We start from the raw sequence: 115,343 nt of genomic DNA, 5'->3' as shown, positions 1-115,343 counted from the left end.
GCTGATGACCAGATAGGAGGTGTCGCCCCGCAGGTTGTCGCCGCCGCGGATGTCCCACTGCGTCGGGATGCACAGGTGGAAGATCAGCTTGTCGATTTCCGCCCAGGTCTCGGCGATCCACATCACCGCTGCCGAGGCGTAATCGCGAAAGCGTCCCGGCAGGATCAGCTTGAGCAGGGCGAACACCATCAGCGGGCCGAACAGCACCAGGGTGTTGAGCAACAGCAGCAGGGTGACGAAACAGCCGGTGAGCAGGCGGCGCATAGACGACTCTATCAAGGCGGATGGGCGGGCCATGATAAGCAGCTTCGGGCGACAGGCCAAACCGTGGGTTACAAATGTTTCACCTTTGGCTGTTTAAGCTGACTCCTCTTTGCGCACTGGCGCCACACAAGGACAGCGCCGTACCTGTGGCGGCGGGCTTGTCCGAGAAAGCGTTTCAAGAGCGAACCAATGCCCCGCAGACTGTCTAAAATCCCGCGTCAGACGCCCACATTCTCCAAGGAAGCCCTCTCCGTGAAATCCCTCCTTGCATTGCTTTCCCTGCTGGCCCTGCCGGTCATGGCCGCCGAGCCGACCCTGTACGGGCGTTACGAATACATCGCGCTGCCGGAAATCGGCGGCCAGGTGCTCAAGGCCAAGATGGACACCGGCGCCCTGACCGCCTCGCTCTCGGCCAGAGACATCGAGACCTTCACCCGCGATGGCGAGGACTGGGTGCGGTTCCGCCTGGGCACCAAGGACGCCAGCAACAAAGTCTATGAACACAAGATCGCGCGGATCAGCAAGATCAAGAGCCGCTCCGACGAGGAAGACGAAGATCGCGATGCGAGCGAGGTGACCAAGCGGCCAGTGGTCGATCTGGAGCTGTGTCTGGGCGACGTCAAGCGTACCGTGGAGGTCAACCTGACCGACCGCAGCAACTTCAACTATCCGCTGCTGATCGGCGCCAAGGCCCTGCGCGAGTTCGGCGCGGCGGTAAACCCGGCCCGGCGCTTTACGGCTGACAAGCCTGACTGCTGATGCAAGTGGTCTGATTGACGTAACGTCAGGCTTGGGGCACCGTTCGCGCACTCAACCACAGGCTCGGATGCCATGCCCCATATCCTGATTGTCGAAGACGAAGCGGCGATTGCCGACACGCTGATTTTTGCCTTGCAGGGCGAGGGGTTCACCACCACCTGGCTGAGCCTCGGCGCGGCGGCGCTGGAGCATCAGCGTCAGACTCCGGCGGACCTGATCATTCTCGACATCGGCCTGCCGGACATCAGCGGTTTCGAAACCTGCAAGCAACTGCGGCGCTTCAGCGAAGTGCCGGTGCTGTTTCTCAGCGCCCGGGATGCCGAGATCGACCGTGTCGTGGGCCTGGAGATCGGCGCCGACGATTACGTGGTCAAGCCGTTCAGCCCCCGGGAGGTGGCGGCGCGGGTCCGGGCGATCCTCAAGCGCATGACACCGCGCCCGCCGATCGAAGCCTCGACGGCGTTGTTCCGCGTCGATCCGGAGCGCGTGCAGATCTGCTATCGCGGCCAGCTCCTGAGCCTGACCCGCCATGAGTTCCGTCTGTTGCAATGCCTGCTCGAACAACCGGAGCGGGTGTTCAGCCGCGAGCAATTGCTCGACGCGCTGGGCGTGGCGGCCGATGCCGGTTACGAACGCAGCATCGACAGCCACATCAAGAGCGTACGGGCCAAACTGCGCTTGGTGCGCGCCGAGGCCGAGCCGATCCAGACCCATCGCGGCCTCGGCTACAGCTACAGTCCGGGGCACAGCTGATGTCCCTGGGGCTGCGGATTTTCCTGGTGTATGTGCTGTTCATCGGCCTGACCGGGTATTTCGTACTCAACACGGTCATGGAAGAAATCCGCCCCGGCGTGCGTCAGTCCACCGAGGAAACCCTGGTCGATACCGCCAACCTGATGGCGGAAATCCTGCGCGATGACTTCAAGGCCGGCACCCTCAGCCAGAATCGCTGGCCTGAATTGCTGCGTTCCTACGGCGAACGCCAGCCGAAGGCGACAATCTGGGGCCTGCCGAAAAACCAGGTCAACCATCGCATCTACGTCACCGACGCCAAGGGCATCGTGGTGCTGGACTCCAGCGGTGTCGCGGTCGGCCAGGACTACTCGCGCTGGAACGACGTCTACCTGACCCTGCGCGGCCAGTACGGCGCCCGCTCCACCCGCAGCGACCCGAACGATCCGGCCTCTTCGGTCATGCACGTCGGCGCGCCGATCCGCGATAACGGGCAGATTATCGGCGTGGTGACGGTGGCGAAGCCCAACAGCTCGCTGCAACCCTATGTCGACCGCACCGAGCGCCGCCTGCTGGTTTACGGCGCCGGGCTGATCGGCCTCGGCCTGCTGTTCGGCGCGTTGCTGTCGTGGTGGTTGAGCCGGGCGCTGCATCGCCTGACCGGTTACGCCCAGGCCGTCAGCGAGGGGCGCCGCGTGGAGGTGCCGCATTATCGCGGCGGCGAACTGGAGCAACTGGCGACAGCGGTTGAGCAGATGCGCACCCAACTCGAAGGCAAGGCCTACGTCGAGCGTTACGTGCACACGCTGACCCATGAACTGAAAAGTCCGCTGGCGGCGATTCGCGGCGCGGCGGAGCTGTTGCAAGGCGAGATGCCGCCGGCTCAGCGGCAGCGTTTCGTCGGCAACATCGACAGCGAAAGCACGCGTATGCAGCAGTTGATCGAGCGCTTGCTGAACCTGGCGCAGGTCGAGCAGCGTCAGGGCCTGGAAGAGCGTGTCGCGGTGCCGCTGGGGGCGTTGGTCGATGAACTGCTACAGGCGCAGACAGCGCGGATCGAGGGCCGGCAGTTGCGGATCGAACAGACGATTGCGCCGGAGATCTCACTGACTGGCGAGCCGTTTCTGCTGCGACAGGCGTTGGGCAATCTGCTGGAGAACGCGCTGGACTTCACGCCTGCTCAGGGGCTGCTGCGCTTCACTGCCGAACGGGTAGGGGCGCTGGTCGAGTTGCGGCTGTTCAATGAAACCGCACCGATTCCCGATTACGCTCTGCCCCGGCTGACCGAGCGCTTCTACTCGTTGCCGCGCCCGGACAACGGGCGCAAAAGCACGGGACTTGGGCTTAACTTCGTCGAAGAAGTGGTCAAGTTGCATGGCGGCACGCTGGCGGTCAGCAATGTCGAGGGCGGGGTTGAAGTGAAGTTGCGCCTGCCTTGAGAGCGAGTCGTGGCCTTCGCGGGCAAGCCCGCTCCCACGGGGTTTGATTGTGTTCGGAGAGTCTCCACACAATTTCCACACAGCCCTCACATTCCCCCCACACAGCCCGACCAGACTCTGCCCATCGAAACAGGGAGAGTCCCATGAACAAGAGTCTGACCATAAAACTCGGGGCGATTGCCCTGCTGATCCTGGTGTTGCTGGTGCCGTTGCTGATGATCGACGGCATGATCGACGAGCGTCAGCAACTGCGCGACGGCGTGCTCGAAGACATCGCCCGCAGTTCCAGCTACAGCCAGCAGGTGAGCGGCCCGGTGATGGTGGTGCCGTATCGCAAGACGATCCATATCTGGAAAACCAACGAAAAAACCAACAAGCGCTACGAAGAGCTCAGCGAAACCCGTGGGCGTCTGTATTTCCTGCCCGAGCGCTTCGAGCTCGATGGTCAGGTGCAGACCGAACTGCGTGCCCGGGGCATCTACGAGGCGCGGCTGTTCCATGCCGACAACCGCATCAACGGGCATTTCTCGCTGCCGGCGCAGTTGGGGATCAAGGAAGATTTCGCCGACTACCAGTTCGAAGCGCCGTTTCTTGCGGTCGGCATCAGCGACATTCGCGGGATCGAAAACGCACTGAAGCTCGAACTGGGCGGTCAGCGCCTGGACTTCGTGCCCGGCACTCAGGTGGGCTGGCTCGGCGAGGGTGTGCGGGTCACGCTGCCGCTGCTGGACACCAGCAAAGTCACGGAGCTGGCCTTCGGTTTCGACCTGCGGTTGCAAGGCACCGGTTCGTTGCAGGTGCTGCCGGTGGGCAAGACCAGCAGTGTCACCCTCGCTGCCAACTGGCCGCATCCGAGTTTTATCGGCAACTTCCTGCCGGCCAGGCGCGAGGTCACCGAAGCAGGCTTCAATGCCGATTGGCAGACCTCGTTTTTCTCCACCAACCTGCAAGAGGCGATGAACCGTTGCGTGACGGGGGACTGCGAGGGTTTCAACGGGCGCAGCTTCGGCGTGAGCTTCATCGATCCGGTGGATCAGTATTTGAAGAGCGACCGGGCGATCAAATATGCGCTGCTGTTCATTGTCCTGACGTTCGCCGGTTTCTTTCTGTTCGAGGTGCTGAAAAGCCTGGCGGTGCATCCGGTGCAATACGCGCTGGTCGGTGTGGCGCTGGCGTTCTTCTACCTGTTGCTGTTGTCGCTGTCGGAGCACATCGGGTTTGCCCTGGCGTATCTGCTGTCGGCCAGTGGTTGTGTGTTGTTGATCGGGTTCTACGTCTGCCATGTGCTGCACAGCGTGCGCCACGGCTTGAGTTTTTCGGCCGGGCTGGCGGCGCTGTACGGACTGCTTTATGGCTTGCTCAGCGCCGAGGATTACGCGCTGCTGATGGGTTCGCTGCTGCTGTTCGGGCTGCTGGGCGTGTTCATGGTGCTGACCCGCAAACTGGACTGGTACGGGATCGCGCAGAAGCGTGTGGAGCCGCTGGAGTTTGATCTGGGAGCGGTGCAATGAGCCGCTCGCTGGGGCTGCGCGAAGATCAGCGCTGGAGTGATGAACTGGTGACGCGGATTATCGGATTCCTGCCAGTGGAACCGAGGTGGTGCATTGGCGAGCAAGCCCGCTCCCACAGAAAACCTGGATCAACGGTGGGAGTGGGCTTGCCGGTGAGGGGGCCGGGCCTGGCGAATTAAACCTTGGGCATCGTGGCAATCATCGAAGGCCGCTGGCTGACCTCGAAGAACCAGTTTGCCAACTGCGGATTGGCCTCGCGCCAGCCCAGATCCGGGAAGCGCAGGTCGAGGTAGCCCAGCGCACACGCCACGCTGATCGACGCCACATCGAAATGGCAGGTCAGCTCGGCGATCGCATCACGCTCCAGCAGCGCGAGGGTGCGGCGGATCTTGTCAAGTTGCGCATCGAGCCATTCGTCCCAGTGTTTTTCCGGGGCGCGCAGAACTTGCTCGTAACGCACGATCACCGAGGCGTCCATGATCCCGTCGGCCATCGAGGCCAGGGTCAGGCGCCGCCAGCGGGCCGAGCCGTCGCGGGGGATCAGCGGATTGCCGACATGCTGGTGGTCGAGGTAATCGAGGATCACCCGGCTGTCATGGATGACGTTGCCATCGGCCAGGCGCAGGGCCGGGACTTTGCTCAACGGGTTGTCGTCGATCAGCGCGGCGTCGGGGCTGACCGGGGTCAACACGCAGTTCTGCAGGGCGACACGATCCTGTTGGCCGGTCTCGTGCAGCAGCACCATGACTTTGCGCACGAACGGCGACAGGGCGTTGTGATACAGGGTCATGCTGGGGGCGGACATGGGCATTCCTCGGCAGTCATCAAGTGGGCCTAGCCTAGTGAGTTCCGGCGCGGCTGGCGAGGGCTTGATGTGTGGTCAGAAGCGGCACCGCCGATTTCAGCTGCGCGACAGCAGGCCCTTGATTGCCAGGTAAGCCGGAACACCCAGGCCGACCCAGCTCAACGCATCCCAGATCCCGTCCCCCAGCAACGCCGCGAACAGCCCCGCCGCACTGAGCAGGGCAATCACCAGCGGCGTGCTGAACACCTTCCAGAAATTCGACTGACGCGGCTTCATGCGCGAGCCTCCGTGGTTTCCAGCACCGGCTTCGCCGCCTTGCGCCGCACCACCCATAGATAGACTCCGCTGCCGAGCACGATGATGGTCAGCACGTCGAGGGTGGCCCAGAGGATTTTCATCGGCATGCCGCCGTAGTCGCCGAAGTGCAGCGGTTGCGACATGCCCATGGCGTCCATGTACCACGGTCGCTCGGCCACTGCCGTGACTTGCAGGGTGCTGGCGTCGATCAGCACCGGCGTCAGCAGATGCGAGGTCAGGTGAGTGCCGCCCTTCATGAACACCGAATAATGGTGCTCGCTGGAAAAACGCGTGCCGGGGAAGGCGATGAAGTCCGGTTTCATCCCCGGTGCAACGTCTGCGGCGATGTCCAGCAGGCGAGTGGCCGGGGCCAGTTGCGTCAGCGGTGGCGCATCGCGATACGGCGCGATCAGCGTGGTGAGTGCGTCGTTGCGCCATGCCGCGATCAGCAGGTCGGCGCAGGCACTGATGACGCCGGTCACGCCGACCACAAGCGCCCAGGTCAGAGTCACCACGCCGATCAGGTTGTGCAGGTCGAGCCAGCGCAGGCGGGTGGATTTGTCGTGGCGCACCGTGCCGAATTTCAGGCGGCGCATGAACGGCAGGTACAGCACCGTCCCGGAAATGATCGCGACCACGAACAGCAAACCCATGAACGCCAGCAGCAACTTGCCCGGCAACCCGGCGAACATGTCGACGTGCAGGCGCAGGATGAACAGCATCAGGCCTCCGTTGGCCTGGGGCGTTTCCAGCGCTTCGCCAGTCCGCGCATCAAGCATGAAGGTGTGCGAGGAGTTCGGCTCGGTGCCGGCGGTTTTCGCCATGATCGTCAGCACGGCGTCGGGCTCGTCATCGTCGAAACCGAAATACTGCACGACCTCGCCCGGTCGGTGGTTTTCCGCCGCTTGCACCAGTTGCGCCAGATTCAGGTGCGGGGTGTCCGCCGGCATCTCGCGCAGCTCGGGTGCGTCACCGAGCAGATGCTCGATCTCGTGGTGGAAAATCAGCGGCAGGCCGGTCAGGGCCAGCAGCAGCAAAAACACGGTGCAGATCAGGCTGGTCCAGGTGTGGATGAACGACCAGCGCCGGATTGTTTTACTTTTCATTTCAGGACCTTCAAAAACACCAAAGCCGTCCACGAAGGACGGCCTGGTTACAGGGTCTGTTTCAGCTCAGTTGCTTACCACTTGTAAGTGGCACTGGCGACGACGCTGCGCTGGTCGCCGTAGTAGCAGTAGAAACCGTCGCAGGTGGAAATGTAGTCCTTGTCGAACAGGTTGGTCGCGTTGAGTGCCACCGATGCGCCCTTGAGGCTGTTGTCCAGACGGCCGAGGTCGTAATGCACCGCCGCGTCGAACACGGTATAGGCATTCGCCTTGCCCAGCCAGGTGTTGCCCTTGTCGCCATAGGTGTTGCCGGTGTAGCGCACGCCACCACCGATGCCGAAGCCGTCGAGCACGCCGGTGTGCCAGGTGTAGTCGGTCCACAGCGAGGCTTGCTGGTTCGGCATCAGTTGCAGACGGTTGCCCTTGTCGACGCCTTTCTGCACTTCGGACTTGGCCAGGGTGTAGGCGGCGATGACTTTCAGGTTGTCGGTGACGTCCGAGACCGCTTCCAGCTCCAGGCCTTTGACTTTCACTTCGCCGGTCTGGCTGGTGATGGTCACGTTGTTGACGATGGTGTTGACCGAGACGTTCTTCTGGGTCAGGTCATACACCGCTGCGCTGAGCAGGGTCTTGCTGCCCGGTGGCTGATACTTGATGCCCATTTCCCACTGCTTGCCTTCGGTCGGCTTGAACGAGTCGGTGGCGGTGGCATCGGCGCCGCTGGTGGGCTGGAAGGATTCGGCATACGACAGGTATGGCACGAAACCGGAGTCGAACACGTAGCTGATCGCCGCGTTGCCGCTGAATGCCTTGTCACGCTGGGTGTTGGTGGCATCGCCCTTGTTGAAGAATTTGGTGCTGGTGTGTACCCAGTCTTCACGACCACCGAGGGTCAGGCGCCACTGGTCGAGGGCCATCTGGTCCTGCACGTAGAGGCCGGTCTGGTAGGTTTTCTGGTCGTAATCGTAGAACGCGCTGGAGCGCGGTGGACGCACGATGGTCTGGCCGTAGATCGGGTTGTTGACGTTGATGTCCGGCGCGCTGCCGAAGATCGAGGTGTAATTGTCGTTGCTGCGCTGATGGTCGAGACCCAGCAACAGGGTGTGGCGGATATCGCCGGTGGCGAAGTCGGCCTGGAAGTTGTTGTCCACGGCGAACTGGCTGATGTCTTCGTCGACGTTGGTGGTGCCACGCCCGACATTGCCCTGGTCGTCTACGGTGAAACCGGCGAACGACGGGTTGTAGCTGTTGACGGTGACGGTCTGGAACGACAGGTCCGACTTGGTGTAACGCAGGTTCTGCTTGAACTGCCAGACGTCGTTGAGGCGATGTTCGAAGGCATACCCGAGCGCGTAGTAGGTGCGGTCGTAGAAGTCATAGTCAGGATCGCCCAGGTTTTTGTGGTGGGAAATCTTGCCGAACGGCATGTCGATCTTGGTGCCCTGGATCGGGTAGAACTGGCTGGTGACCCCGGTATCGTCGCGGGTGAATTGCGTGAGCAAGGTCAGCCTGGTGTCGTCGTCGATATTCCAGGTCAGGCTCGGCGCGATGTTGTAGCGCTTGTTTTCGATGTGGTCGATCTGCGTGTCGCTGTCGCGCACCACACCGCTGATGCCGTAGAGGAACTGGCCGGCGTCATCGATCTTGCCGGTGCTGGCGAAGTTGATCTGACGGTGATTGTCGCTGCCGTATTGCAACTGGATTTCGCTGCTGGCTTCGGCGCTTGGACGACGGCTGACCATGTCTAGCAGGCCACCCGGCGGGGTCTGGCCGTACACCGAAGAAGCCGGGCCGCGCAGCAGGGCGAGACGATCAAGGTTCCAGGTTTCCGGTTTCGGGTTGGCGTAGATACCGCGTGGCAGCGGCAGGCCATCGAGGAACTGGGTCGGTTCGAACCCGCGCACGCGCAACCAGTCGATACGGGTGTCGCTGCCATAGCTGCTGGCGGTGATGCCCGGCATGTAGCGCACGGCGTCATCGAGGCTGTGCACGCTGCGGTCGTCCATTTGCTGGCGGGTCGCCACGGAGATCGAGCGCGGAGCTTCGACCAGCGCGGTGTCGGTCTTGGTGCCGGCAGCGGTACGGGTGGCGGTGTAGCCTTCCACCGGCCCCCAGGCGCTTTCCGTGTTTTCCACGCCGATCACCGACGTTTCCGGCAGCGCCATCACGCCTTCCGGCACGGCCACCAGGGTGTAGGTGCCGGTGCTGCTTTGCTCCAGTTGCAGACCGGTGCCTTGCAGGGCCGCGCGCAGGGCGCCGACGGCGTCGTACTGACCGTTGACCGGAGCCGAAGTCTTGCCCGCCGCCAGCGACGGATTCAGCGACAGCGCGAGGCCGCCCTGGCTGGCGATCTGGTTCAGGGTGCTGGACAGCGGCGCGGCCGGCAGGTTGTAGGCGCGCACGCTGGACGCCTGCTCAGCGGCGATCAGTTGGCTGCTGGCCAGCGGAGTGCAAAGGGCAATGGCGACTGCCAGCAAACTGGGGCGCAACAAGGTGTCTAGCGAACGGGACATACGGCGGCTCCTGAATGGAAATATTTCTCAATTGCCTGTGTGCCGGACGAGAATCGAAAAGTGATAGGGCGGGATGAAAATATTTTTTTATCAGGTCGACCGGCCGTCTGCGGTGCGACAGACGGCCCTTTCACGGGCAAGCCCGCTCCCACAAAGAACAACACAATCCTGTGGGAGCGGGTTTGCCGGCGAGGGCGGTCGATCAGGTGCCGGATGCCTCAGGGTTTGGCATCGGCCTTCGCCACGGTGACCCACCACGGCGTGTGCTGCTCGATCTGCACCGGCAGGGTCGGCAGCAGGGCGCTCAGGGCCTTGTCGGTATCGTGCAGCGGGAAACTGCCGGTGATGCGCAGATCCGCCACGTCCGGCGCCACGCCAAGGTAACCGCGACGATAGCGACCGAGTTCATGCACCAGGTCTTCCAGTCGCGCGTTGTCCACCACCAGCATTCCACGGGTCCAGGCGTCGGCGCCGGGGTTGAGCGCGACCACCGGTTCGAGGCCGGTGTTGCGGATCAGCACCTGCTGGCCTTCGCGCAGGATCTGCTCCTGCGGATCGGCTTGCGGATGCGCCGCCACCGCCGACTGCAACACGCTGAGCCGCGTGCCCTGTTCCTCGCGCTTGACCAGGAACCGCGTACCCAGCGCGCGCATGCTGCCTTCGCGGGTTTCGACAATGAACGGCCGCGCATCGCCGTGGCCGGTCTCGACGAGAATTTCGCCTTCCTGCAACACGATCAGTCGCTGCTTGTCATCGAAGCGCACATCCACCGCGCTGTGGGTGTTGAGGTTGAGCAGGGTGCCGTCGGCCAGACGCACGGTGCGCTGTTCGCCGGTGGCGGTGCGCTGGTCGGCCAGCCAGTAATCCAGCGGCAGATAACGTTCACTGACGAACACCCCCAATGCGATCACCGCCACCACGCTGGCCAGACCGCTGCCGATCTTGCGCACCCGGCGACGAATGCCCTCGCGCGATTGCAGCAGTGCGGTGCGCGCCGGGCCGTTGGCGACGCTGAAACGCTGGTCGAGCATGCCTAGCTGACGCCAGGCGCGAGCGTGTTCCTCGCTGGCGGCATGCCACTTGGCGAACTCCTCGCGCTCCAGCGGGCTGCTGGAGTCCAGGGTCAGTTGCCAGGCAATCGCCGCGTCCAGCACATGGGCCGGCACCGGTCTGGAGCTGGCCGGACTCATGTCGGCTCGCCGTAGAGGGCGATGTAGCACTGGCGAATGCCCTGGGCCAGGTATTGCCGTACCCGTGGCACCGATACGCCAAGTTTCTCGGCGATCTCGGCATGGCTGAGACCGTCGAGACGGTTATAGAGGAACGCGGCGCGGGCCTTGGTCGACAATTGGCCGAGCATCCGGTCGATGGCCTTGAGGTCTTCGATGATCAGTTGCTGCTCTTCCAGCGACGGTTGCTCGCCTTCGGGAATCAGCATCAGTTCGGTGAGGTAGGCCTGCTCCAGCGCCGCGCGACGGAAATAGTCGAACAGCAGACCTTTGGCGATGGCCACCAGAAAGGCCCGGGGCTCGCGGGGAGCGGGCAACTCGTCGCGGCCGAGCAGGCGCACGAAGGTGTCCTGGCTCAGGTCTTCGGCGCGTTGCGGGCAGGCCACGTTGCGCCGCAGCCAGGCCAGCAGCCAACCGCGATGGTCGCGATACAACGCACCGACGAGCTCACTCTGGGGGCTTGGGACTGACGACACCGGACATCACCGATTGGGAAGAGTTAACCAACGAGAATTGTTCGCGATTCTGGCAGAGGTGGGAATGGTTAGCAATTGGCCACTGGTCAGGTGGTGATTCAGGAAAGGCCCCTCACCCTAGCCCTCTCCCGGAGGGAGAGGGGACTGAACGGGGGATTCTGCAAATACGCCGACCTGCAATTCCGAGTCGAATGCAGTTTTAAGCGGTATGAAGATAGGCTCCCCCTCGCCCCCTTGGGGGAGAGGGCTGGGGTGGATCTCAAGCCGGGCGAGTGATCAGAACGAAGGCGCCTGCTGCCGCCGCTTCCACTGGCTCAACCGTTGCTGAAGGTTCAGTGGGCTATGAATCTGCTGGCCCCGCGCCTTGCTGAACAGAATCAACGCCAGCTCCGCCGTTGCCAGTGCATCGGCGCTCGCGTTGTGGCGCTCGAAGACTTCGAGCCTGAACCAGTCGATCCAGTCATCCAGCCCGGCCTCTCGGATATGCGCCTGCGGGCAGACCAGCGGCGCGATGTCCGCCACATCAAGGAACACCTGCTGCAACTTGTACCCCAGGTGTTCCTTCAAGGCGCGGCCGAGCATGTGTTGATCGAACGGCGCATGAAACGCCAGCACCGGACTGTCGCTGACAAACTCCATGAAGTCCAGCAACGCTTCGGCGGGTTCACTGCCGGCGGCAATCGCACTCGGCCCCAGGCCGTGAAGCAACACACTGGGGCTGAGTTTCAGCTCACGGCATTGCAGGGTGCGTTCGAACTGCTGGCTGAAATCGATTGCCCCGTCCTCGATCACCACCGCGCCGATCGACAGCACCCGATCCTTGTTCAGGTTCAGCCCGGTTGTCTCCAGGTCCAGCACTACCCAGCGCTGTTCGCGCAGGCTGCATTCGCTCAGTTCGGGGATGGCCGGCAGGTTCGCCAGCCGTTGTTGCTGCTCACTCGACAGCGCCGGGCCGGCCGGGCGCAGCCACGAGAACAGGCTCATAGCTGATACCGCAAGGTCAGGCTGCTTTGCAGGCGTTGGGCCTGGCGCAGGGATTCGCGCAGGATGCGCCGGTCCAGATGATTGAGGCTGTCGGGATCGACCCGGTTCGAGTACGGCAGGTTTTCCCGGGTCTGGATCTGATGCTGCTGCATGCGGGTCTGCTGGATGAAGTGGTAGGCCTCTTCATAGGCCGCGCCATCCAGCCGTTCGATGACTTCTTTGTCCACCAGTTGCCGGAAGCGTTCCAGGGTGTTGTTGGCGTCGATGCCATTGGCCAGGGCCAGCAGGCGCGCGCCGTCGACGAAGGGGGTCAGGCCTTGGGTCTTGAGGTCCAGAGTGGCTTTCTCGCCGTTCTTGCGCGCCAGCACGAATTCGCGGAAGCGCCCCACGGGCGGGCGGTTGCGCAAGGCGTTCTCGGCCATCATGCGCTGGAACAGCCGGTTGTCGCCGACCTGATCGAGAATCCCGCGCCGCAGTTGCTCGCAGCTCTGTTCGTCGCCCCAGACCACGCGCAGGTCGAAATAGATGCTCGAGCCCAGCAGGTTTTCCGGCGTCGCCTCGCGGATGAACGCGGCAAAACGCCTGGCCCATTCAGCGCGGGACAGACACAGTTGCGGATTGCCGGCCATGATGTTGCCCTTGCACAGGGTAAAACCGCAGAGCGCCAGGCTGTGGTTGATCTGCTGGGCGATCGGCAGCAGCTTGCCGCGAATCTCCGCCGCATGGGCCGCGTCCCGCGCGTCGAACAGAATGCCGTTGTCCTGATCGGTGTGCAGGGTCTGCTCGCGCCGGCCCTCGCTGCCGAAACACAACCAGCTGAACGGCACGCCGGGGTCGCCTTTTTCGGCCAGGGTCAGCTCGATCACCCGGCACACGGTGTGGTCGTTGAGCAGGGTGATGATGTGGGTGATCTGGGTCGAGGACGCGCCGTGGGCGAGCATGCGCTCCACCAGCTGGCCGATTTCGCCGCGCAGGTTCACCAGTTGCTCGATCCGCTGCGCGCTGCGAATGGTCCGCGCCAGATGCACTAGGTCGACCCGTTGCAGCGAGAACAGATCGCGCTCGGACACCACGCCACACAGGCGCTGATCCTTGACCAGGCAGACGTGGGCGATGTGCCGCTCGGTCATCGCAATCGCCGCATCGAAGGCGCTGTGATCCGGTGACAGGTAGAACGGCGAGCGGGTCATGTGGCGTTCGAGGGGCTCGCTGAAATCGCCGACCCCTTCGGCGACCACATGGCGCAGGTCGCGCAAGGTGAAGATCCCCAGCGGCGCCTTGTGTTCGTCTACTGCGACGATGCTGCCGACCTGCTGTTCGTGCATCAGCTTCACCGCTTCGCGCAGCGGGGTGGCGGGGCTGCACGTCACCGGATGACGCATGGCCAGTTCGCCCAGGCGGGTATTGAGCGAGTACTGGGTGCCGAGGGTTTCCACGGCTTTCTGCTGGACTTGCTGATTGACCTGATCGAGCAGGCTGCTGACCCCGCGCAGGGCGAAGTCGCGGAACGTGCCGGAGAGGGCGAACAGTTTGATGAACGCCAGTTTGTTCAGTTGCAGGCAGAAGGTGTCTTCGCCGGCCAGATGTTCGGTGCGGGTCGCCCGTTCGCCGAGCAGTGCGGCGAGGGGAAAGCATTCGCCGGTGGTGATCTCGAAAGTGGTTTCGGTGCCGCCCTTGGCCGTGTGCGGACGCTCGCCGACCACCCGGCCCTGCTTGACGATGTAGAAGTGTTCGACCGGCCCGTCGGCGGGTTTGATGATGCTCTCGCCCTGGCCGTAGAAGCGCAGTTGGCATTGCTCCACCAGATAGGCCAGGTGGGCATGCTCCATCTGATTGAAGGGCGGGAAACGCTGGAGGAATTGCAAGGTGCCCTGAATGTTCTGCAACACCGCGGTTTTCCCTGCCTGGATGAAGGCGTCCGCTTTACTCATAACCATTACCGCAGTCTTGTTCGAATTGTTGTTGTCGGGTCGTTGCAGCCATGGTCGGCTCCCGCGCGCGGAGTGCCCATTGGACGTAAGTCTAGATTTTCACGACCGTCGGGCGTTTTCGGAGATGCCCTACGCAAATACTCGGAATTTCCTCGGTTCGCCCCCTTGGAAAAAAATCCGACGAAGTGCACATTGAAGCTCTGCCCAACGATGTCTGACCACTGTGCCAGGGGATTGATTTTGAAAACGTAGAGAACGCCATGTCCGACCACGATATTTTGAGCGATGCCGAACAGGAGGCACTTCGGGACATCATGTTTGAGCCCGAGTTGCCTCCGCAGCGCGTATTGATCGTCGATGACGACAAGGACGCTCGGGAGTTGCTGGCGGAGATTCTGGGGCTGGATGAAATCGACTGCGTGACGGCCGCCAGTGGTGAAGAGGCGTTAAGGATGTTGATGCCCGATACGGACAACAAGCGACGGATCGGGCTGGTGATTACCGATTTGCGAATGGGCCATGTGGGGGGGCTGGAGCTGATTCGGCGGGTACGTGAGTCTGAGCGCGCCGCATTGCCGATCATTATTGTGTCCGGGGACGCCTCGGTGAAGGACGCCATTGCGGCGATGCATTTGAGCGTGGTGGATTTTCTGCTCAAGCCGATTGATACCAAGAAGCTGCTGGGGTTGGTCAAGCGCGAACTCGGCATCGAACCCTGAAAACCCCTCACCCCAGCCCTCTCCCCAGGGAGAGGGAGCCGACCGAATGTTCTTTCGAGCTACGCCGAGCCGTGATATCGAGTCGAGCTCGGGTTTGAAAAGCGCCCGATCGGCTCCCTTTCCCCTCGCCCCTTGGGGGAGAGCGCTGGGGTGAGGGGGGCTGGATCGAAAGCACACCGTAAAACCTGACCCGAAAGCACAAAAAAGCCCTGACCAAATGATCAGGGCTTTTTCATATCCGGCATCAGCGCAAATTACAGGCCGTTGGCAGCCTTGAACTCACGACGACGACGGTGCAGGACCGGCTCGGTATAACCGTTCGGCTGTTGTGTGCCTTCGACCACCAGTTCGACTGCTGCCTGGAAGGCGATGTTGCTGTCGAAGTTCGGGGCCAGCGGGCGATACAACGGGTCGTTGGCGTTCTGACGATCCACCACCGGCGCCATGCGCTTGAGGCTTTCCATCACTTGCGCCTGGGTGACGATACCGTGGCGCAGCCAGTTGGCGATGTGCTGGCTGGAGATGCGCAGCGTCGCACGGTCTTCCATCAGGCCGACGTCATTGATGTCCGGCACTTTCGAGCAACCTACGCCCTGGTCGATCCAGCGCACCACGTAACCGAGGATGCCCTGGGCGTTGTTGTCCAGTTCGTTCCGGATCTGCTCCGGCGTCCAGCTCGGGTTGACCGCCAGCGGGATGCTCAGGATGTCGTCCACCGACGCGCGGGCACGCTTGGCCAGTTCAGCCTGACGGGCGAACACGTCGACCTTGTGGTAGTGCAGCGCGTGCAGCGCGGCGGCGGTCGGCGATGGCACCCAGGCGGTGTTGGCGCCGGCCAGCGGGTGAGCGATTTTCTGCTCGAGCATCGCGGCCATCAGGTCCGGCATGGCCCACATGCCTTTACCGATCTGCGCGCGACCTTGCAGGCCGGTGCTCAGACCGATGTCGACGTTCCAGTTCTCGTAGGCGCCGATCCATTTTTCCGCCTTCATGTCGGCCTTGCGCACCATCGGGCCGGCTTCCATGGAGGTGTGGATTTCGTCGCCGGTGCGGTCGAGGAAACCGGTGTTGATGAACACCACGCGCGCGCTGGCTGCCTGGATGCAGGCCTTGAGGTTGACCGTGGTGCGGCGCTCCTCGTCCATGATCCCGACTTTCAGGGTGTTGCGCGCAAGGCCCAGCACGTCTTCGATGCGGCCGAACAATTCGTTGGTGAACGCCGCTTCTTCCGGGCCGTGCATCTTCGGTTTGACGATGTAGATCGAACCGGTGCGGGTGTTCTTGCGCGAGGTGTTGCCGTTCAGGTTGTGCAGCGCCGCCAGGCACGTCACCAGACCGTCGAGGATGCCTTCCGGCACTTCGTTGCCATGTTTGTCGAGGATGGCGTCGATGGTCATCAGGTGGCCGACGTTACGCACGAACAACAGCGAGCGACCGTGCAGGGTCAGTTCGCTGCCGTCGACCTTGGTGTAGGTGCGATCCGGGTTCATGGTGCGGGTGAAAGTCTGGCCACCCTTGGCGACTTCTTCGGACAGATCGCCCTTCATCAGGCCGAGCCAGTTGCGATAGATCACCACTTTGTCGTCGGCATCGACGGCGGCCACGGAGTCTTCGCAGTCCATGATGGTGGTCAGCGCGGCTTCCATCAGAATGTCTTTGACGCCGGCGGCATCGGTCTGGCCGACCGGGGTGCTGGCGTCGATCTGGATTTCGAAATGCAGGCCGTTGTTTTTCAGCAGGATCGCGATCGGGGCGTTGGTATCGCCCTGGAAACCGATGAGTTTTGCGTTGTCGCGCAGGCCGGTTTCGTTACCGTTCTTCAGCGACACCACCAGCTTGCCGTCGACGATTTTGTAGGCCGTGGAGTCGACGTGGGAGCCGTTTGCCAGTGGCGCGGCTTCGTCGAGGAAGGCGCGGGCGAAGGCGATGACCTTGTCGCCACGCACCTTGTTGTAGCCTTTGCCTTTTTCCGCGCCGCCGGCTTCGCTGATGGCGTCGGTGCCGTACAGGGCGTCGTACAGCGAACCCCAACGGGCGTTGGAAGCATTGAGGGCGAAGCGGGCGTTCATCACCGGCACAACGAGTTGCGGGCCGGCGGTACGGGCGATTTCATCATCGACGTTTTGCGTCGTTGCCTGGAAATCAGCCGCTTCTGGCAGCAGATAACCGATCTCTTGCAGGAAGGCTTTGTAGGCCACGGCATCGTGTGCCTGGCCGGCGCGTTCCTGGTGCCAGGAATCGATGCGCACCTGGAAGTCATCGCGTTTGGCGAGTAGGGCTTTGTTCTTTGGCGCCAGGTCGTGAATGACCTTGTCGGCACCTTCCCAGAATTGGTCGGCGGTGAGGCCGGTTCCGGGAATGGCTTCGTTGTTCACGAAGTCGAACAGGACTTTGGCGACCTGAAGGCCACCGACTTGAACGTGTTCAGTCATTGCTTGCCTCACTCTGCTCAGCTATTTCGCTTTATCAGCTCTTCAATTTTGACAATGAAGCCTCTGGCCATTTAAACCACAAACCCCTCGACCAGTACATGCCATCGCTGGCGGCTGGGCTGGGACCAATCAACGGCTTGGGGGCCTTGCTGACGGGGCTTTCAGGGTTGCGAACGTGCCTTGGCAGACATCAGTCCAACGTTATGTAGTGCGCGCTGCGGCATACTACATGATGAGTTGCGGTTGTGAAAATCAGACTAATTACGTCGTTCTGCGACCCCATGACGCATTGCGGTCACGGTGCGGAACGGGATGTTCTCAAAAAACCATTGGATTGTTCCAGTTAAATATAAAAAGTTGTACACGATTTGTGCATTCATCCGGATCGGCGGTGCCATCATTGGCGAATAACCGTTGAGAACACGTTTGCCCGGGCAGCGTTTGGCCCCGCACCGCACAATCATGCCCCTTGCCTATACTTGCCCTTCTACAACAAAAGTCATGACAAGAGGGCTGCGCCATGAATCACCTCGTACTCACCGCTTTCGCCCCCGACAAGCCGGGACAGGTTGAGCGCATCGCCCAATGCATTGCCGAACATGGCGGCAACTGGCTGGAGAGCCGGATGTCACGGATGGCCGGGCAGTTCGCCGGGATTCTCCGGGTGGGCGTGCCGGCGGAGGCTTACGACGAATTGGTCGATGCCTTACAGGGATTGTCGGTTCATGGCATCCGCGTACTGATTGCCGAAAGCGGCATCGAACAAGCCTGCACCTGGAAGCCGATCGCCATGGAACTGGTGGGCAACGACCGTCCGGGAATTGTGCGCGACATCACCCGATTGCTCAGCGAGCAGGGCGTCAACCTCGAACGGCTGGTGACCGAAGTGCGCCCGGCGCCGATGAGCAGCGAACCGCTGTTTCACGCCGAAGCGATCCTGGCTGTACCGCTGACCCTGTCGCTGGATGTGCTGCAATCGCGTCTGGAAACCCTGGCCGACGACCTGATGGTGGAATTGGTGCTGCGCACAGAGGTTTGAATGACGCACGGGTTATTCAGTTTTAACGTGCATCCGCCTGTGGATAACCTGTAGAGACAACCCGTGAGGCCCCGTCAGGCATGGCTTTGCCGGCATTGATCAAAAAACCGCCAACATTCAGTGACTTGCACACAATCGGCGGGGATCAGGCTGTGGATAACCTTGGGAAGGAAGTGTGCAGGCCACGCGAACCGTGGCCTGTAGAGGTTTGTGCGTTTTTTGATCAGCTGCGCCGGCGCAGACTCATCCAGGCATCGACGCTGTACACCGCCAGACCGGCCCAGATAAACATGAAGGCGATCAGGGTGCTGGAGGACAGGTGTTCATCGAACAGCAGCACCGCCTGCAACAGCACCAGCGTCGGGGCCAGGTATTGCAGGAAGCCCAGGGTGGTGTAGGGCAGGTGCCGCGCGGCAGCGTTGAAGCACACCAGCGGGATCAGCGTGACCGGGCCGGCGGCGACCAGCCACCAGGCTTCGGAGGTGGTCCAGAACGCAGCCTGGGCGCTGGTCGCGGCCGGATTGAGCAGCAGCCATGCAAGGGCGATAGGCACCAGCATCCAGGTTTCCACCACCAGCCCCGGCAGCGCCTTGACCGGCGCCTGTTTGCGGATCAAACCGTAGAAACCGAAGGTCAGCGCCAGCACCAGCGACACCCACGGCAGGCTGCCGACCTGCCACACCTGCTGCGCCACGCCGATGGTCGCCAGCGCCACCGCCAGCCACTGCATGCGTCGCAGGCGTTCGCCGAGAATCAGCATGCCCAGCAGCACGTTGACCAGCGGGTTGATGTAGTAACCCAGGCTCGCTTCGAGCATCCGCCCGTTGTTCACCGACCAGACGTACGTCAGCCAGTTGGCCGCGATCAGAGTACCGCTCAGCGCCAGAATCGCCAGGCGTTTAGGGTTCTGACGCAGCTCGCTCCACCAGCCCGGGTGTTTCCATACCAACAGCAACAGCGCACCGAACAGCGCCGACCACAGCACCCGGTGGATGATGATTTCGACGGCCGGCACTTCGGCGATGGCTTTGAAGTAGAGCGGGAACAGGCCCCAGATGATGTAGGCGCTCAGGCCCAGAATGTACCCGTGACGGGGGTTGGCGGCTTGCATGCAGAATCCTTGCTTAGGCAGCTAACAAAGGAGGGATTGTAAGGAGATTTGTGGACGAATGTCGTAGCTGATGGGTCAGGAATGTGTGAACACGAGACATCCCTGGGAGCCAGGCTTGCCCGCGAAGGCAGGCCCGCTCCCCATCCCGGGGTTCGGGGGGATCAAAAGAGTTTCAGCGGTTCTTCACTCAATGCCGCCAGTTGCTCGCGCAGGGCCAGCACCTGGTCGCCCCAGTAGCGCTCGCTGCCGAACCACGGAAAGCTGTGGGGGAACGCCGGGTCATCCCAGCGTCGCGCCAGCCACGCGCTGTAGTGCATCAGACGCAAGGCGCGCAGCGGTTCGATCAGCGCCAGTTCCCGAGGGTCGAAATCGTGGAATTCGTTGTAGCCGTCCATCAACTCCGACAACTGCCCCAGGCAATCCTGCCGATCGCCGGCGAGCATCATCCAGATGTCCTGCACCGCCGGCCCCATGCGGCAGTCATCGAGGTCGACGATGTGGAACATCTCATCGCGACACATCATGTTGCCGGGGTGGCAGTCGCCATGCATGCGGATGTTCTGGTGCGGCGTCGCGGCGTAGACATCTTCCACGCGCTTGAGCAAATCGCGGGCGACGGACTCATAGGCCGGCAGCAGGCTTTTCGGAATGAAATTGCCTTCGAGCAACGTGGTCAGCGAGTCATGTCCGAAGTTCTTCACCCCCAGCGCTTCGCGATGTTCGAACGGCCGGGTCGCGCCGACCGCGTGCAGACGCCCGAGCAATTGGCCGAGGCGATAAAGCTGGTCGAGATTGCCCGGCTCCGGCGCCCGGCCACCGCGACGGGGAAACAGGGTGAAACGGAAACCGGCGTGCTCATGCAGGGTCTGGTCGTTGTGAACCAGTGGCGCCACCACCGGAATCTCGCACCCGGCCAGTTCGAAGGTGAAGTGGTGTTCTTCCAGAACGGCTTCGTCGGTCCAGCGCTGGGGGCGGTAAAACTTGGCGATCAGCGGTTCGGAGCCTTCAATGCCGACCTGATAGACGCGGTTCTCGTAGCTGTTGAGCGCCAGGATGCGCGCGTCGCTGAGGAAGCCGATGCTTTCGACGGCATCGAGCACGAGGTCTGGGGTGAGGGTTTCAAACGGGTGGGCCATGCTGACTCCTGCGCGCGGCAGGCTGCCGCGTCCGGCCCAGCATGGTAGCGCAGGAGGCGGATGGTGTCTGTGCTGGCGCTTTCGCGGGCAAGCCCGCTCCCACAGGGTTTGTGGTGTTCACAACACTTGTGGGAGCGGGCTCGCCCGCGAAGGCGTTGGATCAGGCGCCGACGATCCCGCCATCCTCACGGGTAATCGCCATTACCGATGACCGTGGCTTGCCGTTCGGCAGATGTTCGGGGAAGGTCGAACCGCCGTTTTCCCCCGGATGCTGAATGCCGACGAACAGGGTCTTCTGATCCGGGGAGAAGCTGATCCCGGTGACCTCGCAACCAATCGGCCCGACCATGAACCGGCGAATCTCGCCGGTCGCCGGATCGGCGCAGAGCATCTGGTTGTTGCCCATCCCGGCGAAGTCCCCGGCGTTGCTCGAATCGCCGTCGGTGAGAATCCACAAGCGTCCGGCCTTGTCGAAGCCCAAGCCGTCGGGGCTGTTGAACATGTTCTGCGGGGTGATGTTGGACGAGCCGCCCTTCGGCGTACCGGCGTGTACGCCGGGGTTGCCGGCAACCACGAACAGGTCCCAGGCGAAGGTTTTCGCCCCGTGATCGTCGCGGTCGGTGCGCCAGCGCAGAATCTGTCCGTAGACGTTTTTCTCGCGTGGGTTGGGGCCGCCCACGGGCTGGCCGTCTTCACCGCGCTTGGCGTTGTTGGTCAGGGTGCAATAGACCTGGCCATCTTTCGGGCTGACCACGATCCATTCCGGACGGTCCATGCGCGTGGCGCCGACCACGCTGGCGGCCAGGCGTGCGTGAATCAGCACCTCGGCCTGATCGGCGAAACCGCTGCTGGCGTCGATGCCGTTCTTGCCGTGGGTCAGTTCGATCCACTGGCCCTGGCCTTTCGGGTGATCGGGGTTGCCGTCACCGGCATCGAACTTCGCCACGTACAGGGTGCCGTGATCGAGCAGATCGCGGTTGGCCTTGGCGTTGCGATGGTTGATGCGATCACGGCTGACGAACTTGTAGATGAACTCGCCGCGCTCGTCGTCGCCCATGTACACCACGGCGCGTCCGTCATCGGTCTCGGCCAGTGCGGCGTTTTCATGCTTGAAGCGACCCAGGGCGGTGCGCTTGACCGGGGTCGATTGCGGGTCGAACGGATCGATTTCCACCACCCAGCCGTGGCGGTTGAGTTCGTTGGGGTTCTTCGCCATGTCGAAGCGCGGGTCGTATGGATGCCAGTTGATTTCGCGGCTGGCGACCGATGCGCCATAGCGTTTCTGCGCGGCATCGAATTGCTGCTGGGCGTTGCTGCTGCCGAAGCAGTCGGTGAAGTTCTCTTCGCAGGTCAGGTAGGTGCCCCACGGCGTCTTGCCGTTGGCGCAGTTCTGGAAGGTGCCGAGGACTTTCCTGCCGTGCTTGTCGGCGCTGGTTTTCATCAGCTCATGGCCGGCGGCCGGACCGCTGATGCGCAGCGGCGAGTTGCCGTGGATGCGGCGGTTGTAGCGCGAGCCCTGGACGAACTGCCACTGGCCATTCTTGCGCTGCACTTCGATCACCGACACGCCTTCGCAGGCCAGGGCCTTGCGCACGTCTTCCGCCGATTGCGGCATGCCGCCGTGGGGATAGAGGTAGCGATAGTTGGTGTATTCGTTGTTGATCGCCATCAGCGCGCGGTTTTTCTCGCCGGGGAATTCGAACAGGCTCATGCCGTCGTTGTTGTCACCGAACTGCGCTTCCTGTGCAGCGGCGGTGCCGTTGCCGCTCGGATCGAACGCCGGGCCGTTCTTGTGCAGCGGCTGGCCCCAACTGATCAGCACCGAAGACTTGTAGCCCTTGGGCAGGCTGATGACGTCGGTGGTCGCGGCGGGAATGCTGTCGAAACCCAGCAGGCGGCTGTTGCCGGCGCTGACGCTGGCGGCCAGCACGCTGCGGCTCAACAGGTTGCCGCCGAGGAACATCGCCGCGCCGCACAGTGCGCCGGCACTGATGAAACCGCGACGGCTCAGGCCGACCATTTTTTCCAGGTCAGTGGATTGGTTTTCTTCTAATAGGCTCACATCAGGCTCCCTGCTTGGTTTTGGCAGTCACCTTAATGAGGGGCGATGAAGTTTTTGTTGCAGGTCGCCGGGTTAAAGCGGGGTGCCGATCAGCACATTGGAGGGCGAGAACTGCACCCGCACCGGTTGCTCGAGGCCCAGGCCATGGCTGCGCAAGTGCAGGGGCTCGGCCAGGGCGCAGAGTATCTGGCCATTGGGCAGGGCGATGCGCACTTCGCTGGGGCCATCCTCGGCGTCGAGAATCGCCTCAATCGTACCGCTCAGAAGATTGTGACCGGATGTTGCAGGCTGCTCGGCGCCCAGCAGCTCAAGCCAGCCGGCCTTGATCAGTGCCATCACTTCCGTGCCCGGCTGCAGTTCCAGATGCACGGTGCTGTCGTGGGTAATCTGCGCGTCGATACACAGGCCTTCGGCCAATTCCAGGCGGATCAGATCGTTGCGGCCCTGGGCCTCGATCGCCACGACGGTGCCGTGCAACTGGTTACGCGCGCTGGTCCTGAGCATCAGCCGGCCGAGCAGATCCAGATCGCTGGCGTCCTCGGCGGCCTCCAGCACCTGCGCCTGCAAGGCTTGCAGCTTCTGATACAGACGCAGCACGCGTTCGCCTTCGCTGGACAACCTGGCGCCGCCGCCGCCCTTGCCGCCGACCGCGCGCTCGACCAGCGGTTTCTGCGCCAGGTTATTCAGCTCATCGATGGCATCCCACGCCGCCTTGTAGCTCAGCCCAGCGCTCTTTGCGGCGCGGGTGATCGAACCCTGTTCGGCAATGTGTTGCAGCAAGGCGATGCGTTGCGGGCGGCGGACGATGTGCTGGGACAACAGGCTGGGCAGGGACATGGATGGACGCTTTGGCTGTGACGATGGAGTGAAGTTGGCGGCTTGCAGGGCGAGAGTCAAGCCGTACGCAGCCACCAGGCGGGGTGCAGGTTTTCAATCAGCATGTGTTGCCCGTTTTTGGCGTGCGCGCCAGGCAATACACATCGACTCGCGCCGCGCCTGCATCGCGCAGCAGTTTCGCCAGGGCATGGGTCGTGGCCCCGGTTGTCAGCACATCGTCGACCAGCGCCAGATGCCGGCCGCGTACCGTTGCTTCGGGCGTGAGGGCGAAGGCGTTCTTGAGATTGCGTTTGCGCGCCCTGGCATTCAGTTCCTGCTGGGCGCTGGTGTCCTGGACTCGCCGCAGCTGATCTTCTTCGCAAGGCAGATCCAGGCGTTTGCCCAGCCAGCGGGCCAGCATCGCCGCCTGGTTGAAGCCGCGCTGGCGCAGCCGTTTGCTCGCCAGCGGGACTGGCAGCAAGGCATCCGGTCGTGGCAGATCTTCGTCGAAGCGATGTTGCAGGTATTGACCGAAAACGTCGGCGAGCAGGTGGCCAAACGGCCATTTGGCATTGTGTTTAAAACGTGTAATCAGACTGTCGAGCGGAAAGCCGTAAAGCCAGGGCACCGCGACCTGCTCGAACGCCGGCGGCTCCAGCAGGCACGCGCCGCAGGTCAGGCCCGCCGCTGGCAGTGGCAAGGCGCAGGTCATACATTGCTCGCCGAGCCAGGGCAGATCGGTTTCGCAGGCCATGCACAGCGGGATTTCAGCGTCTGCCGGTTCATCGCAGAGCAAGCAGTGTTGTACGTTTTTTAAACAGATGTAAACCTGACCTTTGTACTGTGGTTGACAGCGCATGGCTCTTCCTTAAATATGCCGAACATCCGTGTCGTGCCTGTGGGTATTCCGTTCCCCCAGTCGCAAGCCAAGCATAACCAAGGAAACGCCCATGAGCGCCAGCACCTCTGCCACCCTGCGTCACGACTGGTCTTTGGCCGAAGTCAAAGCCCTGTTCGTACAGCCTTTCAACAATTTGCTGTTCCAGGCGCAGACCGTGCACCGCGCGCATTTCGACGCCAACCGCGTCCAGGTTTCCACGCTGCTGTCGATCAAGACCGGTGCCTGCCCGGAAGATTGCAAATACTGTCCGCAGTCCGGCCACTACAACACCGGTCTGGAAAAAGAAAAGCTGATGGAAGTGCAGAAGGTCCTCGAAGAGGCTGCCCGCGCCAAGGCCATCGGTTCGACCCGTTTCTGCATGGGCGCGGCATGGAAACATCCGTCGGCCAAAGACATGCCTTACGTGCTGAAAATGGTTGAAGGCGTGAAGGCCATGGGCCTGGAAACCTGCATGACCCTCGGTCGTCTCGATCAGGAGCAGACCGAAGCGCTGGCCAAGGCCGGCCTCGATTACTACAACCACAACCTCGATACTTCGCCGGAGTTCTACGGCAGCATCATCACCACCCGCACCTACAGCGAGCGCCTGCAAACGCTGGCGTACGTGCGTGATGCGGGGATGAAAATCTGCTCCGGCGGCATCCTCGGCATGGGCGAGTCCCTCGATGACCGCGCCAATCTGCTGATCCAGTTGGCCAACCTGCCGGAGCATCCGGAGTCGGTGCCGATCAACATGCTGGTGAAAGTCGCCGGCACACCGCTGGAAAACGCCGAGGACGTCGACCCGTTCGATTTCATCCGCATGCTCGCCGTGGCGCGGATCCTCATGCCGCAATCCCACGTGCGCCTGTCCGCCGGCCGCGAAGCGATGAACGAGCAGATGCAGGCCCTGGCGTTCTTCGCGGGCGCCAACTCGATTTTCTACGGCGAAAAACTGCTGACCACTGCCAACCCGCAGGCCGACAAGGACATGCAGCTGTTCGCACGCCTGGGCATCCAGCCTGAAGCCCGCGAAGAGCATTCGGACGAAGTGCATCAGGCTGCGATCGAGCAGGCGCTGGTGGAACAGAAGAGCAGCGAGCAGTTCTACAACGCCGCCGTCTGACGCTTGCGCGCATTCCCCTGAAGGAATGTAACCCCTCATGCGGGAGCGGGCTTGCCTGCGAAGGCGGTCTGTCAGTGAAGCTCATGCCGACTGACACGACGCCTTCGCAAGCGCCCGTCCTCGGAGGGAATCGTGTCCCTTGAAAGTCGAGGCCTGCATGTCTTTCGATCTCGCCGCACGCCTTGCTGCCCGTCGTGCCGAAAACCTCTATCGTCAACGCCCGCTGCTCGAGTCCCCGCAGGGGCCGCAAGTGGTGGTCGACGGCCAACCATTGCTCGCGTTTTGCAACAACGATTACCTGGGCCTGGCCAATCACCCGCAAGTGATCGAAGCCTGGCGCGCCGGTGCCGAGCGCTGGGGCGTCGGTGGCGGTGCGTCGCATCTGGTGATCGGCCACAGCGGCCCGCACCACGCGCTGGAAGAAGCCTTGGCCGACCTCACTGGCCGGCCGCGCGCATTGTTGTTCACTACCGGTTACATGGCGAACCTCGGCGCGGTCACGGCGTTGGTCGGGCAGGGCGACACGGTGCTGGAAGACCGTCTCAATCACGCGTCGTTGCTGGATGCGGGGCTGTTGTCCGGGGCGCGTTTCAACCGCTATCTGCACAACGACGCCGAGAGTCTCGCCAAGCGCCTGGAGAAGGCCACCGGCAATACCCTGGTGGTCACCGACGGCGTGTTCAGCATGGACGGCAATCTCGCCGACCTGCCGGCGCTGGCCCGTGAAACCAGGGCCAAAGGCGCGTGGCTGATGGTCGACGACGCCCACGGTTTCGGCCCGTTGGGTGCTAATGGCGGCGGCATCGTCGAGCATTTCGGCCTGAGCCAGGACGATGTGCCGGTACTGGTTGGCACCCTCGGCAAGGCGTTCGGCACGGCAGGGGCATTTGTCGCGGGTAGTGAAGAGTTGATCGAAAGCCTGGTTCAGTTCGCCCGCCCGTACATCTACACCACCAGCCAGCCACCGGCGCTGGCCTGCGCGACCCTGAAAAGCCTCGAACTGCTGCGCAGCGAGCACTGGCGGCGCGAGCATTTGCAGACGTTGATTCGCCAGTTCCGCCACGGCGCCGAGCAGATCGGCCTGCAACTGATGGACAGCTTTACGCCGATCCAGCCGATCCTGATCGGCGATGCCGGGCGCGCCGTGCGTCTGTCGCAGATGCTGCGCGAGCGTGGATTGATGGTCACCGCGATCCGTCCACCGACCGTGCCCGCCGGCAGTGCCCGTTTGCGCGTGACCCTGACCGCTGCCCACAGCGAGGCGCAGGTACAGCTATTGTTAAATGGACTGGCCGATTGCTTTGCCCAACTGTCGTCGGAGCTAAGCCATGCGTGATCGCCTGATTCTGTTGCCCGGCTGGGGCCTCGGAGTGTCGCCGCTGGAACCGTTGGCCGCCGCGCTGCGAGGGCTCGACGAGCATTTGTATGTCGACATCGAGCCGTTGCCGGAACTGGCGTCCGGCGACTTGCAGGATTGGCTCGATGAACTCGACGAGCGCATTCCCCAGGACGTCTGGCTCGCTGGCTGGTCGTTGGGCGGCCTGCTGGCGAGCGAACTCGCGGCCCGTCGCGGCGAGCGCTGCTGTGGTTTGCTGACCCTGGCGAGCAACCCTTCCTTTGTCGCCCATGAGCAATGGCCGAGTGCGATGCCGGGCGAAACCTTCGATGCGTTTCTGGCCGGTTGCAGTGCCGATCCGCGTGCCACCCTCAAACGTTTCTCGCTGTTGTGTGCCCAGGGCGCGCAAGACGCACGCGGTTTGTCGCGACTGTTGCTCGGCGGTGCCCCGAATACTTCGCCGGCGGCGCTGATGGCCGGGCTTGAGCTGCTTGCACAGATCGACACGCGCGAGGCGTTGCAGGGCTTTGGCGGGCCGCAGTTGCACCTGTTCGCCGGGCTGGATGGCCTGGTGCCGGCCGAGGCGGCGGGCGAAGTGTTCGCGTTGTTGGCGGATGTCGAGGTGGGCCTGATCGAACAGGCCAGCCATGCGTTTCTTCTGGAAGACCCCCATGGTGTGGCGGGTGCGATCCAGGCTTTTCTACATGAGTGCGGTGATGACTGATTTGTCTCTTGTCGCGCTGCCCGGCGGCTTGCCTGACAAGCGCCAGGTGGCGGCTTCTTTCTCCCGCGCGGCGGCCAGTTACGACAGCGTCGCCGAATTGCAGCGCGATGTCGGCGAGCAATTGCTGCAGCGTCTGCCAGCGGATTTTCGTCCGACCCGCTGGCTGGATCTGGGGTGCGGCACCGGGTACTTCACCCGGGCGCTGGCTGAGCGTTTTACTGGCGGGCAGGGGCTGGCGCTGGATATCGCCGAAGGCATGCTCAATCACGCGCGGCCGTTGGGCGGCGCGATGCACTTCATTGCCGGGGACGCCGAGCGTCTGCCGTTGCAGGAGGCGACCTGCGACCTGATTTTCTCCAGCCTTGCGGTGCAGTGGTGCGCGGATTTCGAATCGGTGCTCAGCGAAGCGTTTCGCGTGCTGAAACCGGGTGGCGTCTTTGCGTTTGCTAGTCTTTGTGTAGGGACGTTGTATGAATTGCGCGACAGCTGGCGTCAGGTTGATGGCCTGGTTCACGTCAACCGTTTCCGCGAATTCGCGCGTTACGAGCAACTGTGTGCGGACAGCGGCCTGCGCCCGGTTGTCCTGGAAAATCTGCCGCATGTGCTGCATTACCCGGATGTGCGCAGCCTGACCCACGAATTGAAGGCGTTGGGTGCGCACAATCTCAACCCCGGCCGGCCGGGCGGGTTGACCGGACGGGCGCGGATTCTCGGGCTGGTCGAGGCTTACGAGCAGTTTCGTCAGACGGCAGGATTGCCGGCGACTTATCAGGTGGTCTATGCCGTGTTGGAGAAGCCCTTATGAGCGCAGCCTATTTCATTACCGGGACGGACACTGATGTCGGCAAGACCACGGTTGCCGCTGGCCTGTTGCATGCGGCGCGATTGGCCGGTCTGAGCACGGCGGCCGGCAAGCCCGTAGCTTCCGGATGCGTCGTCACCACCAAGGGCCTGCGCAACGCCGATGCGCTGGCGCTGCAGGCCGAGTGTTCATTGCCGCTGACTTATCAACAGGTCAATCCCGTGGCGTTCGAACCGGCCATCGCCCCGCATCTGGCGGCGCGCGAGGCGGGCGTGGCGCTGACGGTGCAATCGCTGCTGGCGCCGATGCGCGAGATTCTGGCGATGAATGCCGATTTCACCCTGATCGAAGGTGCGGGTGGCTGGCGGGTGCCGTTGGCCGATCAGGACAATCTGTCGGATCTGGCGATTGCGTTGAAGCTGCCGGTGATTCTGGTGGTCGGCGTGCGGCTGGGTTGCATCAGTCATGCGCTGCTGACGGCCGAGGCGATTGCCCGTGATGGTCTGCAACTGGCCGGCTGGGTGGCGAACATCATCGATCCGAAGACTTCGCGGCTGGAGGAAAACCTTGCGACGCTGGCCGAGCGGATTCCCGCGCCGTGCCTGGGACGGGTGCCGAAACTCAAGTCCATCAGTGCCGAAGCTGTCGCCGGTCATCTGCAACTGGATCTGCTCGACTGACGCTTCCGAAACAGCTTTTGCCTATGAACAGGCACTGTGCCATTAGTGTTTTTGACGGGTGTTTTTCTGGCGCCTCTGGTTCAATGGCAGCCATTGATCCTTCCCAAGGACGAGAGCTCCCATGGAAATCTCCGGAAACACAGCGTTTTACGCGGGCCTGAGCACCATTCAGACCGGACAGAACCGCGTCGATCAGGCAGCCAGCCAGATCGCCAGCAGCACCATCGAGCGTTCGGTCACCAGCCAGTCGTCCGAGGTTCAGGTCGATCGCCTGCGCAGCGTGGATCGCAGCCAGCAATCGGATCTGGCGAGCAGCGTGGTCGAGATGTCTCAGGGCAAATTCCAGGTCGAACTGGGCGTGAAAGTCGCCAAGGCGTCCGATGAAGTGCTGGGTACGTTGATCGACACCTACGCCTGATTTTCTGTTGCTCCGTATTGCCAGACGCCGCGATTGTTCGCGGCGTTTTTCGTTGTAAGTCCTTCTTCCTCAACTAATCTTTTTTCATTCCCCATGATCCGCCCGGATGCATGTCGCGACACTGTGTCCGGCGTTCGCAAAGTACGATGACGAACGGCAAAAGATCGGCGCTTGACAAGATTTCGGCGTAAACGTATGTTTCAAACAACTGTTTGACCGTCACAACAAATCAACGCGGTCGTTCATTCCCGGTTACATCAGCAGAGGTTTATCGCTATGCCTGACTACAAGGCCCCCTTGCGTGATATTCGCTTCGTTCGTGACGAACTGCTCGGCTACGAAGCTCACTATCAGAGCCTTCCAGGTTGTGAGGACGCCACTCCGGACATGGTTAACGCCATTCTCGAAGAGGGCGCCAAGTTTTGTGAACAGGTACTGGCTCCGCTGAACCGCGTGGGTGACACCGAAGGCTGCACCTGGAGCGAGTCCGGTGTGAAAACCCCGACTGGCTTCAAAGAGGCTTACAAGCAATTCGTCGAAGGCGGCTGGCCAAGCCTGGCCCATGACGTCGAGCACGGCGGCCAGGGCCTGCCGGAGTCGCTGGGTCTGGCTGTCAGCGAAATGGTTGGTGAATCCAACTGGTCGTGGGGCATGTACCCAGGCCTGTCGCACGGCGCGATGAACACCATCTCCGAGCACGGCACCCCAGAGCAGCAAGAAGCCTATCTGACCAAACTGGTCTCCGGTGAGTGGACCGGCACCATGTGCCTGACCGAACCGCACTGCGGCACCGACCTGGGCATGCTGCGCACCAAGGCCGAACCTCAGGCCGACGGTTCCTACAAAGTTTCCGGCACCAAGATCTTCATCTCGGCCGGTGAGCACGACATGGCCGACAACATCGTCCACATCGTACTGGCCCGCCTGCCGGACGCACCTGCCGGCACCAAAGGCATCTCGCTGTTCATCGTTCCGAAATTCATGCCGAACGCTGATGGCACTGTTGGCGCTCGCAACGCCGTGTCCTGCGGTTCGATCGAACACAAGATGGGCATCCACGGCAACGCCACCTGCGTGATGAACTTCGACGGCGCCACCGGTTTCCTGATCGGCCCGGCGAACAAAGGCCTGAACTGCATGTTCACCTTCATGAACACCGCTCGCCTGGGTACTGCGCTGCAAGGTCTGGCCCACGCTGAAATCGGCTTCCAGGGCGGCCTGAAATACGCTCGCGAGCGTCTGCAAATGCGTTCCCTGACTGGCCCGAAAGCGCCGGACAAGGCTGCCGACCCGATCATCGTTCACCCTGACGTACGCCGCATGCTGTTGACCATGAAGGCATTCGCCGAAGGCAACCGTGCGATGGTGTACTTCACCGCCAAGCAGGTCGACATCGTCAAATACGGCGTGGACGAAGAAGAGAAAAAGAAAGCCGACGCACTGCTGGCGTTCATGACGCCGATCGCCAAGGCCTTCATGACCGAAGTCGGTTTCGAATCCGCCAACCACGGCGTGCAGATCTATGGCGGCCACGGCTTCATCGCCGAGTGGGGCATGGAGCAGAACGTTCGCGACAGCCGCATTTCGATGCTGTACGAAGGCACCACCGGTATCCAGGCACTCGACCTGCTGGGCCGTAAAGTGCTGATGACTCAAGGCGAGGCCCTGAAAGGCTTCACCAAGATCGTCCACAAGTTCTGCCAGAGCAACGAAGGCAACGAAGCGGTCAAAGAGTTCGTCGGCCCGCTGGCTGCACTGAACAAAGAGTGGGGCGAGTTGACCATGAAGGTCGGTATGGCTGCCATGAAGGATCGAGAAGAAGTCGGCGCGGCGTCCGTGGATTACCTGATGTACTCCGGTTACGCCTGCCTGGCCTACTTCTGGGCTGACATGGCGCGCCTGGCTGCCGAGAAGCTGGCGGAAGGCACCAGCGAAGCGGCGTTCTACACCGCCAAGCTGCAAACCGCGCGCTTCTACTTCCAGCGCATCCTGCCGCGTACCCGTACTCACGTGGCCACCATGCTGTCGGGTGCCAACAACCTGATGGACATCAAGGAAGAAGACTTCGCGCTGGGCTACTAAGCCTTAACGCAGTCTCATGAAAACCGCTGCTCCTTCGGGGGCAGCGGTTTTTTTTGCGCGTTTTTCCCCGATATCGGGGACGGTTCCCCGCACTTCGGGGACGCGTCTTACTGCGGGATGCCGCATTTATTGATTCCAAATGTTTCGAAATGGGATGGCAAATTAATTGCACCGCGCCCGTTAACCGGCGCTGACGAAAACTGTCCTGCTCAAAGAAGCATCACGCCCGGCTACTTAACAACAACAGTCAGGGTGAAGCTCATGAACATCAATCGACTCGTTCGTTTGACCTTCTGGTTACCCATCGCGTTATCTGCCCACAGTGCGATGGCCGCCACTCCCGGCGAAGTGGATCCTCCGGTGCCGGAGATCCCCAGCCTGCAATCGTTGCGCGGCATGGTTCCGCCCGATCCGTCGGGCACCGAGGGCGGACGCAAGGTCGACCTGATGACCGACTACGTACTCAACCGCTCCGCCGCGATCCTGCTGGGCAAGGCGCTGTTCTGGGACATGGAGGTCGGCAGTGATGGCGCCACCGCTTGCGCGTCCTGCCATTACCACGCCGGCGTCGACCACCGCATCACTAACCAGCTCAACCCCGGCCAGGCCCACACCAATGCCAACGTCGCGTCGATCTTCAACAAGCCGTTTGTAGCGTCCGACATCCCTGGCGACGTCGCGACGTACGCAACGCTGTCCGGTGGCAAGGGCGGCCCGAACTACACGCTGAAGAAAACCGACTTCCCGACCCATGTGCTGAGCAATCCGCTGGAGCGCAACTCGCCCATCGTCTATTCGACCGACGACGTGGTCGGTTCCCAGGGCGTGTTCGACGCTAACTTCGTCAAACCCAATCAGCCGCGATTCGACAAGTGCACCCAGCAACCGGACGGGATTTTCCAGGTGGGCGGCATCAACGTCCGGCGCAGTACCGGGCGCAATGCGCCGTCAGTGATAAACGCGGCGTTCAACGTGCGCAATTTCTGGGACGGACGGGCCAACAACGTGTTCAACGGCTTCTCGCCGTTCGGCAATCGCGATCCGGACGCCGGGATCTACGTGACCAGTGAGCGCAGCACCGTCGCCACCAAAGTCCGGCTGGCGCTCAACGATGCTTCCGCCGCGTCCCAGGCTGTAGGCCCGCCCGGCAGCGCGGTGGAAATGTCCTGCGGCGGTCGCACGTTCGCTGACATCGGCCGACGCATGCTCGATCAACTGATGCTCAAGCAACAGCGCATCTCCTCCACCGACTCGGTGCTCGCTTCGGTGTCCGGCGCGCGGCGTCCGACTTACCGCGAGCTGATCAAGAACGCCTTCCAGCCACGCCTGTGGAACGCCACGCAAAACGTCCTGGTGGGCGGCGCGCCGTACACCCAGATGGAAGCCAACTTCCCGTTGTTCTTCGGCCTGGCGATTCAGATGTACGAATCCACGCTGGTGTCCGATCAGGCGCCGATCGATGCCTACCTGCAAGGCGATCACACGGCCATGAACGCCCAGCAGGTGCAGGGCATGGACCTGTTCCTCAACAAGGGCAAATGCGTGAACTGCCATGGCGGGCCGGAGCTGACCAACGCCGCCAGCCGCTTGCTGATGCATCCGCGTGAGCGCATCGAGCGGATGGTCATGGCGGACAACCTGACCACCCTCTACGACAACGGCTTCTACAACACCGGCGTGCGTCCGACCTCGGAAGACCTGGCGCTTGGCGGCAACGATGCCTGGGGCAATCCGTGGTCGTTTACCCGTCAATTCAACAAAGTGTTGCAGGGCGGCAATATTCCCGACCCGCTGGATGTCGATGTCTGCACCTTCGAAGCGCCCTTGAGCGCGGCGATTCCCTGCGATGCGACACTCAAGCCGAATGTCGACTTCCGCGATTCGGTCGACGGTGCGTTCAAGACCCCGACCCTGCGCAACATCGCGTTGACCGGTCCGTACTTCCACAACGGCAGCCGCGCCACGCTCAAACAGGTCATGGAGTTCTACAACCGTGGCGGCGACCGGCGCGGCGAGGACGCCAACAACACCAGTGGCTTCGAGCATCCGGCGGTGAACCAGCACAACACCTCCAACCTCGATCCGGACATGACCGCGCTGAACCTGACCCCCGAGGAGATCGACGCGCTGGTGAAATTCATGGAGATCGGCCTGACTGATCCGCGCGTGGCCTGGGAACGGGCGCCGTTCGATCATCCGTCGCTGGTGATCCCGCAGGGGCACATCGGTGACGAGAACGCGGTGACCCAGCGCCCGGCCAGTCCGAAAGTCACCACTCGCCAGGCGATGGATGCTTCGCTCAATCTCAAGCCGTACGGTGCCGAAGGAAGGCGTCCGGAAGAGGGGCCTTTGCTGCCGTTCTACAACGATCTCTGAGGGAAAAAGCCACCCTGGCCACTATTTGTGGTGGCCAGGGTGAAAGTTTCATCTTCGCGAGGGCAAAAAACCTTGTTTCGTGCCTCAGAAACTCGGGTTTTCTGCCGTTAAAGAGACTGCCTGTGATCTGGATCACATTGTGTGTGCTTAACTGGCCGCATTGCAGGCACAATGCCATCTCTTTGATATGACGGGTCGGAGCTTTACCCTTGCCGCGTTCTTCTGCTGTACGTTTCAGCCATTTCCTACCTTCACTGCTGTTGTTGCTCGCGGGGTTGGCGGCTGCGTACGTCAAAGACCTCAACGTGTTCTTCACTTCTCTGTTTAACGTACTGCCGACTCTGGTGCTGTTGCTGGGCGGTGCCTACTGCGCGGTTTACCGGCGTCAGCGCGAACTGTTTCTGATGCTGACGGTGTACATCGCCTACTTTCTGCTCGATACCCAGACCGACTATTACCGCGACAACGGCAAGGTGCGCGAAGACGCGGCAGTGGTGTTCCACCTGGTCTGTCTGTTGCTGCCGTTATTGTTCGGCCTGTTCGCCGCGTGGCAGGAGCGCACGCATCTGTTCCAGGACATGGTGGCGCGCTTCGCCGTGCTGCTGGCCTTCGGCAGCGTGGCGCTGGGGCTTGAGCAAAGTTACCCGCAGGCGCTGTTGATGTGGCTCTCGGAAATCCGCTGGCCGGCGCTGCACGGCGCGTGGATGAGCCTGATCCAGTTGTCCTACCCGGTGTTCCTCTCGGCGTTTGTGTTGCTGGCCTGGCAATACTGGCGCAACCCGCGTCCGCTGCATGCGGCGCAGCTGGTGGGGTTGCTCGGGGTGTTCTGGATGCTGCCGAAAACCTTCATCCTGCCGTTTACCCTGAACATCATGTGCAGCCAGGTGATGCTGATGATCGCTGCCGCCGTGGCGCATGAGGCGTATCAAATGGCCTTCCGCGACGAGCTCACCGGCCTGCCGGGGCGCCGCGCGCTCAACGAACGCATGCAGCGGCTGGGCCGCAACTATGTGCTGGCCATGAGTGACGTCGATCACTTCAAGAAATTCAACGACACCCACGGCCACGATGTGGGCGACCAAGTGCTGCGTCTGGTTGCCAGCAAGCTCTCGAAAATCAGCGGCGGTGGTAGGGCATATCGCTACGGTGGTGAGGAATTCGCCCTGGTGTTTGCAGGCAAAACCCTCGAGGAGTGTATGCCGCACCTGGAAGTGATCCGCGAGTCGATTGCCTCCTACAACATTCAACTGCGCAACCAGGAAAATCGCCCCCAGGACGATCAGCAGGGGCGTCAGCGCCGAGGCGGCTCCGGTGCTTCAAGCGTGTCGGTCACGGTCAGTATCGGCGTCGCCGAACGGCTGGAGCAGCGCACCCCCGAAGAAGTGCTCAAGTCGGCTGACCAGGCGCTCTACAGTGCCAAGGGCGCGGGGCGCAACTGTGTGATGGCGTTCGGGCAGAACCGGCGTGGCGCGGTGCGCATGGACGGCGCTGCGGGTTGAGTGATGACGGCGCATTCAGCGTCTGGACAGTGATTGTAGGGGCGTGGTGGCCGGCAGTAGGTTTCAGACATCTGCTGACGGAGAAGCACCATGCCCGAGTACAAAGCCCCCCTGCGCGACATGCGCTTTCTGATCGACCACGTCTTCGACTTCCACACCAGCTACGCCGCCCTTGGCGCCCATGACGCCAGCCCGGACATGATCAGCGCGATCCTCGACGAGGGCGCGAAGTTCTGTGAGAACGTTCTGGCGCCGCTCAATCGCAGCGGTGACGAAGAGGGCTGCCATTTCGACAACGGTGTGGTGACAACGCCTGCGGGCTTCAAGCAAGCCTTCGCACAATACGTCGAGGGCGGCTGGCACGGTCTGGCGGCGGATCCGGCATACGGCGGCCAGGGCTTGCCGAGTTCGCTGGGGCTGGTGATCAGTGAAATGGTCGGCTCCAGCAACACTTCCTGGGGCATGTATCCGGGCCTGACCCACGGTGCGATGTCGGCGATTCACGCCCATGGCACCGAAGAACAGAAAAACACCTATCTGAGCAAACTCACCGCCGGCCAGTGGACCGGCACCATGTGCCTGACCGAAGCCCACTGCGGCACCGATCTGGGCATCATCAAGACCCGCGCCGTGCCCCGGGCCGATGGCAGCTATGCGGTGACCGGCAGCAAGATTTTCATCTCGGCCGGCGAGCACGACATGAGCGACAACATCATCCACTTGGTGTTGGCGAAACTGCCTGATGCGCCGGCCGGGACCAAGGGCATTTCCCTGTTCATCGTGCCGAAATTCCTGCCCGATGCAGCAGGTGAGGCGGGTGAACGCAACGGCGTTTCCTGCGGCTCGATCGAGCACAAGATGGGCATCAAGGCGTCGGCCACCTGCGTGCTCAACTTCGATGGCGCCACAGGCTTCCTGATCGGGGAGCCGAACAAGGGCCTGAACTGCATGTTCACCATGATGAACCACGCGCGCCTCGGCACCGGCATGCAGGGGCTGTGTCTGGGCGAAGCGAGTTTCCAGGGCGCGATCAAGTACGCCAACGACCGCTTGCAGATGCGCGCCCTGACCGGCGCCAAGGCTCCGGACAAACCGGCTGACCCGATCATCGTCCACCCGGACGTGCGCCGGATGCTGCTGACCATGAAAGCCTTCAACGAAGGCAACCGCGCGCTGACGTACTTCACCGCGCAGATGCTCGATGTCGCCCACCTGAGCGCGGATGCCGAGGCACGTCAGGAGGCCGAAGACCTGTTGGCGTTCCTCACGCCGATCTGCAAGGCCTTCATGACCGACACCGGGCTGGAGGTGACCAACCACGGCATGCAGGTGTTCGGCGGCCATGGTTTCATCCGCGAGTGGGGCATGGAACAACTGGTGCGAGATTGCCGGATCGCACCGATCTACGAGGGCACCAACGGCATTCAGGCGCTGGACCTGCTCGGGCGCAAAGTGCTCGGCAGCCAGGGCAAGCTGCTGCGCAACTTCACCAAAATCGTCCACAAGTTCTGCGCGGCCAACGCCGGGCACCCACAGTTGGGCGCGTTCGTGACGCAACTCGATGGCCTCAACCAGCAATGGGGCGAGCTGACCATGAAGGTCGGCATGGCGGCGATGAAAAATCCGGATGAGGTCGGCGCCGCGTCAGTGGATTACCTGATGTACAGCGGCTATATCGTTCTTGGTTATCTGTGGCTGCGCATGGCGCTGGTGGCGCAGGCCAAGTTGGAAACGGATGAGGGCGACGCTGATTTCTGCCGGGGCAAACTGGTGACTTGCGAGTTCTACTTCAAGCGGCTGCTGCCGAGGACGGCGGCGCATCGGTCTGCGATCGAGGCGGGGAGTGATTGCCTGATGAAGTTGCCCGCCGAACTGTTCGCGGTTTAGGAAAAAGTAAAAGATCGCAGCCAGCATCGGCGCCTGCAGGAACATGAATTCCTTTGCAGGCGTCGGTGCTGGCTGCGATCTTTTTCTAGTGACCAAAAATAACAAAACAGTCACTGGTTGACCCTATGTGTCGCAAAAGTTGTTGGGTTACACTCCGGCTCAACGAAATCACCCTTCACGAATCACCTGTTTAGATCTTGCGAGGTTTGCCATGGCTGACTACAAAGCGCCGCTGCGCGATATGCGCTTCGTCCTCAACGAAGTATTCGAAGTCGCCAAACTCTGGGCCGAGTTGCCCGCTCTGGCAGAGACCGTCGATGCCGAAACCGTCGAAGCCATTCTCGAAGAGGCCGGCAAGGTCACCAGCAAAAGCATCGCGCCCCTGAGCCGTGCGGCTGACGAAGAAGGTTGCCACTGGGCCGAAGGTGCCGTCACCACGCCGGCCGGTTTCCCACAGGCCTATCAGACTTATGCCGAAGGCGGCTGGGTCGGCGTTGGCGGTGATCCGGCTTACGGTGGCATGGGCATGCCCAAGGCGGTGTCGGCCCAGGTCGAGGAAATGGTCAACTCCGCCAGCCTGGCCTTCGGTCTGTACCCGATGCTGACCGCCGGTGCCTGCCTGTCGATCAACGCCCACGCCAGCGAAGAGCTGAAAGCCGCGTACCTGCCGAACATGTATGCCGGGATCTGGGCCGGCTCGATGTGCCTGACCGAACCGCACGCCGGCACCGACCTGGGGATCATTCGCACCAAGGCCGAACCTCAGGCCGACGGCTCCTACAAGGTCAGCGGCACCAAGATCTTCATCACCGGCGGCGAACACGACCTGACCGAAAACATCATCCACCTGGTTCTGGCAAAACTGCCGGACGCACCGGCGGGGCCGAAGGGCATTTCGCTGTTCCTGGTGCCGAAGTTCCTGGTCAACGCCGATGGCAGCCTGGGCGCGCGTAACCCGGCGAACTGCGGTTCGATCGAGCACAAAATGGGTATCCAGGCGTCCGCCACCTGCGTGATGAACTTCGACGAGGCCGAAGGTTATCTGGTCGGCGAGCCGAACAAAGGCCTGGCGGCGATGTTCACCATGATGAACTACGAGCGTCTGGGCGTCGGTATCCAAGGGCTGGCGACCGGCGAGCGCTCCTATCAGAACGCTGTTGAATACGCCCGCGACCGTCTGCAGAGCCGTTCGCCGACGGGGGCGCAGAACAAGGACAAGGTCGCCGATCCGATCATCGTTCATCCGGACGTGCGCCGGATGCTGCTGACCATGAAAGCCTCCAACGAAGGTGGCCGGGCGTTCTCCACTTACGTGGCGATGCAACTCGACACCGCCAAGTTCAGCGAAGACGCGGCGACTCGCAAGCGTGCCGAGGACCTGGTTGCGCTGCTGACCCCGGTGGCCAAGGCGTTCCTGACCGACCTCGGCCTGGAAACCACTGTTCACGGCCAGCAGATTTTCGGTGGCCACGGCTACATTCGTGAGTGGGGCCAGGAACAACTGGTGCGCGATGTGCGCATTACCCAGATCTACGAAGGCACCAATGGCATTCAGGCGCTGGACCTGGTGGGCCGCAAGATCGTCGGCAGCGGCGGCGCGTTCTACAAACTGTTCGCCGACGAGATCCGCCACTTCACCGCCACCGCCAGCGCCGATCTGGGCGAGTTCACTCAGCCGCTGAATGCTGCCGTCGACACCCTCGACGAGTTGACCGCATGGCTGCTGGATCGGGCGAAAGCCAACCCGAACGAGATCGGCGCGGCGTCGGTCGAGTACCTGCAAGCGTTCGGCTACACCGCTTACGCCTACATGTGGGCGTTGATGGCCAAGGCTTCGCTGGGCAAGGAGGCGCAGGACGATTTCTACGCGAGCAAACTCGGCACCGCGCGGTTCTATTTCGCCCGTCTGCTGCCGCGAATCCACTCGCTGAGCGCGTCGGTCAAGGCCGGTAGCGAGTCGCTGTTCCTACTGGATGCCGCGCAGTTTTGAGAATGTAACGTCATGTAAGCAATCTCTTACATGACGTGCTGCTGTTCTCCCATAGGCGCAGATTGGATCCAGAGCTAATCTACTTTCCATGGACGTCGCGCAGGAAGCGCAAAGCAACAACACGGACACGTAGGGATTCTGCCAGGGTGGCGGAGTGAAATGGATGTCAGGGAAACAGTCTGCAAAACCCCGCTTCGGCGGGGTTTTCTTATGCCTGCAGAAAAGTGTTCAGCTCAAGGCGTCCAGCGGCGGCGCGCCTTTCAGCGGTTTGGCCTCACGTTGCATCACCTCTTCCAGCAAGGTTCGCAGCAGGGCCAGAGACGCCTGCTGGCGTTGTACATCGCGACATACCAGCCCGACTTTCAGCGGCACCCGGGGTTCGCTCAGCGGTTTCCAGAGCAATTCCTGATCGTCGTACTCCTTTTGCGAGCGACCGGGCAGCACCGTCGCCAGGCGCGTGTGCGGCAGGCTGTCGAGAATCCCCACCATATTGTTCAGTTCTGCCTGCACTTGCGGGCGACGACCAAGGTTGGCGAGTTGTGCCTGCCAGATCTGCCGGATCTGAAACTCCTCGCCCAGTAGCAACATCGGCAGTTCGGCAGCCTGGCTCATCGAGACTTTCTTGAATTCCCGCAATGGATGATCCGCCGGGATGACCAGCGTCAGTTCATCTTCGTACAGCATCACGCCGTGCAGCCCCGGCTGGCGCGGTGGCAGATAACTGATACCGATATCCAGGGAACCGTTGAGCAGGCGCCGTTCGATTTCCAGCCCCGTCAACTCGTAGATCTGCACCACCAGATGCGGCTGGGCCTTGCGCACCCGTTCGAGCAGCTGCGGCACCAGGCTGGTGTGGACCGTTTGCAGCACCCCGATCGCCAGCGTGCGCAGAGCCTGGCCCTTGAAGTTGCCCAGGGCTTCCCGCGCCCGTTGCATGCCATCGAGCAATGGCAGCGCGTGGTTGTACAAAGTATGAGCGGCGAGGGTCGGCAGCAGGCGTTTGCTGCTGCGTTCGAACAGGGTGACGTCGAGGTTTTGCTCGAGTTGGCGGATCTGCTGGGACAGCGCCGGCTGAGAGATCGACAGGCGTTCGGCGGCGCGCCCGACATGACCTTCTTCGTAGACCGCGACGAAATAACGCAGTTGTTTGAAATCCATAAGTAATGCTTATCGAAAATGCTGATAAATCGAAATGGCCCGAGGCCGTTATGAGGCCTAGTCTAACCGCATTCACGAGGCTTGCAGGGCCGGAAGGGGCGATGATCAGCGTTTGTTTCGAAAGCGTTTACATAGGCAGTTCAAAACATCTCGAACGAGGTGTTTTTCAATGAATCTGTTCAGTCTGCGGCGTCCTGCGCCGAGCCTCGATGATCTGGCGTTCGAAACCGTCGAAGCGGATAGCGGCGACAGCCTGAGTGCTGAGCGTCTGATGCCGAGTGTCGAACGTCCGCAACAGGTTTTCGTCCGGGGCCAGGGTTCCTGGCTGTGGGACAGCAATGACCGCGCCTATCTGGACTTTTCCCAGGCGGGCGGTGCCAACAGCCTCGGCCACAGCCCCTCGGCGCTGGTCAAGGCGATCGCCAGTCAGGCCCAGGCCCTGATCAATCCCGGTTTCAATCTGCACAATCGCGGCATGCTCAGTCTGGCCGAGCGCCTGTGCGCCAGCACCGCCAGCGATCAAGCCTATCTGCTCAACAGCGGCAGCGAAGCCTGCGAAGCGGCGATCAAACTGGCGCGCAAATGGGGCCAACTGCATCGCGGCGGTGCCTCGCGGATCATCGTTGCCAGACAAGGCTGTCACGGCCGTAGTCTGGCGACGATCTCGGCGTCGGACAGTTCCAACCTGCACAATCGCTTCGCACCGTTGCTGCCGGGTTTCGATCTGGTGCCCTTCAATGATCTGCCGGCGCTGCATGCCGCCGTGGATGCGCAGACTGTGGCAATCATGCTCGAACCGATCCAGAGCGACGCCGGGGTGATTCCTGCAACCGAGCGTTACCTCAAAGGTGTTGAGCGTCTGTGCCGTGAGTTGGGGATTCTGCTGATACTCGATGAAGTGCAGACCGGTATTGGCCGCTGCGGCAATCTGCTCGCCGAACAGTCCTACGGCGTACGGGCCGATATCGTCGTACTCGGCAAGGGGCTGGGCGGTGGCGTGCCGCTGGCGGCGCTGCTGGCGCGGGGCAAAGCCTGCTGCTTCGTGCCCGGCGAACTCGGTGGTACACACCATGGCAATGCCTTGATGACCGCCGCCGGCCTGGTGGTGCTCGACTCCGTGCAGGATCGCGCCTTCCTTGAGCAAGTGCGGGAAAACGGCCAGCACCTGCGCGAAGGGCTGTCACGCCTGGCCCATCGTTACGGTCACGGCGAACTGCGCGGCCAGGGGCTGTTCTGGGGACTGACGCTGTCGGACGATTCCGCCGACGCCGTCGTCAATGCCGCGCTGCACGAAGGCCTGCTGCTCAACGCGCCACAAGCCGACTGCCTGCGCTTCACCCCGGCACTCACCGTCAGCAAGGCCAACATCGACGAAATGCTCCTGCGCCTGGCCCGCGCCTTCTCCCGAGTGCGCACCGCACAACTGCAATGCCGCAAAGGGATTGCCGTCTGATCCGAAGTTTCCTACCCGAATTCAAGAACCGTCTCGCGGTATAACGCACGCCCCACGCCTGATTCTTTTGGCGTGGGGCGTTTTTTTGTGTTGGAGACGGGCAAACAAATGCACTGAACCCTGACAAACGGCACTGGTCAATCAGCTTGTATGGCTCAGTCGAGCCAACCCCCAATCAGGAGCTGCCCCATGGACTTTATCCGCATCATCATCGCCATTCTGTTGCCGCCGCTGGGTGTGTTTCTGCAGGTCGGGTTCGGCGGGGCGTTCTGGCTGAATATTCTGCTGACGTTGTGCGGTTACATTCCCGGGATCGTGCATGCGGTGTACATCATTGCCAAGCGTTGAGTCTGCCGGGGTCTGACAGCTCACTGTCGCGAGCAAGCACCCATTGTGGGAGCGGGCTTGCTCGCGAAAGAGGCGCCGCGGTTTCGAAGACAGGACTCGGACGTCAGTCCACCAACCCCATCACCCGCCGATAGAACCGCCATTCCTGCTCCAGCGCATGGGCCTGATTGGCGGCCCGGCGGAAGCCGTGGCGTTCGTCGGGGTAGTAGTGCGCCTCCACCGGAATGCCGTTGTTCTCCAGGGCGGTGACCATGTCGCGGGTCTGCTGTGGCACGACCACGGCGTCCAGTTCACCCTGAAAGAAAATCACCGGTACACGAATGTTGCTCGCGTGCAGCAACGGAGTGCGAGCGGCGTAGCGTTCGGCGTCTTTTTCGGGATCGCCGATCAGCCAGTCCAGGTAGTCACCCTCGAACTTGTGCGTCGCCCGGCCCAGCGCCACCGGGTCGCTGACGCCGTACAGGCTGGCGCCGGCGCGGAATACCTGATGGAACGCCAGGGCGCAGAGTGTCGTGTAGCCTCCCGCGCTGCCGCCGCGAATGAAGGCGCGGCTACCGTCGATCAGCCCGCGCCCGGCCAGGTAAGCGACCACCGCGCAGGCATCCTCGACATCCACCGCGCCCCAGCTCAGGTGCAGCGCCTGTCGATAGTCGCGGCCATAACCGCTGCTGCCACGGTAATTGAGGTCAGCGACGGCGAAGCCGCGTTGCGTCCAGTACTGGATACGCGGGTCGAGCATCGGGTAGCACGCCGATGTCGGGCCGCCGTGGATGAACACCACCAGCGGCGGTTTTGTTTCGCCATTGCCGGCCGGATAAAAGAAACCGTGAGCTTCGCCCGCACCGCTCGGATAACGCAGGGTTTGCGGACGGCTGATCCGCTCGGCCGGTAACGGAGCCACGCCGCCCGCCAGTACCTGCAAATGCCGCGAGCGACGATCGATAGCGATCACCGCCGAAGGGCTGACCGGTGAAGCGGCGATGCAATAGATGAACTGTTGATCCAGCGCCAGATGCCGGAAGCGGCTGTATTCACCGGTGAAGTCTTCGCCGTTCAGGGTCAGGCGACCAAAACCGCCTTCGCTCCAGCTCGACAAGTAGCCGTTCGCGACGGGCAACCAGGTGCAGCCGCCCAGTTGCCACGGCGCCGGGGCGTGATCGGCTTCGGCGCCGGGCAAGGGTTGCAGACATTGCGCCGACTCGACCCACGGCTGCCAGTATCCGGCGCGATCGGTCAGGCAGCCGAGGCGGCCGTCGGCATCGAATCGCGGTTGCTGGATCGACTCTTCAAGCGCTTCGCCCGCCACGCAACGGGGGATGGAAAAACCGTCGGCTGAACGTGCGGCGAGCATCAACCGGGTAGACGTCCATGGCTGGTGCGGGCGACTCCACTCGATCCACGCCAGATGCTGGCCATCCGGGCTGAGGGTCGGCGAGGCATAAAAGTCCGCGCCCTCAACCAGCAGATGGCGCCTGCCGTCAGCCAGATCAATTGCCACCAGACGATGCTGGTCATGGTTTTCTTCGACCGCCAACACTTGCCCTTCGGTGAAGTGCAGATCGCCAAAACGGCAATCACCCGAAGTCAGCGCCTCGGGCTCGCCTTCCAGTGATTGGCGATACAACTGCTGATCCGTTTCGTTGACGAAAACCACCCCGTCCGGCGTCAGACAAAACGCGCCACCGCCATATTCGTACACGCGACTGCGTACGCTGAAACCCGGTGGCGTCAGACATTTCGCCACACCGTCGCGCCAATGCCAGATACGGCACGCGGCATCGGCGGGGCGGTATTCATTCCAGAACAAGCCGTTGGCGCCGAGCTGCAGTTCGGCGAAATCCACCCCGGCGGCGACGGCGGCGGTGGCGCTGAAAGGCTCAGCCTTTGGCGATGAGGCGCGAGTTTCGTTCATTGCGAAAGGCCAGTTGTTCGATGGTCTGGGTGGCGCTCAAGGCTTCTTCGCGGGCCTTGAGGATGACGCCGTGATGGTCGGACTTGCTGCACACCGGGTCGGCATTGCTGGCGTCGCCCGTGAGCATGAATGCCTGGCAGCGGCAGCCGCCGAAGTCCTGTTCTTTCTCGTCGCAGGAGCGGCACGGCTCGGGCATCCAGTCATAACCCCGGAAGCGGTTGAAGCCGAACGAGTCGTACCAGATGTGCTGCATGCTGTGGTCACGGACGTTGGGAAATTGTACCGGCAGCTGTCGGGCACCGTGACAGGGCAGGGCGGTGCCGTCCGGGGTGACCGTCAGAAACAGGCTGCCCCAGCCGTTCATGCAGGCTTTCGGGCGCTCTTCGTAGTAATCCGGGGTGACGAATATCAGCTTGCACGGATGCCCTTCGGCTTCCAGTTTCGCGCGGTATTCATTGGTGATCCGCTCGGCGCGCACCAGTTGCTCTTTGGTCGGCAACAGTCCGACGCGGTTGAGCTGCGCCCAGCCGTAGAACTGGCAGGTGGCGAGCTCCACGAAGTCCGCTTCGAGGGCGATGCACAGCTCGATGATGCGGTCGATCTTGTCGATGTTGTGCCGATGGGTGACGAAGTTCAGCACCATCGGATAGCCGTGGGCCTTCACCGCGTGGGCCATTTCGAGTTTTTGCGCGAAGGCTTTTTTCGAGCCGGCGAGCAGGTTGTTCACTTGCTCGTCGCTCGCCTGGAAACTGATCTGGATGTGATCGAGTCCGGCCTTCTTGAAGTCGCTGATTTTCTTCTCGGTCAGGCCGATGCCGGAGGTGATCAGGTTGGTATAGAAACCCAACTGACGCGCTTCGAAAATCAGCTCGGCGAGATCCTGGCGCACCAGCGGCTCGCCACCGGAAAAGCCCAGTTGCGCCGCGCCCATCTCCCGCGCCTCGCGGAACACTTTTTTCCACTGTTCGGTGCTCAGCTCCTTGCCCTGTTCGGCGAAATCCAGCGGATTGGAGCAGTACGGGCATTGCAGCGGGCAGCGGTAAGTCAGCTCGGCGAGCAGCCACAGCGGCAGGCCGACCTCAGGCTTGGGCGGCAGATCAATCAAGGGTGATCCAGTGCTCTGCACGGGCAACCTCCATGAATTGCTCGATGTCGTCACCGAGTTCGGGCACGCCGGGGAACTGCTGGTCGAGTTCGGCGATGATCGCCGCGACATCCCGCTGGCCGTCAATCAGGCCGCCAATCAGCGCGGCGCTTTCATTGAGCTTGATCATGCCCTCGGGGTACAGCAGCACATGGCCTTTTTGCGCCGGCTCGTACTGGAAACGGTAGCCGGGGCGCCAGTTCGGCGTCTTGCTGCGGTCGAAACTCATAGGGTGATTCCTTTATGCCAGACCCGTTGTCCGGTGACGCTGTGATACGGCGGGCGGTTCAGTTCGTAGGCCATGCTCATGGCATCGAGCATGCTCCAAAGGATGTCCAGTTTGAACTGGAGAATTTCCAGCATGCGCTCCTGGCCCTCGCGGGTCTTGTAGTGCTCGAGCGTGATCGCCAGACCATGCTCGACATCGCGCCGCGCCTGACCGAGACGGGTGCGGAAATACTCGTAGCCGGCCGGGTCGATCCACGGGTAATGCTGTGGCCAACTGTCGAGGCGCGACTGGTGGATCTGCGGCGCGAACAGCTCGGTCAGCGAACTGCTGGCGGCTTCCTGCCAACTGGCGCGGCGCGCGAAGTTGACGTAGGCGTCGACGGCAAAACGCACACCCGGCAGCACCAGTTCCTGGGAGCGTAGTTGATCCGGATCGAGGCCAACCGCCTGGCCCAGGCGCAGCCACGCTTCGATACCGCCGTCCTCACCGGGGGCGCCGTCGTGGTCGAGCAGACGCTGAATCCACTCGCGGCGGATTTCGCGATCCGGGCAGTTGGCCAGGATGGCCGCATCCTTCAGGGGAATGTTCACCTGATAGTAGAAGCGGTTGGCCACCCAGCCCTGAATCTGTTCGCGGGTGGCCCGGCCTTCGTACATCGCCACGTGATACGGGTGATGAATGTGGTAGTAGGCGCCTTTGGCGCGCAGGGCCGTTTCGAATTCGGCGGGGGACAGCGGGGTGTCGGTCATTGCGGTTCTCCGGGAACAACCGGTTGGATTCTTTGTTGTCTGGTCGGACGCTTTCGCGGACCGGCCGCTAGAGCACGATACTCATGCCGTCATACGCCACTTCAACATTGCGTCGCGCCAGTTCGGCACGCTCCGGCGAGTCTTCGTCGAGAATCGGGTTGGTGTTGTTGATGTGGATAAGCACCTTGCGCTGCTCGGGCAACTGCTCAAGCACCTCCAGCATGCCGCCGGGGCCGTTCTGCGCCAGGTGACCCATCTCGCGCCCGGTGCGGGTGCCGACGCCACGGCGCTGCATTTCATCGTCGTCCCACAGCGTGCCGTCCACCAACAGACAATCGCTGCCCGCCATGATTTCCAGCAACGGGGCGTCGACCTTGCCCAGACCCGGGGCGTAGAACAGTTTGCCGCCGGTGTTGAGGTCTTCGACGATCAGGCCGATGTTGTCGCCCGGATGCGGGTCGAAGCGGTGTGGCGAGTAGGGCGGCGCGGCGCTGCGTAGTGGCAGCGGGGTGAAACGCAGGTTCGGGCAGGCGGCGACGGTAAAGCTCTGGTCGAGTTCGATGCGGTTCCAGTCCAGCCCGCCGTTCCAGTGCTTGAGCATGGTGAACAGCGGAAAACCGGTACTCAGGTCTTCGTGAACCATGTCGGTACACCAGACTTGATGCGGGCAGCCTTCGCGCAGGCTGAGCAGGCCGGTGGTGTGGTCGATCTGGCTGTCCATCAGGATGATCGCGCTGATGCCGGTGTCGCGCAGGGCGCGGCCGGGCTGCATCGGGGCGAAGCTCTGGAGCTGGGCGCGGATGTCCGGCGAAGCGTTGCACAGCACCCAGTTCACGCCGTCATCGGAAATCGCGATGGACGATTGGGTACGGGCCTGGGCATTCAGGCTGCCGTCGCGAAACCCGGCGCAGTTGACGCAGTTGCAATTCCACTGCGGAAAACCGCCACCGGCGGCCGAACCCAGAATCTGGACGAACATGAAGGCTCCATCATTTCAACGCTGAAAATAAAACGCCCCGGCGAGCCGAGGCGTTGCACTGCAAGCTCTGCGAGGCAGAACTCAGCGGCTGGCGAAGTACATGGTGACTTCGAAGCCGATACGCAGGTCGGTGTAGGCGGGTTTGGTCCAGGACATAAGGTGACTCCTTCTAGTGAGTGGGACAGCGCTGTCCATAGTTATAGTCCACGGCAGCGCAGGGATGTTCCAAATAGTTAGGCTGCTATGTTACTCAAAATTTCAACGGCTTGGCCCATGAATCTTTGAGAAAGCTCCTTGCAGCCCCGGTAATGATCACTTTGCCGCTTGCCAGGGCGCACCCGGCCCGACACTGTTCGCCAGGCACAGCCAGCCACCGTCGGCGCGGATCAGACGTTGAGCCGCCGTCAGCAGCGCCGGACGATCCAGTTGACCCAGCGCCGCGGTCAGTCGTGCCAGATAATCCGACGAATGGCCGGCCAGCCTCGCCTGCCACAGCCACTCAGCGGCATCCTTGCGGGACAGTACGCTGGCGTCCAGTTGCCCGGCGAGTAACTGGCGCTGTTCGGTGAGGCTGGCGTCATCGTGTTGTTCGATCAGCGCTGGCAGGGCTTCGAGGAAATGCTGAATGTGACCGAGCAATTCCCCGGCGGGGGCCGTTGGCGATTGCACGCCGAACAACAATCCCGTCCGGCCTTGAATCTGGCGCAGGGCGCTGAACACCGCATACCCCAACTGCAATTCGACCCGCAGGCGCTGATAGAACGGTGCCTGGCAAAGGTGCGCCAGCAAACGCCATGCAGCCTCGTCAGCGATTTCCCGGGTGGCCGTTGGGCAAAACAGCAGCAATGCGTGTTCGCTGGAGTCCGTTTCGACATGACTCCAGCGATGTTCGGCGATCGGTGCAGGCAGGATCGGCAATTGGTTGTCCGGCATACCGGGAATGCGGCTCAGGGCCAGGCCCATGGCCGCTTGAGTCTGCGCGTTGAGGCCCAGGGCCAGGCCCTCCCAACGGGAAGTTGTCCACAGGTGGCCGATGTCATCGGATGGCGGCAGCGGTTGCAGGCATCGCTCGGGCAAGACTTTGAGTAGCTGGCGGATCGGCATCAACGGCTGTTCCTGCTCGGACAGCGCGGAATCGGCATCAATCTGCGTCAGATTTTTCAGCGCATGCTCGAGGACAACGGGCAGCGGATCTTGCAGGCCGATCAGCTTCAGCAACCATTGATTGCCGGTTGTCGTGAATGACAACTCAACCCCTGCCTGACGCGCGTCGTCAGTCACATCCCGCAGGCTGCGTTGTAGCTTCGCTTGCAGATCGGCAGTGGCCGCCGCTGCCATTTGCCAGCGCAGGAACACCGCCCCCTCAGCGCTGTTGTCCGGCAAAGCCTGGCTGAACTGCATCGGCGAGCGTTCGCGACGGCTGCGCGAACGATCCTGGGCAAACGTGCGCAACCCACGGTGGGCGCTGGTTTGTCCGCGAATCAGCCCGGCGTTGGCGAGTGGTTCTGCTGTGCGCAAAAACGGGTTGGCGGCGGGCAGGTGCCAATGGCTGCTGAAGTTATCCACAGCGTCGATTTTTTGCAGGATCTGCTTGAGGGCGGCCACACCGGATTCGGATAAACCGTTGTCGCGCTGTTCGCTGTCCAGTCGCGCCAGTTGCAGCGCGCTGCTGACCTGCTGCTGGCGCTGAAGCAGGGCTGCATATTCCTCACGCAGGGCAGGCCAATCATTTTGGGCGGCGAAGAAGCCCAGCCAATCGCGCAGTTGTTCACGGAGGGCGCCCGGTGTCTCGGCAGGCGCCGTGAACGCCAGATGCAGCAGCGCCTGCCCGGCAAATTGGTACAGCACTGTGGCTTCCAAACGGTCCGCCAGGCCTTGTTTGCGCAAATGCGCGAGCAACCCGCCAGGCTTTGCGCTGTTCAGCCAATGACAGAGAAACGCCAGCGCTTCGGCGGATGACTCAGGCAAGGCCTCGAACGCATGCAACAGGTCAAGCCGTCGCTCGGCGACCTGTTGATAACTTGTCGTTTCGCCCTCCATCAATGACGGTGGAACCGACTGCGCCACTTTATCCCCAGCCGGCAGGACGGCTGCGAACTGCTCCGCCAGCGCCCGCAATTGTTCAAGGCTCTGCGGCCCGACCAGGCTCAAGGTCATCTGCCCGGTGCGATAGAACTGCTGATGGAAATCCCTCAGTGCCTGCTGAAAATCCGCTTGCGAAACGGGCAGGCTGTCGCGGTTGCCGGCATGAAAACCACGCAGCGGATGGATTGCCGACAACCCGTCGGACAACGCGAATTGCTGCCGAGCCAGGGCGTCCTGCGACCAGGCGATGAATTCGGCGTGCAGCACTTCCCGTTCACGCAGTTGATCGTCCGGACTCATACGCGGGTGAACGAGCATGTCTGACAGACGCTCAAGCCCCGCACTGAAGGACGTCGGCGGGAGTTCAAAGAAGAAATCGGTCGTGCGCTCTCGGGTGCTGGCATTCACTTGCCCGCCGTGGGTTTGCACGTAGGTCATCAGCCCCTGATCGGCCGGAAAACGCTCGGTGCCGAGAAACAGTAAATGCTCAAGAAAATGCGCCAGCCCCGGCCACGCCAACGGGACATCGTGGCTACCGGCTGCCACTCGCAACGCAGCGGCGCTGCGCTTCAGGCCGGGCATGTGGCGCAGGGTCACGCGCAAGCCGTTAGCCAGGGTTTCGGTGTGAGGGCGGGGGTGAGTCGGCGCAGACATGGGCACTTCCAGAACAGAGAAGTGCCCATGCTAGCGGATTAGCGTTTGTTCAGCGCGTCGTAAAGTTCCGGGCGACGGTCGTGGAGGTAGCGGTTGGCGGCGCGGGAGTCGACCATCAACTGGCGATCCAGCTCGCCGACGATCAGGGCTTCATCCAGTCCGGCCTGGGCGATGCGGCTGCCATCCGGGGCGGCGATGCTGCTTTGCCCGCAGTAATGGATATCGCCCTCGTGACCGCAGTAGTTGGCGTAAGCCACGTAGCATTGGTTTTCGAAGGCTCGGGAGCGGACGGTGACGTCGGCGACGAAATCAAAAGGAATCATGTTCGCCGTCGGTGCCAGAATCAGTTCGGCGCCCGCAAGGGCCAGGCGCCGGGCGTTTTCCGGGAACTCCAGGTCGTAGCAGATCAGGAAACCGAGCTTCCAGCCGTTGAGCTCGACGATTGGAAAATCGCCTTCGCCTGGGCTGAACATCGAGCGGTCGAGATCACCGAACAGGTGCGTCTTGCGGTAATTGCACAGGCGTTCGCCCTGTGCGTCGATCAACTGCACCGCGTTGTAGATCTGGCCGTCCGCAGTTCGCTCAGGGTAACCGTAGAGGATCGCCAGGCCGGCAGCCTTGGCGATCCGGCCGATCTGCTGCGCCCATTCACCGTTGTGGACCTCGGCCAAAGTGCTGACCGCCTCTTTGCCGATGTTGTAGCCGCTCAGAAACATTTCCGGCAGCACCAGCAGGTCGGCACCCTTGGCCTCCATCGCCAGTCGATGCAGGCGCTGCAGGTTGGCGGCGGGTTCCAGAGGCAGCGGTGGACATTGGTAAAGGGCTACACGCATCGGGAATTCCTCTTACTCGGGCAGGGCGATAGGGCCGATGTCTTTGAACACATCACCCGGGCCAGGGTTCTCTTTATGTGTGGCCCCGCCGAAATGTTTCATGATCCCCCACACGGCGTTGAGCGAGGTCTGCACCGCGCCTTCGACCCACGCCGGTGTCCACGACACGTCGTCACCGGCGATGAAAATCCCACGCTGCTCGGCCGGCATGTCGTCCTGCATGAAGTGCGCGTACATCCGCTGGTTGTAGCGATAGTGGCCGGGCAGGGCGCCCTTGAACGCGCCGAGGAAGTGCGGATCCGCCTCCCACGACACGGTGATCGGATCGCCGATGATCCGCGCAGCGATATCGACTTTCGGGTAGATCTTTTTCAACGCATCCAGTGCCAGTTTCACGCGCTTTTCCACCGGATGTGGAAGCATTTTCAACGCATCGCTCATCCACGAATACGACAGGCAGATCACGCCGGGCTTGTCGTCACCGTTGTCGAACAGATAGGTGCCACGGGTCAGGCGATCGGTGAGGGTCATGCTCATCAGGTCGCGGCCGGTTTCCGGGTCTTTGTCTTTCCAGAACGGCCGGTCGACCATCACGAAAGTCTTCGACGACTGCATGTAGCGGGTGCGGTCGAGGGCCATCCACATCTTTTGCGAGAACAGGGTTTCCTCGCATTCGATCTGGGTGGTCAGCAGCCAGCTCTGGCAAGTGGTCAGCACGGCGGCGTACTCGCGGGTGTCGCCATTGTTGTCGGTGACCGCGAAACGGCCATCCGGGGCATGAGCGATTTTTTTCACGCCGGAACGCGGGGCGCCGTGGTGCAGCGACTTGAGGCTGGTGCCTTCAGGCCAATGTACGCAGCGCTCCGGCACATGACGCCAGATGCCTTGCGGCACCTGTTCCACACCGCCGACCACCAGATGCTGATGATCGTCGCAGTTGGTCATCACCACGCGGAAGATTTCCAGCATCGAGTTGGGGAAGTCCGAGTCCCAGCCGCCGGTGCCGAAACCCACCTGACCAAACACTTCGCGGTGATGGAACGACAGCTTGGCGAAGGCCTTGGAGGTGGCGACGAAGTCGTAAAACGTGCGGTCGTCCCACAGCGGCACGAGGGTGTTCCACAGCTCCTTGAGGCGTGGCACGTCGCGGTCGCGGATCGCTTGTTGAATGTCGGAGAACTGCGAGCCGGCTTCCAGAGCATCCGCCCAGGCGTCAGCCACTTCCTGGAACAGTGCAGGAAGATCCGCCAGTTTCTGTGCGTAATGGGTTTTGCCTTCCAGATCGATCACGGTGCTGCCGGAGGCCGGCGTCAGCGGGTTGGGGAAGGGTTTGGTCTGCAGGCCGAGTTTGTCGACGTAGTGGTAGAACGCGGTGGACGACACCGGGAAGCGCATGCCGCCAAGCTCGGCAACGATGCCATCGGTGCCGTTGAACGCCTGCGAACGCAGACGCCCGCCGAGCTTGGAAGCCTCGTAGACCACCGGTTTCAGGCCGAGCTTCATCAGTTCATAAGCGGCCACCAGACCGGCGATGCCAGCGCCGACGATCGCCACTTCGGCGCCGTGATTGTGCTCGGGAATGCTGCCGAGACCAGCCGGGTGCTCGATCCAGTCGTCGAAGGCGAAAGGAAAGTCCGGGCCGAAAATGGTGATCGGCTTTTTACCGTCTGCAGGATGGCGATTGTTCTTGTTCATGGCTGACCTTGCTGGCGACCCGACGCGGGATGCGCGTCTGAGTATAGGAAAAGATGCCAGCCATTCTAGGGAGCGGAGAACACGTTAATAAGACGCAAAGTGTCGTCGTTTTGCCAGATTGATGATCAATGTGACGATATTGATGCGCATATCGACTACTGTCGAAGCGGACTAGCCTGCGAATGAGGTGATCAGGCGACCGAAAAACTCAAACCGGATGCCCCCGGTCAATCTTGCTGCTCAGAATGATCGACGTCGTGGTTTTCTCCACCCCGTCCACACTGCCGATCTGATCCAGCAACTGATCCAGTTGCTCCGGCGAATCGGTACGCAGCCACGCCACGTAATCAAATTCGCCACTCACGGCACACAACTGCTGTACCTGCGCCATCGCACTCAGCCGCCGCAATACTTCTTTGCCGGAGCGCGGTTGCACCTTGATCCCGACATACGCCTGCAACCCGCCATCGACTACCCGCTGGCCAAGGCGTACGCCATAACCGGTGATCACTTTGGCCTTTTCCAGCCGCGCCAGGCGTGACGTCACGGTCGTACGAGCGATCCCGAGTTGCCGAGCCAGCATCGCCACACTCTCGCGGGCGTTGATTTGCAGGGCCGCGATCAATTGGTGATCGATTTCATCAAGCACGGGGGGGCGAGTGTCTGGCAAGGGGGACTCCATTGAGGCGCGGATCTTTAGGCGAGCATGTTACAGCGTCAACCGGCTAGATATTGACTCCCCTCTGTTGTAGTCGAAGGTTGAACGCAGAAACGAAATAGCCGCGCAATTGCGCGGCTATTTTATTGAATAAATAACGGCTATTGACCATAACGCTGTGCGAAATCGGCAATTTCCTCTGTTGCGTGAAAATCAACCAGTTGTAGGCCTTTTGCCTCAATGCTTTCCTTGGCAATCTCTACAGCTTTGCGATGGCGAGGTGATGAGGTCTCCGCAGGTGTAGTAATGGGGATAAGCACATTCTTCAACTGGATAATGCCTTCCTGCTCCGCTCGTACGAATTTCATCAGCCACTGATCGCAGTGATCGAGTATTGCGCTGGGCTCTGATTGATCAAAAGCCAAAGGTTTGATAGCTGCCACGACCTTGTTGCGATGTACCAAGGGAAGATGCAGCTTGGTCAGGTCGCCGGTCAGCGTGTCATCACGGAAAGTGCGAATTGATGCCCGCGAGAACATCTCCCGAATCTCCCGAACCATCACCTCCTCGCGACGCTCACGGCCAATGCCTTGGCGATCAATGTAGCGGTTGAACAGCGTGGTGAGGGTATCGTCGAGATTTTCCGCCAGGATAGAGCGCATGGGGCTGAAGCGAATCATCGACTCTTTCGGCTCCGTCATGAATCGAAAGTGGTTAACGATCTGCGACTCCTGAGCGCCTGCGGTCATGAGGCGAATGCTCTCCAATTCGTTCTGAGCTATCTCCATCGCCTTGGCGAAAAGATTACTGCACTCAAAGAAATGATTAACCCGTTTCAGATTTTTACGAGCAAGTCTGTACTCCATGCGGCCGACTGCAGGAGCTGAGAGAACGATGCCTACGTTGGCAAACTCCTCTGTTTCCGCAAATGGTGCAAAGCGCACGATGCTGTAAAGGCAGGTGTATTTCATTTCAGGACGCTCCAGAATTCGTCCGAATGGCAAAGCAGCAGGTTACTTTCTATTTCCTCAAGCAACGTTTTGAGTCCGAGGGCTCCGATGGAGTCACGCCACTCTTCAGGAATGTCTGAGCATAGGTCACTAAATCGTCCAGCAGTGTCATGCATACGTTGACCGTATTCAACTTTGTCGACCAGATCCAGTTGCCATGTCCGGTTCTCGGGTCCAAACACATGGCTTTCAGCAAATTTTGAAGCATCCAGCGGCCATTGGAATGCCTGATTGTGGTCGATCAGTTGTAGCTGATTGCTGGTGCTGCACATCAGCAGATTCGGACGCCCACCAAATGGCCCCAACTGACGATCACTGTTGCCTACCCAATAATCAAAAACGAAGACGGCTTTTTGAAGGTCGCTCGGAACCTGTAGAGCTTGTGAGTACAGCAAGTCGGCAGCGTCAGAGATGTAGGCAAGGGCATAGCTGTCCCCAGGTCCGAGATCGCTACGAGCTTCCTGGTTGTAGCGCAGCAAGGCAGGATCGACATAGATACAGCCATGCTCGGGAATGGGTAGGCCGAACTGAGCAGCCAGGCGAGCACAGAGCAATTCGGCAATGCGTTCGGCGGGAGGTAGCTCCAACCCTTTGACCACATAGTGCTTGTCATTGTTTGCACGACACAAAAATGGCCGCGTAATGCCACCTTCCAGTCGACGAATGATTTCAACCGCTTCTATGTAGTTACCGACGGCCATTCATGGCTCCCTGATAAATCCGCTCGTCAGACAATACTGGTCTGCCTCTCGATGCACCATGCCCCGCAAGTATTTGGTTCTTAGGTCTGTCCGCAGACTGTCCCGCGCACAGTTGTCATAAAGAGAGCTGCGATGTTTTTGACTCGACGGGTTTCCAGGCCGGGCCGCTGATATGCAGCGACGTCTGGAGAGTATCCCGGCAAAGAAAAAGCCAACAAGCCACTGACGCATCCCGAAATGCAGCTTCGGAATTTGCCTACAGCCTTGGCGGTAATCTTCCGAACATTGCGCTCGTGAAGACTAGAAAGGTCAAACAGCCATCCAAGAAAAAGCCGCGCATTTGCGCGGCTTTCAATTTGGTGGGCCCACACGGACTTGAACCGTGGACCAAAGGATTATGAGTCCTCTGCTCTAACCAACTGAGCTATAGGCCCTCAGTAGGTCGCGGATTATAGCGACGGTTTCTCGGCTGTGCTATCCGAATAATTGGTTACGGCTATGCGAAGAAACGTCGCGGCGAATTCCTCTGGTGGCAAGGGCAGGCTGACGATGTAGCCCTGGATCTGTTCGCAGCCTTCGGCGGCGAGGAATTGTTGTTGGGCCTGGGTTTCCACACCTTCGGCGATCACAGTGAATTGCATGCTGCGGCCCAGGGCGATGATGGCGCGGACAATCGCCGCGTCGTGGGGGTCGTCGGGCAGGCCGCGAACGAAAGACTGGTCGATCTTGAGGATGTCCAGGGGCAGACGCTTGAGGTAACTCAGCGAGGAATAACCGGTGCCGAAGTCGTCGATGGCCAGTTGAACGCCGAGGTGTTTGAGCTGATGGAGTACCGCCAGTGCCTCTTCGGCCTGGCTCATGATGAAGTTTTCGGTAATTTCCAGTTGCAGTAAATCCGGGTTGAGACGGTTGTCCTTGAGCAGTTGCTCGATCCGTCCCAGCAGGTTGGGCTGACGCAGCTGCGCGCCGGCGAGGTTGACCGAGAGCGGGCCGAGGCAGTCGTAGATCTGGTTCCACTCGAACATCTGCCGGCACGCGGTTTCCAGCACCCAGTCACCGATCTGCAGGATCATGCCGTTTTCTTCGGCCAGCGGAATGAAATGCTCCGGCGGCACATCGCCGAAGGTCGGGTGACGCCAGCGGATCAGGGCTTCGGCGCCGACGAGGCTGTGGTCATCGAGGCTGATTTTCGGCTGGTAGTAGAGGTACAACTCGTCGCGCTCGATGGCGCGGCGCAGTTCGTGTTCCAGAGCGATTCGCTCGCTGGCCTGGGCGGTCAGGTCGCGGGTGTAGCTTTCGACGCGGTTGCGGCCCTTGGCCTTGGAGCGGTACATCGCCGCGTCGGCGTTTTTCACCAGCGTCGCCACATCACAACCGTCGCGCGGGTACAGGCTGGTGCCGATGCTGGCGCTGATGAAGAACTCATGTTCCCCGGCCTGGAACGGTGCGCTGAAGCAATTGAGCAGCTTGGTGGCGATGTTGTCGGCGTCGCTGGCCTGCTGCAGGCCGGGCAGCAGGATGATGAATTCGTCGCCACCCAGGCGCGCCACGGTATCGATGTCACGCAGCTGTTCCTTGAGGCGCACGGCGATGCCTTTGAGCAACAGGTCGCCGACCGGGTGACCCAGGCTGTCATTGATGTGCTTGAAGCGATCCAGATCGAGAAACAGGACCGCGCCCTGACCACCGTTTTCTTGTTGGTTGTTCAGCGCCATGAGCAGGCGGCTTTCGAACAGCGTGCGGTTCGGCAGGCCGGTGAGCGGGTCATGGTGGGCCTGGTAATCGAGTCTGGCCTGAGCGTGCTTGAGGCTGGAAATGTCGGCGAACACGGCAACAAAGTGGGTGATGAACTTGTCGCGATTGCGCACGGCGCTGATCGTCAGCCAGCTCGGATACAACTCGCCATTCTTGCGCCGGTTGGAAATCTCGCCCTGCCAGTGACCTTCGGCGGTCAACTGATGCCACATCGCCGCATAGAAGGCGCTGTCATGCAGTCCCGAGGCCAGCAGGCGCGGGGTGTGGCCGAGGGCTTCGCTTTCGCTGTAACCGGTGATTTCGGTAAAGGCGCGATTGACCGCGCTGATGTGTTGCTGGGTGTCGGTGATCAACACGCCCTCGGCGGTGCTTTCGAACACGGTCGCCGCTTGTTGCAGCTTTTCCTGCATCAGGTGTCGCTCGGTGATGTCCCGGGCGATGGTCAACATGCAGTTGTCGTCGCCGATCGGCAGGGGACGGCTGGACACTTCGCAGAGACGGATCTGCCCGTCGCTGCGGCGGATGTGGCAGGTGAAATCACGGACGAAACCGTCACGGTGCAGCAGGTCGAGCATCTGCTTGCGCTCGTTGAGATTGACCCAGATCCCCAGATCCAGCGCCGAGCGATCCACCGACATGGCGCTGTTGAACCCGGTGATGCGGCTGAAACCTTCATTGACTTCCATCAGCAGGCCATCGCTCTGGCGCGACAGCAGCAAGCCGTCCGGCGAGGCGTGGAAGGCCTTGGCGAACTTCTCTTCGGAGGTTTGCAACTGCTGCTGGGTTTCCTTGAGCTGGGTGATGTCACGCACCACGACCACCAGCGCCGGGGTGGTGTCGAGGTCGAATGGCTCGGCGGAAATCAGGCCGGTGAACACCTGGCCATTATTGCGGCGAAAGGGCATCTCCAGGTTGCGGATACTGCCGGCCTGCAAGCGCTGCAACAACCCGGGGCCGACGCCGGGAATGCCCCAGATATTGAGCTCGGTGGCGGTCTGGCCGACCACATCTTCGGCCTTGAGCCCGATCTGTTCCTCGAAGGCTTCGTTGACTTCCAGCAGGCAACCGTCCGACAGCCGTGCTATCACCAGAATGTCCGGGCATTGCTGGAAAACCGAGGCGAACTTCTGCTCCGACTGGCGCAGCGCATCCTCGGTGCGCTTGGCTTCGCTGATGTCGATCATCAATCCGCGCATCACCGGCTCGTGGCCGTGTTCGATCAGGCTGACGATATCGCGCACCCACAGGCAGCGGCCATCGGCGGTGATCACGCGGTAATCGAGGCTGTGGTCGCGTCCGGCGAGGACTTCGTGATCGCAGAAACTCTGCGCGCGGGTCAGGTCCGCCGGATGGATGATGTTGCGCCAGAAGCCCGGGATCAGCCAGTGGGACAGTGGATAACCGAGCAGGTCTTCAGCATGGGGCGACACGTAGCTGTAGGTGAAGTCGCTGATCCGTGCTTCCCAGGCAATCGCCGACAGACTCTCCACCAGTCCGCGATAGTGGTACTCGCTGCTGCGCAGCTCCTGTTCGAGGTCGATGCGCCGGGAGATTTCCGAACTCAGCCGGCGGTTGATGCGAATCACCACCGCCAGCACGATCACCAGCAGCGTCAGGCCGGGCAGGCCGTAAACCAGCAGATCTGACCAGAATGTCCGATGATCGAGGACATTGCCCACCCAATGCTCCTGGATGGAACTGATTTCCTCCGGGCTCATGTCCGCCAGGACCTTGTCCAGAATGCCCACCAGCATTTTGTTGTCACGGGGCACGCCCATCGCCAGTTGATAGCGATACGGCGTTTCGCCGCTGACGTACAGGCCGTCGAGTTTGAGCTGGCGCAGGCTCCAGACACTGGAGGCGAGATCGCCGACTACTGCGTCGACTTCGTCGGTCGCCAGGGCCTGCAAGGCCGAGCTGACATTGGGCATTGCCACCAGATTCAGGTCGGGATGGTGGGTGCGCAGCAGTTCGTGGGGGGCATAGTTTTCCACCACGGCGATTTTCAGGCCATACAAGTCTTCGAGTTTGCGCGGCTGTGGCCCGCCGACGTGGGCGAGGATGACAATCGGGAAGTCCAGGTACGGACGGGTGAACGACAGATACGTCTGGCGTTCGGGGGTGGACATGATGCCGGGCAGCAGATCGAGGGAGCCTTGTTTGGCCTGTTCCAGCACCACCGACCAGTTCACCGGCTCGATGGGCGTGAGTTTGATCGCCAGGCGCTGGCGAATCACGTCGATGTAATCGGCCGCCAGACCCTGATAGCGACCCTGATCGTCGCGAAACTCGAAGGGGGGCCACGACGCATCGACACCCAGGCGCAAGTCCGGGTGGGCCGCCAACCAGCTACGTTCTTCGTCGGAAAGAGTCAGCGCGCCAGCCGTTGCGGTCCAGGTCATCAGCGACAGCAAAAAAAGCACGGTCGGCAGTCTGGGCATAACGGTCTCGTTATGGCTCGGGGAATGTTTCGAGTGTAGACGGGGTATGCGTGGGGAGGGGGCTGCGAAGTATTTAATCTGCATAAACAAAACCCCCGGCCTGGGCCGGGGGTTCTGGTATCACTCGTCGAGGAAGGAGCGCAGATGCTCGCTTCGCGTCGGGTGGCGCAGCTTGCGCAGCGCCTTGGCTTCAATCTGACGGATCCGCTCACGGGTCACGTCAAACTGCTTGCCGACTTCTTCGAGCGTATGGTCGGTGTTCATGTCGATACCGAAACGCATGCGCAGAACCTTGGCTTCACGGGCAGTGAGGCCGGACAGCACTTCGCGGGTCGCTTCTTTCAGGCTCTCAACAGTGGCGACATCGATTGGCGACTGCATGGTCGAGTCTTCGATGAAGTCACCCAGATGGGAGTCTTCGTCATCACCGATCGGGGTTTCCATGGAGATCGGCTCTTTGGCGATCTTCAATACCTTGCGGATCTTGTCCTCAGGCATTTCCATGCGCTCACCCAGCTCTTCCGGGGTCGGTTCGCGACCCATTTCCTGCAGCATCTGGCGGGAAATACGGTTGAGCTTGTTGATCGTCTCGATCATGTGCACCGGAATACGGATGGTGCGGGCCTGGTCGGCGATCGAGCGAGTGATCGCCTGACGGATCCACCAGGTGGCATAAGTCGAGAACTTGTAGCCGCGACGGTATTCGAACTTGTCCACCGCTTTCATCAGACCGATGTTGCCTTCCTGGATCAGATCGAGGAATTGCAGGCCACGGTTGGTGTACTTCTTGGCGATGGAGATCACCAGACGCAGGTTCGCCTCAACCATCTCTTTCTTCGCGCGGCGGGCCTTGGCCTCACCGATCGACATGCGACGGTTGATGTCCTTGATCTCGGCGATGGTCAGACCGGTTTCGGTCTCCAGTGCGATCAGTTTTTGCTGGCAGCGAGCGATGTCCGGCAGCAGGCGGCCGATGGCCTCTGCGTACTTGCCCTTGCCCTTGGCCAGAGCGTCGGCCCAGCTTTCGTCGACTTCATTGCCCGGGAACTGACGCAGGAAATCGGCGCGTGGCATACGTGCATCACGTACGCACAGTTGCATGATCGCGCGCTCTTGCTGACGCAGGCGATCCAGGGCGCTGCGAACACGCTCGACCAGGCCTTCGAATTGCTTCGGAACCAGTTTGATCGGCATGAACAGCTCGGCCAGAACCAACAGTTCGGCAATCGCTGCCTTGTTGTTGCGACCGTGCTTTTTCAGGGCCTTGCGGGTGATTTCCATCTGATCGGCGACAGCACCGAAGCGCTGGGCGGCGATTACCGGATCCGGACCGCTTTCGGCTTCTTCTTCGTCATCGGAAGATTCGCCGTCATCGTCTTCGGAGTCGTCATCGGCCTTGGCCGCTTTCTCGTCGACCGGTGGCGGTACTTCGGCGGCCGGCGGCGTAGTGCCATCGTCCGGGTCGATATAGCCGCTCAGGACGTCGGACAGGCGACCACCTTCGGAGGTGACGCGATCGTATTCGGAGAGAATGTGGTCAACCGTGCCGGGGAAGTGCGCGATGGCGCTCATCACTTCACGGATGCCCTCTTCGATACGCTTGGCGATTTCGATTTCGCCTTCACGAGTCAGAAGTTCGACCGTACCCATTTCACGCATGTACATGCGCACCGGGTCAGTGGTGCGACCGATATCGGTCTCCACCGCCGCCAACGCAGCGGCTGCTTCTTCCGCAGCGGCCTCGTCGGTATCGGCGTCGCCCAGCATAAGGGCGTCCGCATCCGGAGCACTCTCGTGTACCGGGATCCCCATGTCGTTGATCATGCGGATGATGTCTTCCACCTGCTCCGGATCTGAAATATCCTCGGGCAGGTGGTCGTTGACCTCGGCGTAAGTCAGATACTTCTGCTCACGACCCAGTTTGATCAACTCAATAATACGAGACTGCTGTTGCGCTTTTCCGGACATAACACCCTATCCACTGAAGGTCTTGGCGGGCAAAAAACAAGCCGAGGATTATACCTGAGCTATGACCTCACGCGCCAGTTGAGGTCGGGTTTGATGCGGAAACATTGCGACTCAATAGGTCGCGCAGTTGGTTTTTCTCTTCGGTACTCAATTCGCTTTGACGGGCTTTTCTGAGCAGTTGTTCCAGGTTTCGCTCGCGTTGGCGGGCTGACAAGCTAGTAATGGTGTCGAAAAACTGTTGTTCAAGGTTGTCTCCGTCGATCAGCCATTCCTTTTCCGCCAGTGCCTTGAGCAGGCGTCCCTGTTCGGTTCCGTGCCATCGCGCGATCAACTGAAATGAGTTTAGCTTGGGATTCTTCTGTACGGCTTCGAGCAGTGCCACCAACAGCTGTGCGTTGGTCTGGTTTTCGTCGGCAAAGTGCCCGGCATCCTCGACTTTTTCCGCCAGTTGCGGGTGGTGCAGCAAGGTGCGCAGGGCTGCCAGTGTGGGTGGTTCGACGGCCGCCGGCACTCGCGGGGCACGTGGCTGGTCGCGATCGCCGCCGCGCTTGCCGTTCTTGTCCCAGGGTTTTTTTTCCCATTTCTTGCCGCCGGTGCCGGGCTTCTTCGGCGTCCACTCCTGCTGCGGCACATACATGTCCTGTGCCTGCGGCTGATGATAGTCGCTGTAATCCGGCATGGCGTCGTAATCGATGCCTGGATCATAGGCGGGTGGCGCTTCCTGCGGAGCGCTCTGGGCCAGCTGGCTGACGGTTTCGCTGCTCAGGCCGGTGATTTCGGTCAGGCGCTGGCGCATCAGGATGCGCAGGTTGGCACCGGGCACCTTGTCGATCAGCGGTGCTGCGAGCGTCGCCATGTGCGCCTTGCCTTCGAGTGAGCGCGGGTCGGCTTCCTCGGTCAACTGCTGGAAGAAATAATCCGCCAGTGGCTGGGCATGCTGATTGATGCGGGCGCGGAAGGCATCGGTGCCTTCCGCGCGGATCAAGGTGTCCGGATCCTCACCTTCGGGCAGGAACAGAAAGCGTGCCCGGCGTCCGTCCTGCAGGCTGCTCAGGGTGGCTTCCAGGGCGCGCCACGCGGCGTTGCGGCCGGCCTGGTCACCGTCGAAGCAGAACAATACGTTCGGCACTACGCGAAACAGGCGCTTGAGGTGTTCTTCGCTGGTGGCGGTGCCCAGTGTTGCGACGGCATTGCGCAAGCCCTGTTGGGCCAGAGCGATGACGTCCATGTAGCCCTCGACGACGATGATTTCGTCGAGGTTGCGGTTGTTCTTGCGGGCTTCATAGAGGCCGTAGAGTTCCTGGCCCTTGTGGAAGACCGGGGTTTCCGGTGAGTTCAGGTACTTGGGTTTGTCGTCCCCGAGTACTCGCCCGCCGAAGGCGATGATGCGCCCACGGGTGTCGCGGATCGGGAACATCACGCGATCGCGGAAGCGGTCGTAGCGTTTGCCGGTTTCGGCGTTCTCGATCAGCAACCCGGCGTCGATCATGGCTTTCTGCTGCAGGGTGTCGCTGCTCAGGTGCCTGAACAGATTGTCCCAGCCCGGCGGGGCGAAACCGAGGCCGAAGTCCCGGGCAATCTCGCCGGTCAGGCCGCGGCCCTTGAGGTAATCCACGGCAGCTTTGCGTGCCGGGTGGCTCTTGAGTGCCTGGCGGTAAAAGTCAGCGGCGGCAGTGAGCAGCGGGTACAGCGGCGAATCGGTCGGTTGACGCGGCTTGTGCGAGCGACCGCTTTCTTCGCGGGGGACTTCCATGCCGGCCGCTTTGGCCAGATCCTCGACGGCCTGGGGGAAGTCCAGGTTATCGTGATCCATGAGAAAACCGAGCGCGTTGCCGCCGGCACCGCAACCGAAGCAGTAATAGAACTGCTTGTCGGGGCTCACGCTGAACGACGGGGTTTTCTCTTTGTGGAACGGGCAGCAGGCAGTGTAGTTCTTGCCGGCCTTCTTCAATTGCACGCGCGAGCTGACCACATCGACGATGTCGGTGCGGTTCAGAAGGTCGTCAATGAAGCTCTGGGGGATCAACCCGGCCATGGCGTTCTCGTGGTCTGCGTTGCTACTGTTATAAATCCGATGCGAAGGGCGGGCGCGGGTCGTTGATGGATGCGCGCACAAAGGGCGGCTCGACCTGGGTTGTCTGCGTAATCGCTGTCGGGAAGTGTATCTGCCGAAAATCCAGTGACGTTAGTGTCAATCAGTCTTCGATCATTTGAAAATATTGCGCTGAATCCGCTACGACCTGTCGAGGGCCTTGGGAGTGCTTGTGAAGCGGGCACGCAAGCAGGTGCCTTTGGGCTGATCTCGCAAGAGGAATCAGTGGGGTGTGCTCGTCAACAGCCTTGAAAAGGCTCGTCAGAAAAGACGTGCACCGCTGGCAAAAGAGCCAGGCCTGACGCGGTGAAGCAGTTTGTCTCGGTCGCATCTGCGGCTTCGACGGTGAAGCATCAAGCGTTTTACGCAAATGCCATAAGCCCGGCGGAAGGCCGGGCTTGGGCAGAAGCTTGCTTCGAACGTCTGTGTATTAGTACAGACGAACGGCGCGGCGCTGTTCGCGCTGAACTTTCTTTGCGTGACGCTTAACAGCAGCTGCTGCTTTGCGCTTACGCTCAGAAGTTGGCTTCTCGTAAAATTCGCGGCTACGAACTTCAGCCAGTACACCGGCTTTTTCGCAGGAGCGCTTGAAACGACGCAGAGCTACGTCGAAGGGTTCGTTCTCTTTAACTTTGACGGCTGGCATCCAGAGCTACCTTCATTCATTACCGGGGTTAACATCCTCGCGGCAAAAGAGCACTTGAAGACGTCAGTTTTTAAGGGTTGCGGATGTTAACCCCTCATCGCTCGGAATGCAAAGCCTCTGATCGAAAACCGCTGGTCGGAGCATCACGCGGCGACTATTATGCGCGCCTTCGAATTCAGCCTAAACAAGGCGCAAACCCATGCTAGTACTGGGATTAGAAACGTCCTGCGACGAAACCGGCGTCGCTTTATACGACAGTGAACGCGGTCTGCTGGCCGACGCGCTGTTCAGCCAGATCGACTTGCATCGCGTCTATGGTGGCGTGGTGCCGGAGCTGGCCTCCCGCGATCACGTCAAGCGCATGCTGCCCTTGATTCGTCAGGTGTTGGCCGAGGCCGACTGTGTGCCGACCGAGATCGACGCCATCGCCTATACCGCAGGCCCGGGCCTGGTCGGCGCGCTGCTGGTGGGGGCTTCCTGTGCCCAGGCACTGGCGTTTGCCTGGGGTATTCCCGCACTCGGCGTACATCACATGGAAGGCCACTTGCTGGCGCCGATGCTGGAGCCGAAACCGCCGCAGTTTCCGTTCGTCGCTTTGTTGGTCTCGGGTGGCCATACGCAACTGGTTCAGGTCGACGGCATCGGTCAATACAGCCTGCTCGGCGAGACGCTTGACGACGCGGCTGGCGAAGCGTTCGACAAGACCGCGAAGATGATGGGCCTGAATTACCCCGGCGGACCGGAAATCGCCAAGCTGGCGCAGAAGGGTGTCGCAGGACGTTTTACCTTCCCGCGTCCGATGTGCGACCGACCGGGGCTGGATTTCAGCTTCAGCGGCTTGAAAACCTTCGCCCTCAACACCTGGCAGCAATGCGTCAGCGCCGGGGACGACGGTGAACAAGCCCGTTGCGACATCGCGCTGGCGTTCCAGCAGGCCGTGGTAGAGACTTTGACCATCAAGTGCAAGCGTGCTCTGAAGCAGGCTGGCATGAAGCGTCTGGTGATCGCCGGTGGTGTCAGCGCCAACAAGGCGTTGCGTATTTCACTGGAAAAAATGCTCGGTGACATGAAAGGCGATGTGTTTTATGCCCGGCCTGAATTCTGCACCGACAACGGCGCGATGATCGCGTTTGCCGGTTGTCAGCGCTTGCAGGCCGGCCAGCAGGAAAGCCTGGCGATCAGCGTGCAGGCGCGCTGGCCGATGGAGCAACTGTCGGCATTGGGATGAGCGGCGCTCATGGGCGGTATTTAAAAATGCCGTTCGCGCCCGGCAAACAGGTCGCGTAGATTGCCCCGGTGGCGCCACACGATCAGCAGCGTCAAGGTGCTCATCGGTAACAGCGCCGCCGGTTCCTGCCAGGCCAGTAACGGAAGGGTCAGCGGCGTGGCGATCAGCGCCGCCAGCGAGCTGGTGCGGGTCAGGTAGAACGTCAGCAGCCAGGCGCAGACCGCCAGCAGTGCGGCGGGCGGATACAGACCCAGCAGCATGCCGGCGGCGGTGGCGACACCCTTGCCGCCGCGAAAACGGAAATACAGCGGGAACAGGTGACCGATCACGGCGCAGACGCCGATCCACGCCTGATCCTGCAGCGAAAGGCCCATTGCCGAGGCGATCAGTACTGGCAGCAGGCCTTTGCACAGATCACCCAGCAGGGTCAGGATCGCCAGTTTGCGACCGGCCAGGCGCAGCATGTTGGTGGCGCCGGCATTACCCGAGCCACTCATTCGCGGATCCGGGTTTCCGGTCAGGCGGCTGAGCAAAATGGCGAAGGACAGCGAGCCGAGCAGGTAGGCGAGGATCGCCAGTAACCAAAACATGCTAACTATTCCGGGCGAGGACGCCCTGATTCTAACGGCGCATTGCGCCCTTGTCGTGCAGCGGAGAAAAGTGCTTGGACAGAGTGTTTATCGAGGGCCTGGAAGTCGACACCGTGATCGGTGCCTACGACTGGGAGCGCGGCATCCGACAGTGCCTGCGTCTTGATCTGAGCTTCGCCTGGGACAATCGCCCGGCTGCCGCCGGTGACGACCTGACCCTGGCGCTCGACTACGCCAGCGTGTCCACGCGGATCCAGGCCTTTGCCGAGCAGGCCCAGTATCAACTGGTCGAGACCTTCGCCGAGCGTCTGGTCGAAGTGCTGATGAATGAATTCAAGATCACCTGGGTACGCCTGAAGCTGACCAAGCCAGGCGCGGTTCCGGCCGCCAGGGGCGGTGTCGGCGTGGAGATCGAGCGCGGATGTCGCTGACTCAGGTCTACCTTGGCCTCGGTAGCAATATCGAGCGCGAAACCCATTTGCATGCCGGTCTGGATGCCCTGGCCACGTTTCTGGTGGATATCCGCTGCTCGGCAGTGTTCGAAAGCCAGCCGGTGGGCATCAAGAGCGGTCCGTTCTTCAATTTCGTGGTGTCGGCGTATACCGACCTGCCCTTGATGGAGCTGGATCGCCGCCTGAAATTCATCGAGGCGGATAACGGTCGTTATGCACCGGATCGCAAGGGCTTGCCGCTGGACATCGACGTGCTGCTGTATGGTGACCTGGTGGGCAATTTCGACGGATTGATCCTGCCGCGAGCGGAAATCCTGAAAAACGCCTTTGTGTTATGGCCGTTGTCGCTGATTGCACCGGATCGAGTGCATCCGGGCGTGGGAAAAAGCTTCGCTGCATTGTGGGCTGACGCGCAGATCGATCAGGTGCTGGCGCCGGTGCGATTCGAGTGGCGCGGTCAGCAACTGACCCCTGAGGCGCTGCGGTGAACTGACGGGTGTCCTTGCGGGCAAGCTCGCTTCCACTTGTCCTGTGGGAGCAGGCTGGCCCGCGAAGCTTTTCAGGTTGACGCCGATTCCTTGTAGGCCTTCAACGCCTTGAGCCGTTCGCGCTTGAGCGCCTCGCCCAGTTCCGGGCCTTTGAAACCCTTCTCCAGCAATGGCTGAACAGCCACGCCCCGCGCCACACTGGCCGCGCCACGCAAGTAATCCGCCTGTGGATAACTGCGCTGCTCCAGACCTTTGCGTCCTCGGGCGTCCATCTCGCACGCAATGATGAATTCCTCAAAGCGTTGCGGGCGGCGATAAACATCGAAACTTTGCAACAGCTCCAGCAAGGTCGAGGCTTTCAGTTCAAGCGCACGATGGCCGTGGGTGTGGTACTGGCCGACCAGCAGGGCCAGCTCCTGGCAATCCTTCGGCGCCTTGAAGCGCTCGTTGACGGCCTTGATCAGCTTCAGGCCCTTGTGCTCATGGGCGATATGCCGGGGCCATTCCTCTTCCGGGGTCAGGCCTTTGCCAAGATCATGCAGCAGGCAGGCCCAGCGTACGGTCAGCGGCTGTTTATGCAGGGCCGATTGTTCCAGCACGCTCAGCGTATGGATGCCGCTGTCGATTTCCGGGTGATGGACTTCCGGTTGCGGCACGCCGAACAGCGCATCGACCTCCGGCATCAGCACTTTCAATGCGCCGCAATCACGCAGCACCTGAATAAACACTTGTGGCTGGTCTTCCATCAGTGCGCGGGAGATTTCCTTCCAACTGCGCTCGGCGGTCAAGGCTTCAAGTTCACCGGACTCGCTGAGCTGGCGCATCAGCTCCAGGGTCTCGGCGGCGACGCTGAAACCCAGCCCGGCATAGCGGGCGGCGAAGCGTGCAACACGCAGTACTCGCAGGGGATCTTCGGCGAACGCGGGGGAAACGTGACGCAGAATCCGCGCTTCAAGATCGCGCTGACCATGATAAGGATCGGTCAGATTCTGCTGGTCGTCCTCGGCCATGGCATTGATGGTCAGGTCGCGGCGGATCAGGTCTTCTTCAAGGGTCACTTCGGGGCTGGCGTGAAACGTGAAACCGCCATAACCGCGACCGCTTTTGCGCTCGGTGCGGGCGAGGGCGTATTCCTCGCCGGTTTTCGGATGAAGAAACACCGGGAAGTCCGCGCCTACCGGGCGAAATCCCTGGGCGAGCATTTCCTCGGTGGTCGCGCCGACCACCACTCGATCGATATCGGTGACGGGGATACCCAGCAGGCGATCGCGCACCGCGCCGCCGACCTTATAAATCTGCATAAAAAACCTCCGTTGGCCCGACAGGATAACCTTTGCGCCGGGCTTTCGGAGGCAAGAACGGGATCAAAGGTGAATGACGGCCAGGTCGAGCCGGCCGTAATCGCCCTCGGCATGTTCGCTGCGTGGCGGAACGTGATGAGTCTTCATGATCTGGTCGCCCTGCAGGGTTTCCAGATGAATGTCGAAGCCCCACAACCGGTGCAGATGTTTCAGTACCTCGTCGGTGGAGTCACCCAGCGGTTTGCGGTCGTGCTGCTGGTGACGCAGGGTCAGCGAGCGGTCGCCGCGACGGTCGATGCTGTAGATCTGCACGTTCGGTTCGCGGTTGCCGAGGTTGTATTGCGCCGCCAGGGTTTCACGAATGATCCGGTAGCCGCCCTCGTCGTGGATGGCGGGCACCAGCAGGTCGTCCCGCTGGTCGTCATCGAGAATGCTGAACAGTTTCAGGTCGCGAATCACCTTCGGTGACAGGTATTGCAGGATGAAACTCTCGTCCTTGAAGCTGCTCATGGCGAACTTGAGGGTCGACAGCCAGTCGGAGCCGGCGATTTCCGGGAACCAGCGGCGGTCCTCCTCGGTCGGCTCCTCGCACATGCGCCGGATGTCGCGATACATGGCGAAGCCCAGTGCATACGGGTTGATGCCGCTGTAATAAGGGCTGTCGAAGCCAGGCTGGAACACCACGCTGGTGTGCGAGGTGAGGAATTCCATCATGAAGCCGTCGGTGACCAGACCCTCGTCATACAGATCGTTCATCAGTGTGTAGTGCCAGAACGTCGCCCAGCCTTCGTTCATCACCTGCGTCTGGCGCTGTGGGTAGAAATACTGGGCGATCTTGCGCACGATCCGCACGATCTCGCGCTGCCACGGCTCAAGCAGTGGCGCGTGTTTTTCGATGAAATACAGAATGTTTTCCTGCGGCTCGGCCGGGAACCGGGCGTTGTCCTTGTCGCTGTATTTGTCCGCGCCTTTTGGAATGGTGCGCCACAGATCGTTGATCTGCTTCTGCATATGTTCTTCGCGATCCTTCTGCCGCCGCCGTTCTTCTTCGGCGGAAATCGGATAGGGACGTTTGTAGCGGTCGACGCCGTAGTTCATCAGGGCGTGGCAGGAGTCGAGCAGGTCTTCGACGGCGTCGATACCGTGGCGCTCCTCGCACTGCATGATGTACTGCTTGGCGAACACCAGGTAATCGATGATCGAACTGGCATCGGTCCAGGTGCGGAACAGGTAATTGCCCTTGAAGAAGCTGTTATGGCCGTAGCAGGCGTGAGCCACCACCAGCGCCTGCATGCAGATGGTGTTTTCCTCCATCAGGTAGGCGATGCACGGGTCGGAGTTGATCACGATCTCGTAGGCGAGGCCCATCTGCCCACGGCTGTAGGATTTTTCGGTGCTGAGGAAGTGTTTGCCGTAGGACCAGTGGTGGTAACCCAGTGGCATACCGACCGAGGCATAGGCATCCATCATCTGCTCGGCGGTGATCACTTCGATCTGGTTGGGGTAGGTATCCAGGGCGTAACCGGCCGCAATACGGGCGATTTCGCGGTCGTAGGCCTGGATCAGCTCGAACGTCCATTCGGAGCCGGTGGAAATGGGTTGGCGCTTCTGCTCTTTGGCGGTCATGTCACTAACCTGCGCTGGAAGAGTTCACGGAAGACCGGATAGATATCCCCGGCCGAGACCAGTTGCTGCTGGGCAAAAGTGTCGGAAAAGGCTTCGGCTATGCGTTCGTATTCGTACCACAGGGCCTGATGTTCGCGCGGGGTGATCTCTACGTAAGTGTAGTACTGCACAAACGGCATGATCTGGTTGATGAGGATGTCGCGGCAGATCGGCGAGTCGTCGTTCCAGTTGTCGCCGTCCGAGGCCTGGGCGGCGTAGATGTTCCACTCGTTGCTCGGATAACGCTCAGCCATGATCTCCTGCATCAGTTTCAGGGCGCTGGAGACGATGGTCCCGCCGGTTTCGCGCGAATAGAAAAACTCCTCTTCGTCCACTTCCCGGGCGCTGGTGTGGTGGCGGATGAACACCACGTCGATCTTGTCGTAGTTACGCTTGAGAAACAGGTACAGCAGGATGAAGAAGCGCTTGGCGATGTCCTTGGTGGCCTGGGTCATGGAGCCGGAAACGTCCATCAGGCAGAACATCACCGCCTTGGAGCTGGGGTTTGGCTGCTTGATCAGCAGGTTGTATTTGAGGTCGAAGGTGTCGAGGAACGGTACGCGGTGAATGCGCGCACTGAGTTTCTCGATTTCCGCCTCCAGTTCCTGAATATCGCCGAAGTTGTCTGGCTCTTCGCGTTTGAGTCGCGCCAGTTCCTCTTTAACTTCGCGCAGTTTGGCTCGGCTGCTGCCCGACAGGGCGATACGCCGAGCATGGGCCGAACGCAGGGTGCGGATGATGTTGATCCGCGACGGGTTGCCCTCGTTGCTGATCCCGGCGCGCACGGTCTTGAAGGTGTCGGTGCCGGTCAGGTTGCGCTTGACCAGGTTGGGCAGTTCGAGATCCTCGAACATGAACTCGAGGAATTCTTCCTGGGTGATCTGGAAGACGAACTCATCCATGCCTTCGCCGGAGTTGCCGGCCTTGCCCGGGCCACGGCCACCGCCGCCTCCCGGCGGACGGGCGATGTGCTCGCCAGCGGTGAATTCCTTGTTGCCGGGGTGAACCACGGTCTGCTTGCCGCCGCGTCCATGGTGAAGCACCGGTTCGTCGATGTCGCGACCGGGAATGCTGATCTGTTCGCCGTGTTCCATGTCGGTGATGGAGCGCCGGCTGACCGCCTCTTCGACAGCCTTCTTGATGTGGTCACGGTAACGCCGCAGGAAGCGCTGACGGTTCACCGTGCTCTTGTTCTTGCCATTGAGACGTCGGTCGATCACATAGCTCATGACTGCTCCTTAGAAGCTGTCCTGCAAAGGGGCGAGCGGTCATGCAGCATTGAACCGAATGCCAAGGGACATACACGCTCCCCCAAGCGCTTTGGGTGCTGCCTGAACCTCGCTACCGCCTTTCGAACACCTTCCAGAGGCCTGTGTAGCAGAAAAAGCGCCCACAGGCCTCGGGCTGACGACAACCGGTCTGACCGGCCGCGGTTTACTGTGATTTTCTGACCCGCAGATACCACTCGGACAGCAGTCGTACCTGTTTGTCGGTGTAGCCGCGTTCGACCATTCGCGTAACGAAGTCGTTGTGTTTCTGTTGGTCCTCTTTGCTGGCCTTGGCGTTGAAACTGATGACTGGCAGCAGATCTTCGGTGTTCGAGAACATTTTCTTCTCGATGACCACCCGCAGTTTTTCGTAGCTGAGCCAGGTCGGGTTCTTGCCGTTGTTATTGGCACGGGCACGCAATACGAAGTTGACGATTTCGTTGCGGAAATCCTTCGGATTGCTGATACCGGCCGGTTTCTCGATTTTTTCCAGTTCCTCGTTGAGCGCGACGCGGTTGAGGATCTCGCCGGTTTCCGGATCGCGGTATTCCTGATCCTGAATCCAGAAGTCCGCATACAGCACGTAGCGGTCGAAGATGTTCTGCCCGTACTCGCTGTAAGACTCGAGGTAGGCGGTCTGGATCTCCTTGCCGATGAATTCGATATAACGCGGTGCCAGGTATTCCTTGAGGTAGCGCAGGTAGCGTTCGCGGGTCTCGGCCTGGAACTGTTCCTGTTCGATCTGCTGTTCCAGCACATAAAGCAGATGTACCGGGTTGGCGGCGATTTCATGCGGGTCGAAGTTGAAGACCTTGGACAGGATCTTGAACGCGAAGCGGGTCGACAGACCGTTCATGCCTTCGTCGACGCCCGCCGAGTCGCGGTATTCCTGGATCGACTTGGCCTTCGGATCGGTGTCCTTGAGGTTTTCCCCGTCGTACACGCGCATCTTCGAATAGATGTTGGAGTTTTCCGGCTCCTTGAGGCGCGACAGCACGGAGAACTGCGCCAGCATTTTCAGGGTGTCCGGCGCGCAATGGGCCTTGGCCAGGGAGCTGTTGATCAGCAGTTTGTCGTAGATCTTCACTTCGTCGCTGACCCGCAGGCAATACGGCACTTTGACGATGTAGATCCGGTCGATGAAGGCTTCGTTGTTCTTGTTGTTGCGGAAGGTGTGCCACTCCGATTCGTTGGAGTGCGCCAGCAGGATCCCGGTGAACGGAATCGCGCCCAGGCCTTCGGTACTGTTGTAGTTGCCTTCCTGGGTTGCGGTCAGCAACGGGTGCAGCACCTTGATCGGTGCCTTGAACATTTCGACGAATTCCATCAGGCCCTGGTTGGCCCGGCACAGCGCCCCGGAGTAGCTGTAGGCGTCGGCGTCGTTCTGCGGGAATTCTTCCAGTTTGCGGATATCGACCTTGCCGACCAGCGCCGAGATGTCCTGGTTGTTCTCGTCACCCGGTTCGGTCTTGGCCACGGCGATCTGGTTGAGGATCGACGGATACAGCTTGACCACCCTGAACTGGCTGATGTCACCGCCGAATTCGGCCAGGCGCTTGGTCGCCCATGGCGACATGATGGTGTTCAGGTAGCGGCGTGGAATGCCGAAGTCTTCCTCGAGGATCGCGCCATCTTCGGTGGCGTTGAACAGGCCCAGGGGCGATTCGAACACCGGAGAACCCTTGATGGCATAGAAGGGCACTTTTTCCATCAGTTGTTTCAGCTTCTCGGCCAGGGACGATTTACCGCCACCCACGGGACCGAGGAGGTAAAGGATCTGTTTCTTCTCTTCCAGGCCCTGAGCGGCATGGCGGAAATACGACACGATCTGGTCGATGCATTCTTCCATCCCGTGGAAGTCTTCAAAGGCCGGATAGCGGCGGATCACCTTGTTGGAGAAGATCCGCGACAGCCGCGAGTTGGTCGACGTGTCGAGCAGCTCGGGTTCGCCAATTGCCATCAATAGACGCTCGGCGGCGGAAACGTAGGCGCTGCGGTCCTTTTTGCACAGTTCCAGGTACTCCTGCAGCGAGAATTCTTCCTGGCGTGTGGACTCGAAGCGTTGTTGGAAGTGGCTAAAGATACTCATGACGTCACCTCGCTCGATACGTGGAGCCGACGCCGGATCACTCAGTCGATGCTGGCAAGCAGCTGCTCAGGCAGCTCTTGTTTACCCCCCAGAACGCTTCCGCGATCGACAACCGCGAAAGCCACTCCCGATGACCCGTGCGCCGGTGTACCGGCTCTCCCCTGTTTTGGATGGCCTGGGCTTAAGGATAGTTGGGAATTCGGGAGGTAAAGGCGAGATACGTAATTAGTTGTGGCAGACCGTTCGTCTGCCACCGCGCGAGCCCACGGGAGCCGGGGCTTGCACGTTACAAAAAAATTATTCGGAAGAGCCTTGCGCTGTTTCCGAAGGAAAAGTCGTGCGCCACAGTTCGAAGCCGCCGTCCATGCTGTAGACGTCCGAGAAGCCTTGGCTGATGAGGTAGGCGGCCGCGCTCTGGCTGGAGTTGCCGTGATAGCAGACCACCACCAGCGGTGCGTCGAGGTCGGCACTGCGGATGAAGTCGGCGATGGAGTGGTTGTCCACATGCTTCGATCCGGCGATGTGCAGTGCGGCGTAGGTTTGCGGGTCGCGGATATCAACCACCACGGCACCTTGCTCGCGCAGGGCCTGGGCCTGTTCCGGGGGAATACGTTTGAATTCGCTCATGGCGGGTTCCTGTGGCTCGGCTGAAAACGCAGTCTAGCGCGGAGCGCTGGCTGGCGAGGGTTCGGCGATCGGTGACGCGACTGGCGGCAGCACACCGCCGTGTTCGTCGCATTTGCACGACAGCCGTTCAAAGCTGTCGACGTTCATCAGGGTCAGGCTGCCGCCCCAGACGCATCCGGTATCGAGGGCCGAGATGCCCGGTTCATGGACATCGCCCTCCAGCGCCGCCCAGTGGCCGAAGATGATCCGCAGGCCACGGGTCTTGCGCTCCTGATGCTGGAACCAGGGTTTGTAGCCTGCGGGGGCGGTATCCAGACCTTCCTTGCTCTTGAGGTCGAGCTTGCCCTCGGCGGTGCAGAAGCGCATGCGGGTGAAATAGTTGGTGATGACCCGCAGGCGTGTCACACCCTTGAGGTCGTTGTCCCATTTCGCCGGATCGTTGCCGTACATGCCATCGAGGTAGGCCGGAAACAGATTGTCGTCACGCAACGCGGCCTCGACTTCGCCAGCGCACTTCAAAGCCCGGCGCAGCGACCATTGGGGCGGGATGCCGGCATGCACCAGGGCGACTTCGCGCTGCTCGTCGTAGTGCATGAGTTTTTGCCGGCGCAGCCATTCCAGCAACTCGGGGCTGTCGGGGGCTTCGAGGATTTCCCGCAGGGTGTCGGACTTTTTCAGGCGCTCGATGTTCTTCGCGGCGGCCAGCAGGTGCAGGTCGTGATTGCCGAGGACGCAGACCAGCGATTCGCGCATCCCATAAAGGAAGCGCAGGGTTTCCAGCGATTGCGGGCCACGGTTGACCAGATCGCCGACCAGCCACAGACGATCCAGCGCCGGGTCGAAGGCGACCTGCCTGAGCAGGCATTTGAGCGGTTCGAGGCAGCCTTGCAGGTCGCCGACGGCGTACGTCGCCATCAGTGCAGGGCTCCGGGAACGGCGAGGCGGAAAGGCTTGATGATCGCGTCGAAATGCTTGCCGTCGGCGGCGACCATTTCGTAGCTGCCCTGCATGGTGCCGACCTTGGTGGTCATCACGGTGCCGCTGCTGTAGGTGTGGCTTTTGCCGGCATCGATCAGCGGTTGCTGACCGACCACGCCGGCACCGCGCACTTCCTCGACATGCCCGTCGCCATCGGTGATGACCCAATGCCGTGACATCAGTCGGGCAGGCTGTTCGCCATTGTTTTGCACGGTGATCGTATAGGCGAAGGCAAAACGCTCGTGCTCGGGTTGCGATTGGTCTGCCAGATAGTGGGTAACGACACTGACGTCGACCTGGTAACGAGGATCGGACATGCGAGAGGCCTTAAAAACGAAGCGGGGCGCGGGGCGTAGCTGATTGGGATTCAGTCTAGGCAAGTATCGGGCAGTAAACCAGCGTGGTGTCCTGCCCGGTACATGGCCGGTCAGTCGGCGTCGGGCGTTTTCGCAGGCTGTTCGGCGAGCTTGTCGGCCAGACGCACGAAGGCGGCCAGATCCAGTTGCTCGGGACGCAGGCTGCCGTCGACACCGGCGGCTTCGATCTCGGCGCTGCTGAGCAATTGCTTGAGGGTGTTGCGCAGGGTCTTGCGTCGCTGGTTGAACGCTTCGCGCACCACGCGCTCCAGCAGGCGATGATCCTTGGCCGGGTGCGGCAGCACGGCATGCGGCACCAGGCGCACGATCGCCGAATCGACCTTCGGCGGCGGATTGAACGCACCCGGGCCGACGTTGAACAGATGCTCGACCCGGCAATGGTACTGAACCATGATCGACAGACGACCCCAGTCACCGCCACCGGGACCTGCGGCCAGACGCTCGACCACTTCCTTCTGTAGCATGAAGTGCATGTCGCGGATGATCGCGGCGTTGTTCAGCAGGTGGAAAATCAGCGGCGTGGAGATGTTGTACGGCAGGTTGCCGACCACTCGCAGGCTGTTCGGCGCAGCGTTGAGGCTGTTGAAGTCGAACTTCAGTGCATCGCCCTGATGCAGGTTGAAGTTGCTCTTGCCGGCGAACTGCTGGTTGAGGATCGGGATCAGGTCCTTGTCCAGTTCCACCACGTCGAGCTGCGCACCGGTGCCCAGCAGGCCCTGGGTCAGCGCGCCCTGGCCCGGGCCGATTTCCAGCAGGCGGTCGTCGGGCTTGGCGTGGATAGCGCGCAGGATGCGGTCGATGACGCCGGCATCGTGCAGGAAGTTCTGGCCAAAACGCTTGCGCGCCTTGTGTTGGTATTGCTCGGTCATAAACGGGTCTCGGCCATCTGGTAGGCGGTTTCCAGGGCGACTTGCAGGCTGCCGGTGTCGATCTTGCCGCTGCCGGCCAGATCCAGGGCGGTGCCGTGGTCGACCGAAGTCCGAATGATCGGCAGGCCGAGGGTCACGTTGACGGCGGCGCCGAAGCCTTTGTACTTCAGCACGGGCAGGCCCTGGTCGTGGTACATCGCCAGCACTGCGTCGCAGTGCTCCAGATATTTGGGGGTAAACAGAGTGTCGGCGGGCAGCGGGCCACGAAGGTCCATGCCTTCGCTGCGCAGGCGCTCCAACGTGGGTTCGATGATGTCGATTTCTTCATGGCCCAGATGTCCGCCTTCACCGGCGTGCGGATTGAGTCCGCAAACCAGGATGCGTGGCCGGGCGATGCCGAATTTGTCTTGCAGGTCGGCGTGCAGAATCCGCGTGACTCGCTCCAGCCGCTCCGGCGTGATCGCATCGGCGATGTCGCGCAGGGGCAGGTGGGTGGTGACCAGTGCGACGCGCAAGCCACGGGTGGCGAGCATCATCACCACTTGTGCGGTATGGGTCAGGTCGGCGAGGAATTCGGTGTGCCCCGAGAACGCGATGCCCGACTCGTTGATCACGCCCTTGTGTACGGGGGCGGTGATCATCCCGGCGAAGTCGCCGTTCAGGCAGCCCTGGCCGGCTCGGGTCAGGGTTTCAAGGACGAACGCGGCGTTGGCCTTGTCCAGTTGCCCGGCCACCACGGGGGCGCTGAGCGGGGTGTCCCAGACGTACAGGCTGTTGGCCGGCGCCGGAACATCCGGCCAGCGGTCGGGGCCGACCGGCAGCAGATCGACAGCCAGCCCCAGCTGCGCGGCCCGCTCGAGGAGCAGGTCGCGGCTGGTGATGGCAATCAGGGGATGCGGCTGGGCTTGCGAGACGAGCAGCAGGCACAGGTCGGGACCGATGCCGGCTGGTTCGCCGGGTGTCAGCGCGAAACGCTTGGGTTTCACTGCGCTGCCTGGTCTGCACCAGGGAGTTTGATCTCTACGTACGCTTCGTCACGGATCTGACGCAGCCAGGTTTGCAGCTCTTCGTCGTATTTGCGGTTACGCAGTACGGTCAGTGCCTGCTGCTCGCGGGCCTGGGCGGTGCTGTCGGTGGCGCGGCGGCCAAGGACTTCCAGGACGTGCCAGCCATACTGGGTCTGGAACGGCTTGGACAGCTCACCTTGCGGCGATTTGGCCATCACGGCGCGGAATTCCGGCACCAGTGCGTTCGGATCGATCCAGTTCAGGTCGCCGCCGTTGAGAGCGGAACCCGGGTCTTCGGAGTAGTTCTTCGCCAGCTCGGCAAAGTCTTCACCAGCCTTGATGCGGTTGTAGAGCGATTCGGCCAGTGCCTTGGTCTTCGCTTCGTCGCGGATCGGACTTGGCTTGACCAGGATGTGGCGAACATGCACTTCGTCGCGGGTCTGGCTTTCGCCGCCGCGTTTTTCCAGCAGCTTCAGGATGATGAAGCCGCCCGGAGTACGTGCAGGCTGGGTGATTTCACCCGGCGTCATGCTGCTCAGCTCGCGATCGAACGGAGGTGGCAGTTGCGCGGCTTTACGCCAGCCCATGTCGCCGCCTTCCAGTGCGTTGTCGCTGCCGGAGCGGGCCACGGCCATCTGGCCGAAGTCAGCGCCCTGCTTGAGCTGCTGGTAAACCTCCATCGCCTGGCGCGCAGCGCTCTGAATCGCTTCGGAGCTGGCGCTTTCCGGGGTCGGGATCAGGATGTTGGCCAGGTGCAGTTCTTCGGACAGCTGCATCTTGCCCAGGTCGGAGGCGAGGAAGTTCTTCACTTCCTGCTCGGAAACCTGGATGCGCTCCGCCACCCGGCGCTGACGGACACGGCTGATGACCATTTCGCGGCGGATCTGCTCACGGGCGTCTTCATAGGACAGGCCATCGCGGGACAGGGCGACGCGGAATTGATCCGGAGTCATGTTGTTGCGCTGGGCAATGGTGCCGACAGCCTGGTTCAGTTCTTCATCGGTGATGCGGATGCCGGAACGCTCGCCGATCTGCAGTTGCAGGTTTTCGACGATCAGGCGCTCGAGCACCTGTTGTTCCAGCACGCCCGAAGGCGGCAAGCCACCGCCACGCTTGGCGATGGTTTGCTGAACCTCATGGACGCGCTGATCCAGCTGGCTCTGCATGACCACGTCGTTGTCGACGATGGCCACCACTTTATCGATGGACTGTACCGAGGCGTTCGCCGCGGTACCCAGGAACAGCGCGCCCAGCATCAGCGGGCGCAGACAATCAGAAAGCTTGGTCTTCACGTTGACGATAACCTTGGATGCCTTTGTCGAGGAAGCTCTCTACCTTGGTGCCGACGACACCACCGAGGCCCTTCAGAACAATTTGGAGGAAGACGCCGTGGTCGCCTTTTTCGTTTTGCGGAGCGTCCTGACTGAACTCGTCATAGGCAACCCAGTAACGGTTGATCAGGCGCAGTTTCCAGCAGCAGTTGTCGTATTCGAAACCACCGAAGGCTTCAAGCGTACGGTTGCGGTTGTAGTCGTATTGCCAGCGGCTGATAGCGCTCCATTGAGGAACGATTGGCCAGATGACGGAGAAGTCATGCTGCTGGATCTTGTAGTAGTCCTTGATGAAGCCCGGCTGGCCCTCGGTGCCGTAGTCACCGCCGACGGTCCACTTGCCGGTGCTCTGGTCGTAACGGACCTGGTCATTGCGATAGCGATAACCGGCGTTGATAACCTTGTTCGGGTTGTCTTCAGGCTGGTAGTGGAACATCGCGCTGCCGGAACGCGGGCTGCGGCTGTCCGGATCCCAGTTGTAGTCGGCCGTGGTGCGCCAGTCGCGGTTCCAGCGGTATTCGTATTCCAGCGCGTAAGGCGAAACGTTGGAGCGCGAGTCGTCGCGGGCTTTTGCATCGATGCCCGGTAGTTGCACTTCACGGTCCTTGAAGTACAGGGCCTGGCCGACGCTGATGCGTTGACGTTCGAAGCCATCTTCTTCGATCCAGCGGCTGGTCACGCCCAGCGACAGTTTGTTCTCGTCACCGACACGGTCGGAGCCGGAGAAACGGTTGTCACGGAACAGCGACGCATAGTTGAAGGTGTATTCGCTGGTATCGAACACTGGGATGTCTTTCTGGTCTTTCTCCGGTACATAGAGGTAGAACAGGCGTGGCTCCAGGGTTTGACGGTAGTTCTTGCCGAAGTAGGACGTGTCGCGGTCGAAGTACAGGCCGCTGTCGATGCTGGCAATCGGTACGCCACGGTTTTGCGAGCCGCTGAACGACTCGCCCAGTGCCGAAGCACCGTTGCGGTTGGTCGCGAGATCGAACTTGCCCTGACCATCAAGATCCAGATCGTACTGGGTGTACTGATACTTGAGGGATGGCTTCACGAAGCCATAGGTCCAGTTCATCGGCAGACTGACACCTGGCTTGAGGTTCAGGCGAGTGCCGTTGGCGCGATCCAGGCCCAGTACGTTCTTGTCCAGGCGTGGCGACACGTTGCCGGCCTCATCGGTGAACGAACCGGTTTTGAGGTCTCGGTCAAAACGGACGATCTCGGTCTCGTAATCGAAGTTCAGGCCTTCCGGGTGATACGGCAGCTGACCGTTGAAGGTGATCTGCGGCAGGCGGTCATACGGCGTGATGTTCGAAACCGTCGCCAACTGATACGCCTGAGCATTCAGGCGCGCGGTATAGCTGTCGCCACGATAGCTGATCGAACCCTGCTGGTTCACGTAGTCGGCGCTCTTCACACCGATCTGGTCGGTGCTCAGATCCTGGAAGTAGTAAGGGTCGCTGATCTTGGTGTAGTCGACCTGCGTGTACACGCGAGAGTCGAGGCCGCCCTTGTGCTGCCAGTTATACATGTAGCGGTTTTTCTGGTAGTCGGTCTGCTGGCTGCGATCGGTGTCTTCGTCGTTCAGGTACGCCGCACCGAACTGGCCTTCGCTCGACTTGGTCAGGTAACGGAACTCACCTTCCATCAGCATGCCGCGCTTGCTCATGTAGCGCGGGTACAACGTGGCATCGTAGTTCGGTGCCAGGTTGAAGTAGTACGGGGTTACCAGCATGAAGCCGGTATCGCTGCCGGAGCCGATGGTCGGCGGCAGGAAGCCGGACTGGCGACGGTCATCGATCGGGAAGTAGATGTACGGCGTGTACAGGACCGGAATGTCCTTGACCCGCAGCGTCACGTTGGTCGCTGTACCGAAGCCGGTGGCAGGGTTCAGGGTGATGTTGTTGCCCTTGAGCTGCCAGGCGTTGCTGTTCGGTTCGCACGTGGTGTACGTGCCGTCCTTCAGGCGGATGATCGCGTTCTCGGCGCGCTTGGCGTACAGCGCGTTACCGCGGATGCGCGATTTGTGCATCACGTATTCGGCGTTGTCGACCTTGGCCTCACCGGTGTCGAGCTGGACATCGGCGTGGTCGCCGACGAGCAGGGCGCCGTTGTCGCGGATACGCACGTTGCCGGCCAGTTCGCCACGGTTCTCGGCCTGATACAGGTTCGCCTCGTCGGCTTCGACCTGCATGCTGCCCTGGCGCATGACCACGTCACCGGCCAGGCTCGCCACCTGCGAGTCCTGCTGATAACGCGAAGCCTTGGCGCCGATGAAGGTCGGTGCGTCACTTTTATTCGTCTTGTCATTCATGCCAGGACGAATCGGTTCGATATAGGAACCAGAGCAGTAAGGACCGGTCTCGGCCAATTGGGCGGCGGTGAGCTTCTCGCGCGGAACCCAGTCGAGGTGACTGTAGTCTTCGCTGCGGGATTTCAGGCCACGGCCCTTGGATTCGGTGACCAGTACCGGCTTGGGACCTGCGTCGGCAGTAGTGCCGCTCTCGGCCGGGGCTTCGCCCGTGGCACTGACGGCGCTGCCGTCATGCACCGGACGCGGCGGCAATGCAGCCGCCGACGTCTTGGGCGCACAGTCCCAGCCACCCGTAGCCGAGATGGAGCAGTCATACTGCTCGGCGGCAACAACGAATTGGCTGGCCAGAGGTTGCATAGCCAGCAGACTGCCGGTTACCAACAACGGAAATTTTTTACGAAACGCGGGGGATTTCAATGCCATCTTATTAGTCCGGGCTTCCTGCGTGCCATCTGCCCGCGGTATGGGCCGCACGCCTCTCGATGGTCTGAAAAAGATGCTGGATAATAAAGCATGACCCGCTTGACGGCTAGCGCCGTCGGAGACCCTTGCAATGCCTGACCAAGATGTACGCTTGCAACACCTGAAAGTTTGGCTCGATGAGCAGTTGGCAATCCTTTTCGCCGATCAGGGCTGGGGCGCCGTCCCCCCGGCCACGTTGACTGCGGCCAGCAGCGACGCGAGTTTCCGCCGTTATTTCCGTTGGGAAGGCGAGGGTCGCAGCTTCGTCGTGATGGACGCGCCGCCACCCCAGGAAAACTGCAAACCGTTCGTGGATATCGCCTTTTTGCTGGCGAAATCCGGAATAAATGTGCCGAAAATTTATGCAGAAGACCTCGAACGCGGATTTCTTTTACTCAATGACCTGGGCAACAAGACGTATCTGGACGTGATCGATGGCGAAAATGCCGACGCGCTGTTCGACGATGCCCTGCAATCCTTGCTGGCTTTTCAGCAGTTGCCGATGGTGGCACCGCTGCCGAGCTACGACGTCGCGTTGCTGCGTCGGGAGCTGGAACTGTTCCCCGAGTGGTATGTGAAACGTGAGCTGGGCGTCGAGTTCGATGCCACCCAGCAACAGCAGTGGCAGCAAGTCAGCGACCTGCTGATCGACAGCGCCCTGGCCCAGCCGAAAGTGTTGGTCCACCGCGACTACATGCCGCGCAACCTGATGCTCAGCGAGCCGAATCCCGGTGTGCTGGACTTCCAGGATGCGGTCTATGGCCCGGTGACGTATGACGTGACTTGCCTGTTCAAGGATGCCTTCCTCAGCTGGCCTGAAGAGCGCGTGCGCGGCTGGCTGGAAAACTACTGGCAGCAGGCCTCTGCGCTGAACATCCCGGTGCAGCCGGACCTTGAGGATTTCCTGCGTGCCAGCGACCTGATGGGCGTGCAGCGCCACCTGAAAGTCATCGGCATCTTCGCGCGCATCTGCCACCGCGACGGCAAGCCGCGCTACCTGACCGACGTGCCGCGCTTCTTTGCTTATATAGAAGCGGTCATCGCCCGGCGTCCGGAACTGGCGCCATTGCAGGCGCTGTTCGACAGTCTGCGCGGCGGAGTGAAGGCATGAAGGCAATGATTCTGGCGGCCGGCAAGGGCGAGCGCATGCGCCCGCTGACGCTGACCACCCCCAAACCGCTGGTGCGTGCCGGCGGCGTGCCCCTGATCGAATATCACCTGCATGCCCTCGCGGCGGCAGGTTTCAACGAGATTGTGATCAACCACGCCTGGCTGGGTCAGCAGATCGAGGATTATCTGGGCGACGGTTCGCGCTACGGCGTGAGCATTCAGTATTCCCCGGAAGGCGAGCCGCTGGAGACCGGCGGCGGAATTTTCCGCGCCTTGCCGTTGCTCGGTGATGAGGCATTCCTGGTGGTCAACGGTGATATCTGGACCGATTACGACTTCAGCGTGCAGCACCAACCGATCACCGGGCTGGCTCATCTGGTGCTGGCGGACAACCCGGCACATCACCCGAATGGCGACTTCATGCTGGTCGACGGCCGGGTGCAGGACGGTCAACCGGACGCGACGACCCTGACCTACAGCGGCATCGCCGTACTCCACCCGCAGTTGTTCGACGGCTGCGAGGCCGGTGCTTTCAAACTGGCGCCGCTGTTGCGCAAGGCGATGGCGGACGGGCAGGTGACGGGCGAGCGGTTGAACGGGCATTGGGTGGATGTCGGCACGCATGAGCGTCTGGCGGAAGCTGAAGCCTTGATAGAAGCGAGTCGCTGATATGTTGTGGCCAGGGACTCTGATTGGAGCCGGAGCGGGTTTTGCCATTGCCAGCATTCCGGGGGCCATGCTTGGGGCTTTGTTGGGGCAGGCGCTGGACCGGCGTCTGCATTTGCAGAGCTGGGGGCATTTGCGGGAAAAACTCGGCGGTCGGCCGATGTTGCGCAACGACGAATTGCTGTTCGTGTTGCTCGGACGTCTGGCCAAGTCGGACGGCCGGGTCACCGATGGGCATATCCAGCAGGCGCGGGTGGAAATGCGTTCGCTGGAAATGAGCGAGCCGGCGCAGCGCCGGGCGATTGCCGCGTTCAATCGCGGCAAGTCGGGCAACGACAATCTGCGCGGCTATCTGCGTCGTCTCGCCGCCCAGCCCCATGCCGCCGAGGGCGTGTTGCGCGCCTGCTGGCGGATGGTCTGGGCGGACAGCCGGGCCGGCAGCAGCGAGCGCGAGCTGTTGGCGCAGTGGGGCAAATGGCTGGGCTGGACCCACCACCAGGTGCAGGCGCTGGCGGCTGACTATGAACCGCACAAGCGACCAATCGTCAGTGCGGCGGTGAGCTATCAGGAAGCGATGCGCTTGCTGGGCGTGTCGGCGACCAGCGAGCCGGCACAGATCAAGCGCGCCTACCGACGCCTGCTGAGCCGCCATCATCCGGACAAGATCGCCGGCACCGGCGCGACGCCCGCGCAGGTGCGCGAAGCCACCGATAAAACCCGTGAGCTGCACAACGCGTACACGTTGATTCGCGAGCGCCGGGATTTTCGCTAGCCAGTGAATCGTTTGTCGGTCATGGCCTCTTCGCGAACAAGCCCGCCCCTACCGGCACTGTGGGAGCGGGCTTGTTCGCGAAGGGCGCGCTCCGGCCTGTGGATCAGTCGGGATTCTGCGGATTCAACCAGCCGCGCACCCGGCGGAACAGTTGCTCCTGCTCGGCCTTGTTATCCGGCAAGGCCTTGAGCGCGACCTGACTGAACGCTGAAGTCTTCAGGCGCTTGCTCGCCTGCATGCGCTCCAGCGCCGCGTTGCGATCCAGCGTTTTGTCCATGTAGAAAATATCGGCGGTCGGCAGCTTCAGGGTGGGGGTCAGCTCCGCCAGTTCCGGCTTGGCCCTGGCCGGCATCTGTGCCGCCACCATGACCAGTTTTTCCACTTGCGACGTCTGCTTTTCGCTCAGGTAGCGCGCGGCCCAATAGGCGCCGGTGCCATGGCCGAGCACGACGATGCTGCGCGCACTCTGCTGCTCGGCATAGCCGATCGCGGCGTCGATGCGGGCGAAAATGCGTTCGGCGTCGGCCTTTGATTGCTCTTCGCTGGTTTCTGCCACCACCTGATCCGCCACTTCGGCTTCACCGCCGGCAGCCTGCTCGATCGGTTGCGCGGTGGTGGAGTCCTTGCTGGCCGACTCGGCTTTCGGCGCGGGCGGGGCTTCGGCCACGCGCGGGGCGATGGCATCGCTTTGCAGATCGGGTAGGGTGATACTCAGGCTGCTCCACTTGGCGTCCGGCAATTTGCTGCGCAGCGGACCGATTGCTTGCGGCCAGTCAGCGCTTTCGCCGGCGCCGGGGATGATAATCACCGCACCTTTGGGATCGGCGGTGTTGGCTGGTTTCCACAGCGCGAGGAACGTGTCGCTGCCGGCCTGGAGCTGTTGCTGTTCCTGGGCGGGGACTTTGCGTTCGAGTGCCGAGGCGTCTTCCTGACTACGCTCAAGCAGAGGTTGGCGCTCGACCGGTTTTTCTTCTGCGGCTTTTTCCGTGGCGGCAGCAGGGGCCGGATCGGCCGCCTGAACAGAAAACGCACAAGGCAGGATCAGCGACAGGCACAATGCTGGCATTGCCAGGCGGTAGACAGAGGGCATCGGTTATTCCAGGCCAGAAAGTATCCCGGCAGCCTAATGGGTTGGTCAGAATTTGTCAGTGTACGAGACTTCAATGATGCGTTTTTGCTGCCTGTGGGTTATCGGCTGTTTGTGGTTTCCCTTGATGGGCTGGGCGGCGTCTGCGCCGCCGGCCCACGTCGCGCAACTGTCGGCCAGCGAGCAGCAATGGCTGGCGCAGCACAACGAGTTGCGCGTCGGCCTGGTGTTGCAGGCGCCGTATGCGCAATACGACCGGCGTCTGCAGCGTTTGTCCGGGGCCAATGTCGAGTTGATGAAATGGCTGGCCAAGGCCCTCAAGATTGAACTGACCTGGCGTAACTTTCAGGATCTGGCGCAGCTCGAAGCTGCTGTGCGCGACGGCGAAATCGACCTCGCGCCGGGCCTGACCCAGACCCCGGAAGCGCTGCGTCTCTGGCAGTTTTCCGACCCCTACATGCGGGTGCCGCAACTGGTGGTCAGCGATCAGAAAACCGCCGGTGCAGTGGAGCTGGAAAAACTCGACAGCCAGACCCGCGTCGCCGTGCGCATGCCCAGCGTCACTGCCGATTACCTGCGCGGCAACTATCCCCATCTGAACCTGCAAGGCGTACCGATGGAGCGTCAGGCCCTGCAGTTGCTGTTGAGCCAGCAGGCGTCGTTCGCGGTGGTCGACGAAGCGCAGCTCGGACGCCTGTCGACGGAGCCGGAGTTCGCCGGGCTGGTGGTGGTCGGCGATATCGGTCTGCCGCAATTGCTGCGGGTCGCCACCCGGCGCGACTGGCCGGAACTGGCCGGCATCGTCGAAAGGGGCTTGCGTGCGATTCCGGCCAAGGATCTCGAACGCCTGCACAACCAATGGCTGCAACCCAAATACCCGCGACTCTCGGAATCGCCGGGGTTCTGGCAGAACCTGAGTCTGCTGTGCGCGGTGCTGTTGCTCAGTTGCATGGCGGTCGTGGTCTGGCAACGGCGTCAGCAGCACAACCTCGAACAGCGCCTGCTCGCCGCCCGGGAAGACATCGCCCTGCGCGCCGCCAGCGAAGAAGCGTTGCGCCTGACCCAGTTTTCCATCGATCAGAGCACCGTCGGCATTCTCTGGGTCAATTGGGACAGCCACGTGCGCTACGCCAACCGCGCGGCGGAAACCATGCTCGGCTATCCACCGGGCGGGATCATCGAGCGACCGCTGATCGACTTCGAACCGGGTCTGCACATGGATCGCTGGCTCAACCTGTGGAAGCGCGCCCGGGCCAGTGAGGAAGGGCCGTTGAGCTTTGAAACCAACTGCGTGCGCGCCGATGGCAGCGTGCTGCCGGCCGACGTATCGCTGAGTTTTCTGCGCTTTCGTGACAGCGAGTATCTGGTGGTTTATCTCACCGATGTCACCGAGCGCCGTCGCGCACTGGCGGCGTTGCAGGAAAGCGAGGCGCGGCTGCAAGGCATCGCGGCCAACGTGCCGGGCCTGGTGTTCCGCCTGGAGCGGGCGCCCGTGACCGGGCAGATCGATTTTGCCTACATCAGCGAGGGCAGCGAGAGTCTGGTCGGTTACGCACCCTCGGCTATTGCTCACCGTGACATGGGCCTGCGCAGCCTGGTACATCCGGAGGACAAGGCCGGTTATCACCAGACCCAGGATCAGGCGCTCGACACCGACAGCGACTGGTCGTGGCAGGGGCGGATTCTGACGCGCCAGGGCGAGCAGCGCTGGGCCGAGATCAAGGCGATCACCCGTCAACTGGAGGATGGCGCCTATGTCTGGGACGGCATCGTCTGGGACATCACCGAAAGCAAACGCATCGAACTGGAACTGGCCGCGTCCCGCGAGCAGTTGCGCGAATTGTCGGCGCACCTTGAGAGTGTCCGGGAAGAAGAAAAGGCGCGGATCGCCCGCGAGGTTCACGACGAGTTGGGGCAGATGCTGACGGTGCTGAAACTGGAGACATCGATGTGCGAATTGGCCTACGCGCAACTCGATCCCGGTCTGAACGAACGCCTGAACAGCATGAAGCGCCTGATCGCCCAGTTGTTCCAGTTGGTGCGCGATGTGGCGACGGCGCTGCGCCCGCCGATTCTCGACGCCGGGATTGCCTCGGCGATTGAATGGCAGGCGCGACGCTTCGAGGCGCGAACGCAGATTCCGTGTCTGGTGCAGGTGCCCGAGAGTCTGCCGCCGCTCAGCGATGGCAAGGCGATCGGCCTGTTCCGCATCCTTCAGGAGGCGCTGACCAACGTCATGCGCCATGCCCAGGCGCATACTGTGGAGCTGACGCTGGCACTGGAGGGCGATGAATTGTGTCTGACGGTCAGCGACGATGGCGTAGGATTTGTCGCCGCTGCCGGTCGGCCGACTTCGTTCGGCTTGGTGGGCATGCGCGAACGGGTGCTGATCATGGGCGGGCGCCTGACCCTGGAGAGCGAACCGGGGGAGGGCACCAGTCTGCATGTGTGGGTGCCGCTCGACGGCTGAAACATCGCAATTATCGAGGAGAGTGCAAGTGATCCGTGTACTGGTAGCCGAAGACCACACCATTGTCCGTGAAGGCATCAAGCAATTGATCGGCCTGGCCAAGGATCTGCAAGTGGCGGGGGAGGCGAGCAATGGCGAGCAGTTGCTCGAAACCCTGCGTCATGTGCCTTGCGAGGTGGTGTTGCTGGACATCTCGATGCCCGGGGTCAACGGCCTGGAAGCGATCCCGCGCATCCGTGCGCTGAGCAATCCACCGGCGATTCTGGTGTTGTCGATGCACGATGAAGCGCAGATGGCTGCCCGGGCGCTGAAGGTCGGCGCTGCCGGCTACGCGACCAAGGACAGCGATCCGGCGCTGTTGCTGACGGCGATCCGCAAGGTCGCGGCGGGGGGGCGCTACATTGATCCCGAGCTGGCCGACCGCATGGTCTTCGAAGTCGGCCTGACCGATGCCCGGCCGTTGCATTCACTGCTTTCCGAGCGTGAGTTCTCGGTGTTCGAACGCCTGGCCCAGGGCGCCAACGTCAATGACATCGCCCAGCAACTGGCCCTGAGCAGCAAGACCATCAGCACCCACAAGGCGCGGCTGATGCAGAAGCTCAACATCACTTCCCTGGCGGAACTGGTGAAATACGCCATGGAACACAAGCTCCTCTGACCGGCATCACAAAACCCCTCTCACACGCCCTCATCTGTGGGCATATCCAATAGCGACACAGCTTTTGCCCACGCTTGCGGCTTGCCGCCGCAAGCTCACCGCGGCACTTGTCCAAACACGCCATCCTTGTAGGGAAATCCCTACACCCGGCCTTCCATCCGGCTGAGGCGATTCTCTCCTGCGCCCCGATTTGCGCCGTTGGCGGCAGCCACTAGGCTTAGTCCACAGCAGTCATCAATAACAAAGGTGTGGGTATGAGCCAGGTCGAATCAAACGCAGGGGCCAGCGACGTGCTGGTCAGCTTTCGTGGAGTGCAGAAGAGCTACGACGGCGAGAACCTGATCGTCAAAGACCTCAACCTGGATATTCGCAAAGGCGAATTCCTCACCCTGCTCGGGCCGTCCGGTTCCGGCAAGACCACCAGCCTGATGATGCTCGCCGGTTTCGAAACACCGACTGCCGGGGAAATCCTCCTGGCCGGGCGTTCGATCAACAACGTGCCGCCGCACAAACGCGACATCGGCATGGTGTTCCAGAACTACGCGCTGTTCCCGCACATGACCGTGGCTGAAAACCTCGCGTTCCCGCTGACCGTGCGCGGCCTGAACAAGAGCGACGTCACCGACAAAGTGAAAAAAGCCCTGGGAATGGTCCAGCTCGACAGCTTCGCCCAGCGCTATCCGGGGCAATTGTCCGGCGGTCAGCAACAGCGGGTGGCCCTGGCTCGCGCGCTGGTGTTCGAGCCGCAACTGGTACTGATGGACGAACCCCTCGGCGCGCTCGACAAGCAATTGCGTGAACACATGCAGATGGAAATCAAGCATCTGCACCAGCGCCTCGGCGTGACCGTGGTCTATGTGACCCACGACCAGGGCGAAGCCCTGACCATGTCCGACCGTGTCGCGGTGTTCCACCAGGGCGAGATCCAGCAGATCGCTCCGCCGCGCACCCTTTACGAGGAACCGAAGAACACCTTCGTCGCCAACTTCATCGGCGAGAACAACCGTCTCAGCGGCCGTCTGCTCAGCCAGAGCGGTGAACGTTGCGTGGTCGAACTGGGACGCGGCGAGAAGGTTGAGGCGCTGGCGGTCAACGTCGGCCAGACCGGCGAACCGGTGACCCTGTCGATCCGTCCGGAGCGGGTGAGTCTCAACGGCTCCAGCGACCAATGCGTCAACCGCTTCTCCGGGCGGGTGGCCGAATTCATCTATCTGGGCGACCACGTCCGGGTGCGCCTGGAAGTCTGTGGCAAGACCGACTTCTTCGTGAAACAACCGATTGCCGAGCTCGATCCGGCTCTGGCGGTCGGGGACGTGGTTCCGCTTGGCTGGCAGGTCGAGCACGTTCGCGCGCTTGATCCTCTTTCAGAGGCGCATTGATCGCCCCGGCAATACCAACACCAACCCTGCACGTGGAGAGAACAATAAATGTTGAGATCCTTGAAGTTCACAGCCCTGACCCTGGGCCTGATGGGTGCGGCACAGGCAATGGCCGCAGGTCCCGATCTGACTGTGGTGTCGTTTGGCGGGGCGAACAAGGCTGCGCAGGTCAAAGCCTTCTACGCACCGTGGGAAACGGCGGGCAACGGCAAGATCGTGGCCGGCGAGTACAACGGCGAGATGGCCAAGGTCAAAGCCATGGTCGATACCAAGAGCGTGTCGTGGGATCTGGTGGAGGTGGAGTCGCCAGAACTGTCCCGTGGCTGCGATGAGGACATGTTCGAACAACTCGATCCGGCGCTGTTCGGCAAGACCGAAGATTACGTCAAGGGCGCGATCCAGCCGTGCGGCGTGGGCTTCTTCGTGTGGTCGACCGTGCTGGCCTACAACGCCGACAAGCTGAAAACCGCACCGAGCAGCTGGGCTGATTTCTGGGACACCAAGAAATTCCCGGGCAAGCGTGGCCTGCGCAAAGGCGCCAAGTACACCCTTGAGTTCGCGTTGATGGCCGACGGCGTTGCGCCGAAAGACGTCTACAAAGTGCTGGCCGGCAAGGATGGTCAGGACCGCGCGTTCAAGAAGCTCGATGAGTTGAAGCCAAGCATTCAGTGGTGGGAAGCCGGCGCCCAGCCGCCGCAATACCTCGCCTCCGGTGACGTGGTTATGAGCTCGGCCTACAACGGTCGTATCGCGGCGGTGCAGAAAGAATCCAACCTGAAAGTGGTGTGGAACGGCGGCATCTACGACTTCGACGCCTGGGCCATCCCGAAAGGCCTGGACAAGGCGCGCGCTGAAGCGGCGAAGAAATTCATCGCGTTCTCGGTGCAGCCGCAGCAGCAGAAGACCTACTCGGAGAACATCGCCTACGGCCCGGCCAACACTCAGGCAGTGCCGCTGCTGGCCAAGGATGTCCTGAAGGACATGCCGACCACTCCGGAAAACATCGCCAACCAGGTGCAGATCGACGTCACCTTCTGGGCTGACAACGGCGAGCAACTGGAACAGCGCTTCAACTCCTGGGCTGCGAAGTAAGCAGTTCCCTGTGGGAGCTGTGCTTCAACACAACAGAGGCGGTTCGCCGCCTCTGTAACGATCAAAGATTTGCGGAGTACGTCATGGCCATCGCCGTTCCCCTGAACGAGGGCAACAGCCCCACCTTGAAGCAGCGGCTCAAGCACGCCGAGCGGGTCAACCGCTGGAAGGCCCAGGCGCTGATCGCGCCGCTGGTGCTGTTTCTGTTGCTGGTGTTCCTGGTGCCGATCGTGGCGCTGCTCTACAAAAGCGTGGGTAACCCGGAAGTGGTCGGCGGCATGCCGCGCACCGTGGCGGCCATCGCCAGTTGGGACGGCCGGGGCCTGCCCGCCGAACCGGTGTACAAGGCAGCCAGCGAAGACCTCGCCGAAGCCCGCAAAAACCAGACGCTGGGCGACCTGTCCAAGCGCTTGAACATGGAGTTGGCCGGCTATCGCAGCCTGCTGACCAAAACCGCCCGGGGCCTGCCGTTCGCCACCGAGCCTGCTTCTTATAAAGAAGCGCTGGAAGGCATCGATGAACGCTGGGGCGACCCGGCCTACTGGCAAGCGGTGCGCCGCAACACCAGCAGCATCACCCCGTATTACCTGCTGGCGGCGGTCGATCACCGGATCGACGACCTCGGCGAACTCGCCCCGGCCACCCCGGACCAGGCGATCTACCTCGACATCTTCGCCCGCACGTTCTGGATGGGCCTGATCATCACCGTGATCTGCCTGGTGCTGGCGTATCCACTGGCGTACCTGCTGGCGAACCTGCCATCGCGCCAGAGCAACCTGCTGATGATTCTGGTGCTGTTGCCGTTCTGGACGTCGATTCTGGTGCGGGTGGCGGCGTGGATCGTGTTGCTGCAGTCCGGCGGCCTGATCAACAGTGCCCTGATGGCGATGGGCATCATCGACAAGCCGCTGGAGTTGGTGTTCAACCGCACCGGGGTCTACATCTCGATGGTGCATATCCTGCTGCCGTTCATGATCCTGCCGATCTACAGCGTGATGAAGGGCATCTCGCCGACCTACATGCGTGCGGCGATTTCCCTCGGCTGCCATCCGTTCGCCAGTTTCTGGCGGGTGTACTTCCCGCAGACCTACGCCGGTGTCGGCGCCGGCTGCCTGTTGGTGTTCATCCTTGCCATCGGCTACTACATCACCCCGGCGCTGCTCGGCAGTCCGAACGATCAGATGGTCAGCTACTTCGTCGCGTTCTACACCAACACCAGCATCAACTGGGGCATGGCCACTGCGCTGGGCGGGCTGTTGCTGCTGGCGACCGTGGTGCTTTATCTGATCTACAGCTGGCTGGTGGGCGCCAGTCGCCTGCGCCTGGGTTAAGGGGAATTTGAGATGCTGAGTCCTTACATGTCGCCCGTCGAACGGGTGTGGTTCTACAGCCTGCGGATCCTCTGCGGCCTGATTCTGTTGTTCCTGATTCTGCCGGTGCTGGTGATCGTGCCGCTGTCGTTCAACTCGGGCAGTTTCCTGGTGTACCCGCTGCAAGGTTTTTCGCTGCACTGGTATCAGGACTTCTTCGCTTCGGCGGAATGGATGCGTTCGCTGAAGAACAGCATCATCGTCGCCCCGGCCGCGACCGTGCTGGCGATGGTGTTCGGCACCCTGGCCGCGATCGGCCTGACCCGTGGCGATTTCCCCGGCAAGTCATTGGTGATGGCGCTGGTGATTTCGCCGATGGTGGTGCCGGTGGTGATTATCGGTGTGGCGAGTTACCTGTTCTTCGCGCCGCTGGGGCTGGGCAACAGTTTCTTCTCGCTGATCGTGGTGCATGCGGTGCTGGGCGTGCCGTTCGTGATCATCACCGTGTCGGCGACCCTGCAGGGGTTCAACCATAACCTGGTGCGGGCGGCGGCCAGCCTCGGTGCCTCGCCGTTGACGACCTTCCGCCGGGTGACGCTGCCGCTGATTGCGCCGGGGGTGATTTCCGGGGCGCTGTTTGCCTTTGCGACCTCGTTCGATGAGGTGGTGGTGACCCTGTTCCTTGCCGGTCCCGAGCAAGCGACATTGCCACGGCAGATGTTCAGCGGGATTCGCGAAAACCTCAGCCCGACGATTGCGGCGGCCGCGACCTTGCTGATTGCGTTTTCGGTGATTCTGCTGCTGACGCTTGAATGGCTACGGGGGCGTAGCGAGAAGCTGCGTACGGCTCAGGTTTGATGCCTGGCTTTGAATCGTAGCCCCTCACTGTAGAGACCGGTACATCCTTTACACATTAGACCGGGGACATCGTTTACACCTTTTACAGGCTTGATACGCGCTTGGTATTGCAGGTCGATGTAGTCCGACCATTCACCTCGGTCGAGCCCCTCTCCCTCAGGGAGAGGGGCTTTTGCTCTTGATCCTGCTCACCATTCACACACTGAATGGCAGACAACCCGAATTCCCCAGCTACGCTTGTGCTCAGCTCCCACATCTATAAGAGGCTGCGCACGATGAGTCTTTCCGCGTTCAAAATCGCTCACAAACTGATCACCGGCGCCGGTGCCATCGAACAACTGGCGGCGGAGCTGACCCGGCTGGATGTCGACAACCCGCTGATCGTCACCGACGCCGCGCTGGTCAAGTCCGGCACCGTGGAGTTGGCGCTGGCGCAGATGGGCGGGCGTGACTACGAGATTTTTGATCGGGTGCAGCCCGACCCGGAAATTGCCATCGTCGAGGATTGCATGCGCGTCTACCGCGAGGGCGGGCACGACGGGCTGATCGGCCTCGGCGGCGGCAGCGCCATCGACATCGCCAAGAGTGTCGCCGCATACGCCGGTTACCACGGCGCGCTGGAGGATCTGTTTGGCGTCGAGCAGGTGCCGCGCAAAGGCCCGCCGCTGATCGCCATCCCGACCACCGCCGGCACCGGTTCGGAAGTGACCAACGTCGCGATCCTTTCCGACAAGGTCGCGCAATTGAAGAAAGGCATCGTCAGTGACTACCTGCTGCCGGACGTGGCGCTGGTCAGTCCGCAGATGACCCTGACCTGCCCGCGCAGTGTCACCGCCGCCAGCGGCGTCGATGCGCTGGTGCATGCCATCGAATCCTATCTGTCGGTGAATGCCTCGCCGATCACCGACTCCCTGGCCATCGGTGCGATCAAACTGATTGCCAAAGCGCTGCCCAAGGCCTACGCCAACGGCGCGAACCTGCAGGCCCGGGAAGACATGGCTACCGCCAGCCTGATGGCCGGCATGGCGTTCGGCAACGCCGGGGTCGGCGCGGTGCATGCGCTGGCGTATCCGCTGGGCGGGCGTTTCAACATTGCCCATGGCGTCAGCAACGCCTTGTTGCTGCCGTATGTCATGACCTGGAACAAGATGGCCTGTGTCGAACGGATGCAGGATATCGCCGAAGCCATGGGGGTGAAGACCGCTCATCTGAGCGCCAATGAGGCAGCGGACAAAGCCGTGCAGGCCATGACCGAGCTGTGCGCGGCGGTGGAAATCCCGGTCGGCCTGCGCAGTTTCGGTGTACCGGAAGACGCGATCCCGGCCATGGCCGAAGAGGCCGCGGGCATCGAGCGGCTGATGCGCAACAACCCGCGCCGGCTCAGCGCCGCCGATATCGAGAAAATCTACCGCTCGGCGTACTGATTCGTCGCGGCCATCGGGCATGGCACAACCCAATCATCGCGGTTACGGTGCGCGCGTCAAAGCATGAGGCTACAATGCGCGCCATCGTGATTTAGCTCAGAAAAGGTGCGTCATGCAGCCCTTCGTAATTGCTCCGTCGATTCTCTCCGCCGACTTCGCCCGCCTCGGCGAGGAAGTGGACAACGTTCTGGCCGCCGGTGCCGACTTCGTTCACTTCGATGTCATGGACAACCACTACGTACCCAACCTGACCATCGGCCCGATGGTTTGCGCGGCGCTGCGCAAGTACGGCATCACCGCACCGATCGACGCACACCTGATGGTCACTCCGGTGGATCGTATCGTCGGCGACTTCATCGAGGCCGGCGCGACCTACATCACCTTCCACCCGGAAGCCACGCTGCACGTCGACCGTTCGCTGCAACTGATCCGTGAAGGCGGCTGCAAATCCGGCCTGGTGTTCAACCCGGCGACCCCGCTGGACGTGCTCAAGTACGTGATCGACAAAGTCGACATGGTGCTGCTGATGAGTGTCAACCCGGGTTTCGGCGGGCAGAAGTTCATTCCCGGCACCCTCGACAAGCTGCGCGAAGCGCGGGCGATCATCGATGCCTCGGGCCGTGACATCCGCCTGGAAATCGACGGCGGCGTCAACGTCAACAACATCCGCGAAATCGCCGCTGCCGGCGCCGACACTTTTGTGGCCGGCTCGGCGATCTTCAACGCGCCGAACTATCAGGAAGTCATCGACAAGATGCGTTCCGAACTGGCGCTGGCCCGCCCATGAGCGGATTTGAGCAGCTGTTCCCGGGGCAATTGCCACGGTTGGTGATGTTCGATCTGGATGGCACGCTGATCGATTCGGTTCCTGACCTGGCGGCGGCGGTGGATAACATGCTGCTCACCCTCGGCCGTAAGCCTGCGGGCGTCGAGTCGGTGCGCGAGTGGGTCGGCAACGGTGCGCCGGTGCTGGTGCGCCGTGCGCTGGCCGGCGGTATCGACCATGAAGCGGTGGATGACGCCGAGGCCGAGCGGGCGCTGGAGGTTTTTCTCGACGCCTACGGCGCCAGCCATGAACTGACCGTGGTCTATCCCGGCGTGCGCGACACCCTGAAGTGGCTGCACAAGCAGGGCGTGGCGATGGCGCTGATTACCAACAAGCCGGAGCGCTTCGTTGCGCCGTTGCTGGATCAGATGAAGATCGGCCGCTACTTCAAGTGGATCATCGGCGGCGACACCCTGCCGCAGAAGAAGCCCGATCCTGCCGCGCTGTTTTTCGTGATGAAAATGTCCGGTATCCCGGCCTCGCAATCGCTGTTCGTCGGTGACTCGCGCAGCGATGTGCTGGCGGCGAAAGCGGCGGGGGTCAAGTGTGTCGCGTTGAGTTACGGTTACAACCACGGTCGGCCGATTGCCGAGGAGTCTCCGGCGCTGGTGATCGACGATCTGCGCACGCTAATTCCCGGTTGCCTGGACCCGGCCGCTGAGATAACGTTGCCCGACGCATCTCATTCCCCTTCTGGAAACGCCATCGTGGTGGTCACTCGCAAACTCTGGATGAAAGTCATCAAGGCCCTGGCCCGTTGGCGTTGGCGCGCCTGACTGGTTCCTGGCCGGCCTGATCCGGCGCGTTTGCATACCTGACTGATTACACCTCACACCACGAGGCACCTCATGATCCGCGAAGAATTCCTGCGTCTGGCCGCTGACGGCTATAACCGCATCCCGCTGGCCTGCGAAACCCTGGCCGACTTCGACACCCCGCTGTCGATCTACCTGAAACTGGCAGACCAGCCTAACTCCTACCTGCTCGAATCGGTGCAGGGCGGCGAGAAATGGGGCCGTTACTCGATCATCGGCCTGCCGTGCCGCACCGTGCTGCGGGTTCACGACCATCACATCAGCGTGACCGTGGACGGCGTCGAGACCGAAAGCCATGACGTCGAAGACCCGCTGGCCTTCGTCGAAAACTTCAAGGCCCGCTACAACGTGCCGACCATCGCCGGCCTGCCGCGCTTCAACGGTGGCCTGGTGGGTTACTTCGGTTACGACTGCGTGCGTTATGTGGAAAAGCGTCTGGGCAAATGCCCGAACCCGGATCCGCTGGGCGTGCCGGACATCCTGCTGATGGTTTCCGACGCCGTGGTGGTGTTCGACAACCTCGCCGGCAAGATGCACGCGATCGTCCTCGCCGACCCGGCGCAGGCCGATGCCTACGAGCAAGGCCAGGCGCAACTGCAGGATCTGCTGGAGAAACTGCGCCAGCCGATCACCCCGCGCCGGGGTCTGGATTTCAGCAGGCAGCAGGCGGCCGAGCCGCTGTTCCGCTCCAGCTTCACCCAGAATGACTACGAAAAGGCCGTCGACACCATCAAGGAGTACATCCTCGCCGGTGACTGCATGCAGGTCGTGCCGTCCCAGCGCATGTCGATCGACTTCAAGGCTGCACCGATCGACCTGTACCGCGCGCTGCGTTGCTTCAACCCGACGCCGTACATGTACTTCTTCAACTTTGGCGACTTCCACGTCGTCGGCAGTTCGCCGGAAGTGCTGGTGCGGGTCGAAGACAACTTGATCACCGTGCGCCCGATTGCCGGTACTCGCCCGCGTGGCGCCACCGAAGAAGCGGATCTGGCGCTGGAGGAGGACCTGCTGTCCGACGACAAGGAAATCGCCGAGCACCTGATGCTGATCGACCTCGGGCGTAACGACACCGGGCGGGTTTCGGAAATCGGTTCGGTGAAGCTCACCGAGAAAATGGTCATCGAGCGTTATTCCAACGTGATGCACATCGTCTCCAACGTCACCGGCCAGTTGAAGTCGGGCCTGACGGCGATGGACGCGCTGCGGGCGATCCTGCCGGCGGGCACTTTGTCCGGCGCGCCGAAGATCCGCGCCATGGAAATCATCGACGAACTGGAGCCGGTCAAGCGTGGCGTGTACGGCGGCGCGGTCGGTTACTTCGCCTGGAACGGCAACATGGACACTGCCATTGCGATCCGCACAGCGGTGATCAAGAACGGCGAACTGCATGTGCAGGCCGGTGGCGGCATCGTCGCCGACTCGGTGCCGGCGCTGGAGTGGGAAGAAACCATCAACAAGCGCCGGGCGATGTTCCGTGCCGTGGCGCTGGCCGAGCAGACCCCGGACTGAGCCCGCAAGGGACATATGTTTCAGCCATAAAAAAAGCGGCGCCTGTGAAGGCGCCGCTTTTTTCATGGCCTGCGGTTCAGAAATCCAACGCCACCCCGACATTGATGCCTTGCTGGGTAAAGTCGTCATCCTTGCGAATGTTGTAGCTGGCGCGCAGTGCCAGTTCCTTGGTGAGGTTATGACTCACGCCCAGGTTCAGGCGGTTCAGGTTGGTCTGCGGGGTGTAGCCGTCCAGGGTGTAGCGGTTGCCGGGCAGGCTGTTGAGATTCATCGTCACATCCTGGGTGTCGTCGTTGTACTCGCGCTCGTGGGCGAATTCGCCAAACACCTGGGTTTGCGCGGTGATCTGGTACTTGCCCTGGATACCGAGACCAAGACGCCGGGAGATGCGCGACTGGTCATCGAAGGTCAGCGCGGTGGAATCAGCGCCGTTTTCCGAGTAGCCATCGACTTCGACCTTGGCGAAATCAGCGCTGACGAATGGCGACAAGTGCCATGGGCTGCTCGCTTCCGGTGCAATGTCGTAACCCACGCGTCCGCCGATGGCCAGGACGTAGCCGTCGGTGTCACCTTTCTCGCCACGCTCGTTGGCGCCCAGCTGGAACTTGCGCTTGAGGCTGTCGTAGTCCAGATGCCCGGCTGTCATGGCGACATCACCCCACCAGCGGTTCTGCTGGTATTGGGCGAAAGCGGTGCCCAGGTACGTGTTGAGCTTGTAGTCCGAATCGTTGTCGCCAGCCTCCAGCTTCTGGTTATAGAAACCTGCCGCCAGACCCACGCGCCAGGCGTCGTCGAGACGGTAGCTGCCACCGATGTTCAGGTTGGCGCCATTGCCATCCGCGCTGGCGCCGCTGCGCTGGCTGTCGAAGTCCTGGTGCTGTCCACCGCCGGCGACGATGGCGCGCCATTGACCCACGGCTTGCCAGTTTTCCCAGTCGGCCAGCCACTGGTTACGCAGTTCGTCCTGATGCGAGCGCAGGGTGCCCTGGGCCATTTGTGGCAACAGCGTCGCTTCCCACGGCGCGGCCAGCAGCGAATAGGCGTAGTCGGCAATCAAGCGCTGCCCGGCTTCGGTCGGGTGGACCGAGTCGTTGTAGATCAGCTTGGTTGGGTCCGGCGTAGCGCTGTTGATCCCGTAGCGGGCGTTTTCGGTGCAGCCGCTGCCGCTGAAACAGGTGGCGGCCAGGTTCTGATCGGTCGCCAGGCCGAACTGCGCCGGGTTGGCGAACGTCTCCTTGAGCAGCACCGGAATGTTCAGCGGAATGATATTGGCATTGATGCTTTGCAGTTGGCTCACCAGCTCGGTGTTGAACTGCGCGCTGAGCTGGGAGGTGAACCCTTGCAGTGCCGTACCGTTGAAGGCCGGGGTGAAGCCGATGTCCGGCAGCAGCCAGACCATGATGTAACGGGCGCCGGACTGTTGCAGGGCCTGGGCGCTGCTGGCCAGCCGATCGGCGGCGGCGCTGGCCTGGGGCAGGCTGGTCACGCGGCCTTGCAGGAAGTCGTTACCGCCACCCGAGAGGTAATAAAGCGCATTCGGGTCGGCGCGGAAACCATTGGAGGGCAAGTAACCGGCGCGAGTGCGATCACCCGTGGCGGACTGGGTGGTGATCGAGTCGAGAATCTGGTCGGTGCGATAACCGCCGACCGCCCAGTTGTTGCCGTCCGGCTGGCCATTGGCGGCGCGTACTGCCGAAGACGACGAGGCGGTCTGGTCCGGGCTGAAACCCAGTTTGCCGCCGAGGATCTGCGTGGCGTTGAGCGAGCGAACCTCACCGCTGCCGTCCAGATACACCGGGCCGGTGCGGTTGGTGAAACGCTGGGTGGCGCCGGCCGGGCCGCCGCTGTCGGCGAATGTCCCGGCGTCGTTGAGGCTGTCGCCGAAAACAATGAAATTGGTATAGGGATTGGGTGCGGCAATCGCCTGGGCACAGGCCAGCGCGAGCAGGCATCCGGCGACCGGTACGAACAACGTCTGTTTGATCATGAGCAAGTCCGTTTATTTATTGTTGTATTGAACGAAACGACAGTACCAAAAACTTCCGGCGTTTTGCCATCGGTCGTCAACCCTCTCATAGATTTATCCCCCGTCAGGCTGGCCATATTGCACGCTCCGCTCGGCTAAGTTACTGTGCCAGAACGTATGAATGAGACCTTCCCCGTGTTGATCGCCAGCAAACTTCTGGATCAAGTCTTCAAGGCACACGCCCGTTGGCGTTGGCGCGCCTGAATTTTCTCTGCCGGCCCCGCCGGATCTGTATCGCTTTGCCTTCCTTGCCCGTTTGAAATGCCGCTTTGCCGTCGCCACCTGCGCGTCCGACATCGTGCAGCGCCCTGCGGGCAAGTCATCCGAAGGCTGTTTCAAGTCAGAATTCAAGAGGTTCGAAACGCCATGTTGCTGATGATCGACAACTACGACTCCTTTACTTACAACGTTGTGCAATACCTCGGCGAGCTGGGTGCCGAGGTCAAGGTCGTGCGCAACGACGAACTGACCATCGCTGAAATCGAAGCGCTCAACCCCGAGCGCATCGTGGTGTCCCCTGGCCCATGCACACCGAGCGAAGCCGGTATCTCCATCGACGCGATCAAGCACTTCGCCGGCAAACTGCCGATCCTCGGCGTCTGCCTGGGCCACCAGTCGATCGGCCAGGCCTTCGGCGGTGAAGTGGTGCGTGCCCGTCAGGTCATGCACGGTAAGACTAGCCCGGTATTCCACGAGGACAAGGGCGTATTCGCCGGTCTGAACCGTCCGCTGACCGTCACCCGCTATCATTCGCTGATCGTCAAGCACGAGACGTTGCCCGATTGCCTGGAGCTGACCGCGTGGACCCAGCACGATGACGGCTCGGTCGACGAGATCATGGGCCTGCGTCACAAGACCCTGAACATCGAAGGCGTACAGTTCCACCCTGAGTCGATCCTCACCGAACAGGGCCATGAGCTGTTTGCCAACTTCCTCAAACAAACCGGCGGCACGCGCTAAGGACTTTCCATGAATATCAAGACAGCCCTGAGCCGTATCGTCGATCACCTCGATCTCAGTACCGAAGAAATGCGCGACGTGATGCGCGAAATCATGACCGGCCAATGCACGGACGCGCAGATTGGCGCGTTCATGATGGCCATGCGCATGAAGAGCGAAAGCATCGACGAAATCGTCGGCGCGGTGTCGGTGATGCGTGAACTGGCCGACAAGGTCGAGTTGCAGACCCTCGACCGCGTGGTCGACGTGGTCGGCACCGGCGGTGACGGTGCGAACATCTTCAACGTATCGACCGCTTCGTCGTTTGTGGTCGCCGCCGCCGGTTGCACCGTCGCCAAGCACGGCAACCGCGCGGTGTCGGGCAAGAGTGGCAGTGCCGACCTGCTCGAAGCGGCCGGGATCTACCTCAACCTGACGCCGGTTCAGGTGGCGCGTTGCATCGATAACGTCGGCATCGGTTTCATGTTCGCCCAGACCCACCACAAGGCCATGAAATACGCCGCCGGCCCTCGCCGCGACCTTGGCCTGCGCACGCTGTTCAACATGCTCGGCCCGCTTACGAATCCGGCCGGTGTGAAACATCAGGTGGTGGGCGTGTTCACCCCGGCACTGTGCCGGCCGTTGGCCGAAGTCTTGCAGCGTCTGGGCAGCAAACATGTGCTGGTGGTGCATTCGAAGGATGGTCTGGACGAGTTCAGCCTGGCGGCACCGACGTTCGTTGCCGAGCTCAAGAATGACCAGATCACCGAGTACTGGGTCGAGCCGGAAGACCTCGGCATGAAGAGCCAGAGCCTGCACGGTCTGTCGGTCGAAGGGCCGGAAGCCTCGCTGGCGCTGATTCGCGATGCGCTGGGCAAGCGCAAGACCGAGAACGGCCAGAAAGCCGCCGAAATGATTGTGCTCAATGCCGGTGCGGCGCTGTACGCCGCTGACCTGGCCAGCAGTTTGAAAGAAGGCGTGGCGCTTGCGCACGACGCTCTGCACACCGGTCTCGCTCGGGAGAAACTCGAAGAGCTGGGTGCCTTTACCGCGGTATTCAAAGTGGAGAATGAGGGATGAGTGTACCGACGGTTCTGGAAAACATTCTGGCCCGCAAGGTTCAGGAAGTCGCCGAGCGTAGCGCCCGTGTGAGCCTGAGCGAGCTGGAAAGTCTGGCCAAGACGGCCGATGCACCCCGCGGTTTTGCCCAGGCATTGCTGGCGCAGGCCAAGAAGAAACAACCGGCGGTGATCGCCGAGATCAAGAAGGCTTCGCCGAGCAAGGGCGTGATCCGCGAGAACTTCGTTCCCGCCGACATCGCCAAAAGCTACGAGAAGGGTGGGGCGACCTGCCTGTCGGTGCTGACCGATATCGATTACTTCCAGGGCGCCGACGCCTACCTGCAGCAGGCCCGCGCGGCTTGCTCGCTGCCGGTGATCCGCAAGGACTTCATGATCGATCCCTATCAGATCGTCGAAGCCCGGGCGCTGGGCGCCGACTGCGTGCTGTTGATCGTCTCCGCGCTGGATGACGTGAAAATGGCCGAACTGGCTTCCGTGGCCAAAGGCGTCGGCCTCGATGTGCTGGTGGAAGTGCATGATGGCAATGAGCTTGAGCGCGCGTTGAAAACCCTCGACACACCGCTGGTCGGGATCAACAACCGCAACCTGCACACCTTTGACGTCAGCCTGGAAACCACCCTCGACCTGCTGCCGCGTATCCCGCGTGATCGTCTGGTGATTACCGAGAGCGGGATTCTCAACCGTGCCGATGTCGAGTTGATGGAAATCAGTGAGGTCTACGCGTTTCTGGTCGGTGAAGCGTTCATGCGCGCCGAAAGCCCGGGCACTGAACTGCAACGCCTGTTCTTCCCGGAGCGCGGCGTTCCGGTGAGTGGTTCGACACTCGACTGACAACAGACAGACCGAGTCGACCTTTTCGCGAGCAAGCCCGCTCCCACATTGGAATGCATTTCCCCTGTGGAAGCGGGCTTGCTCGTGAAGGCGGCCTCAAATCCGCTGAAAACTACCCATTGCCGGAGATCTCCATGTCGCTGCCCACCCGCCTGACCATCGAATCCGGTCTGCAAGCCGAACAAGACTTGCTGGCCTCGGTCTGTGCCGGCGATGCGGAGTTCGGTCTGTTGTTCTGGCAGCCCAGCGATCGCGCTCTGGTCATGCCCCGTCGTCTCAATCGTCTGCCGGGTTTCGATCACGCCTGTGAAATCTCCGCCGCTGCCGGTTGGCCGGTACTGCTGCGGGAAACCGGCGGCGAGCCGGTGCCGCAATCGGCCTCGACCATCAATATCGCGCTGGTCTACGCCCCGCCGCGCAGCGAAGGCGACCTGAATCGCATCGAAACCGGTTACCGGCGTCTGTGCGATCCGATCTGTCAGTTGCTGGATGAGCTGGGTGGCACTTCGTCGTTGGGGGAAATCGACGGGGCGTTCTGCGACGGTCGCTTCAACGTCAATCTCGATGGGCGCAAGATGGTCGGCACCGCCCAGCGCTGGCGCCAGAGTCAGGGCGGTCAGCGTCCGGTGGGGCTGGTACACGGTGCGATGTTGATGGATAACGAGCGTGAGTCGATGGTGGCGGCGGTCAATCGTTTCAACGAAGCCTGCGGCCTGGAGCAGCGGGTGCGTGCGCAAAGCCACATTGGCCTGCATGAAAAGTTTCCCGCGCCGGATGCGCTGGTGCGTCTGGACGAGCTCTTTCGCCAAATGCTGGCGCAGATGTACGCCGTTTGATTCCTCTGGCTTAGGCGTCAGCGCGTGCCGAAGACCACCATGGTCTTGCCTTTCACGTCCACGAGGTTGCGTTCCTCAAGATCCTTGAGCACGCGACCGACCATCTCCCGCGAACATCCGACAATCCGCCCGATTTCCTGACGGGTCACCTTGATCTGCATACCGTCAGGGTGGGTCATGGCGTCCGGCTGTTTGCACAGCTCTAGCAGGCAGCGCGCCACGCGACCGGTCACGTCGAAGAACGCCAGGTCGCCGACCTTGCGCGTGGTGTTGCGCAGGCGTTGTGCGATTTGTCCGCTGAGCACGTAAAGAATGTCTGGATCCTGCTGCGACAATTCGCGGAACTTGGCGTAGCTGATTTCCGCAACCTCGCATTCGACCTTGGCCCGCACCCAGGCGCTGCGCTCCTGCTCCTGGCCAGCCTGTTCGAACAGGCCCAGTTCGCCGAAGAAGTCCCCGGCGTTGAGGTAGGCGATGATCATCTCGCGGCCATCGTCATCCTCGATCAGGATCGTGACCGAACCCTTGATGATGAAGTACAGCGTGTCCGAGCGGTCTCCGGCGCAAATGATGTTGCTCTTGGCCGCATGGCGACGGCGCTGACAATGCATCAGCAGCTTGTCGAGGTTCTTGATTTTGGGTGTAGGGGTAATACCAGCCATGGTTGTATCCCGGAAAGACTGCACAGTTATGTTTGATTTTTTTATGAGGCGCGGAAGATGATCGCGGCCTGAGCTGGCTTGGCGCCAGTGAATTGGCGCCAGCTTAACAGACACTTCCTTGAAGATTCGAGAAATTACCTACGCCATGAAAGCATAAGTCCTAGGAGCGCCGCTGGCTGTCAGGCCAGAGCCCTGTGCTAAGCTGGCGACCCTTTTTTATACAGTGGAGTCTCGGCGATGAAGGCACGCATCCAATGGGCTGGCGAAGCCATGTTCCTCGGCGAATCCGGCAGCGGCCATGTCGTGGTCATGGACGGTCCGCCGGACGCCGGTGGTCGCAACCTGGGTGTCCGCCCGATGGAAATGCTCCTGCTCGGCGTTGGCGGTTGCAGCAATTTCGACGTGGTCAGCATTCTGAAGAAGTCCCGCCAGGCCGTTGAAAGCTGCGAAGCCTTCCTCGAAGCCGAGCGCGCAACCGAAGACCCGAAGGTGTTCACCAAGATCCACATGCATTTCGTGGTCAAGGGCCGTGGCCTGAAAGAAGCCCAGGTCAAACGCGCCATCGAGCTCTCCGCCGAGAAATATTGCTCGGCCTCGATCATGCTCGGCGCGGCCGGCGTGGCGATCACCCACGACTACGAAATCGTCGAACTCGGTTGAACCGACATTCAACTATCATAAAAGCAGTGCAGACTCTGGCGATCCCCCGCTGACGTCTGCATAATGCGCCACTTTTTTCAGGGCAGTGATCGGTCAGCCGACAGGTCAGCCGCCTGAACAGATAACCAAAATCGCCATCGCGAAGAGGTGTTAACCGTCCTACGCAGGTGCGTCGTTCGCACTTGACGGGCATGCTTGATCACGCGGCCATGCCGCATACATAGAGAGTTTTTAACGGTGAAAAGCAAACTCAAGCTCCACGGGTTCAATAACCTGACAAAGACCTTGAGCTTCAACATCTATGACATCTGCTACGCGGAAACCCCGCAAGACCAGCAGGCCTACGTCGAGTACATCAACCAAGAGTACAACGCCGAACGCCTGACGCAGATCCTCACGGAAGTTGTCGAAATCATTGGTGCCAACATTCTGAACATTGCCAGTCAGAACTATGAGCCTCAGGGTGCCAGCGTCACGATTCTGATCTCTGAAGAACCGGTCACCCCGACCGAAAGCCAGATCGAAGAGTCTCCGGGTCCACTGCCCGAAATCATCCTGGCCCACCTCGACAAGAGCCACATCACGGTGCATACCTATCCGGAAATCCATCCGGACGCCGGTATTGCAACCTTCCGTGTGGATATCGACGTTTCGACCTGTGGCGTCATTTCACCGCTCAAAGCGCTCAACTTCCTGATTCACCAGTTCGATTCGGACATCGTGACCGTGGATTACCGTGTGCGCGGCTTTACCCGTGATGTTGAAGGCAACAAGCACTTCATCGACCACGAGATCAACTCGATCCAGAACTACCTTTCCGACGACACTCGCGACGCGTATCAGATGACCGACGTGAACGTGTACCAGGAAAACCTGTTCCACACCAAAATGCTGCTGAAGAACTTCGAACTGGACAACTACCTGTTCGGCGACGCCACCAGCAACCTGTCTACCGAGCAGCGCGCTCAGGTGACCGAGCGTGTGAAACACGAAATGCTGGAAATCTTCTACGCACGCAATATGCCGAGCTAAGAAATCCGGGCACAAAAAAGGCGACTTCGGTCGCCTTTTTTCATGTCTGCTCCCCCACGGTGGGAGCAGACTCGCCCGTGAAGAGGCCCTGTCAGATCCGGTAAGTGCTCTTGGTCATCACTTTAGCCAACAGACTCATACCGAACTTCACCGGTGCAGGAAAGCGGAAACCGCCGGCATCCAGCGCACTTTCCGCGTGATGTTCCTCATCGATGCGCATCTGCTCCAGAATCGCCCGGGACTTCTCGTCCTCGGCTGGCAGTTGCTCCAGATGCTCGTTCAGGTGTTTGCACACCTGATGTTCGGTGGCCGCGACAAAACCGAGGCTGACCTTGTCACTGATCAGTCCGGCCACTGCGCCGATGCCGAAGGACATGCCGTAGAACAGCGGGTTGAGCACGCTGGTGTGGCTGCCCAACTGGTAAATGCGTTGTTCGCACCAGACCAGATGGTCGATTTCTTCTTCGGCCGCATGCTCCATGGCTTCGCGCACCTGGGGCAGCTTGGCGGTCAGGGCCTGGCCCTGGTACAGCGCCTGGGCACAGACTTCACCGGTGTGGTTGATGCGCATCAGGCCAGCAACGTGGCGGGTGTCTTCATCGCTCATTTGCACATCGGGCTGCACGATGGCCGGCGACGGACGGTACGGCTGGCCGCTGAAGGGCAGCAGGGTACGCATCGCGGCATCGGCTTGCAGCAGAAGGCGGTCAATCGGCGAGTAGTGACGTTGGGTAGTCATGCTGACCTCCGGGAGGAATCTCGGCGGCCAGTTTAACCGAATCGGCCGGCGGAAGGTTTGCGCTGGGTCATTTCCCGCGCGGCCATGCTGTTGCGGGAGCGGGCCTGCTCGCGAAAGCGGAGTTTCCGGCACACCAGCGCTCCCACGGACGGATCAGCCCGGCGGCCAGTTCATCTGGCGCTGTCCAAGGACATGCATATGAATGTGGTAGACGGTCTGTCCACCTTTTTCATTGCAGTTCATCACCACCCGGAAACCTTCCTCGCAACCCAGCTCCAGCGCCAGGCGTTGAGCGGTGAACAGAATGTGTCCGGCCAGGGCCTTGTCGTCCTCGGTCAGATCATTGAGGGTGCGCACCGGTTTTTTCGGGATCACCAGAAAATGCACCGGTGCCTGTGGGGCGATGTCGTGGAACGCCAGAACCTGGTCGTCCTCGTAAATGATCCTGGCCGGGATTTCCCGGTTGATGATCTTGGTGAACAGAGTATCCACTGCTGTTTTCTCCGTTGTTTGGGCAGGCCTGAGTGTACTCATGGGAAATTGCCCCGCCCAGTGTTTTACCGTTGGCCGTTCAGCGCGGGCAGTAAGCCTTGTTGACCATGCCGACCACGGTGCGATTGAGCCAGCGCGATCCGAGCCGTGGCAAAAAGGCGAACCAGCGGTTCGTCCGGCCGGGGATGATGATCGCGCGGTTTTTTTCCAGGGCGCGCACGGTATACAGCGCGACCTCCTCAGGAGTCATCATCAGTCTGCTGGCGTTGAGTTTGTCGTTATCCAGTTGTGCGGTGCGAAAGAAACCCGTGCGGGTCGGGCCGGGGCAAAGCACCGAAACCTTTACCGCGCATTTTTTCAGCTCTACCCGCAGAGCCTCGGAAAAGTGCAGCACGTAAGCCTTGCTCGCGTAGTAGGTGCTCATCCATGGGCCGGGGTTGAACGCTGCGACGGACGCGACATTGAGAATCTGTCCGCCCCCCTGCAGCGCCATGCTGTTGCCAATCGCATGGCACAGACGGGTGAGCGCGAGGATGTTCACTTCGATCAGGTCTTGCTCGGTCATCCAGTCCTGTGCCAGGAACGGGCCGCAAGTGCCAATGCCGGCGCAGTTCACCAGCAGATCGATCTGCCGGTCACCTTCTTCCAGTTCCAGTAAGAAGCCGGACAGGCGCAGCGGTTCACCGAGGTCGCAGGCGCGGAACAGAACCTCCACGCCGAAGCGCTGGGTCAGTTCAATCGCGATGCTTTCCAGCTGATCACGCTGTCGGGCCACCAGAATCAGGCTGCGACCCCGGCGAGCCAGGGCTTCGGCCATGGCCAGGCCGATGCCGCTGGAGGCGCCGGTGATCAGAGCGTAACGGGTCATGCAATTCTCCATCGCAACAGCTCCGCGTCGTCGACGCAGGTGTCGCGACGGGGAGCGCTGTTCATTCTTTCGCAGAGTCTACAGGGGCCTGGGCCTCTTCGGCTGCATCGGCTGCCGAATCCGCTGCTGGCTCGACCTCGACGTCAATCTCGTCGGTGGTCACCGAGCCGCTTTCGTAGCTGCTTTCCAGGCTGCTTTCATATTCCTGCTGGATCGCCGAGATCCCGCCGACCATCGCGCCGACAAAGAACAATCCGATCACCACGATCCACAACGAGCACAGCACCTTGACCGCCGTGCTGTTGGGGGGAGGCGGCGCCCCGTAGCGGTTGGCGCCGGTGGTGCCGGGCATGATCATCATTACCAGCGGGAAAAAGCTGCCCACGAACGGCACGAGGTTCAGCAGCCAGAGCCAGCCCGACCAGCCGATGTCGTGCAGGCGCTGAACGCTGAACAGGATGCTGACGATCATGAAGGCCAGGAACAGGAAGAAGGCAACGATGCCGCCAATGATCAGGCCGGCTGTCGAGTCGGTGCTGACCAGACCAAGGCCGATGAGTGCGAACACCCCGACAATGGGCATGGCCACCAGGCTCAAGACCATGGACCACGCGAGAAAGCGCAGTCGACCGATACGCCCGTCGACACCGAACGGCTTGAGCGCGGCGAACTCCGGCAGATTCTCGCCGACCCGGGCGCGAGGCGGGGCGTAGGGGGAGTCCGGTTCGGCGACGGCCGCCGAATGTTCCTGCACGTCCGACAGGTTCAGCTCAATGACCGTTTCCGGTTCGATCCGGGCGTCGATCCCGGTCTTGCTCAGTGCCTGGAGATAGGTCTGAGCATCGTTGTGCGACAGGTCACGCTTGAGCGCGACCGTGCTGCCATTGAACAGGCGCTCGATGGCGGCGACGTCGCTTTTGAACAGCTCGGCCAGATTGAACTTGGCGCTGGTGATATCGACACCGTGCTGTAGTGCACCGTCGAAAACGATTTTGTAGCGGGGGTCGCTCATGGCCGAGGCATCCTTGTCGCGAATTCAGTTGGAAAGTGTTGCAGTCAATCAGTGTAAGGCCGGCCGGGTAGAGACCGGCCGGGTTTATCAGCGTGGCCAGCGTTTCGGCAATTCGGCCGTTCGAGCCAGCGCCTGGCGGTACTCGGTGTCGAGGCGTGCAACCAGCTGATCGACACTTGGCAGATCATCGATATCCCCCACGCCCTGACCGGCGGACCACACGGTTTTCCAGGCTTTGGCTTCATCGTTGATCGGTTTGAGCTTGTCACCGAAGTTCACTTCGCCCTTGCCCTGCAGCGCGGCCATATCGAAACCGGCGGCTTCCAGGCTCTGGCGCATGAAACTGGCCGGTACTCCAGACACGGCAGGAGTATGAATGATGTCGGCGGCTTTGGCAGTCAGCAGCATCTCTTTGTAGGCGTCAGGCGCATGACTTTCGGTGGTGCCGATAAATCGCGTGCCGAAGTAGGCCAAATCCGCACCGAGCAGCTGCGCGGCAAGAATCTCATGGCCGTGGTTCAAACATCCTGCAAGCAGCAGGGTCTTGTCGAAGAACTGACGGATCTCGGCGATCAGCGAAAACGGGCTCCAGGTGCCAGCATGGCCACCGGCGCCGGCGGCGACGGCGATCAAGCCATCGACGCCGGCCTGGGCTGCCTTTTCCGCATGGCGGCGGGTGGTCACATCATGGAACACCAGGCCGCCATAGCTGTGTACGGCATCCACCACTTCTTTCACCGCACCGAGGCTCGTGATGACAATCGGTACTTTGTGCTCGACGCAGATGTTCAGGTCCGCCTGCAAGCGCGGGTTGCTGTTGTGAACGATAAGGTTCACTGCATACGGTGCCGGGTTGTCCAGCGTCGCCAGTCCCGCCTCGATCTGTTCCAGCCAGGCCTTGAAGCCGCTGCTTTCGCGCTGGTTCAGCGCCGGGAAGCTGCCGACCACGCCGTTTCGGCAGCAGGCGAGTACCAGTTCCGGGTTGGAAATCAAAAACATCGGCGCCGCCACAACGGGCAGGCGCAGACGTTGATCGAGCAGAGCGGGCAGCGACATTGGAAGTCCCCCTGTCAGTTGTGCTTGTTTGAGTTAGAACGGTTTGACCACGACCAGAATTACGATCGCCAGTAATATCAGAACCGGCACCTCATTGAACCAGCGGTAAAAGACATGGCTGCGGGTGTTCTCGCCACGGGCGAAGCGTTTTACCTGCGCACCGCACATATGGTGATAGCCGATCAGCAGGACGACCAGGGTCAGTTTGGCGTGTATCCAGCCGCCCTGGCTGAAGATGCCCGGATTGAGGTAGATCAGCCAGCCACCGAAGATCAGCGTGGCGATCATCGCCGGCCCCATGATGCCGCGATACAACTTGCGCTCCATGATGCTGAACCGCTCTTTGCTGACGGAGTCCTCGCTTTGCGCGTGATAAACGAACAGACGAGGCAGGTAGAACAGTCCGGCGAACCAGCAGACGACGCTGACGATATGAAACGCTTTGAGCCACAGATAGAGCATTTTTTGTTATCCCAGGATTCACGGTAGCCGGGATAGTAGAGGCTTGAGCGTCCGCACGTCACCTTGACGGTTGTCGCAGGGGCGCGCGGCCCCTATTATCGACGGCTTTCCAGTGGGTTCGTTGAGGGCAGGTTTATGGTCAAGGTCGGTATCGTCGGCGGCACGGGTTACACCGGTGTCGAACTGCTGCGTCTGTTGGCACAGCATCCACAGGCAGAGGTGGTGGTCATCACTTCCCGATCCGAGGCCGGTCTGGCCGTGGCTGACATGTACCCGAACCTGCGCGGCCACTACGACGGCCTGGCGTTCAGCGTGCCGGACATCAAGACCTTGGGCGCCTGCGACGTGGTGTTCTTCGCCACTCCGCATGGCGTTGCCCACGCCCTGGCCGGCGAATTGCTGGCGGCGGGCACCAAGGTCATCGACCTGTCGGCCGACTTCCGTCTGCAGGACGCCGATGAATGGGCCAAGTGGTACAACCAGCCGCACGGCGCTCCGGAGTTGCTGGACGAGGCGGTCTACGGTCTGCCTGAAGTCAATCGCGAACAGATCAAGAAAGCCCGTCTGATCGCGGTGCCGGGTTGCTACCCGACGGCAACTCAGCTGGGCTTCCTGCCGTTGCTCGAAGCAGGCCTGGCTGACACCTCCCGCCTGATTGCCGACTGCAAGTCCGGTGTCAGCGGCGCCGGTCGTGGCGCTTCTGTAGGTTCGCTGTACTCCGAGACGTCGGAAAGCATGAAGGCTTACGCGGTGAAAGGTCACCGTCATCTGCCGGAAATCCGCCAGGGACTGCGCCGCGCGGCGGGCAAGGATGTCGGTCTGACGTTCGTGCCGCATCTGACGCCGATGATCCGTGGCATTCACTCCACGCTGTACGCAACCGTGGTCGACCGTTCGGTGGATCTGCAAGCGCTGTTCGAAAAGCGTTATGCCAACGAGCCGTTCGTCGACGTGATGCCTGCCGGCAGCCATCCGGAAACCCGTAGCGTGCGCGGTGCCAACGTCTGCCGCATCGCCGTACATCGTCCGCAGGATGGTGATCTGGTGGTGGTGTTGTCGGTGATCGACAATCTGGTGAAAGGTGCTTCGGGTCAGGCGGTGCAGAATCTGAACATTCTGTTCGGGCTGGACGAGCGTCTGGGTCTGTCCCACGCCGGCATGCTGCCGTAACGCGGTATCCCGCACAGCAAAAAGGCCCGTTGAACGGGCCTTTTTGCTTTCTGTCCGGATGATCGGCTTATTGATATACCGTAACAATAGTTGACCGATTTTCTAGGACAAGCGGATAATGCGCGTCATCACGCATTATGGCGGCGTAACGCCGGGAGATAGTCAGCATGAGCGTCGAATCCTTCACCCCCACGGCTTTGCAATTCACCCAGGGTGCCGCGCACAAGGTGAAGAGCCTGGTCGATGAAGAGGGGAATGATCGCTTGAAGCTGCGCGTATTCGTTACGGGCGGCGGTTGTTCAGGTTTTCAGTACGGTTTCACTTTCGATGAAGATGTGGCCGAAGACGACACCATCGTCGAGCGCGAAGGCGTGAGCCTGGTGGTCGACCCAATGAGTTTCCAGTACCTGGCCGGTGCCGAGGTCGATTATCAGGAAGGTCTGGAAGGTTCGCGCTTCGTGATCAAGAACCCGAACGCCACCACGACCTGTGGTTGCGGCTCTTCGTTCTCGATCTGATCGCACTTCACGGCAGATAACAAAACGCCGCAGGGCCTTACGGTTCTGCGGCGTTTTGCTGTGTGCGGTTTTGTCAGTTGGGGTAGATGGCGCCGAGTACGCGTAGGCCACGGGCGCCGGTGACGCTCGGGCGATTGGCGGCGATGCCCTCCAGGCAGCAATGGGCCAGCCAGGCGAAGGCCATGGCTTCGACCCAGTCCGGATCGACACCGTGGGTCGCGGTGCTGGCGACTTTTGCGTTTGGCAGCAGGCTGGCCAGGCGCGCCATCAGTGCAGCGTTGTGAGCACCGCCACCGCAGACCAGCAGTTCCTGCGTATTCGACTGAGCGCTTTGCAGTGAGTCGACGATGGTCAGGGCGGTCAGCTCCAGCAGCGTCGCCTGCACGTTTTCCGCTGCGAAGCTCGGCAAGCGCGACAAGTGCTGTTCCAGCCAAGGCAGGTTGAACACTTCGCGGCCCGTGCTTTTCGGGCCTTTGGTCACGAAGAACGGATCGCTGAGCAGGGCCGCGAGCAATTTGGGTTCAGCGGCACCGCTGGCGGCCCATCGGCCATTGCGATCGTAGTTTTCCCCCCGCTGCCGGTGAATCCAGGCGTCCATCAGCACATTCCCCGGACCGCAGTCGAAACCGGCTACAGGCTTGTTCGTCTCGATCAGACTGAGATTGCTGAAACCGCCGACATTCAACACGGCGCGGTTGCCGCTGCTTTCTTCGAACAGCGCTTCATGGAAGGCTGGCACCAAGGGTGCGCCCTGACCGCCGGCGGCGACATCGCGGCTGCGGAAGTCACTGACGACGGTGATGCCGGTCAGTTCCGTGAGCAGGGCAGGGTTGCCTATTTGCACGGTAAAGCCGCGTGCCGGTTCGTGACGAATCGTCTGGCCATGACTGCCGATCGCGCGAATCGCTTGCGGTTTGAGCTGCTGCTGTTCGAGGAGGGCGTTGATTCCCTGTGCGGCGAGCTTCACCCAGTTCTGCTGGGCAATCGCCGAGCGGGCGATCTCGTCCGGGCCGCTGGCGCACAAGCCAAGCAGCTCGGCGCGCAGGGATTCGGGCATGGGGATGTAATGCGTGGCGATCAGGTTGATCGCCGTGGTTTGCTCGATCAGGGCGATGTCCAGCCCGTCGAGACTGGTGCCGGACATCACGCCGATATACAGAGCCATGACTTAGCGTTTGCTCGAGGCCAGCATGGTGGCCTTCTCTTGATCCATCCGTGCCATCAGCGGCTGGCTCTGCGCCAGGAAGCGTGCGCGCTCGGGTTTGGCGATCGGGTCGGCCATCGGCAGCTTCTGGCCCAATGGGTCGACATGGACGCCATTGACCTGGAACTCATAGTGCAGGTGCGGGCCGGTGGACAGGCCGGTGGTGCCGATGTAGCCAATGACCTGGCCCTGCTTGACGGTGCCACCGGTCTTGACGCCCTTGGCGAAGCCTTGCATATGGCCATACAGCGTGCGGTAGGTATTGCCGTGCTGGATGATCACGGTATTGCCGTAACCGCCACGGCGGCCAGCCAACAGTACTTTGCCGTCACCGGCGGCCTTGATCGGCGTACCGCGTGGTGCTGCGTAATCGACGCCTTTGTGGGCGCGGATCTTGTTGAGGATCGGGTGCTTGCGGCCCATGGAGAACTTCGAGCTGATGCGGGCGAAGTCCACCGGCGTACGAATGAACGCCTTGCGCATGCTGTTGCCGTCGGCGGTGTAGTAGCTGCTGTTGCCCTGCTTGTTGGTGTAGCGCACGGCGGTGTAGGTCTTGCCGCGGTTGGTGAAGCGGGCCGACAGAATCGGGCCGTTGCCGACGGCTTTGCCATTGACCACTTTCTGTTCATAGATTACGTCGAACTCGTCGCCCTGACGGATATCCTGAGCAAAGTCGACGTCGTAGCCAAACACACTGGCCATGTCCATGGTCAGGCTGTGGGACAGGCCGGCGCGAGCGGCGGACTGCGACAGCGAGCTGTTGATCACGCCGTGGACGTAGGCTGTGCGAACGGTAGGTTTGGCGGTAACGCGGTTGAACACGTAACCCTTGTCGTTTCTGGTCAGGGTAATGGTTTCGACATCGCTGACCTTGCTGTGCAGGTTGGTCAGTTCGCCCTTTGGATTCAATTCGAACTCGAGTTTCTGGCCATGCTTGAGCTGGCTGAACTGCTTGGCTTGCTTGTCGCTGGCCAGTACTTCATGGACTGCGGCGGCCGGGAGACCGACCTTTTCAAACAGTGTCGACAGCGTATCGCCCTTGCTGACGATTACTTCTCGATGGCCTGGAGCTTTCTTTTCTTCAACAACAGGTGCCGGCGCAGGCGCGGCCTGGGCGGTTTCCGGCGTGTCCTCTGCGTCGTTTTCGATCTGCGCGAAAGGCGAAGCTACAGGTTCATTTGTGGCTTGGACCGCTTCGGCAGCGTCTTGATCTTGTGTCAGTTGTTCAGCAGGACTTTCCAGCTCAAGGCTCAAAGTCGTCTTTTTGGCTTCAACATCACTGGAAGGGAATACCAGGAGCGCCAGACTGAGAAGGGCGGCGATGCCACTTGCCGCGAGCAAGTGGGTCTTCGGGTAAAGCGGTGGCGCTTTAGACGGTTCAGTGGTCATAAGTGATTTGACTTTGAAAAAGATGAATTGGAAAAGATGAATGACATGATGAAGATGAAATAACTGTATAAAATATAACCAAATCATCTCTTAGGCAAGTCTACAGACATCCTGTCTGTGGATTGGTGTCCGTGCGCCGGGCAAAACTTGTATTTGGTGCGCGATCTTGTATGGTTGGTTCCCTTTGAATCTGAGCCTTACGGGTCTGTTATGAAGTCGGTTGAAGAGCAGCTAGCGCTGATTAAACGTGGTGCGGAAGAACTGTTGGTCGAGTCCGAGCTGATCGAAAAGCTCAAGCGCGGCCAGCCGCTGCGAATCAAGGCTGGCTTCGATCCGACTGCGCCGGATCTGCACTTGGGTCACACCGTGCTTATTAATAAGCTGCGACAGTTCCAGGAGCTGGGGCATCAGGTGATCTTCCTTATTGGTGACTTCACCGGGATGATTGGTGATCCGAGTGGCAAGAGTGCTACTCGCCCGCCGCTGACTCGTGAGCAGGTTCTGGAAAACGCCGAGACCTACAAGACTCAGGTGTTCAAGATTCTTGATCCGGCAAAGACCGAAGTTGCTTTCAACTCCACCTGGATGGATCAGATGGGGCCTGCGGACTTTATTCGCCTGACCTCGCAATACACCGTTGCTCGCATGCTTGAGCGTGACGATTTCGACAAGCGTTACACCACCAATCAGCCGATCGCCATTCATGAGTTCCTCTATCCGCTGGTCCAGGGTTATGACTCGGTGGCCTTGCGTGCGGATGTCGAGTTGGGTGGGACCGATCAGAAGTTCAACCTGCTGATGGGGCGTGAGTTGCAGCGTGGTTATGGTCAGGAGGCTCAGTGCATTTTGACCATGCCGCTGCTCGAAGGTCTGGATGGTGTGAAGAAGATGTCCAAGTCGTTGGGCAACTATGTCGGTATCCAGGAAGCACCGGGCGTCATGTACAGCAAGCTCGTTTCGATTCCGGATTCGCTGATGTGGCGTTATTTCGAGTTGCTCAGCTTCCGTACGATGGATGAGATCAATGCCTTCCGTGCTGATGTCGAGGCGGGTGCGAATCCGCGTGACATCAAGATCAAGCTGGCTGAAGAGATTGTTGCGCGCTTCCATGGTGAGGAGGCGGCGGCCAGTGCCCACCGTGGCGCGGGTAATCGCATGAAGGATGGCGAGTTGCCGGATGATCTGCCGGAGATCGAGTTGACTGCTGGCGAAGATATGCCGATCGCTGCCGTCCTCAATAAGGCCGGTCTGGTAAAGAACTCGGCAGCGGCGCGTGATCTTCTGGCCTCTGGCGGTGTGCGCATTGATGGTGAGGTTGTTGATCGCTCCTTTATATGTGCGCTGGGTGCGACCTTCGTTTGCCAGGCTGGCAAGAAGGCATTTGCACGGATTTCGTTGAAATCGGAATAAAGTTGAAATAAGGGGTTGACGGCGAATTTTAGATCTCTATAATTCGCCCCACTTCCGGCGCAGTCGAAACGGAAAACTCCTTGAAATTCAACGAGTTATACGGTTTTCGACAGCGGATCGCTTCAGTTCATCGAGGCCTGGAAGGCGTTGAAAGGGCGGTGATGTTTGGCTCTTTTAACGGCTCGATCTTCTCGATCGAAAGCGGAGAAAAAGAGGTGTTGACAGCAGCGTGTAACGCTGTAGAATTCGCCTCCCGCTG

99 protein-coding genes and 1 tRNA gene (1 of these 100 running past the window's edge) are annotated in these 115,343 nt (G+C 61.3%); 44 read left to right on the top strand and 56 right to left on the bottom strand.

Annotated elements, in window-relative coordinates; translation table 11 throughout:
• Window positions 1-264, bottom strand: partial view of an acyltransferase gene (locus tag N8H74_RS00500; protein ID WP_262145808.1) — the start only. The gene continues 624 nt to the left of window position 1, outside the view; the window shows 264 of its 888 coding nt (coding positions 1-264); its start codon is at window positions 262-264; its stop codon lies beyond the left edge, outside the window.
• A gap of 252 nt (window positions 265-516) precedes the next feature.
• On the opposite strand from N8H74_RS00500, the gene N8H74_RS00495 reads away from it, so the two are divergent.
• The 4 genes from N8H74_RS00495 (at window position 517) to creD (ending at window position 4,705) form a co-directional block, all read left to right on the top strand.
• Window positions 517-1,023, top strand: coding sequence for an ATP-dependent zinc protease (locus tag N8H74_RS00495; RefSeq protein WP_217829533.1), 507 nt, complete (start codon window positions 517-519; stop codon window positions 1,021-1,023).
• 72 nt (window positions 1,024-1,095) lie between these two features.
• Window positions 1,096-1,776 carry a two-component system response regulator CreB gene (gene creB / locus N8H74_RS00490; RefSeq protein ID WP_217829534.1) on the top strand — a complete coding sequence of 227 codons (681 nt, stop codon included), beginning with the start codon at window positions 1,096-1,098 and terminating at the stop codon, window positions 1,774-1,776.
• Window positions 1,776-3,194, top strand: a complete 1,419-nt coding sequence (creC, locus tag N8H74_RS00485) for a two-component system sensor histidine kinase CreC (RefSeq protein ID WP_262145807.1) — start codon at window positions 1,776-1,778, stop codon at window positions 3,192-3,194. Before creB ends, creC begins: the two co-directional genes overlap by 1 nt.
• A 143-nt stretch (window positions 3,195-3,337) precedes the next feature.
• Window positions 3,338-4,705 (top strand): cell envelope integrity protein CreD, encoded by a 1,368-nt coding sequence (gene creD, locus N8H74_RS00480; protein ID WP_262145806.1) that lies wholly within the window; start codon window positions 3,338-3,340, stop codon window positions 4,703-4,705.
• A 175-nt stretch (window positions 4,706-4,880) separates the two neighbouring features.
• Here the strand turns inward: creD and N8H74_RS00475 are convergent, their stop codons facing one another.
• The 8 genes from N8H74_RS00475 to N8H74_RS00440 form a co-directional block, all read right to left on the bottom strand.
• Window positions 4,881-5,510 carry a glutathione S-transferase gene (locus tag N8H74_RS00475; protein ID WP_262145805.1) on the bottom strand — a complete coding sequence of 210 codons (630 nt, stop codon included), beginning with the start codon at window positions 5,508-5,510 and terminating at the stop codon, window positions 4,881-4,883.
• A 96-nt stretch (window positions 5,511-5,606) separates the two neighbouring features.
• The gene (locus tag N8H74_RS00470) at window positions 5,607-5,786 is read right to left on the bottom strand and encodes a hypothetical protein (protein ID WP_262145804.1); all 180 of its coding nucleotides are present in this window, start codon (window positions 5,784-5,786) and stop codon (window positions 5,607-5,609) included.
• Window positions 5,783-6,913 (bottom strand): PepSY domain-containing protein, encoded by a 1,131-nt coding sequence (locus tag N8H74_RS00465; protein ID WP_262145803.1) that lies wholly within the window; start codon window positions 6,911-6,913, stop codon window positions 5,783-5,785. Before N8H74_RS00465 ends, N8H74_RS00470 begins: the two co-directional genes overlap by 4 nt.
• Window positions 6,914-6,987: 74 nt before the next feature.
• Window positions 6,988-9,426: a TonB-dependent siderophore receptor gene (locus N8H74_RS00460; protein ID WP_262145802.1), complete on the bottom strand. Its 2,439-nt coding sequence runs from the start codon at window positions 9,424-9,426 to the stop codon at window positions 6,988-6,990.
• Window positions 9,427-9,644: 218 nt separating this feature from the next.
• Window positions 9,645-10,616 carry a FecR family protein gene (locus tag N8H74_RS00455; protein WP_262145801.1) on the bottom strand — a complete coding sequence of 324 codons (972 nt, stop codon included), beginning with the start codon at window positions 10,614-10,616 and terminating at the stop codon, window positions 9,645-9,647.
• On the bottom strand, window positions 10,613-11,131 hold the full coding sequence (locus N8H74_RS00450) for an RNA polymerase sigma factor (RefSeq protein WP_217829542.1): 519 nt from the start codon (window positions 11,129-11,131) through the stop codon (window positions 10,613-10,615). Before N8H74_RS00450 ends, N8H74_RS00455 begins: the two co-directional genes overlap by 4 nt.
• A gap of 276 nt (window positions 11,132-11,407) precedes the next feature.
• Complete coding sequence (locus N8H74_RS00445; protein WP_262145800.1) at window positions 11,408-12,115, bottom strand: 3'-5' exonuclease; 708 nt, start codon at window positions 12,113-12,115, stop codon at window positions 11,408-11,410.
• Complete coding sequence (locus N8H74_RS00440; RefSeq protein ID WP_262145799.1) at window positions 12,112-14,052, bottom strand: putative nucleotidyltransferase substrate binding domain-containing protein; 1,941 nt, start codon at window positions 14,050-14,052, stop codon at window positions 12,112-12,114. The genes N8H74_RS00445 and N8H74_RS00440 overlap by 4 nt, the downstream gene beginning before the upstream one ends.
• 254 nt (window positions 14,053-14,306) lie before the next feature.
• Between N8H74_RS00440 and N8H74_RS00435 the strand changes: the two genes are divergently transcribed.
• On the top strand, window positions 14,307-14,765 hold the full coding sequence (locus N8H74_RS00435; protein WP_217829545.1) for a response regulator: 459 nt from the start codon (window positions 14,307-14,309) through the stop codon (window positions 14,763-14,765).
• Between the two features lie 254 nt (window positions 14,766-15,019).
• Here N8H74_RS00435 and N8H74_RS00430 read toward each other — a convergent pair whose 3' ends face one another.
• Window positions 15,020-17,197 (bottom strand): malate synthase G, encoded by a 2,178-nt coding sequence (locus tag N8H74_RS00430; protein WP_262145798.1) that lies wholly within the window; start codon window positions 17,195-17,197, stop codon window positions 15,020-15,022.
• Window positions 17,198-17,717: 520 nt separating this feature from the next.
• On the opposite strand from N8H74_RS00430, the gene N8H74_RS00425 reads away from it, so the two are divergent.
• Window positions 17,718-18,236, top strand: a complete 519-nt coding sequence (locus N8H74_RS00425) for a glycine cleavage system protein R (RefSeq protein WP_217829547.1) — start codon at window positions 17,718-17,720, stop codon at window positions 18,234-18,236.
• Window positions 18,237-18,459: 223 nt separating this feature from the next.
• Here the strand turns inward: N8H74_RS00425 and rarD are convergent, their stop codons facing one another.
• The 5 genes from rarD to N8H74_RS00400 form a co-directional block, all read right to left on the bottom strand.
• Window positions 18,460-19,347: an EamA family transporter RarD gene (rarD, locus tag N8H74_RS00420; protein WP_217829548.1), complete on the bottom strand. Its 888-nt coding sequence runs from the start codon at window positions 19,345-19,347 to the stop codon at window positions 18,460-18,462.
• Between the two features lie 161 nt (window positions 19,348-19,508).
• Window positions 19,509-20,483, bottom strand: coding sequence for a serine/threonine protein kinase (locus N8H74_RS00415; RefSeq protein WP_262145797.1), 975 nt, complete (start codon window positions 20,481-20,483; stop codon window positions 19,509-19,511).
• A gap of 160 nt (window positions 20,484-20,643) precedes the next feature.
• The gene (locus tag N8H74_RS00410) at window positions 20,644-22,545 is read right to left on the bottom strand and encodes a PhoX family phosphatase (protein ID WP_262145796.1); all 1,902 of its coding nucleotides are present in this window, start codon (window positions 22,543-22,545) and stop codon (window positions 20,644-20,646) included.
• Between the two features lie 72 nt (window positions 22,546-22,617).
• Window positions 22,618-23,382, bottom strand: a complete 765-nt coding sequence (locus tag N8H74_RS00405) for a TOBE domain-containing protein (protein ID WP_262145795.1) — start codon at window positions 23,380-23,382, stop codon at window positions 22,618-22,620.
• A 97-nt stretch (window positions 23,383-23,479) separates the two neighbouring features.
• Window positions 23,480-24,220, bottom strand: a complete 741-nt coding sequence (locus N8H74_RS00400; protein WP_262145794.1) for a ComF family protein — start codon at window positions 24,218-24,220, stop codon at window positions 23,480-23,482.
• Between the two features lie 91 nt (window positions 24,221-24,311).
• On the opposite strand from N8H74_RS00400, the gene bioB reads away from it, so the two are divergent.
• The 11 genes from bioB to N8H74_RS00345 all read left to right on the top strand — a co-directional run bounded on the left by bioB (window position 24,312) and on the right by N8H74_RS00345 (window position 39,161).
• On the top strand, window positions 24,312-25,367 hold the full coding sequence (gene bioB, locus N8H74_RS00395; RefSeq protein ID WP_262145793.1) for a biotin synthase BioB: 1,056 nt from the start codon (window positions 24,312-24,314) through the stop codon (window positions 25,365-25,367).
• A 157-nt stretch (window positions 25,368-25,524) separates the two neighbouring features.
• Entirely contained in the window at window positions 25,525-26,703 is a 1,179-nt protein-coding gene (gene bioF, locus N8H74_RS00390; protein WP_262145792.1) for an 8-amino-7-oxononanoate synthase, read from the top strand.
• Complete coding sequence (locus N8H74_RS00385) at window positions 26,696-27,427, top strand: alpha/beta fold hydrolase (protein WP_217829555.1); 732 nt, start codon at window positions 26,696-26,698, stop codon at window positions 27,425-27,427. The genes bioF and N8H74_RS00385 overlap by 8 nt, the downstream gene beginning before the upstream one ends.
• Window positions 27,420-28,232 carry a malonyl-ACP O-methyltransferase BioC gene (bioC, locus tag N8H74_RS00380; protein ID WP_217829556.1) on the top strand — a complete coding sequence of 271 codons (813 nt, stop codon included), beginning with the start codon at window positions 27,420-27,422 and terminating at the stop codon, window positions 28,230-28,232. Before N8H74_RS00385 ends, bioC begins: the two co-directional genes overlap by 8 nt.
• Window positions 28,229-28,909: a dethiobiotin synthase gene (gene bioD, locus N8H74_RS00375; RefSeq protein WP_217829557.1), complete on the top strand. Its 681-nt coding sequence runs from the start codon at window positions 28,229-28,231 to the stop codon at window positions 28,907-28,909. Before bioC ends, bioD begins: the two co-directional genes overlap by 4 nt.
• A gap of 121 nt (window positions 28,910-29,030) precedes the next feature.
• Window positions 29,031-29,327: a pyrroloquinoline quinone biosynthesis protein PqqE gene (locus tag N8H74_RS00370; protein ID WP_217829558.1), complete on the top strand. Its 297-nt coding sequence runs from the start codon at window positions 29,031-29,033 to the stop codon at window positions 29,325-29,327.
• A 276-nt stretch (window positions 29,328-29,603) separates the two neighbouring features.
• Window positions 29,604-31,409, top strand: coding sequence for a phenylacyl-CoA dehydrogenase (locus tag N8H74_RS00365; RefSeq protein ID WP_217829559.1), 1,806 nt, complete (start codon window positions 29,604-29,606; stop codon window positions 31,407-31,409).
• A gap of 261 nt (window positions 31,410-31,670) precedes the next feature.
• Window positions 31,671-33,785 (top strand): cytochrome c peroxidase, encoded by a 2,115-nt coding sequence (locus N8H74_RS00360; protein ID WP_262145791.1) that lies wholly within the window; start codon window positions 31,671-31,673, stop codon window positions 33,783-33,785.
• A 209-nt stretch (window positions 33,786-33,994) separates the two neighbouring features.
• Entirely contained in the window at window positions 33,995-35,284 is a 1,290-nt protein-coding gene (locus tag N8H74_RS00355) for a GGDEF domain-containing protein (protein ID WP_217829561.1), read from the top strand.
• 90 nt (window positions 35,285-35,374) lie between these two features.
• Window positions 35,375-37,171, top strand: coding sequence for an acyl-CoA dehydrogenase C-terminal domain-containing protein (locus N8H74_RS00350; RefSeq protein WP_262145790.1), 1,797 nt, complete (start codon window positions 35,375-35,377; stop codon window positions 37,169-37,171).
• A 211-nt stretch (window positions 37,172-37,382) separates the two neighbouring features.
• Window positions 37,383-39,161 (top strand): acyl-CoA dehydrogenase C-terminal domain-containing protein, encoded by a 1,779-nt coding sequence (locus N8H74_RS00345; protein ID WP_217829563.1) that lies wholly within the window; start codon window positions 37,383-37,385, stop codon window positions 39,159-39,161.
• Between the two features lie 228 nt (window positions 39,162-39,389).
• On the opposite strand, the gene N8H74_RS00340 is transcribed toward N8H74_RS00345, so the two are convergent.
• Window positions 39,390-40,319 carry a LysR family transcriptional regulator gene (locus tag N8H74_RS00340; RefSeq protein WP_262145789.1) on the bottom strand — a complete coding sequence of 310 codons (930 nt, stop codon included), beginning with the start codon at window positions 40,317-40,319 and terminating at the stop codon, window positions 39,390-39,392.
• Window positions 40,320-40,488: 169 nt separating this feature from the next.
• Here N8H74_RS00340 and N8H74_RS00335 point away from each other — a divergent pair, with 169 nt between their 5' ends.
• A complete protein-coding gene (locus N8H74_RS00335; protein ID WP_262145788.1) occupies window positions 40,489-41,772 on the top strand; it encodes an aminotransferase class III-fold pyridoxal phosphate-dependent enzyme in 1,284 nt (427 codons plus the stop codon).
• 189 nt (window positions 41,773-41,961) lie between these two features.
• On the top strand, window positions 41,962-42,120 hold the full coding sequence (locus N8H74_RS00330; protein ID WP_003228885.1) for a YqaE/Pmp3 family membrane protein: 159 nt from the start codon (window positions 41,962-41,964) through the stop codon (window positions 42,118-42,120).
• A 103-nt stretch (window positions 42,121-42,223) separates the two neighbouring features.
• Here the strand turns inward: N8H74_RS00330 and N8H74_RS00325 are convergent, their stop codons facing one another.
• The 17 genes from N8H74_RS00325 to rpsU form a co-directional block, all read right to left on the bottom strand.
• The gene (locus N8H74_RS00325) at window positions 42,224-44,032 is read right to left on the bottom strand and encodes a S9 family peptidase (RefSeq protein WP_262145787.1); all 1,809 of its coding nucleotides are present in this window, start codon (window positions 44,030-44,032) and stop codon (window positions 42,224-42,226) included.
• Window positions 43,998-45,158 carry a pyrroloquinoline quinone biosynthesis protein PqqE gene (gene pqqE / locus N8H74_RS00320; RefSeq protein WP_262145786.1) on the bottom strand — a complete coding sequence of 387 codons (1,161 nt, stop codon included), beginning with the start codon at window positions 45,156-45,158 and terminating at the stop codon, window positions 43,998-44,000. Before pqqE ends, N8H74_RS00325 begins: the two co-directional genes overlap by 35 nt.
• The gene (gene pqqD / locus N8H74_RS00315; protein ID WP_217829568.1) at window positions 45,130-45,405 is read right to left on the bottom strand and encodes a pyrroloquinoline quinone biosynthesis peptide chaperone PqqD; all 276 of its coding nucleotides are present in this window, start codon (window positions 45,403-45,405) and stop codon (window positions 45,130-45,132) included. Before pqqD ends, pqqE begins: the two co-directional genes overlap by 29 nt.
• Entirely contained in the window at window positions 45,402-46,154 is a 753-nt protein-coding gene (gene pqqC, locus N8H74_RS00310) for a pyrroloquinoline-quinone synthase PqqC (protein WP_262145785.1), read from the bottom strand. The genes pqqD and pqqC overlap by 4 nt, the downstream gene beginning before the upstream one ends.
• Before the next feature lie 67 nt (window positions 46,155-46,221).
• Entirely contained in the window at window positions 46,222-47,133 is a 912-nt protein-coding gene (gene pqqB / locus N8H74_RS00305) for a pyrroloquinoline quinone biosynthesis protein PqqB (RefSeq protein ID WP_217829570.1), read from the bottom strand.
• Between the two features lie 81 nt (window positions 47,134-47,214).
• Entirely contained in the window at window positions 47,215-47,289 is a 75-nt protein-coding gene (pqqA, locus tag N8H74_RS00300; protein ID WP_003422658.1) for a pyrroloquinoline quinone precursor peptide PqqA, read from the bottom strand.
• A gap of 156 nt (window positions 47,290-47,445) precedes the next feature.
• Window positions 47,446-49,872, bottom strand: coding sequence for a pyrroloquinoline quinone biosynthesis protein PqqF (gene pqqF / locus N8H74_RS00295; RefSeq protein ID WP_262145784.1), 2,427 nt, complete (start codon window positions 49,870-49,872; stop codon window positions 47,446-47,448).
• Window positions 49,873-49,910: 38 nt separating this feature from the next.
• Window positions 49,911-50,705: a carbon-nitrogen hydrolase family protein gene (locus N8H74_RS00290; protein ID WP_217829572.1), complete on the bottom strand. Its 795-nt coding sequence runs from the start codon at window positions 50,703-50,705 to the stop codon at window positions 49,911-49,913.
• 12 nt (window positions 50,706-50,717) lie between these two features.
• The gene (locus tag N8H74_RS00285; RefSeq protein ID WP_217829573.1) at window positions 50,718-52,400 is read right to left on the bottom strand and encodes an NAD(P)/FAD-dependent oxidoreductase; all 1,683 of its coding nucleotides are present in this window, start codon (window positions 52,398-52,400) and stop codon (window positions 50,718-50,720) included.
• A gap of 208 nt (window positions 52,401-52,608) precedes the next feature.
• A complete protein-coding gene (locus N8H74_RS00280; protein WP_262145783.1) occupies window positions 52,609-53,070 on the bottom strand; it encodes an Lrp/AsnC family transcriptional regulator in 462 nt (153 codons plus the stop codon).
• A 149-nt stretch (window positions 53,071-53,219) separates the two neighbouring features.
• The gene (locus tag N8H74_RS00275) at window positions 53,220-54,029 is read right to left on the bottom strand and encodes a DUF3037 domain-containing protein (protein ID WP_262145782.1); all 810 of its coding nucleotides are present in this window, start codon (window positions 54,027-54,029) and stop codon (window positions 53,220-53,222) included.
• Entirely contained in the window at window positions 54,026-54,769 is a 744-nt protein-coding gene (locus N8H74_RS00270; protein ID WP_262145781.1) for a HipA family kinase, read from the bottom strand. The genes N8H74_RS00275 and N8H74_RS00270 overlap by 4 nt, the downstream gene beginning before the upstream one ends.
• Before the next feature lie 357 nt (window positions 54,770-55,126).
• Window positions 55,127-55,203: transfer RNA gene (locus N8H74_RS00265), tRNA-Ile, on the bottom strand.
• 15 nt (window positions 55,204-55,218) lie between these two features.
• A complete protein-coding gene (locus N8H74_RS00260) occupies window positions 55,219-58,965 on the bottom strand; it encodes an EAL domain-containing protein (RefSeq protein ID WP_262145780.1) in 3,747 nt (1,248 codons plus the stop codon).
• A 120-nt stretch (window positions 58,966-59,085) separates the two neighbouring features.
• A complete protein-coding gene (gene rpoD / locus N8H74_RS00255) occupies window positions 59,086-60,933 on the bottom strand; it encodes an RNA polymerase sigma factor RpoD (protein ID WP_217829576.1) in 1,848 nt (615 codons plus the stop codon).
• Between the two features lie 67 nt (window positions 60,934-61,000).
• Window positions 61,001-62,968: a DNA primase gene (gene dnaG / locus N8H74_RS00250; protein ID WP_262145779.1), complete on the bottom strand. Its 1,968-nt coding sequence runs from the start codon at window positions 62,966-62,968 to the stop codon at window positions 61,001-61,003.
• Between the two features lie 487 nt (window positions 62,969-63,455).
• Entirely contained in the window at window positions 63,456-63,671 is a 216-nt protein-coding gene (gene rpsU / locus N8H74_RS00245; RefSeq protein WP_002551877.1) for a 30S ribosomal protein S21, read from the bottom strand.
• A gap of 199 nt (window positions 63,672-63,870) precedes the next feature.
• On the opposite strand from rpsU, the gene tsaD reads away from it, so the two are divergent.
• Window positions 63,871-64,899 carry a tRNA (adenosine(37)-N6)-threonylcarbamoyltransferase complex transferase subunit TsaD gene (gene tsaD, locus N8H74_RS00240; RefSeq protein WP_217829578.1) on the top strand — a complete coding sequence of 343 codons (1,029 nt, stop codon included), beginning with the start codon at window positions 63,871-63,873 and terminating at the stop codon, window positions 64,897-64,899.
• Between the two features lie 20 nt (window positions 64,900-64,919).
• Here the strand turns inward: tsaD and plsY are convergent, their stop codons facing one another.
• A complete protein-coding gene (plsY, locus tag N8H74_RS00235) occupies window positions 64,920-65,489 on the bottom strand; it encodes a glycerol-3-phosphate 1-O-acyltransferase PlsY (RefSeq protein WP_007959895.1) in 570 nt (189 codons plus the stop codon).
• Window positions 65,490-65,563: 74 nt separating this feature from the next.
• Between plsY and folB the strand changes: the two genes are divergently transcribed.
• Together folB and folK are read left to right on the top strand one after the other, a co-directional pair.
• Window positions 65,564-65,920 carry a dihydroneopterin aldolase gene (gene folB / locus N8H74_RS00230; protein ID WP_217829579.1) on the top strand — a complete coding sequence of 119 codons (357 nt, stop codon included), beginning with the start codon at window positions 65,564-65,566 and terminating at the stop codon, window positions 65,918-65,920.
• Window positions 65,911-66,429 (top strand): 2-amino-4-hydroxy-6-hydroxymethyldihydropteridine diphosphokinase, encoded by a 519-nt coding sequence (gene folK, locus N8H74_RS00225; protein ID WP_262145778.1) that lies wholly within the window; start codon window positions 65,911-65,913, stop codon window positions 66,427-66,429. Before folB ends, folK begins: the two co-directional genes overlap by 10 nt.
• A 71-nt stretch (window positions 66,430-66,500) precedes the next feature.
• Here the strand turns inward: folK and N8H74_RS00220 are convergent, their stop codons facing one another.
• The 11 genes from N8H74_RS00220 to N8H74_RS00170 form a co-directional block, all read right to left on the bottom strand.
• Entirely contained in the window at window positions 66,501-67,730 is a 1,230-nt protein-coding gene (locus N8H74_RS00220) for a multifunctional CCA addition/repair protein (RefSeq protein ID WP_262145777.1), read from the bottom strand.
• A 63-nt stretch (window positions 67,731-67,793) separates the two neighbouring features.
• Window positions 67,794-69,356, bottom strand: a complete 1,563-nt coding sequence (locus tag N8H74_RS00215; RefSeq protein WP_217829582.1) for a SpoVR family protein — start codon at window positions 69,354-69,356, stop codon at window positions 67,794-67,796.
• The gene (locus N8H74_RS00210) at window positions 69,353-70,624 is read right to left on the bottom strand and encodes a YeaH/YhbH family protein (protein ID WP_217829583.1); all 1,272 of its coding nucleotides are present in this window, start codon (window positions 70,622-70,624) and stop codon (window positions 69,353-69,355) included. Before N8H74_RS00210 ends, N8H74_RS00215 begins: the two co-directional genes overlap by 4 nt.
• A gap of 205 nt (window positions 70,625-70,829) precedes the next feature.
• Complete coding sequence (locus N8H74_RS00205; RefSeq protein WP_217829584.1) at window positions 70,830-72,752, bottom strand: PrkA family serine protein kinase; 1,923 nt, start codon at window positions 72,750-72,752, stop codon at window positions 70,830-70,832.
• A gap of 297 nt (window positions 72,753-73,049) precedes the next feature.
• Complete coding sequence (gene glpE, locus N8H74_RS00200) at window positions 73,050-73,379, bottom strand: thiosulfate sulfurtransferase GlpE (protein ID WP_217829585.1); 330 nt, start codon at window positions 73,377-73,379, stop codon at window positions 73,050-73,052.
• A gap of 33 nt (window positions 73,380-73,412) precedes the next feature.
• Complete coding sequence (locus N8H74_RS00195) at window positions 73,413-74,294, bottom strand: symmetrical bis(5'-nucleosyl)-tetraphosphatase (protein WP_262145776.1); 882 nt, start codon at window positions 74,292-74,294, stop codon at window positions 73,413-73,415.
• A complete protein-coding gene (gene apaG, locus N8H74_RS00190; RefSeq protein ID WP_217829587.1) occupies window positions 74,294-74,674 on the bottom strand; it encodes a Co2+/Mg2+ efflux protein ApaG in 381 nt (126 codons plus the stop codon). The genes N8H74_RS00195 and apaG overlap by 1 nt, the downstream gene beginning before the upstream one ends.
• A gap of 110 nt (window positions 74,675-74,784) precedes the next feature.
• Window positions 74,785-75,603 carry a 16S rRNA (adenine(1518)-N(6)/adenine(1519)-N(6))-dimethyltransferase RsmA gene (gene rsmA / locus N8H74_RS00185; RefSeq protein ID WP_262145775.1) on the bottom strand — a complete coding sequence of 273 codons (819 nt, stop codon included), beginning with the start codon at window positions 75,601-75,603 and terminating at the stop codon, window positions 74,785-74,787.
• Window positions 75,600-76,589, bottom strand: coding sequence for a 4-hydroxythreonine-4-phosphate dehydrogenase PdxA (pdxA, locus tag N8H74_RS00180; protein ID WP_262145774.1), 990 nt, complete (start codon window positions 76,587-76,589; stop codon window positions 75,600-75,602). The genes rsmA and pdxA overlap by 4 nt, the downstream gene beginning before the upstream one ends.
• Window positions 76,586-77,902, bottom strand: a complete 1,317-nt coding sequence (gene surA / locus N8H74_RS00175) for a peptidylprolyl isomerase SurA (RefSeq protein ID WP_262145773.1) — start codon at window positions 77,900-77,902, stop codon at window positions 76,586-76,588. The genes pdxA and surA overlap by 4 nt, the downstream gene beginning before the upstream one ends.
• Window positions 77,883-80,678 carry an LPS-assembly protein LptD gene (locus tag N8H74_RS00170; protein ID WP_262145772.1) on the bottom strand — a complete coding sequence of 932 codons (2,796 nt, stop codon included), beginning with the start codon at window positions 80,676-80,678 and terminating at the stop codon, window positions 77,883-77,885. Before N8H74_RS00170 ends, surA begins: the two co-directional genes overlap by 20 nt.
• Before the next feature lie 130 nt (window positions 80,679-80,808).
• Here N8H74_RS00170 and N8H74_RS00165 point away from each other — a divergent pair, with 130 nt between their 5' ends.
• The 3 genes from N8H74_RS00165 to N8H74_RS00155 are packed head-to-tail and all read left to right on the top strand — an operon-like array spanning window position 80,809 to window position 83,265.
• Window positions 80,809-81,828, top strand: coding sequence for a phosphotransferase (locus N8H74_RS00165; protein WP_262145771.1), 1,020 nt, complete (start codon window positions 80,809-80,811; stop codon window positions 81,826-81,828).
• Window positions 81,825-82,496: an N-acetylmuramate alpha-1-phosphate uridylyltransferase MurU gene (gene murU / locus N8H74_RS00160; protein ID WP_262145769.1), complete on the top strand. Its 672-nt coding sequence runs from the start codon at window positions 81,825-81,827 to the stop codon at window positions 82,494-82,496. Before N8H74_RS00165 ends, murU begins: the two co-directional genes overlap by 4 nt.
• A 1-nt stretch (window position 82,497) precedes the next feature.
• Window positions 82,498-83,265 (top strand): TerB family tellurite resistance protein, encoded by a 768-nt coding sequence (locus tag N8H74_RS00155; RefSeq protein WP_217829594.1) that lies wholly within the window; start codon window positions 82,498-82,500, stop codon window positions 83,263-83,265.
• Window positions 83,266-83,368: 103 nt separating this feature from the next.
• Here the strand turns inward: N8H74_RS00155 and N8H74_RS00150 are convergent, their stop codons facing one another.
• A complete protein-coding gene (locus N8H74_RS00150; RefSeq protein ID WP_217829595.1) occupies window positions 83,369-84,355 on the bottom strand; it encodes an alpha/beta hydrolase family protein in 987 nt (328 codons plus the stop codon).
• Between the two features lie 73 nt (window positions 84,356-84,428).
• Here N8H74_RS00150 and N8H74_RS00145 point away from each other — a divergent pair, with 73 nt between their 5' ends.
• The 10 genes from N8H74_RS00145 to trpE all read left to right on the top strand — a co-directional run bounded on the left by N8H74_RS00145 (window position 84,429) and on the right by trpE (window position 96,696).
• Window positions 84,429-86,822: a sensor histidine kinase gene (locus N8H74_RS00145; RefSeq protein ID WP_262145767.1), complete on the top strand. Its 2,394-nt coding sequence runs from the start codon at window positions 84,429-84,431 to the stop codon at window positions 86,820-86,822.
• Between the two features lie 28 nt (window positions 86,823-86,850).
• Window positions 86,851-87,480, top strand: coding sequence for a response regulator transcription factor (locus N8H74_RS00140; RefSeq protein ID WP_262145766.1), 630 nt, complete (start codon window positions 86,851-86,853; stop codon window positions 87,478-87,480).
• A gap of 254 nt (window positions 87,481-87,734) precedes the next feature.
• Window positions 87,735-88,859 (top strand): ABC transporter ATP-binding protein, encoded by a 1,125-nt coding sequence (locus N8H74_RS00135; RefSeq protein WP_217829598.1) that lies wholly within the window; start codon window positions 87,735-87,737, stop codon window positions 88,857-88,859.
• A 48-nt stretch (window positions 88,860-88,907) separates the two neighbouring features.
• The gene (locus tag N8H74_RS00130; protein ID WP_217829599.1) at window positions 88,908-89,951 is read left to right on the top strand and encodes an ABC transporter substrate-binding protein; all 1,044 of its coding nucleotides are present in this window, start codon (window positions 88,908-88,910) and stop codon (window positions 89,949-89,951) included.
• A gap of 83 nt (window positions 89,952-90,034) precedes the next feature.
• Window positions 90,035-91,282: an ABC transporter permease gene (locus N8H74_RS00125; RefSeq protein ID WP_217829600.1), complete on the top strand. Its 1,248-nt coding sequence runs from the start codon at window positions 90,035-90,037 to the stop codon at window positions 91,280-91,282.
• A 12-nt stretch (window positions 91,283-91,294) separates the two neighbouring features.
• Window positions 91,295-92,119, top strand: a complete 825-nt coding sequence (locus N8H74_RS00120; protein ID WP_217829601.1) for an ABC transporter permease — start codon at window positions 91,295-91,297, stop codon at window positions 92,117-92,119.
• 275 nt (window positions 92,120-92,394) lie between these two features.
• Window positions 92,395-93,543 (top strand): iron-containing alcohol dehydrogenase, encoded by a 1,149-nt coding sequence (locus N8H74_RS00115; RefSeq protein WP_262145765.1) that lies wholly within the window; start codon window positions 92,395-92,397, stop codon window positions 93,541-93,543.
• A 112-nt stretch (window positions 93,544-93,655) separates the two neighbouring features.
• Window positions 93,656-94,330 (top strand): ribulose-phosphate 3-epimerase, encoded by a 675-nt coding sequence (gene rpe, locus N8H74_RS00110; protein ID WP_262145764.1) that lies wholly within the window; start codon window positions 93,656-93,658, stop codon window positions 94,328-94,330.
• Window positions 94,327-95,145 carry a phosphoglycolate phosphatase gene (locus N8H74_RS00105; protein ID WP_262145763.1) on the top strand — a complete coding sequence of 273 codons (819 nt, stop codon included), beginning with the start codon at window positions 94,327-94,329 and terminating at the stop codon, window positions 95,143-95,145. The genes rpe and N8H74_RS00105 overlap by 4 nt, the downstream gene beginning before the upstream one ends.
• A gap of 72 nt (window positions 95,146-95,217) precedes the next feature.
• Complete coding sequence (trpE, locus tag N8H74_RS00100) at window positions 95,218-96,696, top strand: anthranilate synthase component I (RefSeq protein ID WP_262145762.1); 1,479 nt, start codon at window positions 95,218-95,220, stop codon at window positions 96,694-96,696.
• Window positions 96,697-96,772: 76 nt separating this feature from the next.
• On the opposite strand, the gene estP is transcribed toward trpE, so the two are convergent.
• A complete protein-coding gene (estP, locus tag N8H74_RS00095) occupies window positions 96,773-98,683 on the bottom strand; it encodes an esterase EstP (RefSeq protein WP_262145761.1) in 1,911 nt (636 codons plus the stop codon).
• A 405-nt stretch (window positions 98,684-99,088) separates the two neighbouring features.
• Between estP and N8H74_RS00090 the strand changes: the two genes are divergently transcribed.
• From N8H74_RS00090 to N8H74_RS00075, 4 genes are all read left to right on the top strand, one after another.
• The gene (locus tag N8H74_RS00090; protein ID WP_262145760.1) at window positions 99,089-99,682 is read left to right on the top strand and encodes an aminodeoxychorismate/anthranilate synthase component II; all 594 of its coding nucleotides are present in this window, start codon (window positions 99,089-99,091) and stop codon (window positions 99,680-99,682) included.
• 9 nt (window positions 99,683-99,691) lie between these two features.
• Window positions 99,692-100,741, top strand: coding sequence for an anthranilate phosphoribosyltransferase (trpD, locus tag N8H74_RS00085; protein WP_262145759.1), 1,050 nt, complete (start codon window positions 99,692-99,694; stop codon window positions 100,739-100,741).
• Window positions 100,738-101,574 (top strand): indole-3-glycerol phosphate synthase TrpC, encoded by an 837-nt coding sequence (trpC, locus tag N8H74_RS00080; protein WP_217829608.1) that lies wholly within the window; start codon window positions 100,738-100,740, stop codon window positions 101,572-101,574. The genes trpD and trpC overlap by 4 nt, the downstream gene beginning before the upstream one ends.
• Before the next feature lie 134 nt (window positions 101,575-101,708).
• Window positions 101,709-102,410: a lipoate--protein ligase family protein gene (locus N8H74_RS00075; protein WP_262145758.1), complete on the top strand. Its 702-nt coding sequence runs from the start codon at window positions 101,709-101,711 to the stop codon at window positions 102,408-102,410.
• A 17-nt stretch (window positions 102,411-102,427) separates the two neighbouring features.
• On the opposite strand, the gene crp is transcribed toward N8H74_RS00075, so the two are convergent.
• The gene (gene crp / locus N8H74_RS00070; protein WP_217829610.1) at window positions 102,428-103,072 is read right to left on the bottom strand and encodes a cAMP-activated global transcriptional regulator CRP; all 645 of its coding nucleotides are present in this window, start codon (window positions 103,070-103,072) and stop codon (window positions 102,428-102,430) included.
• Between the two features lie 237 nt (window positions 103,073-103,309).
• On the opposite strand from crp, the gene N8H74_RS00065 reads away from it, so the two are divergent.
• Both N8H74_RS00065 and speD read left to right on the top strand, forming a co-directional pair.
• Complete coding sequence (locus tag N8H74_RS00065) at window positions 103,310-103,732, top strand: OsmC family protein (RefSeq protein ID WP_003228794.1); 423 nt, start codon at window positions 103,310-103,312, stop codon at window positions 103,730-103,732.
• A gap of 237 nt (window positions 103,733-103,969) precedes the next feature.
• Window positions 103,970-104,764 (top strand): adenosylmethionine decarboxylase, encoded by a 795-nt coding sequence (gene speD, locus N8H74_RS00060; protein WP_217829611.1) that lies wholly within the window; start codon window positions 103,970-103,972, stop codon window positions 104,762-104,764.
• Between the two features lie 91 nt (window positions 104,765-104,855).
• On the opposite strand, the gene coq7 is transcribed toward speD, so the two are convergent.
• The 6 genes from coq7 to hemJ all read right to left on the bottom strand — a co-directional run bounded on the left by coq7 (window position 104,856) and on the right by hemJ (window position 109,393).
• Window positions 104,856-105,503 carry a 2-polyprenyl-3-methyl-6-methoxy-1,4-benzoquinone monooxygenase gene (gene coq7 / locus N8H74_RS00055; RefSeq protein ID WP_262145757.1) on the bottom strand — a complete coding sequence of 216 codons (648 nt, stop codon included), beginning with the start codon at window positions 105,501-105,503 and terminating at the stop codon, window positions 104,856-104,858.
• A 153-nt stretch (window positions 105,504-105,656) separates the two neighbouring features.
• Window positions 105,657-105,995 carry a histidine triad nucleotide-binding protein gene (locus N8H74_RS00050; RefSeq protein WP_217829613.1) on the bottom strand — a complete coding sequence of 113 codons (339 nt, stop codon included), beginning with the start codon at window positions 105,993-105,995 and terminating at the stop codon, window positions 105,657-105,659.
• Window positions 105,996-106,074: 79 nt separating this feature from the next.
• Complete coding sequence (locus N8H74_RS00045) at window positions 106,075-106,863, bottom strand: SDR family oxidoreductase (RefSeq protein ID WP_217829614.1); 789 nt, start codon at window positions 106,861-106,863, stop codon at window positions 106,075-106,077.
• A gap of 61 nt (window positions 106,864-106,924) precedes the next feature.
• A complete protein-coding gene (locus N8H74_RS00040) occupies window positions 106,925-107,875 on the bottom strand; it encodes a DUF805 domain-containing protein (RefSeq protein WP_262145756.1) in 951 nt (316 codons plus the stop codon).
• Window positions 107,876-107,962: 87 nt separating this feature from the next.
• Window positions 107,963-108,931 (bottom strand): nitronate monooxygenase family protein, encoded by a 969-nt coding sequence (locus tag N8H74_RS00035; protein WP_262145755.1) that lies wholly within the window; start codon window positions 108,929-108,931, stop codon window positions 107,963-107,965.
• A gap of 33 nt (window positions 108,932-108,964) precedes the next feature.
• Entirely contained in the window at window positions 108,965-109,393 is a 429-nt protein-coding gene (hemJ, locus tag N8H74_RS00030; protein ID WP_217829617.1) for a protoporphyrinogen oxidase HemJ, read from the bottom strand.
• 135 nt (window positions 109,394-109,528) lie between these two features.
• On the opposite strand from hemJ, the gene argC reads away from it, so the two are divergent.
• Window positions 109,529-110,563 carry an N-acetyl-gamma-glutamyl-phosphate reductase gene (gene argC / locus N8H74_RS00025; RefSeq protein ID WP_217829618.1) on the top strand — a complete coding sequence of 345 codons (1,035 nt, stop codon included), beginning with the start codon at window positions 109,529-109,531 and terminating at the stop codon, window positions 110,561-110,563.
• A 167-nt stretch (window positions 110,564-110,730) separates the two neighbouring features.
• Complete coding sequence (erpA, locus tag N8H74_RS00020) at window positions 110,731-111,081, top strand: iron-sulfur cluster insertion protein ErpA (protein ID WP_003228776.1); 351 nt, start codon at window positions 110,731-110,733, stop codon at window positions 111,079-111,081.
• Between the two features lie 73 nt (window positions 111,082-111,154).
• Here erpA and N8H74_RS00015 read toward each other — a convergent pair whose 3' ends face one another.
• Together N8H74_RS00015 and N8H74_RS00010 are read right to left on the bottom strand one after the other, a co-directional pair.
• Window positions 111,155-112,246, bottom strand: a complete 1,092-nt coding sequence (locus N8H74_RS00015; protein ID WP_262145754.1) for an anhydro-N-acetylmuramic acid kinase — start codon at window positions 112,244-112,246, stop codon at window positions 111,155-111,157.
• Between the two features lie 3 nt (window positions 112,247-112,249).
• On the bottom strand, window positions 112,250-113,674 hold the full coding sequence (locus N8H74_RS00010; RefSeq protein ID WP_262145753.1) for a peptidoglycan DD-metalloendopeptidase family protein: 1,425 nt from the start codon (window positions 113,672-113,674) through the stop codon (window positions 112,250-112,252).
• A 210-nt stretch (window positions 113,675-113,884) separates the two neighbouring features.
• On the opposite strand from N8H74_RS00010, the gene tyrS reads away from it, so the two are divergent.
• Entirely contained in the window at window positions 113,885-115,084 is a 1,200-nt protein-coding gene (gene tyrS / locus N8H74_RS00005; RefSeq protein WP_217829621.1) for a tyrosine--tRNA ligase, read from the top strand.
• Window positions 115,085-115,343: the final 259 nt, after the last annotated feature.

Origin of the sequence: Pseudomonas sp. B2M1-30, from assembly GCF_025447575.1 — a bacterium.
Classification (GTDB): Bacteria; Pseudomonadota; Gammaproteobacteria; order Pseudomonadales; family Pseudomonadaceae; genus Aquipseudomonas; species Aquipseudomonas botevensis.
Note: the sequence above shows the minus strand (reverse complement) of the source record. Positions and strands in the feature narration are given on the sequence as shown.

Excerpts from the sequence above, each read along its gene's own strand:
- argC (WP_217829618.1), top strand. The coding sequence starts at position 109,529 with ATGGTCAAGGTCGGTATCGTCGGCGGCACGGGTTACACCGGTGTCGAA.
- creD (WP_262145806.1), top strand. The coding sequence starts at position 3,338 with ATGAACAAGAGTCTGACCATAAAACTCGGGGCGATTGCCCTGCTGATC.
- N8H74_RS00165 (WP_262145771.1), top strand. The coding sequence starts at position 80,809 with ATGCCTGACCAAGATGTACGCTTGCAACACCTGAAAGTTTGGCTCGAT.
- N8H74_RS00430 (WP_262145798.1), bottom strand. The coding sequence starts at position 17,197 with ATGACTGAACACGTTCAAGTCGGTGGCCTTCAGGTCGCCAAAGTCCTG.
- crp (WP_217829610.1), bottom strand. The coding sequence starts at position 103,072 with ATGGCTGGTATTACCCCTACACCCAAAATCAAGAACCTCGACAAGCTG.
- N8H74_RS00130 (WP_217829599.1), top strand. The coding sequence starts at position 88,908 with ATGTTGAGATCCTTGAAGTTCACAGCCCTGACCCTGGGCCTGATGGGT.
- apaG (WP_217829587.1), bottom strand. The coding sequence starts at position 74,674 with ATGTCCGATCCTCGTTACCAGGTCGACGTCAGTGTCGTTACCCACTAT.
- N8H74_RS00360 (WP_262145791.1), top strand. The coding sequence starts at position 31,671 with ATGAACATCAATCGACTCGTTCGTTTGACCTTCTGGTTACCCATCGCG.
- rpsU (WP_002551877.1), bottom strand. The coding sequence starts at position 63,671 with ATGCCAGCCGTCAAAGTTAAAGAGAACGAACCCTTCGACGTAGCTCTG.
- N8H74_RS00335 (WP_262145788.1), top strand. The coding sequence starts at position 40,489 with ATGAATCTGTTCAGTCTGCGGCGTCCTGCGCCGAGCCTCGATGATCTG.
- trpE (WP_262145762.1), top strand. The coding sequence starts at position 95,218 with ATGATCCGCGAAGAATTCCTGCGTCTGGCCGCTGACGGCTATAACCGC.
- N8H74_RS00475 (WP_262145805.1), bottom strand. The coding sequence starts at position 5,510 with ATGTCCGCCCCCAGCATGACCCTGTATCACAACGCCCTGTCGCCGTTC.
- creC (WP_262145807.1), top strand. The coding sequence starts at position 1,776 with ATGTCCCTGGGGCTGCGGATTTTCCTGGTGTATGTGCTGTTCATCGGC.
- N8H74_RS00440 (WP_262145799.1), bottom strand. The coding sequence starts at position 14,052 with ATGGTTATGAGTAAAGCGGACGCCTTCATCCAGGCAGGGAAAACCGCG.
- N8H74_RS00275 (WP_262145782.1), bottom strand. The coding sequence starts at position 54,029 with ATGAAATACACCTGCCTTTACAGCATCGTGCGCTTTGCACCATTTGCG.
- N8H74_RS00205 (WP_217829584.1), bottom strand. The coding sequence starts at position 72,752 with ATGAGTATCTTTAGCCACTTCCAACAACGCTTCGAGTCCACACGCCAG.
- N8H74_RS00135 (WP_217829598.1), top strand. The coding sequence starts at position 87,735 with ATGAGCCAGGTCGAATCAAACGCAGGGGCCAGCGACGTGCTGGTCAGC.
- murU (WP_262145769.1), top strand. The coding sequence starts at position 81,825 with ATGAAGGCAATGATTCTGGCGGCCGGCAAGGGCGAGCGCATGCGCCCG.
- N8H74_RS00330 (WP_003228885.1), top strand. The coding sequence starts at position 41,962 with ATGGACTTTATCCGCATCATCATCGCCATTCTGTTGCCGCCGCTGGGT.
- N8H74_RS00015 (WP_262145754.1), bottom strand. The coding sequence starts at position 112,246 with ATGGCTCTGTATATCGGCGTGATGTCCGGCACCAGTCTCGACGGGCTG.
- N8H74_RS00260 (WP_262145780.1), bottom strand. The coding sequence starts at position 58,965 with ATGCCCAGACTGCCGACCGTGCTTTTTTTGCTGTCGCTGATGACCTGG.
- N8H74_RS00170 (WP_262145772.1), bottom strand. The coding sequence starts at position 80,678 with ATGGCATTGAAATCCCCCGCGTTTCGTAAAAAATTTCCGTTGTTGGTA.
- N8H74_RS00075 (WP_262145758.1), top strand. The coding sequence starts at position 101,709 with ATGTCGCTGCCCACCCGCCTGACCATCGAATCCGGTCTGCAAGCCGAA.
- pqqF (WP_262145784.1), bottom strand. The coding sequence starts at position 49,872 with ATGTCTGCGCCGACTCACCCCCGCCCTCACACCGAAACCCTGGCTAAC.
- N8H74_RS00270 (WP_262145781.1), bottom strand. The coding sequence starts at position 54,769 with ATGGCCGTCGGTAACTACATAGAAGCGGTTGAAATCATTCGTCGACTG.
- plsY (WP_007959895.1), bottom strand. The coding sequence starts at position 65,489 with ATGTTTTGGTTACTGGCGATCCTCGCCTACCTGCTCGGCTCGCTGTCC.
- N8H74_RS00215 (WP_217829582.1), bottom strand. The coding sequence starts at position 69,356 with ATGACCGCCAAAGAGCAGAAGCGCCAACCCATTTCCACCGGCTCCGAA.
- N8H74_RS00415 (WP_262145797.1), bottom strand. The coding sequence starts at position 20,483 with ATGGCCCACCCGTTTGAAACCCTCACCCCAGACCTCGTGCTCGATGCC.
- N8H74_RS00010 (WP_262145753.1), bottom strand. The coding sequence starts at position 113,674 with ATGACCACTGAACCGTCTAAAGCGCCACCGCTTTACCCGAAGACCCAC.
- N8H74_RS00125 (WP_217829600.1), top strand. The coding sequence starts at position 90,035 with ATGGCCATCGCCGTTCCCCTGAACGAGGGCAACAGCCCCACCTTGAAG.
- N8H74_RS00350 (WP_262145790.1), top strand. The coding sequence starts at position 35,375 with ATGCCCGAGTACAAAGCCCCCCTGCGCGACATGCGCTTTCTGATCGAC.
- N8H74_RS00425 (WP_217829547.1), top strand. The coding sequence starts at position 17,718 with ATGAATCACCTCGTACTCACCGCTTTCGCCCCCGACAAGCCGGGACAG.
- folK (WP_262145778.1), top strand. The coding sequence starts at position 65,911 with ATGTCGCTGACTCAGGTCTACCTTGGCCTCGGTAGCAATATCGAGCGC.
- erpA (WP_003228776.1), top strand. The coding sequence starts at position 110,731 with ATGAGCGTCGAATCCTTCACCCCCACGGCTTTGCAATTCACCCAGGGT.
- hemJ (WP_217829617.1), bottom strand. The coding sequence starts at position 109,393 with ATGCTCTATCTGTGGCTCAAAGCGTTTCATATCGTCAGCGTCGTCTGC.
- trpC (WP_217829608.1), top strand. The coding sequence starts at position 100,738 with ATGAGTGTACCGACGGTTCTGGAAAACATTCTGGCCCGCAAGGTTCAG.
- N8H74_RS00120 (WP_217829601.1), top strand. The coding sequence starts at position 91,295 with ATGCTGAGTCCTTACATGTCGCCCGTCGAACGGGTGTGGTTCTACAGC.
- N8H74_RS00285 (WP_217829573.1), bottom strand. The coding sequence starts at position 52,400 with ATGAACAAGAACAATCGCCATCCTGCAGACGGTAAAAAGCCGATCACC.
- dnaG (WP_262145779.1), bottom strand. The coding sequence starts at position 62,968 with ATGGCCGGGTTGATCCCCCAGAGCTTCATTGACGACCTTCTGAACCGC.
- N8H74_RS00040 (WP_262145756.1), bottom strand. The coding sequence starts at position 107,875 with ATGAGCGACCCCCGCTACAAAATCGTTTTCGACGGTGCACTACAGCAC.
- N8H74_RS00290 (WP_217829572.1), bottom strand. The coding sequence starts at position 50,705 with ATGCGTGTAGCCCTTTACCAATGTCCACCGCTGCCTCTGGAACCCGCC.
- N8H74_RS00400 (WP_262145794.1), bottom strand. The coding sequence starts at position 24,220 with ATGCGCTGTCAACCACAGTACAAAGGTCAGGTTTACATCTGTTTAAAA.
- N8H74_RS00460 (WP_262145802.1), bottom strand. The coding sequence starts at position 9,426 with ATGTCCCGTTCGCTAGACACCTTGTTGCGCCCCAGTTTGCTGGCAGTC.
- N8H74_RS00150 (WP_217829595.1), bottom strand. The coding sequence starts at position 84,355 with ATGCCCTCTGTCTACCGCCTGGCAATGCCAGCATTGTGCCTGTCGCTG.
- rpe (WP_262145764.1), top strand. The coding sequence starts at position 93,656 with ATGCAGCCCTTCGTAATTGCTCCGTCGATTCTCTCCGCCGACTTCGCC.
- rsmA (WP_262145775.1), bottom strand. The coding sequence starts at position 75,603 with ATGACCGAGCAATACCAACACAAGGCGCGCAAGCGTTTTGGCCAGAAC.
- bioB (WP_262145793.1), top strand. The coding sequence starts at position 24,312 with ATGAGCGCCAGCACCTCTGCCACCCTGCGTCACGACTGGTCTTTGGCC.
- bioC (WP_217829556.1), top strand. The coding sequence starts at position 27,420 with ATGACTGATTTGTCTCTTGTCGCGCTGCCCGGCGGCTTGCCTGACAAG.
- N8H74_RS00370 (WP_217829558.1), top strand. The coding sequence starts at position 29,031 with ATGGAAATCTCCGGAAACACAGCGTTTTACGCGGGCCTGAGCACCATT.
- rpoD (WP_217829576.1), bottom strand. The coding sequence starts at position 60,933 with ATGTCCGGAAAAGCGCAACAGCAGTCTCGTATTATTGAGTTGATCAAA.
- pqqC (WP_262145785.1), bottom strand. The coding sequence starts at position 46,154 with ATGACCGACACCCCGCTGTCCCCCGCCGAATTCGAAACGGCCCTGCGC.
- N8H74_RS00325 (WP_262145787.1), bottom strand. The coding sequence starts at position 44,032 with ATGAACGAAACTCGCGCCTCATCGCCAAAGGCTGAGCCTTTCAGCGCC.
- N8H74_RS00090 (WP_262145760.1), top strand. The coding sequence starts at position 99,089 with ATGTTGCTGATGATCGACAACTACGACTCCTTTACTTACAACGTTGTG.
- N8H74_RS00155 (WP_217829594.1), top strand. The coding sequence starts at position 82,498 with ATGTTGTGGCCAGGGACTCTGATTGGAGCCGGAGCGGGTTTTGCCATT.
- bioD (WP_217829557.1), top strand. The coding sequence starts at position 28,229 with ATGAGCGCAGCCTATTTCATTACCGGGACGGACACTGATGTCGGCAAG.
- N8H74_RS00210 (WP_217829583.1), bottom strand. The coding sequence starts at position 70,624 with ATGAGCTATGTGATCGACCGACGTCTCAATGGCAAGAACAAGAGCACG.
- glpE (WP_217829585.1), bottom strand. The coding sequence starts at position 73,379 with ATGAGCGAATTCAAACGTATTCCCCCGGAACAGGCCCAGGCCCTGCGC.
- N8H74_RS00045 (WP_217829614.1), bottom strand. The coding sequence starts at position 106,863 with ATGACCCGTTACGCTCTGATCACCGGCGCCTCCAGCGGCATCGGCCTG.
- bioF (WP_262145792.1), top strand. The coding sequence starts at position 25,525 with ATGTCTTTCGATCTCGCCGCACGCCTTGCTGCCCGTCGTGCCGAAAAC.
- N8H74_RS00405 (WP_262145795.1), bottom strand. The coding sequence starts at position 23,382 with ATGTCCCTGCCCAGCCTGTTGTCCCAGCACATCGTCCGCCGCCCGCAA.
- pqqB (WP_217829570.1), bottom strand. The coding sequence starts at position 47,133 with ATGTTCGTCCAGATTCTGGGTTCGGCCGCCGGTGGCGGTTTTCCGCAG.
- N8H74_RS00115 (WP_262145765.1), top strand. The coding sequence starts at position 92,395 with ATGAGTCTTTCCGCGTTCAAAATCGCTCACAAACTGATCACCGGCGCC.
- N8H74_RS00035 (WP_262145755.1), bottom strand. The coding sequence starts at position 108,931 with ATGTCGCTGCCCGCTCTGCTCGATCAACGTCTGCGCCTGCCCGTTGTG.
- N8H74_RS00385 (WP_217829555.1), top strand. The coding sequence starts at position 26,696 with ATGCGTGATCGCCTGATTCTGTTGCCCGGCTGGGGCCTCGGAGTGTCG.
- pqqD (WP_217829568.1), bottom strand. The coding sequence starts at position 45,405 with ATGAGTTTCGACCGCAGCAAGACGCCGAACTGGCGCCCCGGCTACCGT.
- N8H74_RS00105 (WP_262145763.1), top strand. The coding sequence starts at position 94,327 with ATGAGCGGATTTGAGCAGCTGTTCCCGGGGCAATTGCCACGGTTGGTG.
- N8H74_RS00455 (WP_262145801.1), bottom strand. The coding sequence starts at position 10,616 with ATGAGTCCGGCCAGCTCCAGACCGGTGCCGGCCCATGTGCTGGACGCG.
- creB (WP_217829534.1), top strand. The coding sequence starts at position 1,096 with ATGCCCCATATCCTGATTGTCGAAGACGAAGCGGCGATTGCCGACACG.
- trpD (WP_262145759.1), top strand. The coding sequence starts at position 99,692 with ATGAATATCAAGACAGCCCTGAGCCGTATCGTCGATCACCTCGATCTC.
- N8H74_RS00220 (WP_262145777.1), bottom strand. The coding sequence starts at position 67,730 with ATGCAGATTTATAAGGTCGGCGGCGCGGTGCGCGATCGCCTGCTGGGT.
- N8H74_RS00340 (WP_262145789.1), bottom strand. The coding sequence starts at position 40,319 with ATGGATTTCAAACAACTGCGTTATTTCGTCGCGGTCTACGAAGAAGGT.
- N8H74_RS00145 (WP_262145767.1), top strand. The coding sequence starts at position 84,429 with ATGATGCGTTTTTGCTGCCTGTGGGTTATCGGCTGTTTGTGGTTTCCC.
- estP (WP_262145761.1), bottom strand. The coding sequence starts at position 98,683 with ATGATCAAACAGACGTTGTTCGTACCGGTCGCCGGATGCCTGCTCGCG.
- tsaD (WP_217829578.1), top strand. The coding sequence starts at position 63,871 with ATGCTAGTACTGGGATTAGAAACGTCCTGCGACGAAACCGGCGTCGCT.
- N8H74_RS00445 (WP_262145800.1), bottom strand. The coding sequence starts at position 12,115 with ATGAGCCTGTTCTCGTGGCTGCGCCCGGCCGGCCCGGCGCTGTCGAGT.
- N8H74_RS00195 (WP_262145776.1), bottom strand. The coding sequence starts at position 74,294 with ATGGCGACGTACGCCGTCGGCGACCTGCAAGGCTGCCTCGAACCGCTC.
- N8H74_RS00345 (WP_217829563.1), top strand. The coding sequence starts at position 37,383 with ATGGCTGACTACAAAGCGCCGCTGCGCGATATGCGCTTCGTCCTCAAC.
- rarD (WP_217829548.1), bottom strand. The coding sequence starts at position 19,347 with ATGCAAGCCGCCAACCCCCGTCACGGGTACATTCTGGGCCTGAGCGCC.
- coq7 (WP_262145757.1), bottom strand. The coding sequence starts at position 105,503 with ATGACTACCCAACGTCACTACTCGCCGATTGACCGCCTTCTGCTGCAA.
- N8H74_RS00065 (WP_003228794.1), top strand. The coding sequence starts at position 103,310 with ATGAAGGCACGCATCCAATGGGCTGGCGAAGCCATGTTCCTCGGCGAA.
- N8H74_RS00470 (WP_262145804.1), bottom strand. The coding sequence starts at position 5,786 with ATGAAGCCGCGTCAGTCGAATTTCTGGAAGGTGTTCAGCACGCCGCTG.
- N8H74_RS00465 (WP_262145803.1), bottom strand. The coding sequence starts at position 6,913 with ATGAAAAGTAAAACAATCCGGCGCTGGTCGTTCATCCACACCTGGACC.
- N8H74_RS00435 (WP_217829545.1), top strand. The coding sequence starts at position 14,307 with ATGTCCGACCACGATATTTTGAGCGATGCCGAACAGGAGGCACTTCGG.
- tyrS (WP_217829621.1), top strand. The coding sequence starts at position 113,885 with ATGAAGTCGGTTGAAGAGCAGCTAGCGCTGATTAAACGTGGTGCGGAA.
- N8H74_RS00365 (WP_217829559.1), top strand. The coding sequence starts at position 29,604 with ATGCCTGACTACAAGGCCCCCTTGCGTGATATTCGCTTCGTTCGTGAC.